Below are 115,343 nucleotides of genomic sequence, written 5' to 3' on the forward strand. Positions count from 1 at the left end.
TGGCCCGGGGGCCACGTCACCGCCTGCCCGGGGCGTGCCGCGCGGTGGTCGCGAGCCCGGGGAGCCGGGCTCGCGACCACCGGCGTCGGCTTACTGCAGGCCGGTGCGGACGGAGGTGATGCGCTGGGTGTTGAAGCCGAGCCAGTGCATCCGGCCGACGTAGCGGGCGTGCTCGATCTTGAGGCAGCGGTCCACCACGAGATCGAGACCGCCGTCTGCCGCGATCTGATTGCCCTCGTCGTTGACGACGCCGAACTGGCACCACAGCGCCCCGGCCCCGATCTGCACGGCTTCGCGCGCGATGCCCGGCAGCGCGTCCGGCGCGCGGAACACGTTGACGAGATCCACGGCGACGGGCACGTCCAGCAGGCTCGGGTAGGACGTCTGGCCGAGGATCTGCTTCTCGCGGGGGTTGACCGGGATGACCTGGTAGCCGTGCCGCTGGAGGTAGTAACCGACGAAGTAGCTGGCGCGCAGCTCGTTGTTGGACAGGCCGACGACCGCGATCGTCTTCGCTCGGTGGATCACCCGCTGGATCGTCGCCGGGTCCTGGTACACGCTGAGGTCGCTCATGCCGCCACCGCCGTCGCGAGATTCGCGGCGACGTTCGCGAAGCCCTGCTCCAGATCCCAGACCAGGTCGTCGACCGACTCGGTGCCCACCGACAGCCGCACCGTCCCGGCGGCCACCCCGGCGGCGCGCAGCTCGTGGTCGCCGAGCTGGCGGTGCGTGGTACTCGCCGGATGGATGATCAGGCTTTTCGCGTCGCCGACGTTGGCCAGGTGGGACCAGAGCGTCACGCCGCGGATGAAGTCCTGGCCGCCGTCGCGGCCGCCCGCGCAGTCGAAGGAGAACACCGCGCCCGCGCCGCGCGGCAGGTACTTGCGCACCAGCGGTTCGTACCGGCTGCCGGGCAGCCCGGCGTAGGTCACGTTCGCGGCCAGCTCGTGCGAGGCGAGGAACTCCGCGACCGCGCGCGCGTTGCGGACGTGGCGGTCCATCCGCAGCGACAGCGTCTCCAGCCCCTGCAGCAGCAGGAAGGCGTTGAACGGGGACAGCGCCGCGCCGAGGTCGCGCAGGGTCTCCGCGCGCAGTTTCATCAGGTAGCCGTACATGCCGAAGGTCTCGTGGAACTGCAGGCCGTGGTACGCCGGTGACGGATCCGCGATCACCGGGAAGCGCCCGTTGGACCAGTCGAACGTGCCCGCCTCGACGACCACGCCGCCGATGCTGGTGCCGTGCCCGCCGATGAACTTGGTCGCCGAGTGGATCACGATGTCGGCGCCCCACTCGATCGGGCGGCACAGGTACGGCGTGGCGAAGGTGTTGTCCACGATCAGCGGCAGCCCGTGCTCGTGCGCGATGGCGGCGACGGTCTCGATGTCCAGCACGTTGCCGGCCGGGTTGCCGATCGTCTCGCCGAAGAACGCCTTGGTGTTCGGGCGGACCGCGTCCCGCCACGCCTGGGGGTCGTCGGGATCGACCCAACTCAGCTCCACGTTCATCTTGCGCAGCAGGTGCTTGAACTGGTTCACCGTCCCGCCGTACAGCGCGGCGGAGGAGACCACGTGATCACCCGGTTCCAGCAGCGTGAACAGCGCGGCCGCCTGCGCGGCGATGCCGCTGGCGAATGCGACCGCCCCGCAGCCGCCTTCGAGGTTGGCCACGCGCTCCTCGAACACCGCGACCGTCGGGTTCATGATGCGCGAGTAGGTGTTGCCGTACTCCTGCAGGTTGAAGTACGCGGCGGCCGACTCCGGGTCCTCGAACACGTAGCTGGTGGTCTGGAAGATCGGCACGGCGCGCGCGCCGGTGTTGGGGTCCGGCCGCTGCCCGGCGTGCAACTGCCGGGTCTCGAACCCGAAGGCGCGGGCCTGTTCGGTGCGGGGGAGTTCGCTGCTCACTCGTGCCTCTTCCTCGGCGTCGATGGGTCGGCTCCGGCTCCGGTCAGGAAGCGCCGGATGACGGGGGTCTGGCGCGCTTCCTCCAGCAGGAAGCTGTCGTGGCCGTGCGGGGCCTCGATCAGGTGGTACTCGACGGGTCTGCCGAGCGTGCGCAGTGCCGCGGCGAGCTGTTCCGAGGCCGTCGGCGGGTACAGCCAGTCGGAGCTGAAAGCGATCAGCAGCGTACGGGCCATGATGCCGCCGAGGGCCCGGGTGAGTGATCCGCCGCCGTGCTCTCGCGCGAGGTCGAAGTACGTCAGCGCGCGGGAGGTGTACAGGTAGGTGTTGGCGTCGAAGCGTTTGACGAAGGCGTCGGCCTGGTGGCGCAGGTAGCTCTCGACCTCGAACTCCGGTTCGGTGATGGTGTGCCGGATGTCGTCGGCGAACTGCAGCCGCCGCCCGAACCGGTCCTCCAGCGCGGGCGCCGACAGGTAGGTGATGTGACCGACCATGCGCGCGACACCCATGCCGGCGTCGGGTTGCCGCCCTGTGCCGTGGTAGTGCCCGCCCTGCCAGTCCGGATCGCGCATGATCGCGTCCCGGGCGATGGCGTTCCAGGCCACGCCCTGCGGGTGCAGGGCGGGTGTGCTGGCGATGACCACGATCGCGTCGACCTGGTCGGGGTACAGCACCGCCCACTCCAGGGCCTGCATGCCGCCGAGCGAACCGCCGGCGACCGCCGCCAGCCGGGTTATGCCGAGTTCGTCGAGGAAGGCGCGCTGCGTGCGGACCATGTCCGCGACGGTGATGACGGGGAAGTCCGATCCGTACGGTGCGCCGCTGGCGGGGTCGGTCGAGGACGGGCCGGTGGTGCCCCGGCAGCCGCCGAGCACGTTCGTGGACACGATGAAGAAGCGGTCGGTGTCGAACGCCTTGCCGGGGCCGATCATCCCGTCCCACCAGCCGAGTGCCTTGCCTGCCGCGCCGTCGCGGGCCTCGGCGGCGAATCCGTCGCGGGTGCCCGCCTCCGGTGGCGTGGCCGCGAAGCCCGCGGCGTGGGCGTCGCCGCTGAGGGCGTGGCAGACCAGGATGACGTTGTCCCGTTCGGGTGACAGGACCCCGTAGGTCTCGTAGGCCACCCGGACCGGATGCAGTTCGCGCCCGCAGTCCAGCGGCACAGGCCGGGGCAGGTCCAGGTGTCGCGTCTCGACGTTGCCGACGGATCCGGCGGCGACCGTCGGGTTCGGTGCCACGGGCGCGATCATAACTGGTCCTCCGTAGCGGTCGATGTTAATGTCGGTCATTCCGATAGGAATTGTAGGGTAGAGATCGAGAGGGGCACCACACATGACCACCGTCGACAACGGCGTGAACGTCCAGGCACTGCTCGACGCGCGCGGGGTGCTGAAGGACGCGCCCGACGCCGCCCAGTTCACCTGGCGGGCCACCTCCACCTGGCGCAACGGCGTGCACAGCACGACCCGCATCCAGAACTTCTTCGGCCTCGGCCAGGAGCAGAGCCACAAGAGCGAGACGGTGTTCGACGCCGACCACCCGGCCGTCTTCGCAGCCGAAGACAACGGCATCACCCCGATCGAGTACCTGCTCGTCGGTCTGGCCTCCTGCCTGACCGCCGGCGTCGCCTCGGTGGCGCAGAACCGCGGCATCCAGCTGCGCTCGGTCGAGTCGACGGTGGAGGGCCAGCACGACATCCGGGGCATCCTCGGGGTCGACAGCGACGTCCGCAACGGCTTCAACGACATCAAGGTGACGTTCACGATCGACGCGGACGCCTCGCAGCAGGAGATCGAGGCGCTGGTGGCGCAGTCCCAGAAGCGCTCCGCCGTCTTCGATGCCCTCACCAACCCCACCAACGTCACCGTCGCGGTCGCCTGAGGAGGGCCGAGCCATCGAGCGCGTCACCACGGTCGTCCTCGGCGCGGGGCACGCGGGCCTGGCCGCGAGCCACTACCTGCGCGACCGCGCCATCGACCATGTCGTGCTCGAACGCGGCGAGGTGGCGAACTCCTGGCGCCGGGAACGCTGGGAGTCGCTGCGGCTGCTCACCCCGAACTGGCAGAGTCGCCTCCCGGGCCATCACTACGATGGCCCGGACCGCGACGGCTACATGACGATGAACGAGGTCGTCAGGTTCATCGAGCAGTTCGCCGCGGTGTCCCGCGCGCCCGTGCGGACCGGGACGGCGGTCACCTCGGTGCGGCGCGTCGACGAGGGATACCAGCTCGCCACGAGCGGCGGGCCGATCCGGTGCCGCGCGGTGGTGATCGCCACCGGCGCCTGCAACCAGCCGGTGGTGCCGTCGCTGCGGGACGCTGTGCCGGCCTCCGTCACGCAGCTGACCCCCTTCGACTACCGGTGGCCGGACCTGCTGCCGGACGGGGGAGTGCTGGTCGTCGGCGCGTCGGCGACCGGGGTGCAGCTGGCCGACGAGCTGCGCCGGTCCGGCCGGCCCGTGGTCCTGTCCGTGGGGGAGCACGTGCGGCTGCCGCGCACCTACCGCGGGCGCGACGTGCTGTGGTGGATGGACGCCTCCGGTGTGTGGGATCAGCGCCACGACGAGGTCGACGACCTCGACCGGGCCCGCCGCCTGCCGTCGCCGCAGCTCATCGGCTCGCCCGAGCGGCGCACCCTCGACCTCGACGCGCTGTCGGCGTCCGGCGTCGAGCTGGTGGGCCGCTTGGCGGGGGTGCGGGACGGCCGGGCGCTGTTCTCCGGCGGGCTGCGCAACGTGGTCGCGCTGGCGGACCTGAAGATGGAACGCCTGCTGGACACCTTCGACGAGTGGGCCCGCGGGGACGGTGCGGCCGAGCCGCCCGAGCGGTTCGCGCCCACCCGCGTACCCGACCCGGCCCGGCTGCAGCTCGACCTGACCCGCGGCGAGATCCGCACGATCGTGTGGGCGACCGGGTTCCGGCCGGACTACCGCTGGCTCGACGTTCCCGTGCTCGACGGCAAGGGCCGCCTGAAGCACGACGGCGGGGTCGTCGACAGCCCGGGGCTGTACGCGCTCGGCCTGCCCCTGCTGCGGCGGCGCAGGTCCACCTTCATCCACGGCATCGAGGACGACGCGCGCGCCGTGATCGACCATCTCGCGGGATACCTCGCCGCCCGCCCTTGATCACATGACGTCCTGCTGGGCCGGTGGCGGCAGCGGGTTCTCGAAGCAGGCGAGCCAGGTGGTCAGCGCTGACTCGAGTCGGGCGGCGTCCTCGCTGCTCAGCAGATCGAGCAGGCGGCGCTCGTTGCGCATGTGGTCGGCGAACGCCTGGTCGATCAGCTTCCGGCCGGCCGGGGTGAGGGCGACGACGCGGCCCCGCCCGTCGCTGCCGCTGGGGCGGCGGGTGATGAGCCCGTCACGTTCCAGCCGGTCGAGGCGCTTGGTCATGGCGCCGGTGGTGACCATCGTGAACGCGGCGAGCTCGCCGGGCGCGCGCTCGAAGGGTTCGCCGGCCCGGCGCAGGGTGGCGAGGACGTCGAACTCGCCCTCGCCCAGCCCGTAGCGCCGGTAGACGACGCGCAGCTCCTCGGTCAGGTGGCCCGCCAGGCGGTGCAGGCGCCCGATCACGGCCTGCGGGCTGACGTCGAGGTCGGGCCGTTCGCGGGCCCAGGCCTGCTGGATACGGGCTACGTGGTCGAGGTGTCCGGTCACCCTTTCAATATAGCTTCCGGGGAAGCTATATTGCCTTCCATGGAAGCTACTTCTCGGTGGGTGACGGTCACCGCGATCGCGCCGATCGCCTGGGGCTCGACCTACTTCGTGACCCACCGGTACCTGCCGCCGGACTACCCGCTGTACGGCGCGGCCATCCGCGCGCTGCCCGCCGGACTGCTGCTCCTGCTCGTGCGCAGGTCGCTTCCGCACGGTGCGTGGTGGTGGCGATCCGCGGTCCTGGGCGCCCTGAACATGGGCGCCTTCTTCGCCCTGGTCTACCTCGCGGCCCAGACACTGCCCACCAGCATCGCCTCGACGATCATGGCGACCTCGCCGGTCGCGATGATGCTGATCGCCTGGGCGGCACTGTCGGAACGGCCGCAGGCAGCGCAGCTCGTCGGCGCCGCCGTCGGGGTCGTCGGCGTCGGACTCATGCTGCTCGACGACACGGCCGGAGTCGATCCGGTGGGTGTCTTCGCCTCCGTTGCGGCCATGGCGATGTCGTCCCTCGGCTACGTGCTGACCAAGAAGTGGAGCATGGGCGTCGACGTGTTCTCGCTGACCTCCTGGCAGCTCATCGCGGGAGGGCTGGTCCTGCTGCCCGTCGCCGCCGCCGTGGAGGGCGCGCCGCCCGCGCTGGACGGCTCCGCCGTCGTCGCGTTCGGCTACGTCTCGGTCGTGGCGACCGCCCTGGCCTTCACGGCCTGGTTCACCGGCCTGCGCCACCTGAGCGCCGGCACAGTAGGGCTGGTCGGGCTGCTCAATCCGATCACGGGCGTGGTGCTCGGAGCGGTGGTGGCGCAGGAGACGCTCGCCGCCCAGCAGCTGGGCGGTCTCGTGCTGGTCGTCACCGGGATCCTGCTGGGACAACCTGCCGCTCGGCGTATCGTTGCCCGCGTCAGTGCCGGCTGGGGCCGGCCGGACACGGCGGGCGCGCCAAGGTGCGTCGGCTGACCGACAGCCCCGGCGCCGGTCGAGAGAGCGCCGACGGCGCTGACGCGGTCGCAGATGAGGGCGAGTTATTCGGTTGACCGGAGACCGGACGCCGGGTCGGATGAAGGGCCGCACCACGGCGGCGCGTGGTCTCCACCCGTCGACCTGCTGCAGTCGTCGGCGCGATTGCTCACGACGTCAGACCCGCACAGTCGGGACCGCCCACCAGCCGACCGTACGGGAGAACCGATGCAACCGCTGACCGCAGAAGAGATCCGAAGCTCCATCGTCAACGCGTCGAAAGGCGACGCGCGGCGGATGCACCTGCCGGCGACGCCCGAGCAGCTCAACTGGGACGACCTCGACTTCCTCGGGTGGCGTGACCCGAAGGCGCCCGGCCGGGCGTATCTGATCGTGCCGCTGGGTTCGACGGTGGTCGGGTTGGTGCTGAGCGCGACCGTTCCGCCCCGGTCGCTGATGCGCTCGAACATGTGCGGGTTCTGCCACACCTTCCACGATGCCGCCTCCATCGCGCTGTTCTCGGCACGACTGGCCGGGGCGGCCGGGCGTCACGGCAACACGGCCGGCACCTACGCATGCACCGACCTGGCGTGCCCGCTTTACGCACGCAATCTGCGCAAACCGTTCCTGCCGCAGGCGGCCGAGACCGTCACCGTCGAGGAGCGGGTCGCCCGCCTGCGCCAGAAGGTGACCGCCTTCGTCGAGCGGGTCCTCGACACCACCGCGTCGGCGACCGCCGGTGGTGAGTAGCGCTCCCGGCGTGCTCAGACCTGGTTCATCCCGCCGTCGACGAAGAGCTCGGCGCCGGTGATGAAACTGGACTGGCCGGAAGCCAGGAACAGCACCGCGTCGGCAACCTCCTCGGGCCGGCCCATCCGGTCCAGCGGAACCTGCCTTATCAGCTCCTGCTTGAACTGCTGCGCCTGCTGCTCGTCGGCAACCAGCCCGCTCAGACCCGGTGTCTCGATCGGGCCGGGGCTCAGCGTGTTGACCCGCACGCCGCGTCCGCTGAGTTCGGCAGCCCACGACCGGGCCAGTGAGCGGACAGCCGCCTTCGTCGCCCCGTACACGCTGAACGACGCCTGACCCGCCGAACCGGCGGTCGAGCCGCACAGGACGACCGACGCCGGGTCGTTGAGCAGCGGCAGCGCCTTCTGCACGGTGAACAGCAGCGCCTTGACGTTCAGGCCGAACGTCGTGTCGAAGTGCTCCGGGGTGATCTGTCCCAGCGGCGCGAGCTCTCCGCCGCCGGCGTTGGCGAACAGCACGTCCAGACCGCGGCCGCGCTCGCGTACCGCGTCGTAGAGCCGGTCCAGGTCGGCGTCGGAGGTGACGTCGCCGGTGACGCCGGTGGCGTCCGGGCCGATGGCGGCGACCGCAGCGGTCACCTGTTCGGGCCGCCGGCCGATGATGAAGACGTGCGCGCCGTGCTCGGCGAGCCGCTTGGCGGCGGCCAGGCCGATACCGGTGGTGCCGCCGGTCACCACCGCCGTCTTGCCGTCGAGCTGCCCCACGACCGCCTCCGTTGCGTCCCGCCCGGGCAGCGGCTGTCGCTGCCCGGTCCCAGATCTCATACTGGTCGGTCCGTGGACGGCATGTCGGCGTTTCCGCTGGCCGGCTACGGCACACCTGGGCTGTGCACGCCTGACGCGTACCATGGCGCCGCACCTGCCCACTGCCGTCGACGCGGTGACGAGAGCGGGCTGAGCCTGAGGAGGACGGCGTGCGGATCCTGGTTGCCGAAGACGACACAGCCGTCCGTGACTCGCTGACGCGCAGTCTCCGGTTCGAGGGCTACGCGGTCGACGTCGCTGCCGACGGCGCACAGGCGCTGCAGTCGGTGCTCGCCGCCGAACCCGACGCGCTCGTGCTCGATGTGATGATGCCCGAGGTCGACGGTCTCGGCGTCTGCCGTGCGCTACGGGAGCGGGGCATCATCGTTCCCGTGCTGATGCTGACCGCCCGCGACAGCGTCGGCGACCGCGTCGCCGGTCTGGACGCCGGAGCCGACGACTACCTGGTCAAGCCCTTCGCGCTGCAGGAACTACTCGCGCGGCTGCGCGCGCTGCTGCGCCGCTCGGTGCTCACCGGCGTGCCCGGCCAGGACGGGCCGCTGCGTTTCGCCGGGATCACGCTCGATCCCATCACCCGGGAAGTGACCGCCGACGGGCGCGCCGTGCGGCTGACCCGTACCGAATTCAGCATCCTCGAGGTGTTCCTTCGCCATCCGCGCCAGGTGCTGAGCAGGTCGACCCTGTTCGAGCAGGTGTGGGGTTGCGACCTCGGCGAGAACTCCAACAGCCTGCACGTCTACGTCGGCTACCTGCGCCGCAAACTCGAAGCCGCCGGCCTCGACCGGCTGCTGTACACCGTGCGCGGCGTCGGGTACGTGCTCCGGGAGACCCCGCTGTGAGCCTCACCAACCGGCTCAGCGTCATCGCGGCACTGGCTGTCGCGGTCGCGGTGGTGGCCGTCAGCGGCCTTGCCTTCCTGCTCGTCCGCGAGGAGCTGCACCGGCAGCTGGACAGCCAGCTCGACTCCGACGCCCGCACGATCGCCGCCCAGCCGGAGCGGTGGATCGACAAAGCGCCGGTGCAGCCGGTGCGTCCTGGCAAGTTCGAAGGGGACTGGCGCGCCCTCAAGGAAACCGACCTCGGACCGCGGTGGCAGATCATCTCTGTCAAGGGTGTCGTCAGCACCTCCGCCCTGCCGATCACCGACGCCACCCTGGCCGTGCTCGAGGGACGTGTGGTCCGCAGCCGGGAGACGGTCACCGTCGCCGGCGAGGAGCTGCGCATGGTCACCCTGCCGCTCGACGCGCAAGGCATCATCCAGGTGGCCCTGCCACTCGAACCGCTCACCGACACCCTGCGCAGGCTTGCCGTGCTGCTCACCGTGGGCTGCCTCGGCGGCGTGGCGCTGGCGGCGCTGATCGGCCGCAGTGTCGCCCGCGCCGGGCTGGCCCCCATCCACCAGCTGACCGGCGCGGTGGAGAAGGTGGCTGCCACCCGCGACCTGCAGACCGCGATTCCGGTACACGGCAGGGACGAAGTCGCCCGCCTGGCGGGGGCGTTCAACGGGATGCTGGCCGCGCTGACGGCCTCACGTGCCGCGCAACGGGCCTTGGTCGAAGACGCCGGGCATGAGCTGCGGACGCCGCTGACTAGTCTGCGCACCAACATCGAGCTGCTGGTGCGGGCAGAAGCGGAAACCGGGTCCGGGCGGGTGCTGCCGTCGCAGGAGCGGGCCCGGCTGATGCAGGATCTGGAGACACAGGTGGTGGAGCTGACGCAGCTCACCAATGAGCTGGTGGATCTGGCGCGGGAGGAGACGAGCCCGGAGCTCCCCGAGCGGGTCGACCTGGGCGACGTCGTCGCCACGGCGATAGACCGGGCGCGGGCTCGTACCGTGGTGCCGATCGACGCGGACCTGATCACGGCTGAGCTGACAGGTCGCCCGGGCGCCCTGGAACGTATGGTGTTGAACCTGCTCGACAACGCTGCGAAGTGGAGCCCGGAGGGCGCCAGGGTGGCGGTCGGTCTGCGTCGCGACGGCGAGTGGATGGAACTGACCGTGGCCGACGCCGGGCCCGGCATCGCTGAAGCGGACCGGTTCCGGGTGTTCGAGCGGTTCTACCGGTCGGCCGAGGCCAGGGCGATGCCTGGCTCCGGGCTGGGTCTGGCCATCGTGGCTCAGACGGTGGCGCAGCACGGGGGCACGGTGACGGCGGAGCGGTCCCCGGTCGGTGGTGCGCTGCTGCGGGTGCTGCTGCCGGCGGATTCATAGGAAGTTCTTAACAAACCGCTCAGGCGTTCTTAGCTGACTGAGTCATCGTGTGCTGCATGACAACAGAGCCTGTTGAGGCGCAACCCGCTGAGCCCGCCGCTGCGCCGGCTGCCGAGCCGAAGACGGTGGTGACCGAGGTCAGACCGGTTCGGCGGCGTCCGTCCGGAAAGGTCGTCCTGGCGGTGGCCGGGGCGTTCGTGGCCGGTGCGGTGTGTACCGGATGCCTGGGTGTCGCCGCCCTGTTCGTGGCAGGCCACGGCGACGACCACCACGGGTTCGACGGCGATCACCCGAAGATCGAGCGTGTCTTCCCCGACCGTGGTGGATGGAAGGGCGGCGAGAAGTGGCCCGGCGACGGAGGGCCATGGCAGAAGCAGGAGTGGCCCGGACCCCAGGACAAGGGGATCTGGCCACTGCCTGACGACAGGCCCGGCCTGCCGGGTGTCCCGGCGCCGGAGCAGAAGGTTCCGTCACCGGCGCCGTCGGCTACCTCCTGACCGCGACGGCGCAGGGCGGGGCCTGAAGACGGGCGGGTACCGGTCCGGCAGCAACCTGCCGGACCGGGGTGGGGTGGACTACTTGGCGCTCGCCGCGGCCGACCACGGAACAGTTCACCTTCGCGGTCGTTGTCCCGGTGGGGCTGCACGGCGGAACCCGATGACCTGACCGCCTGGATATGGAGCGGTATGAATGACAGCGACGGTCGCAGACGTGCCTCAGGCGAGCTCGAGGGCCAGGTGATGAACGTCCTGTGGGCCACGGGCCGCGCCATGACCCCCGCCGAGGTCCAGGCGCGGCTGGATCCGGCGCCGGCGTACAACACGGTGCAGACGATCCTGATCCGGCTCGTGGACAAGGAGCTGGTACGCCGCAACCGGGCGGGCCGGGCCCACGCGTACGAGCCGGTGCGCAGCGAAGCCGACGCGGCCGCCGCGCAGCTGCGTGCGACGCTCAGCGGGGTCGGCGACCGGCAGCTGACGCTGCAGCGTTTCGCGGAGACCCTCGACGATGCCGAAGCGCAGGTGCTGCGGCGGCTGCTGTCCGACATGCGGCCGGGGGACAGGTGAAGGTCTGGGTCTACCTGCCGCTGCTGCTGTCTGCGCTGCTGCCGTACGTGGCCCGATTCATGGCCGGGCGGGTCGCGCCGTCCGCTGCCGCGCGGACCGTCACCGCCGCCGCCGCGGCGGCCGCGAGCGGTTTCGTGTGCTGCCTGTCGTTGCTGGCGTTGACGCTGTTCGACGACCTGCCGCCGTTGTGGGAGTTCGACGACCGTCCGGAGCTGGGGCTGCCCAAACCGGTCCCGGGGCTGGTCGCGATGATCGCCGCGCTGGTGCTCGGGACCGGTGTGGTGCGCCTGGTCCGCGACATCCGGATACGCCGGCGGGTGCTGCGGGAACTGCGGGACGTGGGCAGCCCGCACGCGGGGATGGTGGTGGCCGACTGGGCGGAGCCGTTCGCGGTGGCGGTGCCGGGCCGGCCGGGGCACATCCTGGTCACGTCCGGGATGCTGCGGGTGCTGAGCCCGGGTGAGCAGCGGGTGCTGTTCGCGCACGAGAACGCGCATCTGCGGCGGCGGCATCACCGGTGGGTGGCGGTCGCGAGCTGGTCGGCGGCGCTGAACCCGCTGCTGGCTCCGATGGCGGTGCTGGTCGGCCACCTGGTCGAGCGGTGGGCTGACGAGGACGCCGCCGCGATGGTCGGCGACCGGCAGCTGGTGGCGCAGGCAGTGGCCAAGGCGTCGCTGGCCGGCCGCCGCAAGCAGGTCGCGCCGGCGATGGGGATGAGCGGCTCGGGCGCGGTCGAGCGGGTGATGGCGATGCAGTGCCCGCGTCAGCCGAGCCGCTGGCAGGCGGTGGCCGGGGTGACCCTGCTGTGCCTGATGCTGCTCGCGGCCACGGCGGTGGCCGTGGTGGAGTTCGCCGGGGTCGCTCGGGCCTGGCTCGGCATGATCATCTAGGGACCCGTCGACGCTGGTCGGGTGGGCGGCTTCAGTGGCAGTCGGCGGACCCGGAGTCGGTGTAGGCGGCGCCGGGCCGGCCGACGAACTGCCAGTGGTAGGAGGTGGGGTCGAGGGTCAGCTTGAGCACGCCGTAGGTTCTGTCGTCGCGGGTCTCGGAGTTGGCGGCGACCTCGTCACCGAACCGGTAGAGGCTCGCGCCGCCGGTGCCGACGACGAACTGGCGGATGCCCCGGCCGTCGTCGCGGTTCCCGTCGGGGTCCTGTGGCGCGAAACGTTCGTAGTTGTGGTTGTGCGCGGTGAGGACCAGTTCGGTGCCGTGGTCGTAGAGGATCTGGTACAGCGGGCGCACGCGCGGTTCAGAGGTGTGTCTGCCGCCGGAGGTGAACAGCGGGTGGTGCCACATGGCGATGCTGCACCGGGCCGGCTGGCTGGTCAGGACTTCCTGGAGCCAGCGCGCCTGCGGCGAGTCGGGGCCGCACGCGACCTGGTCGCACTGGCTGTTGAGGACCAGCACCTGCCAGCCCGAGACGCGGTAGGTGTACCAGCCTTCGTTGCGGTTGCCGACGTCGGCGCCGAAGTAGTCGTAGTAGGCCTTGCCGTCGGCTTTGCGCAGGTCGTGGTTGCCCAGGACGGGGCGGGTGCGGTCGCGGTGGCGTCCCCAGTGCGGGTCGTAGCAGCGGCGGAACTGCTTTGCGGAGCCGTCCATGTAGGCGTTGTCACCGAGGGTGAAGACGGTGCCGGGGATGTCGTCGAGCAGCTTGGCGGTGATCTCGTCGCCGCCGCTGGTGCAGCTGGCGATGTCACCGGCCCCGACGAGCACGGGAGGTCCGTCGTCGCGGGCGCCGCCGAACGCCACGACGGTGCCGGCGGCCAGCACCGCGGCGATCAGGGACGCGCGTCCGGCGACGCCGCCGAGGACGCGACCGAGGCGACCGGTTGCCGAGGCGGGCAGAGCGGGCGGGACGGGTACGGGCTCGGGCTCGCTCATCGGCGGGCTCCTTCGCGGGAGGCCGCAGCCTGCTTGTGGCCGTGCAGCAGCGCCGCGCGGTCGACCGGAAGGGTCGGCGGCAGGACTGCCCCACTGCGCCGACCCCACGGGGCGGGGCCGAAGGCGCGCAGCATCAGCGCGTCGTAGAGGAGCGCCAGCAGTGCGGCGGCGACGAGCGGCGTCCCGAACTCGGCCAGCGGCGGGATCGACAGGACGGTCGCGGCCAGTGGGCTGGTGCTGACGGCCACGCCGCGGGCGGCGGCGGTCATGCTCGCCACCGCCGTGCGCTGGGGTGGGGCGACGATCGCCGCGGTGAACGCCTGCCGGGCCGGTACGTCGATCTTCGACAGGGCATGGCGGACCAGCAGCAGCGCGGCCGCGAGCGGGAACGTCGGTGCGAAGGCGACACCCAGCAGCAGCACGTTGGACACGGCGTGGGGCCAGAGCATGGTCACCAGCAGGCCGCTGCGGGCGGTCAGCGCCGGTGCGGCCAGCTGGGCGGCGGCTGCGAGCAGGTTCATCCCGAACGGGGTGTTGTCGTTGGTCGACGGTGAGACCGTGCCGATGAACGCCGCGGCCAGCAGCAAGGGGTAGCTGTCGCAGGTGGCGAATACGGCTCCGGCCGCGGCCATCAGCACCGCCGACACGATCAGCGCGAGGCGACGGCCCATGCGGTCGGCGAACAGCGCCATGACGATCGTGCCGGCGACGCTGCCCGCACAGGCGACGGCGATCAGCACCCCGATCTCGGCGGGCGAGTAGCCGACGATGCTGAGTCGGCTGGCCAGCAGCACGCTGACGCAACCGAAACCGAACGTGCGCAGCGCACGCGAGACAATGACCCGCTTGCTGTCGGCGTGGAGGCGCCACCGGACGGCAAGTGGTCTTCCGTACCTCGGAGAACCCACTGAAAGATGATGAAACATCCTTAATGGGACGTAACTCCGACACGCCGTAGGAATTCGTGGGGCGGCCCGGGCGGGGTGCTGTGCCAGGTGAGAGACGATACCTACATCGTGTAGGACATGGCGCGGATGTGCGGCGAGCCGGTCGAACGTACGAGGGGGACGTGCTAGCAGGTGACTTGTGGATCCGCACCGATGAAGTTCAGCGGACCGGCGACGATCGTGGCCGCGATCGTCGCGCCGTGGTCGCAGTCCGCAGACGACCCGGTGAAGTAGTCGCGCTGCATCGCGGCCGCGAACCCGCCGACCAGCCACACCAGGATCACCACCAGCACGATCCGGCGCATCACTCCACCCCCGCGACCAGGTTATGCGACCAGGCGCGGGCGGCAGCCTCAGTCGGCGGATTCGGCGGCGACGACCGGATGCCCGCTCGGCCCGTTCAGGCGCGGCGACGAGCAGCGCGGCCAGGTCGGCGGCCTGACCGCGTCACTGTCCCGGCCGGGGCGACGCATTCCCGTCGCCCCGGTGTTTGCGTACCGCCAGCCAGACCAGCGCGCCCGCGATCATGACGATGACCACGATGCTGGCCGGTCCGACGTACTGCCCGAACAGTTCCCATCGGTCGGCCAGGTGCCAGCCGCCTGCGATGAAGACGGCGTTCCACACCCCGGCGCCCAGCATGGTCAGCGAGCTGAACTTCACCAGGGGCATCCGCACCACCCCGGCAGGCAGCGACACCAGGCTGCGCAGCACGGGCACGCACCTCGCCCCGGCCACGATCCACGCACCGTGCCGCTCGAAGAGCTGCTGGCCACGCTCGACGTCGGCAGGACCGGCGATGATGAACCAGCGCTGCTCAGACAGCCGCTTCAGGCGGTCGTATCCGAGCCATGCGCCAAGTCCGTACAGGCACCACGCACCGACCAGCGCCCCGAGGGTCGCCGCGACCCACACCGCGACCGGATGGTAGGCGCCGCTGTTGGCGCGGAAACCCGCCAGCGGCAGGATCACCTCGGACGGGATCGGGGGCACCAGATTCTCCAGCGCGATCAGAACCCCTACCCCCACCACCCCGAGTCGGTCCATGACTGCCGCTACCAGCTCCTGCATCAGTCCGTCATACCCGTGGCGCTCAAGAATGATCCCGTTACACGCCGCCGTCCGGGGGCAGTTCGCGCACGGTGACGAGTTCGGTCAGGCCGGAGATCCGAAGCACGGGACCGAGCACGCTGTTGGTGACCAGCTCGATGCGGTCGGCATGGGCGAACAGGACAGCCAGGCCCGCACTGTCCAGGTATTCGACCGCGGCGAAGTCGAGCAGCACCCGACCCGGCGCGCTGCCGATGGCGTCGGCGAGGACGACGGTGTTGCTCATGTCGATCTCACCTCGGACGGTCAGCGCTGTGGTGCCGTCAGGCTTCAGGGCCGAACTGATGGTCAACGGCGTGGTAGTCATTCGGGAATCCTCGTATGCATGTCGACGGTCGTGCCGGCACTGCTGGAGTCGATGGTGACGTGTTGCATCATGGCGCGCATCAGGCCGACGCCCCGTCCCCGGTCGGGGTTCACCGTCGGGTTCTTCCACCTGCCGCTGTCGGCGACGACGAGCCGGAGCCGGTCGGCGTACGCTTCGGCGCGCAGCTGGATCGGCTCGCCCGGGTTGCCGCGGTGTCCGTGCTCGATGGCGTTGGCGCAGGCTTCCCCGGCAGCGAGCAGCACTCCCTGCGTGAACTGCGTCGGCAGCGCGCAACGGCGCAGCCAGTCGCGCAACGCGCTGCGGACCGGCGCGAGTTGGCCGGCTTCGGCCGGGAAGGTCATCCGCAACGGTCCCGGGTGGCGGTAGAGCAGGAAGGCGACGTCGTCGTCGAACCCGCCGGCGGGGGTGAGCTGGTCCATGACGTGTGCCGCGAGCTGGTCGATGTCGATGTCGCGGCCTTGGTGCAGCGTGGTGGTCGCAGTTTCGATGCCTTCGTCGAGCGGGCGGCGGCGTCGTTCGATGAGGCCGTCGGTGTAGAGCATCATCGTCGCCCGCGCGGGCATGGTGTGCTCGGCCTGGCTGCGGGGGGCCCCGGGACGTACCGCCAGCGGCAGGGAGCGACCGCCGTGGAGGACGTCGGTCCGGCCGTCACGGTGGGCGATGATGCCCGGCGGGTGCCCGGCACTGGCGTAGGTGAGCTGGCCGGTCTGCAGGTCGAGCACGCCGCAGAAGACGGTGGTGCACATGGCTCCCGGGGTCGCCGCCGCGAAATGGTCCATGGTCATCAGGGTGCGGGCGGGGCTGGGGTCCTGCAGCAGCAGGGCACGGCAGGCGCTGCGCAGCTGTCCCATGACGGCCGCGGCGGACAGGCCCCGGCCGACGCAGTCGCCGACGACGATGCCGATGCGGCCGTCGGGCAGGGCGATGGTGTCGTACCAGTCGCCGCCGATCTCCAGCGGCGTGGCCGCCGGTTCGTAGCGGACCGCGAAACCGTGCGGCAGCTGTGCGGGGCCGAGGATGGCGCGCTGCAGCGCCAGGGCGGTTTCGCGTTGCTGATCGATCTGGTGGGCCCGGGTGAGTCCCTGGGCGAGGCTGCCGGCCAGCAGGGACAGCAGCAGCCGGTCGTGTTCGGTGAAGCGGCGGTGGGGTCCGAGGTCGAGCCAGACGACCATGATGCCGTGCGGGTGTTCCAGCCGGATGCCGGCACTGTCGCCGCCGGCCACCGCGGCGGTGAGGTTGGGGCCGTCACGCAGGCTGGTGATGGCGTCGCGGTGGCTTTCTGCCAGCTGCTCCCAGTCGGCGGGCCTGCCGTGCGCCGTGCTGACCGACGGTGGGGCGCCGGGGCGGAAGACGACGCCCCACGTCTCGGTGGCGTGCCAGAGCCGCTGCAGCTCGGCGAGTGCCCCGGCGCCGGCTTGGGCGAGGTCCGGGGCCTGCGACAGGCGCATGTTGAGGGCGGCCATCGCGGTGTCGCGCTGGATGGCGTAGTGCTCGGCGGTGACGTCGCGGAAGGTGCCGACGGTGACGGTGCGGCCGCTGTCGGGGTCCTGCGCCTTGTTGAACGTGGCGTTCACCCACACGCGGTGGCCGCTGCGGTGGACGACCGGGATCGTGTAGCTGCCCTGCGCGTTCTGCATGAGGGTGTCGAACGCGGTGGCGACCTCGCGGTGTGCGGCGGCCTCGGCGTCGGCATCCGGCCACCACGGGTGCTTCGGCTCGTAGGGCAGGCCCTCCGGGCCGAATCCGAGGATGTCGGTGAAGGCGGTGTTGATCTCGACGACCGCGCCGTTGTCGTCGCAGACGAAGAACGCCTCCTGTAACGAGTTGATCAGGGCGGTCCGCCAGCGGGCGTGGTGATTCCTGGTCCTGGCGAGTTCGATGCTGGCCCGGACCCGGGCGAGCAGTTCGGCCGCGGCGAAGGGTTTGACGAGATAGTCGTCGGCCCCCGCCTGCAGACCCTCGATGGATGCCTCCTGCCCGGCTCGTGCCGAGAGCAGGATGACGGGCACCGCCTCGGTGCGCGGGTCGGCTCGCAGTGCCGTGAGCAGTTGCAGGCCGTCCAGGCGGGGCATCATGACGTCGCTGATGACCAGTTCGGGTGTTCTGGCGCGGGCCTCGTCGAGTGCCTGCCGGCCGTCGTCGACGGTGCTGACCTGGTAGCCGGCGCCGGTCAGCAGCCGGGCGAGGTAGGCCCGCATGTCGGCGTTGTCGTCGGCGATGAGCACGCTGGCCGGTTTGGCGAGGCTCGGGCCGAACAGCGGCGTTTCCTGGTCCCCGGGGCTGATCAGGTCTCGCGAACCTTGATCGGGCACCCAGCGCAGCGCCTCCTGCACATAGGGTTCGGCCGCTGCCGACAGGGCGGCGGCACTGGTCGCGGCGACGATCGCACCGCTGGGCAGGTGGCCGTGGCCGAAGGGGATGCAGATGGTGAAGGTGGTTCCTTCGCCCTCGACGCTGTGGGCGGTGATGGTCCCGCCGTGCAGGCCGACCAGTTCCTGCACCAGGGCCAGGCCGATGCCGCTGCCCTCGTTGGACCGCGAGCGGGCGTTCTCGATCCGGTGGAACCGTTCGAACAGCCGGGGGATCTGCTCGGCGGCGACACCGATGCCCGTATCGGTCACGCTGACGATCGCGTGCTGGTCGTCACTGCCGACGCTGACGCCGACCGAGCCGGCGAAGGTGAACTTCAAGGCGTTGCTCAGCAGGTTGAGGATGACCTTTTCCCACATGCCGCGGTCGATGTACACGGGCCGGTCGAGCGGGGGGCAGTCCACCGACAGGCGCAGTCCGGCCTTCTCCACGGCGGAGCGGAAGACGCTGGCCAGTTCGGCGGTGACGGCGGCGAGGTCGACGGGCTCGTAGCTGGCCTGCATGCGGCCGGCTTCCAGCCGTGAGAAGTCGAGCAGGCTGTTGACCAGTTTGCCGAGCCGCAGGCCGTTGCGGTGGATGACGTCGAGTTCCTCGCGCGTCGCCGGGTCGGTGTCCGGCCGCCGGCGCAGGTCGTCGATCGGGCCCATGATGAGGGTCAGCGGGGTGCGGAACTCGTGGCTGATGTTGGAGAAGAACACGGTCTTGGCTCGGTCGAGCTCGGCGAGTTCCTCAGCACGTCGCTGCTGCGCCTGGTAGCTGCGCGCGCTGGCGATCCCGGTCGCGACATGTCCGGCCACCAGCTCCATGAAGGACCGGTAGCCGTCGTCGAAGGGGCGGTAGCGGTTGAGGCCGGCGACGAGGAATCCGTACGGCGCGCCGCCCTGGCGCAGCAGCGGGATGAGCAGCGCCTGCGCGGGTGGCGACGGCCAGGCCCCGGCCGGCAGCCCGGCGAAGCGCGGCTGGCTCAGGTCGACGAGCTGCGGCTCGGCGACGCTCAGCGCCGCGGGCCAGACGGGCTCCGGCCCGTCCAGGGGTATCGCGGAGACGGCCACGGGATGCCCGTCAGGGATGCCGGTCGTCCCCGCCAGCCGGGCTGTGCCGCCGTCGGTCAGGTAGATGAGGGTGAAGGGCAGGTCGCGCTGATTGCGGTCGAGCTGGCGGGCGGCGAACGCGAGAGTCTCCTGCTGCGTGCGCACGACGCTGGGATCGGAGCCGAGATCGCGCAGGGTGGCCATGCGCCGCTCGCTGACGACCCGCGTGGTGTCCTCGCTCACGACGCACAGCATGCCGACGGCCGCGCCGGATTCGTCCCGCAACGGGCTGTACGAGAAGGTGTGGTACGTCTCCTCCTGGTAGCCGGACCGCTCCAGGAACAGCAGCAGCGCCTCGTCCCAGGTCGCCTGCCCGGTCGCCAGCACCGTGTCGATGCGGGGGCCGATGTCGTTCCAGATCTCCGCCCATACCTGGTTGGCGGGCCGGCCGAGGGCCCACGGGTACTTGTGGCCGAGCGTGTCGCGTCGGTATGCGGCGTTGCAGAAGAAGGTCAGCTGCGGCCCCCACGCCATCCACATGGGGAACTTCGACGACAGCAGGATGCTCACCGCGGTCCGCAGGCTCTGCGGCCAGCCGGGCACCGGTCCCAGCGGCGTCGCGGCCCAGTCGACCGCGCGCAGATCCACGGCGACCTCGGGATCCGCGGAGAACACGTCATCCATCAGACCCCCCGCCGGAAGCCGTCACCATGTGCCCGCATACATGCGCCCTACCCTGCCATCCGGGTGCGGAATCCCGCCAGAGGGCTCGTATGCGGCCGGGCGCGCCTGGTCCGGTGCCTGTTCGGGGGCGCCGCGCCGGCGGCAGGATAGTTTGTCGCCATGGAGACGTCGAAGGAGGAGCGGCTTCAGCTGGCGTTGGACGCGGCCCAGTTGGGTACTTTCGTCTGGTATGTCGAAGATCGCGCAGAACCTGATCAGCGCATGCTGGAGCTGTTCAACCTCCCTTCGGACGGCACCCTGTCGCTGTCTGCCGCACTGACCTCCATGATCCACCCAGATGATCGGGGCCGGTACGCGGCAGCGGTCGCCGACGCCCTCGACCCGGCGGGAAACCGGGAGCTGCGCCAGGACATCCGGGTCCTGCAGGCGCACGGCGGCTACCACTGGGTGGCGGTGACGGCCCGTGCGAACTTCGAAGGCGACCCGCCGACGCCGACACGTCTGGTCGGCGTCGCCGCCGATGTGACCGGCCGGTACGCCGCCGAGGCCCGCCGCGCGTTCCTGTTCGAGCTGAGCGATGCGCTGCGGTCGCTGACCGATCCGCTGGAGATCAAAGCGCACGCCGTCGACCTGCTCGGCCGTCACCTGATGGCGAGCCGAGCGCTGTATCTCGACGTGGTACACGAGCCTGACAGCGACTACTACATCGCCGAGCGCGACTTCCACCAACCCGCGGTCGCCGGGAGCGTGGGCCGCTACCGCGCCGACGACTTCGGGGCCACGCTGTTCGCCGAGGTGCGGGCCGGCCGCACGATCACCGTCACCGACGTGTCGACCGATCCGCGCCTCAGCGAGGACGAGCGGCTGGCCTACCCGGCCACCGGAGTGCGCGCCTTCGTCACGGTCCCGCTGGTGAAGGACGGCTCGCATGCGGCGTCGCTGACGCTGCACCAGACCGCCCCGCGGACCTGGGAGCCGGCGGAGATCGCGTTGATGGAGGAGGTCGCCGAACGGACCTGGACGGCGGTGGAGCGGGCCAGGGCCGAGCAGGAGCTCCGCGAGAGCGAGCTGCGCTTCCGCGAGCTGGTCGAGGTGACCGCGCAGCTGGTCTGGGTGGGCCGGCTCGACGGATCGGTCGAGTTCGCCAACGACAACTGGCTCACCTCGACCGGCGTCGAACCCGCCGGCAACGACCACCGGTCGATGCTGTTCATCGCCGCCCACCCCGACGACACGGACCGGCTGCGTGCCGACTGGGCCGCCGCGGAGGCCCATGGCGCCGCGTTCGAGGGCGAGCTGCGCCTGCGGCAGCGGACGGGGGAGTACCGCTGGTTCCTGGTGCGTATCGTGCCGCTGCACGACGGGACCGGCTCGGTCCTCAAATGGTTCGGGGTCGCCACCGACATCGACGACCGGCGCCGCGCCGACGACGTCCTGCGTGAGCAGGAGCGTCGGGGCCAGCGCAGCCGTGCCCGCATGGAACTGCTGGCCGACGTCATCGGCGAGCTGGACCGGGCGTCCACCGTCGAGGACGGGCTGCGCAGCCTGGTCGGCCTGCTCGCTCCGGGTTTCGCCGACCGGGCCGCCGTCACGGGCACCCCGGACCCGGCGGGCATACCGATCGCCACCGGCCGCGACTCGGCGGTCACGCTCGTCGTCGCGTTCGACGACCCGGCCGGTCGTCCGTACCTGGACGAGGACCTGGCTTTCCTCGAAGACCTGGCGGCCCGGGTCGGCGTCGCGCTCACCGGCATCAGCATCCGCCAGGAAGAGCACCGGGTGGCGCTTCAGCTGCAGCGAGCCCTGCTGCCGCGGGCCATCGTCAGCCGCCCGGACGCGGCCGTCTGCGCCCAGTACGAGGCGGGCAGCGTGGCGCTCGAAGTGGGCGGTGACTGGTACGACGCTTTCACGCTGCCCGACGGCCGGATCGCGGTCACGGTCGGCGACGTCGTCGGGCACGGCCTCGACGCGGCGATCGCGATGGGCAGCCTGCGCGTGGGCATACGCGCGCTGGCTCCGCACTCCACCGGGCCGGGCGCGCTGCTGTCGCAGTTCGACCGGTTCGCCGTCGACGTCGACGGCGCGGATTTCGCCACGGCGTGCTACGCCGTGTACGACCCCGCCACCCGGCAGCTGTGCTACGCCTCCGCCGGACATCCGCCGATGCTCGTCGTCGACGCCGCCGGCGGCACGCGGTGGCTCACGGGCGGCCGGTCAGGCCCGCTGAACGGCAACGTCGACACCGACCGCCCCGACGCCACGGACACCCTCGAAGCGGGCGCCACCCTGGTGCTGTACTCCGACGGCCTGATCGAACGCCGCAGGGAACCCATCACCGTGGGCCTCGACCGGCTCGAACAGGCCGCCACCGGGCTGCACGACCTGCCGATCGAGGACTTCTGCGCCCGGCTGATCGACGCCCTCGGGACCGACCACCAGCGCACCGACGACGTGGTGGTCCTGTGCCTGCGGCCGCCGTCGCCACGGTTTCGCCACGAGTTGGCGCCCGACGCCCACGAGTTGCGCCGGCTGCGCCGCTCATTGACGGACTGGGGCGCACAGCGGCACGTCCCCGCCGCTACGATGTCCCGGCTGCTGCTGGCCGTCGGCGAAGCGGCCTCCAACGCGATCGAGCACGCCTATCGCGACCGGAGCCCAGCCACGATCACGGTCGAAGCGGATCACGAGGACGGGGGCGACGTCGTGGTCATCGTGACCGACGCGGGAAGCTGGCGGCCCGCGCCGCGTGAGCCCGGCGACCGCGGCCGGGGCACGGACATCATGCGTAAGGTCAGCGCCGCATACGAGCGCACGACCACCCCTGCCGGCACTACCGTGAAGCTGCGCTTCTCGAAGATTGGACCCGCGGCATGAGCGATCCCTTGGCCCAGGTCATCGCCGCCGAGGAGCGCGGCCGGTCTGTCCTGCGAGTCAGCGGCGAGGTGGACATGTCCAACGTCGCTGCCGTCGGGGAGCAGCTGCGTGCTGCCGCCGGGGACGCGCCGAGCGTGCTCGTCGACCTGACCGAACTGGGCTTTCTCGACAGCCAGGGCTTACGCATGATCCAGCGATTCGCCGACGAACTCGCCGGCCACGGCAAGAAATTGATCATTGTCGCCCCGGCGTCAGGTGTCGTCGGCAGCCTGCTCGCCCTGACGGGCATGGACAAGAACCTCGACATCCGCCAATCGCCGCCCCAGTAGCGGCGACCGGTCGCGCCGTCGGCCCTGATGTCCGGTTTCGGAACCGACGGCTGTCCAAGCGCGGTAAGTCAGCACTCGAGGGTGGTACGGTGCGCCCGGACGCCGCTGTCGCGGCGCAGCTGCCCTGGCCCTCGGCGGCATACGCTCAGATGAGGGTGAAAGGGATGCAGCCGAAAGCTCGGCTCGAATTGGCAGGTGGAACACCACCCGTCGACGGCGATGTCACCAAGGACGGTGGGTGACAACGTGGGGGACCGTTACGCCCAGGTGGAAGCGCTCATCAACAGCGAGCCCGCAGCCGATGGCGATGGGCAAGGTGTCGCGGCGGGGATGCGGCGCCTGTGCGGCGCGGCAGGGCGCGCGCTGTACGCGTCAGGGGCCGGCCTGACCGTGATGGCCGGCGGCGGGCTGCGTGGAGTGACGGCTGCTTCCGACGCGGCCACCGAACGCCTGGAGGAGCTGCAACTCACCCTCGGCGAAGGGCCGTTGCATCGATGCGTACGCCTCCATGCGGCCGGTTTTGATCCCCGACCTGGCCGACGGGGCGATGAGCCGCTGGCCCGTCTACGCCCCAGCCGTGCACGCCGAGGGCGTGCGGGCGGTGTTCGCGTTCCCGCTGCAGGTCGGCGCCGCCCGCCTCGGCGTGATGGACGTGTTCCGTACGCGGGCCGGGATGCTGTCACCCGACGAACTCACCCTGGCGCTCACCTTCGCCGAGGTCGCCGTGGCGACCCTGCTCGACGGGCACGACAGCGGCGGCGCGGGTGTGGCGGACGGCTGGCTCGACGATCCGCTGGGCTCGCGGGCCGAGCTGTTCCAGGCCCAGGGGATGGTCATGGTCCAGTTGCGGGTGAGCCTGGCCGAGGCGATGGTGCGGATGCGCGCGCACGCCTATGTCCACGACCGCCGCCTGTACGACGTCGCCGCCGATGTCGTGGCCCGGCGCCTCAGTTTCGACGCTCCACAGCCATGAACGACCACCTCACCACATTCTCGAAAAGGAAGGAGGCAGCCATGACAACCACGGTTTCCGCCCAACGGCTCGCACGGGTGTTCGTCGAGATCGCCGACACCCTCGTGGACGAGTTCGACCTGATCGAATTCCTCCAGTTGCTCGCCGGCCGCACCGCAGACCTGCTGGACGCCTCACCCGTCGGGCTGCTGCTGGCCGACCAGCACGGCCGCCTGGAGTTCATGGCGGCCTCGGACGAGAGCGTCAAGCTGCTGGAGCTGTTCCAGGTCCAGAACCAGGAGGGCCCGTGCCTGGACGCGTTCCGCACCGGCACGCCGGTGGTGAACGCCGACCTGCGGCTGGCCGCCGACCGCTGGCCGCTGTTCGCGCCTCGGGCGGTGCAGGCCGGGTTCCGTTCCGTGCACGCGTTCCCGCTACGGCTGCGCGCGGAACGCATCGGGGCGATGAACGTGTTCAGCAGTCACGTCGGCGGGCGCCTGGCCGATACCGATGTGGAGATAGTGCAGGCCCTGGCCGACGTGGCCTCGATCGGCCTGCTCCAGGAACGGGCCATCAGCCGCGGGGAGCGGCTCAGCGAGCAGCTGCAGGGCGCCTTGAACAGCCGCATCGTCATCGAGCAGGCCAAGGGCGCGATCGCGCAGTCGCGGGGCGTCAGCGTGGACGAGGCGTTCCAGCTCATCCGCGCCTACTGCCGCAGCAACAATCTGCGCCTCGGCGAGGTCGCGCACATCATCACCACCGACCTGGCCAGTCTCCCGGACCTGGCCGGTCTGTGAGCGAGGTGCGCCGTCGCACCGGATCCGGTCAGGCGAACAGGGCGAGGTAGACCGCGGCGTGATGGCAGCGCGCCGCGACCAGCGTGCAGGCGTGGAACACCTCGTGGTGGCCGAACACCGCGGGCCACGGGTCCGGCCGTCGTAGCGCGAACAGGACCGCGCCGGAGCTGTACGCGACGCCGCCCAGGGCCAGCATGACCAGCGCGAGCATGCCCGCCTCGCGCGCGATGTCGGGCAGGATCACGACCGCCGCCCAGCCCAGGGGCCAGATACAGTGGCGCGGTGACCGAGCGGGGTGCGTGCGGCGCGACCAGGACGTCAATCGGGAAGCAGTAGCGGCCCGCCGTGGCCGGGCAGGCCCCGGTCGACCGGGATCGCCTCCTCGACCGCGCCGTCGGCGGTGATCCCGTGACCGCTGGTCTGCCCGGCCAGGCGCTCGTAGTAGGCCGAGACCGCGGCGAGCGCGTCGCGTACCGCGTTCAGCAGCGTGGCCCCCGCCTGCTCGACGACGTCGGCCTCGTGGATCTCGAACGCCCGGATGCCTGCCAGCACCGCGGTCTTCAGATCGCGCAGGAGCTGGACGTCGGTGTGGGCGTAGGTGCGGCACAGCGCGGAGACGCGCCGGAAGTCGTCGTCTGCCAGCAGCAGCTCCTTGACGGCGGACACGGAGTTCCGGACCAGGGTGACGTCCGGCCGCGCCGACATGGCGGCGAGGTCGGTGTCGAAGGACCGGATGTCCTGCTGCGGATCGCAGAAGCCGACAGTGCGCTGCCACAGGGTGCGCAGGTCGTCGTGCAGCAGCCCGTCCAGGTAGCTGACCAGGAACCGCCGGTGCCCCTCGATGACGTACTGCGCCTTGAACAGCGTCAGCTCCTGGGGGTCCTCGCCCGAGGTGGCGACCGACGTGGTGAATCCGTAGTCGGCGGTCAGCGCGTTTGCCATGGCGACCAGCATGTACAGGAACCGGACCCAGGTCCGGAACAGCTCCTCCAGCGGCAGCGCGTGCAGGCCGTCCTCGGTGAGCACGACGCCCCAGCGGGCGCCGAACTGCAGCCGTCGCAGGTGGCCGATCTGGTACATCGACAGCTGGGAGTCGATCTCGGCGTTGGCGTGGTGCAGCACTTTCCGGTACGCCGCGGTCGCGTCCATGCCGACGTAGTTGCGGACGATATGCGGGCCGCCGATGTGCAGGTGGATGAACTCGCTGACGTCGATCACCGCGCCGCCGATGGCCATCCAGTAGCCCGCGTCGGGGGTGTCGTGCTGCGCCAGCTCCGACACCTCGAAGCGGGGGGTCTGCTGCGCGTGCCCCAGATATGTGGTGAAGACGTCCTGGGCCAGGCGTCCGTCGGCCACCAGCCGGCGGAGGAATTCGCGGCCGTCGCCGGGCACGATCCGGGTCAACGCGTCGAGCACGGACACGGCGAACCGCGAACTGCCGCACACGTAGACGTATGCGCCGCGGCCGCCCTCCTCGGCCGGCTGCAGCAGCTTCCAGAGCGCGTCCGCCTCGGCGCGGATCACCTCGTCGACCCGGCGCCGCTGCCCGGCCCCGACGACGTGGCGCCGGCCGTCGAAGGCGACCGCGGCGTCGGCGCGGGAGAACGCGACCGCCAGGTGCAGCCGGCCCGCGGCCGCCGCCGCGTCCAGGCCGGTGTGCTCGACGAACTCGTCCGGTGTCCGGATCCCCAGGTAGAGCCGGTTCTCACCGGGTCCGGTGCGCGCGGCCATGAAACCCAGGAACGGGGCGATCCCGGACCCGGCCGCGAACATGACGACGGGCCGGGCCGGATCGGCCGGCAGCCGGAACCGGGGCGTGGACACGATCTGCAGCGACAGCCGCTGCTGACCTTCCAGGCTCGCCCGGCGCAGGAAGTGCGACGCGGCCCCCTGCCGCTTGCGCGGATAGGACCACGGCGTACGGGCGGAGGTGTAGTCGAGCCCCGCGACGACCAGTTTCAGCGTGGTGGCCGGTTCGCCGGGCGGCGGAGCCGAAGCGATCGAGTACAGCCGGAACGGCTCGGGCGCGACCACCGCGCAGAACGCGTCGCTGTCGCCCGCGTCGGCCTTCCACAGCCGGGTGACGTCATATCCGCCCGCGTACAGCAGGTTCAGGACGTCCCACAGCTCCCACTGGTCCTCCATGCGCGCGTCCACCACCCGCTGCCACGCGCCGACGGCCGTCAGCTTCACCAGCCGTTTGGCAACCTCCCGCCCGATCGGTCGGAGCTGGGCGAAGCGCAGCAGCGTCCGCAGCGGCAGCACGTCGACCTCGCCGTAGCCCTCCCGGCAGGCCACCGCCGCCCGCCATCTCGGGGTGAGCGGCACCAGTTCGTCGCCGGTGGCCTGCAGGGCTGCGACCGTGCGCCGGACCAGCTCGTCCTCGTGCTCGGCCAGCACGCCGACCCGGTCGCCCGGCAGATGGTGCACGCCCTGCCCGGCGACGTCGATGTCCAGATGGCAGGTCCAGGCGCCGGACTCGCCGGTGACGACCCGGCCCCGGCGGGCGGTCCCGAAGACCACCGGCGCACCCACCGGCGGGCGGCGCTCCTCGCGCACCACGGCCAGCTCGCCGTCCACCTTGTCCCAGGTCCGATCCTTGAACAGGCCGGTGAACCGGGCGCCCGTGGTCACCTGCCGGCCGACCTTGAACGCCACCTCCAGGAAGCCGTACGCCTTGATGCGGTGCAGCCCCATCCAGCCGCGGTCGCCCACATACGCGTCGAGCATGGCGTTGTAGACGCCACGCAGGCTGCTGCTGCGGGTTTCCTCGACGTACTGGCGCACCGACACCTCGCGCAGCGCGGCCACCAGTTCCTGCCAGTGCCGTGGGAAGAACCCGGCCAGGTAGGTGCTCTGCTGCCCGACCAGCGAGCCGAAGTCCCTGCGTTCGAGGAACGCGTCCAGCGCGTGGATCTGCGGCTGGGCGGTGCCGCTCGGGCTGGGCGCGCCGTCGAAGATCGGGACACCGGCGGTGCCGACCGTCTTTGCCCACAGCACCTGGTCGAGCGGATACCGCGACCGCGGGTTGGGGTCGATCTGGGGATAGATGGCCTGGGTGACGTGCTGCAACTGGTCGAGGATCACCAGCAGCGCCCCCTCCAGGGCAGCCGGGTTATCGGCGACCACGGCTTCCTGCGCGTCCAGCATCGCGCCCAGCACCGGCGTGAGCCCCATCGCGAACTCGGTGGTGACCAGGTAGAACACGCGCTCGGCCGCGTTGTTCCAGGTCGGCACGAGCAGGTCCATGTTGTCCAGCGCCCGCGGGCCGGCCGGATCGCGCAGCCGCCAGTTGTAGAAGAACAGGTCGATGTACGACACGGCCGGGGTCTGCTTGCCCAGCCGCCGCGAGACGGTGGTCCACGGTCGCAGCAGCGAGTCGGGCAGCGCGGTCGGCGGATCGATCGCCATGTACTGGTACGCGTGGGCGAAGACGCCGAGCAGGGTCGAGGCGCGCAGCAGGTACCGGTCGGGCAGCGCGTCAGGCCTGGCGTCGAGCACCGGCATCGCGTCGAACGCCCGGCGCAGCGTGAGCCGGCGGAACAGCTCGGGCAGCCGGTCGGTCATCTCGTCCCAGGCCCGGTGCGAGTCCGGGAATGCCGTCAGCGGCGGTTCGGCCGGCAGGAACCCGTGCGCGAGCGACAGGAATCCGTCGAGTTCGTGGCCGACCTGCCGGTTGTGCGCCTCGGCGGCCTGCACCACCCGCCGGGCGGCGATGTCGGGCGGGGTGTCCGGCCGGTAGATGGTCCGGTGGGATTCGTCGACGAACATCGTCGCGTTCGGGTCGATGAGCATCCACGTCAGGTCGTACCGGCCGATCCGGATCCGATCCCCGGGCACGAGCGCCTGGCGGCGGGTGATCCGCTGGTCGTTGACGTAGGTGCCGTTGGTGCTGCCGAGATCGGTGAGCACGAGGTAGTTGTCGACGATCTCGAGACTCGCGTGGCGTCGGGAGACGCTGCGGTCGTCGAGCGCCACCGCGGCCATGCCGGTGTCTCGGCCGAAGGTGATCGGCAGCGCGCACACCTGCTCGCTGGTCGTCTGGGTGTGCCGATCGGTGAGGACCAGCCGGAGCTCAGGAATGGTAGATCACCGCTCGGCACAGATCGGCGCGGGACAGCGTGCCCACGAGTTTGCCGTCGTCGACGACGGGCAGCCTGCGGATCCCGCGGTCGATCATGACGATCGCCGCGCGGGCGAGTTCGTCGGTCGAACGGACCGTCGCCGCGTCGCGTACCACGAGGGGGTCGACGACCCGGTCGGCGAGCGTGCGGCCCCGCTCCAGGAAGAGCCGGAACGCGTCGGCGAGCGTGCCACCGCCGGCGGTGACGTCGTCGAAGCCGGGGAGCATGGCCCGCACCAGGTCCTCCTCCGACAGTGACCCGACGAACCGGCCCTCGTGGTCCAGAACCATCAGCTGGCCGACCTCCGACACGCTGACCACCTCGGCCGCCCGCCGGATGGTCGCGCCGAGCCGGATATACGCCGGGAACGCTGTCATCACGTCGCTGACCCGCACGCCACCTCCCAGGTCCGATCTGGTGCAAGAAGTGCTGGGGACGCGCCTGCCGACGTGCCGGCGCACACCGGAACCGCGTGCCCGCCGACGTCGCTTGAGTTTAGCCGGGCGTGCTGATGCGCGATGATCCGATGATCGGCGGACACCGATACCCGTTAGGCCTATCCGTGATGGGCGCGAGATGGAGCCCGGGAAATGCGGTGCGCCGGCGGACCACTGACACTAAGGTCGCGCCATGGAGATCCGTGATGTGACGCCGGCCGATGAGCCGGCTGCCGAGGAGGTCGTCTCGGCGGCATTCGGTGAGCCGCGGGACGGGCGCGTTGTGCAGATGATGCGAGCTCTGCGGGCCGGCGGAGCAGCTCGGGCGAGTTTGGTCGCTGTTGTCGACGAGGAGCCGGTCGGGCATGTCGGTCTCTCACGCGGCTGGGTGGACGCTCGACGCGAGCTGGTCGAGGTGTTGGTGCTCTCCCCGCTGTCGGTACGTCCCGACCTCCAGGGCCACGGCGTCGGCACCGCGTTGGTCGCGGCGGCGCTGGAGACCGCCGGGGATCGTGGCGCGCCGGCCGTTTTCCTCGAGGGCAGCCCGTACTACTACGGACGCCGCGGGTTCAGCTCCGCCTCCGCCCTCGGGTTCGACCGGCCCTCGACGCGCATCCCGGACCCGGGGTTCCAGGTGGCGCTACTTTCGTCGTACCAACCGTGGATGGTCGGCCGGCTGATCTATCCCGAGGCGTTCTGGACCACTGGCACGGTCGGTCTGCGTGACCCCGAGCTGGAGCGGGTGGAAGCCCAGATCGCGTCGGCGCGTACGGGCGGATGAGCGCCGGAGGCTGATGGATGCAAAACCTCGCCCACCGAGCGGCCTGACCTCGGAGCCGGCGAGGGAGGAGACCTGCGAGCCTGGCCCTTCAGGGCCGGATGGTTGACACCGCTCTGGCGATGGTGAGTTTTCCGCGGCGGTGGAAGCGGGGTGCGCGGTACTCGACGCTCGTCTGAGCGCCCAGCTCGACGACGGCGCTCGCCTCGGCTTGGCCGAAGGGCTCGCCGTTCTTCGGGACGACCTGCACCGCGACCCGGCGCGGCCCCGCGGCGACGGCCACGGTGTGCGTGCCCCAGCTGCGGACCAGCTGGTCCACCCCGTCGACACTCAGCCGCGGCGTGCTCGTCCGGTACAGCCGGGTGAGGGACGGGTGCGCCAGCGTCACGCGCAGCATGCCCTGACCGATCGACACGGTCACCTCCTCCTGCACATCATCGCCGCAAGCGGCGGGCCAGTGGGCCGGTTCGCCGACGATTCCCACCCGCTTCCCGGCGTCAGCGGCGCACGGCCGTCTCCCGGTCCAGGTGGGACAGCTTCGCGGGGTTGCGTACGGCGTACAGGCCGGTGATGAGGCCGTTCTCGACGCGTACCGCCATCACCGTGTCGATCTCTCCGTCGAGCCGGACGAGCAGGGCGGGGGAGCCGTTGACCTGGATCGGCTGCAGGGTGATCGCCTGATCGACCTTGGTCGCTCCGCCGAGCAGCAGCCGTGCGACCTTGTCCGCGCCCAGGATGGGCCGCAGCACGGCCTGTTTGACGCCTCCGCCGTCGGCGAGCAGGACCACGTCCGGGGCCAGCAGGTCGAGCAGTCCTTGGAGGTCGCCGGTCTCGGTGGCCTTCTGGAAGGCCTGGATCACGCCGCGGGCCTGCGCCGGAGGGACCGCGCCCCGAGGCCGGCGCGCCGCGACGTGTGACCGCGCTCGGTGCGCGATCTGGCGTACGGCGGCCGGGTTCTTGCCCACCGCGGCGGCGATCTCGTCGTACCCGAGGTCGAACACGTCGCGCAGCACGAACACCGCCCGTTCGGTCGGGGTCAGTGTCTCCAGGACCAGCAGCATCGCCATCGAGACGCTTTCGGCGAGCTCCACGTCCTCGGCCACGTCGGAGGTGGTGACCAGCGGCTCGGGCAGCCACGTGCCGACGTAGGACTCCTTGCGCCGGCGCAGCGTACGCAGGCGGGTGAGGGCCTGCCGGGTCGTGATCCGCACCAGGTACGCGCGCTGGTCGTCGACGGTGGCGCGGTCGACGCCGGACCAGCGCAGCCAGGTCTCCTGCAGGATGTCCTCGGCGTCGGCGGCCGACCCGAGCATCTCGTAGGCGACCGTGAACAGCAGGTTCCGGTGGGCTGTGAAAGCGTCCGTGCCGTCGTTCATCGGTGACTCCTTCCAGGCGTCGTCGACCCTGACGCACACCAGACGCCGCCCACCACCGCCGTGTGACATCCCCGGCCGGTGGCGCAGGTCACTGCGCGCCGCTGTCACGGCGGAGGTGCGGCCGGCATCTACATGGCCATGAACGCCACTTTGTGGATCATCACTGGCATCCTCGCTGCCGTCATGCTGGTCAGCACCTCGAAAATGTTCGTCCCGCGCGAGAAGATCGCAGCGGTCGGCCACGCCGGGCAGTGGGTCATGGACTTCAGCCCCACCGCGCTGAGGGTCATCGGGTCGCTGGAGCTGCTGGCCGCCATCGGCCTGACGCTGCCGGCCGTCCTCGGCATCGCGCCGGTCATGGTACCGGTGACGGCCGCCTGCGTGGCGCTGCTGTTCGTCGGCGCCGTGGTCATGCGGCTGCGCCGGGGCGAGCGGGCCACGATCGTGCCCGACCTCGTCTACTTCGCCATGGCCGTCTTCGTGGCCTGGGGCCGGTTCGGGCCGGAGGCGTTCACCGGCTGAGTCGCCGCAGCGCCCGGTCGGCGGTCCCGACCGGGCGCTTGAGACGCTGGACTGGCGCTCCATGCAGGACCGATCTCACACCGTTGCCGGTAGCGCGACCGGTGCGGCGGTGTCCGTCCGTGCCGGGCTGCGCCGGGACCGGCGGATGAACCACTCCGCCACCGCCAGGTTGATCAGCCAGCCGGCGGCCATCGCGGCGAACCGGCCCCACTGGTCCGGCGCCTTCCCGGTCAGCAGCCAGGGCAGATGGGTGAACGCCTGGGTGCCGGCCGCCAGCCCGATCGCGTAACCCCGCATCATCCACGCCCGGTGGGCGGCGAAGTCCCGCCGCCGGACCGCGGCGAAACCCAGGACGATCGCCGATGCCATGGCACTGCCGAACACCAGGCGCAGCAGCATCACCCCCAGGCCGTCGACCGGCGGCACATCGTAGGCGACGGCCATCCAGACCCCCGACAACGCGGCCACCAGCCCGCAGGGGATCAGCACCCGGCCGGCGACACGATGCCGGCCCGGCCGCCTCCGGCGCAGCACCGCGTCGAACTGGAACGCGCCGACCAGGCAGTAAACGGTGGCTCCGACGATGTGCAGCACCACCGGCACCGGGTCGGCGAAGAACCTGGCGTTGCCGTCGTCGATCGGGGCGCCGGCGGCCAGTTCGGTCACCCGGAACGCACCGGCCGCAACCGGGATCAGGCTCAGGGCGACCAGCGAGTACGGGACGAGGCGAGAACGAATGGTCACACCGTCGATGCTCCGGTCCCGGCCCCGCGTGCTTCATCGCCCTTCAGGCTCGCGGTCGGGACAGCCGGTCATCCTTTGGTACTACGACCCGCCCGGCCTGTCTCGTATGCCCATATCGCCGCCTCGACCCGGTTGCGCACGCCGAGCTTCGTCATCAGGCTGCCCACGTGCGTCTTCACGGTGCTGAGGCTGATGAACAGGTCGCCGGCGATCTCGGTGTTGGTGCGCCCGGCCGCCAGCTCACCCAGCACCTGCTCCTCGCGGTCGGTCAGCGGCTCCAGCGGCTGCCGGCGCGGCGACCCGGGATCGTGGCGGGCGAAGGCGCTGAGCAGCCGCGTGGTCACGCTCGGGGCGATCAGCGCGTCGCCGCGGGCGGCGGCGTGGACGGCCTGGCTGAGCAGCGCGGGTCCGGCATCCTTGAGCAGGAACCCGCGAGCGCCGGCACGCAGCGCGCCGTAGACGTACTCGTCCAGGTCGAACGTGGTGATGACGACGACCGCGATCGGCCGGGCGACGCCCGGTCCGGCCAGCCGCCGGGTCGCGGCGATCCCGTCCAGCACCGGCATCCGCACGTCGAGCAGGCACACGTCCGGGCGCAGCCGCTCGGCCAGCCGCACCGCCTCCAGGCCGTCGGCGGCGGTGGCGGCGACCTCGATGTCGGGTTGCGCGTCGAGGATCATCGCCAGGCCGGTGCGCACCAGTTCCTGGTCGTCGGCGACCAGTACCCGGACGGTCATCGGGCCGGCCCGGCCAGGGGCAGTTCCACGGCGACGGTCCAGCCTCCGGCGGGGTCGGGTCCGGCCCGCAGCACGCCGTCGAACAGCCGTGCCCGTTCGCCCATGCCGGTCAACCCGTACCCCCTGCCGGTGTCCCTGGCCGGTGCGCCGTCGTCGCCGACCCGCAGCCGCAGCACATCATCGTCGACGCTGACCCGCACCTCGACCCGGGTCGCCTGCCGCGCGTGCCGCTGGGCGTTGGTCACCGACTCCTGCGCCATCCGGAACAGCGCGCCGCCCAGCGCGGCGGGCAGCGACGCCAGGTCTCCGTCGACACGCACGTCGACGGGCAGGCCGGCGCCGGCGGGGCGGGCCAGCCGGTGCAGGTCCGCGGCGTCCGGGTCGGGCGCGTAGTCGGCCGGTTCGCCGTCGCGAAGCACCCGTACCATGCTGCGCATCTCCGCCAGCGCGCGAGACGCCTCCGCCTCGATCACCTGTAGTGCCTCGACGGCCGCCTCGGGTCTGGCCGGTGCGATGGCCAGCCCTGCCTGGGCCCGGATGGCCATCGCCGACACGTGGTGCGCGACGGTGTCATGCAGGTCGCGGGCCAGCCGCTCGCGCTCGACCAGCCGGACCTGCTCCAGTTCGCGGGCGCGTGCCCGCACGCGGTAGCGCCGCGCCAGGCCCGCCGCGGCCACCGCGGCCACGACGGCCAGGCCGCCCAGGGAGTCGGCGGAACCGGTGGTTCCGGCCAGCGCGGACAGCCCCAGGCAGCCGAGGATGCCGGCGGCGGCGAGCACGATCTCGCGACCCGAACCCCACCGCGTCACGCAGTACGGCAGCAGCAGGTAGACCATGGTGTACGTGTCGGGCACCGCATCGTGCGTGAGCAGCGGGACCAGGGCGCCCGCCCCGAACGACAGCAGCACCATCGGCAGCGGGTGCTCGCGACGCCACGGCAGGGTAGCCGTGAAACCCGCGCTGAGCAGCAGCGAAGCAACCGGCAGCTCGCGGCGGAGCAGGCCCTCGACCAGGGTGAGCACGGCAAGGGCGGCGACGAGCAGGAAGTCACGCCGACCGCGGCGCGGGACCGGCACGGGACGCGGCTCGCGCCAGAAGGACAGTCCGAGCACGACCCGATGGTACGGGCAGGTGCCGGCGGCTCCACCGGTCGCGGGGCGTCCGGAAGGCTGCCGGAGTGCGGGACCCCTGTCAACGACCGGCACCGGTTCCGGTGTCCCGGACCACACCTTGCCGCACCGTGCGGTGAGACGGGTTTGCCCGGCCGCGTCGGGCGGTATCGGCAGGCCATGCCCCTCACCGACACGGTCCGTCGCACAGCGCGGGCGGCCGGCAACAGCCCGGCCCTGGAGAACCTGACCCGAGCCGGTCTCGTCGGCTACGGCCTGCTGCATCTTGCTGTCGGTTGGCTCGCCCTGCAGATCGCCAACGGTCAGGCTGCCCGCGGTGACCAGTCCGGTGCGTTCCGGCTGCTGGCCGCGCAGCCGTTCGGCAAGGCGCTGGTCTGGGCCATCGCCGCCGGGCTGATCGCGATGGCGATCTGGCAGCTGTTCGAGGCCGCGGTCGGCCACCTCGATGAGCGTGGCGGCAGGCGCACGCTGGAACGGGTCGTGTCGGCCGGGCGCACCGTCGCCTACCTCGCGTTGGGCGTGACCGCGATACAGGTCGCGCGCGGCGGCGACCCGGCTACCGGCAGCCGGCAGCGCGCGGCGACCAGCGGCCTGCTCGGCCGCCCGGACGGGCAGTGGTTGGTCGGCATCGCGGGCGTCGCGGTCACCGTGGTGGGGCTGGTCCTGGTCTGGTACGGCATCAAGAAGGGCTTCGTGCGGCACCTGCTGCGCAACCGGATGAGTGCGGGCGAGTTCCGGGCGGCGGTCCTGACCGGCCGGCTCGGCTATGCCGTCAAGGGCGCCGTGTACGCCGTCGCCGGAGTGCTCGTCACGCTCGCGGCCGTCACCTTCGACCCCGCCAAGTCGACCGGTCTCGACGGGGCGCTGCACACCCTGGCGCAGCAGCCGTTCGGGTACGCACTGCTGCTCGTCGCGGCGGCCGGTTTCGCGGTGTTCGGCGTGTACTGCTACTTCCAGGCCCGCTACCGGAAGGTGTGACGGGCCCGCTACGCGTATCCCAGGGCCGGGATGACGTCGGCGAGTGTTCGTTCGACGTGCTCGCGGGTCGCGGGGTCGAACTGGTCATGGCGATGGTCCAGGCTGCGTGGCTGGAACGTCGACCTGGTCGCGAAGTCGTCGACACCGAGCAACTCGAACAGGGCGCGGCGCTGCTCGGGCCAGTCGGCGGCGAGATCCTCGGCCTTCACCTCCACATACCGCCTGCCCGCCAGGTCGGCCGTGGCCTTCCAGGCGAGCCAGCGCTCGTAGACCGGTTTGAGCCAGGCGAGCGCACCGTCGACCGTGGGCGGCGCCCATGGCTGGTCGACGTGTGACGCGACGACCGCGACCGGGTGGCGCTTGACGTGCACGATGGCCGCATCGGGGAAGAGCTCCCAGAGGAAGTCCATGCACAGCAGGTTGAACGGTGTCTTCTCGCACCAGATCGGCTTTCCCGCGTCGGCGGCCGCTGCGCCGAACATCGTGTCGACCGTGTGACGAAGGATCTCCAGCAGTTCTCGCCGATCGCGGAAGTGCCTCGGCAGCACCCGACGATGGCTCTGCGGCTCGAACGGCCCGGCGGGCCAGTCGGCGTGCCCGGACCCTGCCGCAGGCACGGCCTCGTCGAACGTGCAGGCGACGAGCTGCGGCCACAGCCGTCCCACCGCGTCCCAGTAGTGCCGCTCGCCGATGGCCCCGGCGACGGTGAGACCACGATCGTCGCGTCCGCCGGGCAGCCGTACGGTCAGCATGTTGCTCAGCCTGCGCAGGGCGTCCTCGCCGACAAACGGGTCGTATCGGACGGTCAGCGCGTCCGCGAGGTCACGCAGTCCGCCCGGATCGACGATGAACCTGGTCTCCCTCGGGATCCGGTGGATCTGCGGGTGTTCGCCGAGAATAGTCGCGAGCTGCGACGTTCCCGAACGACCTGTGCCGGCTACGAAGATCGGTGGGGCAGACATGGCGTTCAGCTAAGCCCGGGCACCCCGCCGCCGCAACGCGTTTTTCCCGCTCGCGTGCGGGGCCGGCGACCTCGGTCGAAGATCGAACCGAGGCCCGCGCCGCGGCTCAGAATGGACCACTACTGTGTCGCCATGGCTCGGATCATCGTTGCGTCAATGCCGTTCGCAGGTCACGTCGGGGCGATGACCGCGGTGGCCGGTGAGCTGGCGGCCCGCGGCCATGAGGTGCTGGCCTACACCGGGGCGAAGTACGAGCACCGTTTTCGCGCGGTGGGCGCGCAGTGGCTGCCGTGGGAGCAGGCGACCGACTTCGACGACAGCGACCTCGCGGCGACCTTTCCGCCGGTCGGTGACGGCAAGGGACTTCGCGGGGGTATGGCCAACGTCGAGCACGTGCTGCTCGGCACCGGGGCCGGGCAGGCAGCCGACCTGCTCGCCGAGGTCTCGCGCAAACCGGTCGACCTGCTGGTGACCGATCACCTGGCCTTCGGTGTGGCGCTGGCCGGCGAGACCCTCGGTCTGCCCTGGGCGTCGGTGGCGGTGACGCCGCTGCCGCTGGAGAGCCGGGACCTGCCGCCGCCCGGGTTCCCGGCGCTGCCCGCCAAGGGCCCGCTCGGCCGGGTCCGCGACCGGGCACTGCGATCCGTGGTGCACGCGGCGGCCGACCGCTTGCTGAACCCGATGCTGAACCGGATGCGCGCCGGCGCCGGCCTGCCCGCGGGCACCGGTGGGATGGACAGTCTGCTGTCCCCGCACCTGATCCTGGCGCAGGGTGTGCTCGGATTGGACTACCCGCGTGGCGATCTGCCGCCGTACGTCCACTTCGTCGGCCGTCTCGCGGTGGCGCCGCCGCCGCAGGAACTCCCGCCGTGGTGGCCCGAGGTCGTCGCGGCGCGGGCCGAGGGCCTGCCGGTCGTGCACGTCACCCAGGGGACCCTCGACCTGGACCTCACCGACCTGATGAAGCCGGCGATCGCCGGACTCGCCGACGAGCGCGTGCTAGTGGTGTGCACGACCGGTGGCGCGCCGGTCGGCTCACTCGGGCCGCTGCCGGACAACGTCCGTGTGGCGCCGTTCCTGCCGCACGACCAGCTTCTGCCGCTGACCGACGTCATGGTCACCAATGGCGGTTGGGGCGGGGTGCTGGCGGCGGTGCAGGCCGGCGTGCCGCTGGTGGTGGCGGGAGCCTCCCTCGACAAGCCTGAAGTGGCCCGCCGGGTCGCCTGGTCCGGGGTCGGCAGGAATCTGCGCACGGGCAGACCTGGTGCGGCCCGGGTCCGCCGCGCGGTGCGGCAGGTGCTGAGCCGGCCTGAACTCGCCCGGCGCGCGGGGGAGCTGGGGGCGAAGGTGGCCGCTGCCGGAGGCGCAGGCGCCGCGGCCACCCTGCTCGAAGGCTTGATCCCCGGCTGATCCTGGATCGCCGGGTCAGGGCGAGGTGCGGCTGCAGAGCTGACCCGCATGGGGATACCGCGGCCGGGGTGGATCGCCTAGCCTGGCCGGATGCTGGTCGGGCAGGAAGACTTGCTGGCCGAGGCACGCGCGGCGCTCGCAGCGACCGGCCGGGTCGTGCTGACCGGGCCGCGCGGCATCGGGCGCTCGGCGATCCTGAGCATGCTCGCCGCGGAGCTGACCGCCGGCGGGCGTACGGTGGCTCGGCTCGCCCCCGCGCCGGCGACCGCCTACCTGGGTCTGGCCGACCTTCTCGCCCAGGTGGCAGCAGACGCGGTGGACACCTTGCCGTCCCGCCAGGCCGACGCGGTCGACGCCGTGCTGTGCCGGGGCGCCCAGCAGCCCGTCGATCCGCTGGCGCTCCGCCTGGGCACGCTCGCGCTGATCCGGCAGCTGCCGGGCGCACCGGTGCTGGTCGTCGACGACGTCCAGTGGCTCGATCCGGCCAGCGCCGACGTGATCGGGTTCGTGGCCGCCCGTGCCGAGCTGACGATGCTGATGGCGCGGCACGCCACCGCCGAGGCCTGCGCCGGGCTCGACCGCGACGCCGTCGAGTTCGCGGTGCCGAGGCTGACCGTCGCGCAGACGGTGGAGCTGCTCGGCAGGCACGGCCTGAGCTACCGGGCCGCCGTGCGCGTGCACGCCGCATCGGGCGGGCATCCACGGCTCGCGCTCGCCCTCGCGGCGGCCCCGCGCGGCAGCGCCCGGCCGTCGGGCGGATTCACCCGCACCGGTGCGGGCGCGGTGTCGCGTACGGTCGAGCAGGCGTGCCGGGACCTGCTCGACGGGGCCACGGCAGGGGTACGACGGCTGTTGCTGCTCACGGCGCTGGCCGGTCGGCTGCCGGCGCACCTGCTGCACCGCTCGGGCCTGTCCGCCCGTGACGTCGCGTCGGCGGAGCTCGCCGGGCTGGTGCACGGCGAACCCGATGACCACCTCTGCCTCAGCGCGGACGTGCTGGCCGAGCTCGTGATCGCCGACGCCGGGCCGCACGAGGTCGTCGCCGGGCACCGCGACCTCGCCGACGCCGCACCCGACGAGCCGACCAGGTTGTGGCACGTCGCGATGACGGCCGACGAGCCCGACGCCGCGCTCGCCCACGCCCTGGCCGAAGCGTGCGTGACGGTGCGCGCGCAGGGCCGCCCGCGGCGTGCCGCCGAGCTGGCTTTGCGGGCCGTCGACCTGGCCCCGACCGGTCTGGACCGGACCACGGTGGTGCGCTGGCTGTGCGACGCCGCCCAGGACGCCGGGACCGCAGGGGACGTGCCGCTGGTCCGGCGCATGCTGGGCCGGTTGGAGGGCGTCAACGCCCCGGCCGCGGACCGCGCCCGGGCCCGGCTGTCCGCGTTCGACGCGGCCGGGCAGGATCTCGACGGCTGCGACGAGCTGCTGTCGACGGTGCTCAGCGAGGCCAGCGGGCACCCGGGCCTGCTGGCCGAGGCTCACCTGCGGCTGGCGGTGCGAGCCAACATCGCCGAGGGTTCGCCGCCGCGGGCCGCGGTGCACGCCCGCCGCGCCGTGCAGTATGCGGTGACCGCGCGGCACCGGGTCGCGCAGGCGTCGAGCCTGGCCTACCTGGCCCTGATGCAGCGCGTGATCGGTGACGGGGCGGCGGCGCAGACGCTGGTCGAGGCGTTGGCGGTGCCCGCCGCACAGGACTGGATGCGGATCACGAACTCGCCGCTGCACGTCTCCGCCCGGCATGCGTTCTTCGACGACCGGCTCGACGACGCGCGGCAGGAACTGCTGGCCATGCTGCCGTCGGCCGAGTCGGTGGGCGTGCCCGAGGACCAGGTGGAGGTGTTGCGGGCGCTGGCCGAGGTGGAGGTGCGGATGGGCCGGTGCGCGTCGGCGCTGGGCCATGTCGGGCGGGCGATCACGATCACCGAACGGACGGCCATGTCACCCGGCCCGACCTGGTACACCGCGGCTGTGGTCGAACTCGCGGCGGGCAGCCCGGCCAGGGCCGCCGCGCTCGCCGACGCGGCGGTGCGCGCCTCGGCCGAGGAGCACGACCGGATCTACCTCACCCGGGCGTTGTATGCGCGCGGGTTGACCCGGCTGGCCGCTGGGGACGCGGCGGGGGCGGTGGAGTCGTTGCGGGCGGTGCAGGAGCTGGACCAGCAGCAGCATGCCCGCGACCCGTCGATGCTGCGCTGGCACGGCGACCTGGCTGAGGCGCTGGTCGGGGTCGGTGCGACGGCCGCTGCCGAGCTGCTGATCGAGCAGGCCCGCGGGCTGGCCGGTGCGATGGGCCACGCCGGGGTGCTGGCGGCGCTGGACCGGGCCGACGGGGTGCTGCTGTGCGCTAAGGGCGGCACGTCGGCGGCGGTGGAGACGCTGGGGCGGTCGGTGGCCGCGTTCACGCGCCTGGGCATGCCGTTGGAGCAGGCGCGTTCGCTGCTGGCGCTGGCTTCGGTGCAGCGGCGTCAGCGCCGCTGGGCGGCGTCGCGTGACACTGCCGGGCTCGCCGAGGCGATCTACCGGGAACGGGGCGGCACACCGTGGGCGGCGGCCCGTGCCGCGCAGCCCGGCCCGGCGGAGCGCACTGGGCTCAACGCGGCCGATGCGCGCATCGTGGAGATGGTCGCGGCGGGGGCGAAGAATCGCGAGATCGCCAACGCGCTGTTCCTCAGTGTCAAGACGGTGGAGTCCTCGCTGACCAGGATCTACCGCATAATGGGCGTACGCTCGCGGGTCCAGCTGTCGATGCTGCTGGCCGCCGAGGCGCAGTAGCCGCCCGATCCGGTTGCCCGGCAAGGGAAAACCCTGATCGTGCCCAGCGCCATCCAAGGGTTTCCTCTATTTCGATCTATGCGGATATCCGGTTGGCTCCCCCCAGCCGCATCGCGAGGTGCGGCAGGAGGAGGAGTCACTCATGAAGCACAGAGCCGGCCTCGCGGCCGTGGCGGCAGGTTTGATCCTTGCCGGCAGCCTCGTGGCCGTCACCGGGCTGACCGCGTCGGCCGCCGACACCCTGGCGGTTCCCGCAGCCGAACCCCGTCTGGACCCGGCGGCGCGCGCGGTCGCCGCCGCAGACCGGGCCGCCGTCAACGGTCTCGACGCGCTGCGCAAGCACAGCAGCGCGGAGGAGTTCGACCGGCGTGCCGTCTACCGCGGCACGACACCGGCCGCACAGGACCTCTACTACGTCTCCTATGACCGCACCTACCGGGGCCTGCCGGTCGTCGGCGGCGACGCCGTCGTGGCGACCGACGCCGCAGGCAAGGTGCTGGGCACCGTGTCGGCGAGCAATGCCGACATCGCCGTCGACACGCGCGCCACGGTCACCGCCGCACGGGCGGTCGCCGCGGCCAGGCAGGGCTACGTCCGGGTCGAGAACATCACCGACCCGCGCCTGGTGGTGCTCGTGGTCAATCAGCCCCGGCCGGTCCTGGCCTGGCAGGTGCAGATCTCGGGCCGGACCAAGGCGCAGCCCAGCCGCAAGAACTTCTACGTCGACGCGAGGACGGGCAAGGTCGCGTACGCGCAGGAGGAGATCCAGGCGGGCACCGGCACCGGTGTCTGGAGCGGTGCGAACCTGCAGATCCCGACGTCGGGGTCCAGCGGCAACTACCAGATGCGCGACACGAGCCGGGGCATCAGCTGCGCCAACTACAGCAACGGCACCGGTGCGATCTTCACCGACGCTGACGACGTGTGGGGCAGCACCAGCAAGACCGACAAGGTGGCGGGCTGCGTCGACGTCTTCCACACCAGCGCCAGGCAGTCCGACATGGTCAACCAGTGGCTGGGCCGCAACGGGCTCAACGGCAACGGCGGCGCGTGGCCGTCGTATGTGGGCCTGGCCGACCGCAACGCGTACTGGGACTACGTGCCCAACGCGACCCTGTTCGGCTACAACGCGGCCAGCCAGTGGCTGACCGCCATGGACGTGGTGGGCCACGAGAACGGCCACGGCATCGACGAGAACACCCCCGGCGGCACCTCGCAGGAGGCCGGGCTGGGCGAGGGCACCGGCGACATCTTCGGCGCGCTGACCGAGCACTTCATCAACAGCTCGGTCGACGTGCCGGACTACGAGACCGGCGAGATGGTCAACTTCTCCGGCAACGGCAAGCCGCTGCGCTACATGTACAACCCGTCGCTGGACGGGCGCAGCCCCAACTGCTACTCGTCGTCGATCCCGAACACCGAGGTCCACGACGCGGCCGGCCCGCTGAACCACTGGTTCTACCTGCTGGCCGAGGGCAGCAGCCCGGGCAATGGCAAGCCGAACAGCCCGATCTGCTCCGGCGGCCCGTCGTCGGTCACCGGTGTCGGCATCCAGAACGCCGGCAAGGTCTTCTACAACGCGATGCTGCTCAAGACGTCGGGCATGACGTACAAGAAGTACCGCATCGCGACCCTGCAGGCGGCGAAGAACCTCGACGCCACCTGCGGCCTGTACCTCAAGACCAAGGCGGCCTGGGACGCGGTCACCCTGCCGGCCCAGTCCGGCGAGGCCACGTGCACCCCGTCGGGCAGCGACTGGTCGATCTCGCTGAACCCCGCCGCGGGCACGGTGCAGCCGGGCAGCTCGGTCAACGCGACGGTGTCGACGACCACGACCGGCGGCAGCGCGCAGAACGTGACGCTGAGCGCGTCGGGCGCGCCGTCCGGGGTGAGCGTGTCGTTCAGCCCGTCGTCGGTGCAGACCGGCAACAGCTCGACGATGACCGTGTCCACCACGGCGGGAACCGCTGCGGGCACGTACACCATCACGGTCAACGGTGACGGCACGACGGATCACTCCGCGCAGTACACGCTCACCGTCGGCAGCACCAACCCGACGCCCACCGCGCCGGACATCGACGTGGCCAAGGTGCAGGCGCACCTGAGCCAGTTCGGCACGATCGCCTCCAGCAACGGCGGCAACCGCCGCGCCGGGTCGGCCGGTTACACCGCGTCGGTGAACTACGTGAAGGGCAAGCTGGAGGCGGCCGGGTACACGGTCACCCTGCAGGACTGCACCAGCTGCACCTACCGCTCCAACAACCTGATCGCCGACTGGCCGGGCGGCCCGTCCGACCAGGTCGTCATGTTCGGCGCCCACCTGGACGGCGTGTCGGCCGGTCCCGGCATCAACGACAACGCCTCGGGTTCGTCGATCCTGCTCGAATCGGCGCTCGCGCTGGCCGCGGGCAACCCGACGCTGGCCAAGCACGTCCGGTTCGGCTGGTGGACGGACGAGGAGCAGGGCCTCAACGGCTCGCGGTTCTACGTCAACTCGCTGACGGCGGCGCAGAAGTCGGCGATCAAGGGTTACTACAACTTCGACATGGTCGCCTCGACCAACGGCGGCTACTTCATCAACAACATCAGCACCGCGACCTCGGCGCCGATGAAGGAGTACTGGGACTCGCTGAACCTCCAGCCGGAGGAGAACGTCGAGGGCCAGGGCCGTTCCGACGACGCGTCGTTCAAGAACGCCGGCATCCCCACCAGCGGCTACGCCACCGGCGCGGGCAACAGCAAGACCTCGGCGCAGGCGGGCAAGTGGGGCGGCACGGCGGGATCGTCCTACGACCCCTGCTACCACCAGTCCTGCGACACCACCAACAACATCAACGCGACGGCGCTCAACCGCAGCGCCGACGGGTTGGCGTACACGATCTGGAAGACCGCGGTGAGCACCGGGCCCGGCCCGTCGCCGTCGCCGAGCGCCTCGCCCAGCAGCGGCCCGTCGCCGTCGCCGTCGGCCTCGCCGAGCACTCCGCCGTCGCCGTCGCCCTCGCCGACCCCGCCGGGCGGCCGGACGTTCACCAACGGCGCCGACTTCCAGATCGTCGACAACCGCATCTACAGCCCGGTCGTGTCCAACGCCACGGGTCTGGCGGTCTCACCGGTGCGGCTGTCGATCACGATTCAGCACACCTGCTCCGAGGACCTGGGGATCAGCCTGATCGACCCCAGCGGCCTGATCTACGCGGTCAAGACCTCGGGCAGCGGCAACTACGAGTGCACCCCGTTCGGCGGCACACGCACCTACAGCGTGCCGCTGACCGCCCTGGCCGCGGGCACCTGGCAGTTGCGGGTGACCGACTACGGCCCGGGTGACTACGGCGTGCTCGACACCTGGTCGATCACGCTGTGACAGCCAGGTGACGAAAGACCGGCTCCCCCCGGGATAGCGAAACACCGGTGCCGTGCCAGTCAGGCACGGCACCGGTTCGTCGTGTCCGGGGTCAGGGGATCGTCAGCCCGTACACGGCAAGGATCTCACCGATGGGCTGGTAGTACGTGGTGCCGCCGGCGGTGCAGTTGCCGGTGCCGCCGGACAGGATGCCCAGGATGAGCCCGCCGGAGGTGTAGAGCGGCCCACCGCTGTCACCGTTCTCCGCGCAGATGTTCGTCCTGATCAGACCGGTGACGGTGCCGTCGGGGTAGTTGACGGTGGCGTTCAGCGCGGTGACGGTGCCGCAGCGTACGCCGGTGGTCGCGCCGCTGCGGCAGACCGCCTGGCCGACGTGGGCGCTGCCGGTCCCGTACAGCTGCAGCAGGCCGGGATAGGTGTTGACGGCGCTGGGGTGGCTGAGCCGGCTCGTGTATTTGATCAAGCCGTAGTCGTTGCCGGGAAAGCTGCTCGCGGTGCGCGTGCCGATCGCGATGGTGTGGGCGCTGTTGGTCCACCAGGTCGCGGAGCTGTTCGTGCAGTGCCCCGCGGTGATCAGGTAGTAGGTGCTGCCGCTGCGCGCGTTCGCGCCCAGCGAGCAGCGTGACGTGCTGCCGTAGATCGCGTCGCCGCCGGCCAGCATCGTGCGCAGGCGGCCGGGTTCGCGGCGCACGTCGACGCCGGCTCCGCGCAGACCGTCACGCAGGCGTGCGGCCTGCTGTTCGGTCACCGTTTCGTCGAGTGTCACGGTCGTGCGCCCGGTGGCCGGGTCGACGGTCCAGGCGGTGCCGGGGGTCTGGGTGACTTCGGCGGTGGGGAGCCGGGTCTCGCGCGCGGCTGCCGGGGTGGCGGTCGCGGCGGTGGCCACGAGCACCGCCACAGTAGCGACAGCGAGGCGGAAAGGGCGTCTCATCGCGTCCCTCCGAGGTTTGTGGACAGGGGATGAGACAAGGATGACATCGACGGACGTCGACATGCAACGGACCGGGGGTGCTGGGCGGGTCACGTCACGTTCTGAAGGAAGTCGCCGTAGAACAAGCCGAGGCCGATCGCGACACTCGCCGCGGCGACAATCCAGAGCCGCACGACGACATTGACTTCGGGCCAGCCACCGAGTTCGAAATGATAGTGAATCGGCGACATCCGGAATACCCGCTTGCCCCTCGTGCGGAATGAGATGACCTGGATGACCACGGACATCAGGCTGATCACGAACAGGAACCCGATGATCGGCAACAGCAGGCTGGTGCGCGTGGCCATGGCGAAGGCGGCCATCAACCCGCCGAGGCCGAGTGCGCCGGCGTCGCCCATGATGATCTTCGCGGGTGAGGTGTTCGACCAGAGGAAGCCCACGCATGCGGCGCAGATGGCGGCGGCGATCATCGCCACTTCGAGCGGATCGCGGACCGAGTAGCAGTAGGCGTTCAGGTCGGCCGCGTAACCCTTGGTGTCGGCACACCAGTGCTGATACTGCCAGTAGCCGATGATCGCATACGCGCCGGTGACCACGATCGACGCGCCGGTGGCCAGGCCGTCCATGCCGTCGGCCAGGTTGACCGCATTGCTCATGAACATGACCATCAACACGAACAGGATGACCGCGCCGACTTTGGTGACGTCGAGCCATGAGATGTCTTTTATGAACGATATCTTGGTCGAGCCGACCGTCTCCCCGTTGGATGACGGGTAATACATCGCGACAACCCCGAAGGTGGTGCCCACCAGCAGCTGGCCGAGCAGTTTGCCCTTTGCGCTCAGCCCGGCGCTGCTCTTCAGGACCACCTTCATGTAGTCGTCGACAAAACCGATCGCGCCGCAGAAGACGAACACGCCCAGCAGCACGAGACCGGTGACGGTCGGGCCGACCTGGCCCAACTGGCCCTCTGGCAGGCCGTGTAGCGCAAAGTGTCCGACCACGTAGGCGATGACCGTGGCCAGGATGAACGCCAGTCCACCCATGGTCGGCGTGCCGCGCTTGCCTTCGTTGGACTTGAGGGCCAGCTCGTCTCTGATGGGCTGGCCGGCCTTCAGCCGGTTCATGAGCTTGGCGAGCAGAGGTGTGCCGAGCAACGACAATAGGAACGCCACCGCCGCCGCGGCGATCACGGCTCTCACGGATGCGCACCGCCGTGCGCCGCTGAACCAGGGCGCTGTGGTGAGTCTGCGACCTGCCATGCCTGGTATCGCGAGCCCTTCACCAGCGCCACCCCATCCGCACGCATCCCGGGTCCTCCATCTGCCGAGCGGCAGAGTAACGGCTCAACGAGATCGGCGGGGGGTCGAGAAGCAGCGTCTGTGGAGTTTTCGTGAACGTTGGCCCGAGGGGGCGTCGAGGATCTCTGGGGGATGCTTGGATGTGGATCATGTTGCAGTCCCTGCGGCACGCGGCCTACCGCGTCTACGCCCGTCGCCTCCGAAGCCGGCTCTCGGATGCCGATCTGCCGCAGCACGTGGCGATGGTGATGGACGGCAACCGGCGCTGGGCACGCCAGATGGGCTTCGACGATCCCAAGGTCGGTCACCGTTTCGGCGCCGAGCACCTCGACGAGGTCCTCGGCTGGTGCGCCGAAGTCGGCATCCGCCATGTCACGGTGTTCGTCGCCTCGGTCGACAACATGCGCAAGCGTGACTCCGACGAGGTCGACAACCTGATGCAGATGATCGAGAACGTTGTCGCGGAGCGTTTGTCACGCCCGGCCAACCACTGGCAGCTGCATCTCGCCGGCCGCCTGGACGTGTTGCCCGACTCGACGAGAGTCGCCCTGAAGCTTGCGGAGGAGGCGACCCGGGAGCGGTCCGGCAGGTTCCATCTCAACGTGGCCATCGGCTACGACGGCCGTGAGGAGATCGTCAACGCGGTCCGTTCGCTGCTGGAGGACGAGGCGCGCGCGGGCGCGACGCTGGACGACGTCGCCCAGCGCCTGCAAGCGGACCACATCGCCGCGCGCCTGTACACCGGCGGGCAGCCGGATCCGGACCTGGTCATCCGGACCAGTGGTGAACGGCGTATGTCGGGGTTCCTGCTGTGGCAGGCGGCGTACTCGGAGCTGTACTTCTGCGACGTGTACTGGCCGGGTTTCCGGAAGATCGATTTCCTGCGGGCCCTGCGTTCGTACGCTGCCCGCCACCGGAGATTCGGTGCATGATCAACATTTCTGGGAGCGGAGTCACTGTGACAGCAACCGACTACGACGACTTTGCGGCCGCCTACTCGGCGCAGAACGAGTCCGGCCTCTTCAACACCTACTACAACGGACCCGCGATACTTCACCTCGCCGGCGACGTCTCCGGCCGCCGAATCCTCGACGCGGGATGCGGCACCGGCCCGTTGTCAGCGGCGCTGCGCGCCAAGGGAGCCGCGGTCACCGGCTTCGACGTCAGCGCCGCCATGGTCGACCTGGCCCGCCGGCGGCTCGGCGAAGACGCCGACCTGCACGTGGCGGACCTGAGCGAGCCGCTGCCGTTCGCGGACGCCGAGTTCGACGTCGTCGTGGCGTCCCTGGTCCTGCACTACCTGGAGGACTGGTCCGGCCCCCTCGCCGAGCTGCGTCGCATGCTGAAGCCAGGCGGTCGCCTGATCCTCTCGACCATGCACCCCGCCGGCTATGCGATCGAGTACCCCGAGGCCGACTACTTCGCGGTCACCAAGTACACCGAGGACTACGTCATGGACGGCCAGACCGTGTGGCTGACCTACTGGCACCGGCCGCTGCACGCCATGTCGGATGCTTTCGCCGCCGCCGGGTTCCGCATCGTGACGATCAGCGAACCGCCGCCTGCGCCGGACACCCCTGCGGAGCTGCTTCCACCCGACAAGGGCTCCGGGCGCTTCATGTGTTTCCTCTTCTTCGTCCTCGAGCCCGCCTAGGAAATCCTCGGCGTATCAGGGGGGCACGTTCCCGTGGCCGGCCGAACGTGGCCGGCCACGGGAACGCCCCGACATGTTCATCGCCGGCAAGGCCCACGCCCACGACAACATCCGTGCCGCGCTGCGGTGCCTGCGTTCGACGTCAGCGGATCGTCGTCACCGCACGATCGGCTTCGGCCTGTACGCCGTCCAGGTCCTCCGGGATCTCCGCGCCCGCGACGGCATGGGGCAGCGCGGCCTCCATCCGGGCCAGGGGCCGGTAGCGCAGGCCGCCGATCCCGAGCACCACCAGTGCCACGCCCGCGGCGACCAGCAGCAGGCCCATGCCGCGGCCGGGGCCGACGCCGAGCACCGCGCCCACGCTGCCGGTCAGCGCGCCACCGGGTGCGAGCAGCGGCGTGAAGAGGCGGTCGGCGATCAGCGGCGCGGTGACGAAGGCCAGCGGGGTCATCGCGACGGCCACAGGCCCATCAGCGTGACGCCGACGCCCAGCCCGATGACGGAGCCGACCATGCCGGTGGCGCGGCGGCGGGCGCCGTATGGGCCGCTCATGCGGCCATCGCCCGTTCCCCGACCGGCGGTGTTCATGCGCGGCACGCGAAATGACCTTGGTGATATGGGTCACGGAACGTTATGGAAGCCGATGACTATCACGGCTTTCCTCCGCGAAAGTCTGATTCAGGCGGGGCAGTGTCCGTACGGAGGGTCCGTGCCGAACCGCAAAGTCAGTTAACCTTCGGCGGCCACCGTCCGACGATCTTGATAGGCCGCGCCTCCGTGTCTTCCGACGCCTCCACGCAAGTCCGCGATTCGCACAGCGACGCGACGGTTCTCATCCCCCGAGTCCCGGCGCAGGCCGCAACCGTCCGGGCACCCGAGGTTCCGACCACGCCCGCGGCCGACGATCCGATGGCCACCGGCCGGGCGCTCGGCGCGCTGGCCTGGCTGCTGCCGCTGACCGTCATGGCCGTGGTGGGCACCGTCCGTGCCTCCTGGCCGGGCCTGTGGGGCGACGAGCTGGCCACCTGGGGCATGGCGACGGCGTCCTGGCAGGACCTGTGGCAGACCGTGCAGCACGCCGAGGCGAGCATCGCCCCCTACTACGCGTTCATGCACGGCTGGACGGCGTTGGCGGGCACCTCGGAGTTCGCGCTGCGGCTGCCCTCGATCGTGGCGATGGCGGGTGCGGCCGGGCTGATCGGCGCCATCGGCGCGCGCCTGGCCTCGCCGCGGTTCGGCCTGGTCGCCGGGCTGCTGTTCGTGGCGGTGCCGGCGGCCTCCCGCTACGCGCAGGAAGCCCGCCCGTACGCCATCGCGCTGTTCTTCGCGACGCTGTGCACCTACCTGCTGCTCGGTCTGATGGACCGGCCCCGCTGGTGGCGGTATGCGGCCTACGCCCTCGCCGTGATGGCCACCGGCGCCGGCCACCTGGTCGCCCTGCTGATCCTCGCCGCCCACGGCTTGATCATTCTCGCGCAGCGGCGCCGGGTGTTCCTGCCGTGGCTGCTCGCCGCGATCGTCGGCGTGCTGCCCGTGGTGCCGGTCGTGCTACTGGGACGCGGGCAGCAGGAGCAGATCTCCTGGATCCCCCTGGCGAGCTGGGACCGGCTCGGCCAGCTGCCGCAGGGCCTGGCCGGAGGCGCGCTGGTGGGCGGGATCCTGCTCGGCCTGGCCGTGCTGGCGCTGTCGATGCGCAATCCGGGCCTCGTCTACGCCGCATGCGCCGTCGTGCCGACGGTCCTGCTGTTCGCCGCCGGTCAGTTCATGCACCTCTGGCTGCCGCGCTACCTGCTCTTCACGGTTCCGGCGTGGGTGCTGCTCGCGGCCGTGACGAGCGCGCGCGACCGGGTGGTCCGCGGCGTGCTCGTGGTCGTGACCGTGGCGGCGGTGGGCATGAGCGCCCAGGTCGGCATGCGCACCGAGTCGGGACACGGGCAGAACCCGCGGTCGGTCGCGGCGTACCTGGAGAGCCACGCCGACCTCAGCGACGGCATCGTCTTCGGCAGCAACGTCGGCGGTGACCAGCGGGTCGCCCGTGACGTCGTCGCCCGCTACCTGGCCGTGCCGCACCGTCCGGCGGACGTGTTCCTGGCCGAGCCCGCGCGCACCGGCGGCCATCTGGCCGCCACCGAGTGCCCGCAGCTGGACACCTGCCTCGACGACCTGGAGCGGTTGTGGGTGCTTCGCCTGGGCACCCGCGACGATCCGCTCGCGGAGATCGGCGCGGCCAAGGAGACGCTGCTGCGCGCCAGGTACAACATCGCCGACGTCGTCCACAAGGGCGGCTTCACCATCGCGCTGCTGACGCGTAAGCCGGTCGTTCAGGCCGTGGCTCGCTGACCATATCCACGGGGAACACGCAACACACGGGGAAACTGCAATGCTGGCGTTTCTGCTCCAGATCAAGTCCTGGATGAACTCGGGACAGCTGTACCTGTTCACCCTGCTCATGCTCGTCATCTGGGTGCTGTGGCTGATCCGCGTCGTCCTGTCCCGGCACTACCGGCCGTGGCGGACGCCGTACCGGACCACCACCTCGGTGATCATTCCGGTCGTCGACGAGCCCGAGGACCTGTTCCGCGACGTGCTGGGGCGCATCCTGGAGCAGCAGCCGACCGAGGTCGTGGTCGTGATCAACGGGCCGCGCAACAACAACTTGGAACGCATCTGCACCGATGTCGGGGTGCGCTGGGTCTGGACCGACATCCCCGGCAAGCGCAACGCGCTGCAGGTCGGCATCGGGCTGTCCACCGGCGACATCGCCGTGCTGGTCGACTCGGACACGATCTGGACCCGGGGCACCCTCGAAGAACTGGTCAAGCCCTTCATCGACCCCCGGGTCGGCGGCGTGACCACCCAGCAGCGCATCCTCGACCCCGGCCGCAACTGGCTGACCCGCTGGGCCGACTGGCTGGAGAACGTGCGCAACAGCTACTCGATGCCGTCGATGAGCGTGCTCGGCACGGTCGGGTGCCTGCCCGGCCGCACCATCGCGTTCCGCCGGTCGATCCTGGTCGACTGCATGCAGGCGTTCCTGACCGAGAAGTTCCTCGGCGTCTTCCTCGAGGTCAGCGACGACCGCACGCTGACCAACTACGCGCTCAAGGCCGGTTACCGCACCGTCTACCAGTCGACGTCGCTGGTCTACACCGACGCGCCGCTGGAACTCAAGAAGCTGGCCAAGCAGCAGTACCGGTGGGCGCGGGGCTCGCAGTACAACACCATGCGGATGCTGCCGTGGATGATCCGCCACGCGCCGATGCTGGCCGTGTTCTACCTGGCCGACATCCTCATCCCGTTCGCGCTGGTGGGCGCGTTCATCTCGTGGGCCCAGTCACTGGTGACCGGCACGAAGCTGGCCCTGTACGACGGCCTGCCGCTCGACGACGTCAGCCCCGCCCGCCTGCTCCCGACGATCATCGTCATCTCGCTGACGACGACGGCGCTGTCACTGGCCATCCGGTTCAGCCGACACTTCGTCAGCCACTCGCGCGACCTGATGTACCTGCCCGCGTTCATGCTGATCAATACGCTGATGCTGATGCCCATCCGGGTGCTGGGCTTCTTCCGGATGGCCCACAACTCCGGCTGGGGCACGCGTGCGGGCGGCTTCAGCGGCGAGCGCGCCGACCGGCGTAATCCTCTGGCCCTGCTGCCCTACCTGCTCGGTGCGGCCCTTCTCTACGGCGCGGTGATGATCGGTGTCTAACCACAAGAGCGTGAGCCGCGCCCGCGGCTGGATCTGGCTGGCTGTCACGACGCTGGTGCTGGTCGGGGTGACGTCGTGGGTGCTGGCACCGGCCATCACGGGCATCGACAAGGCCGCGGGCGGTGCCACCGGCGGCAGCGGGGCGCGCCCGAGCGCCGGCCCGTTGGCAGCGGCCATCCCGACCAAGGCACAGCTGATGACCCCGGGCGCACCCCGGTTCGGGCTGAGCGCGCCGCAGGTGCCGTTCTCGCGGGGCGAGATCAACCGCATCGCGACCGCCGCCGGGCAGCAGCCCACGCTGCTGCAGTACTTCGTGAAGTTCCGGCAGTCGTTCCGGACCGACGCCGTGCGCACCGCGTACGACCGCGGCGCCCTGCCGATGATCTCCTGGGAGCCCTGGGCAGGTCCGGACGCCGGGGTGAACCAGCCGGACTTCGCCCTCGCCAAGATCAGCAAGGGTGAGTTCGACGCTTACCTCACCGAGTTCGCCACCGGGGTGCGCGACAACCGCCTGCCGGTCGCCATCCGGTTCGCGCACGAGATGAACGGCCACTGGTACCCCTGGTCGGAGCGCCGCTCGGGCAACCGCAAGGGCGACTACGTCCGCGCCTGGCGCCACATCCACGACGTCTTCCAGCGCGTCGGCGCCAACAACGTGATCTGGGTGTGGAGCCCGAACATCATCCGCCCGGTGCCCAAGGTCGCGCTCAAGGCGCTCTACCCCGGCGACGACTATGTCGACTGGGCCGGCATGGTCGGGTACGCCGTCACCGAGCGCACCGCCGCGGCCGTGTTCGAGCCGACCATCAAGAAGATGCGCACGTTCACCGACAAGCCCATCGTCATCACCGAGACCGGCGCGCAGCACGGCGCCGCCAAGGCCGCGTGGATCCAGAACTTCTTCACCTGGCTCGGCAAACGCCGCGACATCGCCGGCTTCGTCTGGTTCGAGTACAGCAAGGAGGAAGGCGGCTCCGCCGACTGGCGCTTCTCCCACAACCAGGAGTACGCCACCGCCTTCAAGAACGGCGCCGACCGGATCACCCTGGCCCCGCCGATCACACCGGAGCCGCCCCCGTCCGGCGCGGCCGCGTCAGCGACGCCGACCCCGTGACCCGGACCCGGATCGCGATCGCGCTGCTGCTGGTGGCGCTCGGCCCGGCCGCGTGCAGCCGGCCCCGGCCGCCGGCCGGGCCGACGCCGCCGCCGGCTTCGCCGAGCCCGACCGTCGCACCGGACGTGACCGTCGCCGTCGACGCCTCCGGCGACCTCGGCGCGTTCAACAACCCCGCCCGCTACCACAATCAAGCCGACCACGCGCAGCTGCTGACCGACGCGCAGGTCGCCAGGGTCCGCGAGCTCGCGCCGGTGGTGACCCGCGCCTGGATCAGCGCGCAGTGGTACTACGACCCGGCGAAGGACACCTACGACTTCGACTACCGCGCGCCCAACGGCCGGTCCCTCTACGGCTACCTGGACCAGGTGTCGTCGTACACGCAGCGGCTGTTCCTGAACCTGAACCAGTGCGACCAGCAGATCATGGACCTCGCGTCGCCGCAGCGTTGCGCCGAGGCGATCTACCAGGGCATCAGGCACTACAAGCAGCGGTATCCGGCCTTCGAGTTCCTCGAGGTCTTCAACGAGCCGGACCGGGACTGGCCCGAGCCGGCCGGCACACCGCGCGCGATGGACGCGGACACCTACTACGGCTGGTACGCCCATGCCTACCGGGCGGTGAACCGGGTCAACGCCGAGCTGCGGCCGCAGGTGCCGCTGAAGGTCGGCGGACCGGTGACCTACTACTTCGACAAGCCGTTCATCCGCGACTTCCTCGCCCGCTACGCCGCCGACACCGACCCGGCCAAGCGGCTGGACTTCGTGTCGTACCACCAGTACAAGGCCCGGACGAACCCTGCCTCGGTCGCGGGCGAGAAGCGTGAGGTCCAGCAGATGCTGACCGACCTCGGCCTGCCCGACCTCCCGGTCTACGTCACCGAGCTCGGCGTGTTCCCCGGCGCCAACAGCGGCACCACGTTCGACGAGGACATGTTGACCCAGTCGGCGGCCGCCGCGGTGCTGGGCAACACCTACGCGACGTGGGGGCTGAACATGCCGATGCACTGGCTGTTCGACCATCCCACCAACGACCGCAAGTCGATGTTCGTCGAGGGCTCCGACAGTGCCGTCACGCCCTACTACAACGTCGTGGCGATGCAGCGGATGCTGCGCGAGCGGCTGGTGCCCAGCACCGTCGCGCCGAAGCCGCGGGACGGACGCGGCGTGCACGCGTGGGCCACGGCCGATGCCGGCAGCGCCGCGGTGATGCTGACCAACTACACCTGGACGGACCGCCGTCCCCAGTCGTCCCGTGAGGTCGCCGCCGTGCAGATCGGGGGCCTGCCGCCGGCGCTGCGGGGCCGCGACGTGCGCGTGGAGGTGTATCTCGTCGACCGCCGGCACAGCAACGTCACCGCCGGAGCACCGGACGGCCGCCTGGAACGGGTCGCCGACACCTCGCAGCGGGCCGGTGAACGGCTCACGGTCACCGTCGAGCTGGGCCCCAACGCCTCCGCGCTGGTCGTGATCACACCGCGCTGACGCTGCCCGTCGCCGCTGCCGGGGTGTCGGCAGCGGGGACGCGCGGCTGCCCGTGCGTCCCCGCTGTGGGCCGGGGCGGCCGCCAGGAGGCGCTACCGGTCAGGCGCCGTCGTGGCGCCAGCCGGCGGTGACCAGCGCGCCGCTCGCGAACAGGTTGTTGACCTTGGTGATCTCCTGGGCGTTGGGGAAGGCGCTGGTGCAGGAGGTGCCGGCGCTGCTGCCGGACATCAGCTCGGAGCAGACGCCGGTCCGCCGGTCGGGCAGGCCGAGGATGTGGCCGAGTTCGTGGGCTGCGATGCGCGTGGGGTTGTGGCCCTCGGCGGTCGCCTGGCGGCCCATGTAGATGGTGCCGTTGCCCAGGGAGTTGACGTAGGCGCGCGGCCAGTTGTTGTCGGCGTAGACGCGGATGTTCAGCGGGCGACCGGAAGTCCACCGTTCCAGGCGTACGTTGCTGACCCGGGCGTTCCAGTTGGCCGCGCCCTGGTGCACGGCGTTGACGAATTCGGCGGCCTGGCTCGCGTCGTAGTAGAGCACCCGTACGGCGGCGGGCGCGGGTGCCGCGGTGGCGGTGCCGCTGCCGAGAAGCTGGGTGGACAGGGTCATCGCGATGGCGGCAAGGGTGGCCGCCGCGATCCGCGCGAGGTGAGATCTCATGCAGACACCTTCACGCACACCATCAAACATTTCAATGTGTACATGAAATTTCGGCATGCTGCTGCGCGGCGCCGCCCGGGCGAGGCGGCTCACCGCGCCGGGCTGCCGAGCTGCGTCTCAGTACTTTTGCCACGATCGTCGAAAGTTGTGACTGAACCTCAAGTACATCTGTACATCTATAAAAAAGAATCCTAAGGTGTCTACACCAGGCATCGGCGTGCCAGGTCGCTTCAGGACAGACAACGCATCGGTCCCATGTCCTGGCACGCCGCTGAGAGCGGGTTGCCACGTCTGTGAACGGTGCGCAGCGGTCCCCGCTCACACTGGAGGAAAAGTGTTCGCTCCGTCCCGATGGGCGCGCCTGACTATGGCGAGCGCCCTCACCACAGCGGTCGTCGCCGCCGCCGGGTGGCTGCCCGCCACCGCCGCGGCCGCGGCCCCGCCCCCGCAGACACCCGGTATCACGCTGCGGACTTTCGACCTGCAGGTCGCGCTGAGCGCCCTCTGCAACCTCAAGCCCGCGCAGACCCCCAACATCGACAAGCTCATGTCGACGATCGACTGGACCACGTCCGCCCAGTTCGGCCTTGAAGACAACTTCTACACCCAGGCCCTGGGGTACGTGAACATCCCCACCGCCGGTAGTTACAACTTCCGCCTGATCAGCGACGACGGCTCCCGCCTGCTGATCGATGACAACGTGGTCATCAACCACGACGGACTGCACGGCGCTACGGCCAAGGACGGCGCGGTCACGCTGACCACCGGCTACCACGCGCTGCGCATCGACTTCTTCGAGGCCGGCGGCGGCCAGCAGCTGACGCTGCAGTGGCAGACGCCCGGCTCGACCACGTTCGTGACCGTGCCGAACTCGGTGCTCAGCACCGACGCCGGCGTCGTGCGGGTCACCGCCCCGGGCCGCAAGGAGTGCGAAGGCACCGGCGACTCGCCGGGCGACGGCCTGCCGCTGACCTCGGTGCACCCGAACTTCACCCTTACCAACCTGCGCCCGGCCGGCTTCGAGCCGCGGGTCACCGGCATGGACTGGCTGGCCGACGGCCGCCTGGTCATCTGCACCTGGGGTGGCACCAACGACTCCGGCACCTCGCAGGCCGGTGAGGTCTGGATCCTGGGCAACACCGGCGGCAACACCACCCCGGGCGCGGTGACCACCAAGCGGGTCGCCAGCAACCTGAAGGAGCCGATGGGCCTGAAGATCGTCGACGGGGTCATCTACGTCTCGGAGAAGATGCGGCTGACCAGGCTGGTGGACACCAACGGCGACGAGGTCACCGACCAGTACCAGCAGGTCGCGACCTGGCCCTACGGCGGCACGTTCCACGAGTTCGCGTTCGGCCTGATGTACGACGCCGGGTTCTTCTACCTCAACCTGTCGGTGGGCATCGACTACGGCGGCAACACCACCAACCCGCAGAAGGTGGGCAACCGCGGCACCACCATCAAGATCAACAAGGACACCGGCGCGTGGACGTACGTCGCCGGCGGCCTGCGGACCCCGCACGGCATCGGCTGGGGCCCGGAGAACGGCCTGTTCGTCACCGACAACCAGGGCGGCTGGCAGCCGGCCTCCAAGCTGGTGCACATCAAGCAGGGCCGCTTCTTCAACCACTACCTGAACCCGGCCGGCCCGTTCGACAGCGCCCCGGTCACCCCGCCGGTGATCTGGCTGCCGCAGAACGAGATCGGCAACTCGCCGAGCACCCCGAAGTACATGACCAGCGGCCTGTACGCCGGGCAGTTCGTCATCGGCGACGTCACCTACGGCGGCCTGCAGCGCGCCGCGGTGGAGAAGATCAACGGTGAGTACCAGGGCGCCCTGTTCCGCATGACGCAGGGCCTGGAAGCCGGTATCTCCGAGGTCAACGTCGGCCCGGACGGCGCGATCTACGTCGGCGGCATCGGCGGCGGCGGCAACTGGGGCCAGACCGGCAAGCTCAACTTCGGCCTGCAGAAACTCGCCCCCAACGGCGGCAACGCCTTCGACATGCTGAACATGAAGGCCCTGTCCAACGGCTTCGAGATCGAGTACACCCAGCCGGTGTCGGCGGCGACCGCCACCAACCTGGCCACCAAGTACCGGGTGAAGCAGTGGCGCTACGTCCCGACGGCGGCCTACGGCGGCCCGAAGATCGACGAGGAGACGCTGTCGGTGTCGTCGGCCACCCTGTCCGCCGACGGCAAGAAGGTCACCCTGGTGATCAACGGGCTCAAGGCCGGCCGGGTCGTGCACATCCGCTCGCCGAAGCCGTTCGGCTCCAGCAACGGCCAGTCGCTGTGGAACACCGAGGTCTGGTACACCCTCAACAACATCCCGGGCCAGGCCCCGTCGAGCAACCTGGCGCTGAACAAGCCGGCCACGGCGGACAGCTCCTGCGCCACCTCCGAAGGCCCGGCGCAGGCCGTCAACGGCAGCGTCTCGGGCGGCAACGCCGACAAGTGGTGCTCGCTGGGCGCGACCAAGTGGCTGCAGGTCGACCTCGGCTCGACGCAGACCGTCAACCGGTTCGTCGTCCAGCACGCCGGCGCGGGTGGGGAAGCGGTCGGGTTGAACACCCGGGACTTCAACATCCAGACGTCGACGAACGGCACGAGCTGGACCACCGCGGCGACCGTCACCGCGAACACGGCCAGCACCACCACGCACAACATCACCGCGACGCAGGCCAGATACATCCGGCTGAACGTCACCACCGGCGGCACCACCGGCAACCTGGCGGCCCGCATCTACGAGTTCGAGGCCTACGGGACCACCGCGCCGCCGGCGGGCAACCTCGCCGTCGGCAAGCCGGCGACCGCGGACAGCTCGTGCGCCGCGGCCGAAGGCCCGGCCCAGGCGGTCAACGGCAGCGTCTCGGGCGGCACCACCGACAAGTGGTGCTCGCTGGGCGCGACCAAGTGGCTGCAGGTCGACCTCGGTTCGGCGCAGACGGTCAGCCAGCTGGTCGTCCGGCACGCCGGGGCAGGCGGCGAGAACACGGCCTGGAACACCCGCGACTTCAACCTCCAGCTGTCCACCAACGGCACCAGCTGGACCACGGTCGCGACCGTCACCGCCAACACGGCCAGCATCACCACGCACAACTTCACCGCGGCCCAGGCACGGTACATCCGGCTCAACATCACCACGCCGGCCAGTGACGGCAACGGTGCGGCCCGGATCTACGAGTTCGAGGCGTACGGCACGACGACGCAGCCGACCCGGATCGTGCTGTTCGACGGCACCAACATGAACAACTTCCAGCACTCCAACGGCACCCCGGTCACCTGGCCGCTGGGCAACGGCGGCGTGGAGGTCCTCGGCGGCGACATCAAGTCCAAGCAGGCGTTCGGCGACTTCAAGCTGCACGCCGAGTTCTGGCTGCCCAACCTGCCGATCGACGTCACCGGCCAGCAACGGGCCAACAGCGGCATCTACCTGCAGGACCGCTACGAACTGCAGGTGCTGGACTCGTTCGGGGACACCACCCCGGCCAACAACGAGTGCGGTGCGATCTACGAGAAGATCGCCCCGTCGGTCAACGCGGCCACGGCGCCGGAGACCTGGCAGACGTACGAGGTCACGTTCCGCGCGGCCCGGTACAGCGGCACCACCAAGACCGAGAACGCCCGCGTCACGGTCGTCTGGAACGGTGTCACCGTCATCAACAACGCCGAGATCAACGGGCCCACCGGCAACGGCGCCGCGGAGACCTCGGCGCCCGGTCCGCTGCGGTTCCAGGACCACGGCGACCCGGGAGCCAACCTGTTCTACCGCAACATCTGGGTGGAGCCGGCGGTCTGACCCGTACGTCATGAACGACCGAGCCGGCCCGGATGCGCGCATCCGGGCCGGCTCTTCGGTGTCCCGCATCAGGGCTTGCGTATGCCACGTGTCGGTGCCGAGGCCGCCCACCCGGCCGAGGTTGACGGCGTGCCACTGCCCGGCCCGTCACGGCCTGAACCGGGTCGCCCCGTCGATGCAGAAAGCCGTGGTCGCGGCCGCCTCGCCCGGCAGGCAGCGGCCGTCGGACAGCACCCGGTTCCGCAGCGGCGTACCCAGGTCGACCTCGTACGGGACCTGGTTGTTGCCCGGGCACGACGCAGCGCCGGTCTGCTTCGGCGCCACGCTGAAGGTCACCACGATCTCCGACTCGCTCAACCGGAGCTGCGGTGTCAGCACCTGCCCGGTCACGCCGTCGTTGCAGCCCAGCCGCGAGACCAGCGCGGTGAACCGGGTCGACGACGCGGTGAGCGTCTGACCTGGCGCGAGGTCCCAGACCGCGGCGTCGCCGTCGGCGGACGGCGCGGTGTCCGGGGCGGCAGCCGGGGACGAGCCCGGCCCGGCAGCGGACGGTGCGGGGCCGGTCGCGCACCCGGCCGTCATGGCAGTCAGGCACGCCGCGGCCGTCAGCGCGACAGCCTGAAGTCGGGTCAGCATTCCCGTGAGACGCGGCCGCGGCGTCCCCGGGTTCCGTCTCAGCCGCTTCGTGATCACCCGCGCACGACGTTCAGGTCCGCGGTGAAGCCACGATCCAGCGGAAACATCGGCCGCACAAGGTGGCGGTACGGCAGCCGCGCCAGGTCCTGGTCGACCCCGCCCGGGGTCAGCGCGAGCAGCCAGTCGCCTGCCGCGTCGAACAGCTCGGGCTCCAGGTAGCCGATCTTCACCACCACGACGTCCACCGCGTCGACCGCGACGCCCAGCCGGGTGTACGACTCCAGCAGCCGGTACTGCATCCGCCGTGACGTGACGAACACGCTGAGCCCGCCGATGCGAACGCTGACGCACCGCCCGCCGTCGGGGTCGTCGGCCACCGCCTCCAGGACCCCGTCGAGCCGCAGCGGGCCCGGGTCGCGCGGGTCGATGCGCCCACCGGCGGTCACCCGCACCGGCGAGCCGACCGGCTGGTCGGCGATCTGCGCGACCGCCTGCGGATCCACCAGCGAGGCGAACACGGCGCGGCGCGCGCCGTCGCGGATCTCGGGCCGCGCCAGCAGGCGCTCCAGCGCGAAGGTGACGTCGTCCGCGCCGCCGGCCCCCGGGTTGTCACCGGAGTCGCTGACGAAGAACGGCCGCCGGGCCGGGTCGGCGGCCAGGGCGGTGTCGAGGCACTCGTCCATCGAGCCGGTCGGGGCGGCGAACGCGAAGTCGTCGCGGGCCGCCCAGAACCGCTCACCCAGCTCGCGGGCCGCGTCTGCGGCCGCCGTGGCGTCGGTGCCGGTGACCACGACCGCGCCCTGGCAGCGCGGCTGGTCGGCCCAGGCGTACCCGACCCAGATCGCCGCGTCGACGATGCCGTCGCGGGACTCGATCTCCGGCACCTGTGCGTAGAGGCTCCGCGCCGGGTCCTCGCGGGTGCTGGTCATCTCGCCCGGCAGCAGGACCGGCACGTGGACCAGGGCCTTGTGCGGCCGCTGCCCCCGGCGCAGCGCCGCGACCAGGTTGCGGGCGGCGCGCTCGCGGGTCTCCCACACGTCGACGTGCGGGGCGGTCCGGTAGCAGGTGAGCAGGTCGCAGGCGTCGAACAGCACCCGGGACACATTGCCGTGCAGGTCCATCGCCGCGGACACGTACGGCTGCGGCCCGAGCGCCGACCGGATCGCGGTGATCAGGTCGCCCTCGGCGTCGTCGCGCCCGACGACGCTCATCGCCCCGTGGAAGTCGACCAGCATGCCGTCCAGCGGGCCCGCCGCGGCCAGGCGCTGCACGATCTCGGCTGCCCAGGTCTCGTATGCCGCCGCCTCGACCGCGCCGCCGGGCAGGGCGCGGGCGTGCACGAGCGGGATCCACTCGACGTCGGCGGCCCACGGCCGCCCGAACCATTCGTACCGTGCCAGCAGCGCGTCGCCCCGGGTGACTTCGAAGTCGTCGGCCCTGCTCAGGTGCGGTGTGAACGTGCTTGATTCGATGTGGATGCCGCCGATGGCGATGCGCAGGGGGCGGGACATGGTCGGTCGGCTCCTAGCAGGTTGGCACGGCGTCCTGCCGTGATCGTCCGTTCTTAGACCGTAACCTGCGGAAACTCGCCGAATCCCGGAGGGTGTCCCTCGGCTCGAGCGCCGTCGGAGAGCGCTTTCACCGCTGTCTGCTGGGATGACCGCGAATTGCGGAGAGCGTGTTCTCGTCTAAAAACTCTTGACTGGCGCGACGATGCAGTCATAATTTTCACTGTCTCAATATGAGCGTGAACATTACTCTCACCGTCCCTGGGAGGTCCTCGTGTTCCGAAAACCCGCCGCCTCGAGCGCGGCCGTTCTGCTGATCGCCGCAGGGCTGGTCAGCGTCGCCGCACCCCAACCCGCGGCTGCCGCCAGCTGCAGCGTCCTGTTCGACGATTTCCAGTACAGCTCTTCGGCCGATCCCGCCCTGGCGGCGCGTCACTGGACGGTCCGCAGCGGCGGCGGGGGACCGGGCATACCCGGCGCCTCATGGCTGCCCGCCAACGTGACGTTCCCGGTCGCGGACGGGCAGAAGGTCCTCCAACTGTCGGCCTACACCGACGGCACCGGCGCCGGCACGGCGCAGACGGAGATCTACCACCAGCGGAAGTTCTTCGAGGGCACCTATGCCAGCCGGGTCCGCTTCACCGACGCGCCGGTGGCTGGCAACGACGGCGACCGCATCGTGGAGACCTTCTTCACGATCACCCCGCTGGCCTACTCGATGGATCCGAGCTACGGCGAGATCGACTTCGAGTACCTGGCGAACGGGGGATGGGGCGAGACCGGCCCGGCGTTCTTCGAGACCACGTGGGAGACCTATCAGCCCGACCCGTGGATCGCCGACAACGTGCACGCCGTCCAGCGGCGCAGCTATGACGGCTGGCACGATCTGGTGGCACAGGTCAGCGGCGGCCGGGTCAAGTACTTCATCGACGGCGTGCTGGTCGCCGACCACGGCGACAGGTTCTATCCCGAGACGCCGATGTCTATCAACTACAACCTGTGGTTCATCGACAGCTCCGGCCACACGGGCGGCCGCAGCACGTACATCCAGCAGGTGGACTGGCTCTACTTCGCCGGCAACGAGGTGATCTCGGGCGATGTCGCGCGCACCCGGGTCAACGCCTACCGGAGTTCGGGGACCACGCACGTGGACGCCGTCGGCACGGGTGGCAGCTGCCCCGAACCGGGCGGCGGCGGGCCGATCTCCGCCACGACCTGGTACAGCATCGTCAACAAGACCAGCGGCAAGTGTGTCGACGCCCGTGCTTCGGGCACCGCCAACGGCACCGCCATCCAGCAGTACACGTGCAACAACTCCAACGCCCAGCAGTACCTGTTCCAGCCCACCGCCGGCAGCAACGTGCGCATCAACAACCGGAACAACGCCGCCCAGGTCATCGACGTCAGCGGGGTGTCGGCCGCGGACAACGCGCTCGTGCACCTGTGGGCGTACGGCGGCGGCGGAAACCAGCAGTGGACACCGGTGGCCGAAGGCGGCGGCTACTACCACTTCGTGTCCGTGCACAGTGGCAAGTGCCTGGACGTCCCGGGCGCCGCCACCGCCGACAGCGTGCAGCTGGTGCAGTACACCTGCAACGGCACCGGGGCTCAGTCGTTCCGGTTGGTGGCCCAGCCGTAGCAGAACTCCGGCGGGGGCGTCGGCGACGACGCCCCCGCCGGGATGACCGTCAGACGGCCGTACGCGACCACTGCTGGTTGGTGCCGGTGTTGCACGTGTACTGCTTGAGGATCACGCCGTCCGCGGTCGACGCGGCCGGCACGTCCACGCATTTGCCACTGTGCCGGGCCCGGAGCTGGAAGTAGCTGCCGTTGGCGACCATCTGGAACTGCTGGTTGGCGCCGGTGCCGCAGGTGTACTGGACGAGTTCGGCGCCGTCGGCCGTGGAAGCGCTCACCACGTCGAGACACTTTCCGCTGTGCCGGCTGACGATGCGCCAGTAGCCACTGCCGGCGTCGGAGAACTGCCACTGCTGCCAGGCGTTGCCGCCGTAGGTGTACTGGCCGACGCGCGCGCCGTTGTCGGTGTTCGGTGACTGGACGTCCATGGCCTTCCCGCTGTGGCGCACGTTGACCCGGTAGAACGTCGTCGGCTGCGGCGTGGAGTCGCCGACGGTGTCGCCCCAGGCGTACCGGATCCGGTCCGCGCCGGAGGCGTTGCGCACGGTCAGGTTGAGGTTGGTGCCGCTGCCGCTCAGGGCGAACATCGAGTACCAGTCGTAGCCGATGGTGCCGGGTTTGCCGCCGAGCGCGGGCCAGTAGGTGCCGCCCATCTGGTTGTCCCGCATCACCTGGGCCATGGCCCGGATGTGGCGGACGAAGTTGTCGGTGCTGTTCGCGTCGCCGTAGTCGAGGCCGGTGGACATCGGCCCCCCGAACTCGGTGGCCACCGCCCGGGAGGCGCAGTTGCCCAGGCGCGTCTGGATGTGGCTGCGGAAGGCGTCGTAGGTCATCGCGCTGTAGAAGAAGGCGTAGTGGTGGAAGGACAGCAGGGTGGCGTTGAAGCGGCTGTCGTTGCAGATGTCGCGCAGATCCTGGCTGTAGCCGGTGCCGCCGATGAGCACCCGGCTCGGCACAGCCGAAGTGTGGTAGCCGAGCCAGTTCGCCGCGACGTTGCGCCAGTCCACCGAGGTGTACCCGTGCGGCTCGTTCATCGGCTCGAAGTAGACGTTGGTGTTCGAGCCGTACGTGTTGGTCACGCTGGACCACATCGTGTTCCACGCGGCCAGGTTCGTGATCTTTCCACCGGAGGCGGCCCCGTCCTCCCAGTAGGCGAGGATGACTTTGAAGCCGCGCTCGGTGGCGGCGTCGATGGCGCCGCGGTAGGCGTTCCACCAGGTCGTGTTGGCCACGGTGTGGGTGTTGATGGGCAGCCGGACCGTGTTGACCCCCATCGTGGAGGCCAGGTCGTCGTAGACGGCGTTGGCCTTGGCCCGCACGGTGGCATTGCTGTCGGACTGGCTCAGGCCCTGCACGACGAGCAGGCCGGTGCTGAAGTTGTCGCCCAGCACGGCCCAGTTCATGCCGCGGAACTGGCGGGTGGCGGCCTGGGCCGGCGCGGCGAAGACGACGATGCTCGCCATCGCCGCCAGCGCGGTCGCCACGAGTGCGGTCAGCAGCCGGTGCGATGACCGGGCACTGCTCGACGGTCCTGATGCGTAGCCGTCAGGCGACTTGATCCGTGTCATGAAGGTCCCATCATCTGAACGCCCTCGCAGGCTGATGTCGTCGGTGTTACATCGGTAACGGAAGCGAGGCATCGGACGCCATGACTTGATCCGATACGTTCAGGAGCGCTCAGAGTCGAACTCCGCACCCGGATCGACGGCTCGCCGACTACCGGGGCCTTCGCCGCCTCCGGATCTTGGCGCTACATTTCTTCCGTGACCACGGTGGAGATCTGCGTGAGCGACGTGCCGACCGCGCTGGTGGCGGAGGCGGCCGGAGCCGACCGGCTGGAACTGTGCGCCGATCTCGGCCAGGGCGGCACGACTCCGAGCCTGGGGGCTGTCGAGATCGCCCTCCGCTCGCTGCGCACCGCGGGCGTACGGATCATGGTCCGGCCCCGCGGCGGCGACTTCCGGGTCGGCGAGCTGGAGGAACAGGTCATGCTCGCCGACATCGCCGCGATCCGCGCCCTGCCCAACCCGCACGGGCTCGCGCTCGGCGTCGTCGTCGGCGCCGTCACCGACGGCGCGGAACTCGACCTCGCCGTCCTGCGCCGCCTGATCGAGGCGGCCGGGCCGCTGCCGGTCACCGTGCACAAGGCGTTCGACGAGGTGCCCGACCAGTTCACGGCGCTTGAGCAGATCATCGAGCTCGGCGCGGACGCGGTCCTCACCTCCGGCGCGGCCCGCACCGCGCTGGACGGCGCCGCGCGGCTGGCTGCGCTACGGCAGCGGGCCGGCGACCGGCTGCGCGTCATCGCCGCGGGCGGCATCCGATCGCACAACGTCAGGCTGGTGCTCGCCCAGACCGGGGCACAGGAGGTGCACCTGCGGGCACCGGTGCTGCGCGACGGCCGCGAGGCCACCGACGCCGCCGAGGTACGCCGGGTCGTGGACGCCGCCCGCGCAGCGTGACCCTTCCCACCAGCTCCGCGGATCGACTGTGGCCGCGACGTGCCCGGCAGATGCCGCCGATGACACGGCTGCCGTGGCTGCCGGAAAGGATCAGACGGTGAGGAAGTACCTGCTCTTCGATCATGACGGCGTTCTGGTGGACACCGAATTCTGGTACTACAAAGCCGGAGAACGCGCCCTGGCGGACATCGGATTGGCGTTGGACAAGGATCGCTACCTGCGGCACATGAACCAGGGATCGGGCACCTGGGCGCAAGCCAGGGCGACAGGTGTCGATGAACAGACCATCAGCAGGCTACGTGGGGTTCGTGACGGTTACTACCAGGAATATCTCAGAACAGAGGCCATCGAGATCGAGGGCGTCGCCGAAGCGCTTGCAGAACTGTCGAAACACGTCCGCATGGCCGTCGTGACGACTGCAAAACGTGCGGACTTCGAACTCATCCACGAAAAGCGCCAACTCACGCGATTCATGGACTTCGTTCTTGTCCGCGAAGACTACAGACTCGCCAAGCCGCACCCGGAGCCATACCTGACCGGCTTGCAGCGCTTCGGCGCCACCAGAGAAGAGACACTCGTCGTGGAGGATTCATCCAGAGGGCTGAACTCGGCCGTGGCGGCCGGTGTCGACTGTGTCATCGTCCATAACGAATTCACGAAAGCACAAGACTTCTCGCAGGCGAGGTATCGGGTCGAAGCTCTGCGTGAACTGCAGGACATCATCCTGGAAGCGAGCTGACGGGCATCGCGGCACCGCCGGCTCTTCGCCGGACGCCGACTCCACACTTTGTCGTCAGCAGCCCGGTGACGTCGCGCAGGCAGACCTGGGAACCGGCGGTCCGCGCCGAGCAGCGCGACGACGGTCGCGCAGGCATGGGCGCGGAGGGCGCTTGCTGTTGCGGCCGACTCCTGATGAGATCGATGGTCGACGACGCTTCGGCTGCGCCCGGTCGCCGTAGCCGTCGACCCCGCCGCCGGTCACCCCGCGTAAGGAAGCCATGGATCTGCAGTTCCGCATCCTCGGTCCGGTGGCGGTGCAGGCGGGCGGTTCGACGTTGAGCCCGGGTTCGTCGAAGCAGCGCGCCCTGCTGGCAGCCCTGCTGCTGGAGCCCAACACGGTGGTCCCGCTCGACCGGCTCATCGCCGCGCTCTGGGAGGGTCCGCCGCCCGCGTCGGCGGTCGCGAACCTGCGCACCTACGCGTCCCGGCTGCGGGCCGCGCTCAGCCAGGCCACCGGCGCGTCCCCGGTGGTCGGCCGGCCCACGGGTTACCTGGTCGAGGTCGCCGACGACGCGCTCGACGCGCTGGTCTTCGAACGCGAGGTCGACGCCGGCCACAAGGCCGCCGCCGACGGGGCGGCGGCCCGCGCCGTCGAGCACTTCGGCCGGGCGCTCGCACTGTGGACCGGACCGGCCGCCCAAGACGTGCCCCGTTTCCCGCAGGGGCTCGGCGTCGCTCTCGAAGCGCTCGACGAGCAGCGGCTCAGCACCGTCGAGGCGTGGCTGGACGTGCGGCTGCGCCAGGGCGAGACGGCGGCGGTCGTCGCCGAGCTGCGCCGGCTCACCGCGGCCCATCCGCTGCGCGAGCGCCTGTGGACCCTGCTGGTCAGCGGCCTGTACGCGGCCGGGGACACCGCTGCCGCGCTCGCGGCGTACGGCAAGGCGCGTGAGGTGTTCGCCGACGAGCTCGGCGTGGACCCCGGCCCGGAGCTGGCGCGGGCGCACCGGGCGGTGCTGCACCGCGAACCCGCCCCGGGCGGCGCCGAGACTGCTCCGTCCCCGGCCGAGGTCACCGGCCGGCCGGGCGGAGCGGGTCCCGCCGGGTCCGCGGCCGGGGACGTCGGCGTGCCACGCGACCTGCCTCGCGACGTCGTCTTCCTGGTCGGGCGGGATGCCGAACTGGCCCGGCTGCTGGCGGCCGTACGGGCGGGCGACGGCGCGCAGGTCGTCGCGGTGTACGGGCCGGGCGGGGTCGGCAAGTCTGCGCTGGCCGTCCACGCCGCGCACCTGCTGGCCCGCGATTTTCCGGCCGGGCAGCTCTATCTCGACCTGCACGGGGCCGCCGTCGGGTTGCCGCCGGCGGAACCCGCCGACATCCTGCGCCGGCTGCTGCGCGCACTCGGGGTGCCAGGTGACCGGATCCCCGCCGGCGCGCAGGACGCCGCGGACCGGTGCCGTGCCGTGCTTGCCGGACGCCGCATGATCCTGGTGCTGGACAACGCCGTCGACGAGGCGCAGCTGCGGGCGGTGCTGGCCGCGGTCGGCGGCTGCGCCGTCGTCATCACCGGCAGGCGGCACCTGGCCGCCCTGGACGAGGTCAGCCACCTGCGGCTGGGCCCGCTCGCCGAGCAGCCCGCGATGGACCTGCTGGGCGCGGTCATCGGCGCCGAGCGTGCGCTGGCCGCGCCGGAGCGGCTCCGGCAGCTGGTGGGGCTGTGCGACCGCCTGCCGCTGGCGCTGCGGATCGCCGGGGCCCGGCTGGCCGTGCGCCCGGACTGGACCCCGGCCACGCTCGTGGCGCAGCTCGCCGACGAGCGGCGGCGGCTGGACACGCTGGCCTTCTCGGATCTGGCCGTGCGCTCCAGCCTGGAGGTCAGCGTCGGCGAGCTGGCCCGCGCCGCCGACGCGCCCGGCAGGCACGCGGGCCGGCTGCTCCTGCTGCTGGGCGTGCTGCGGCTGACGACCCTGACCGCGTCGCTGGCCGCGGCCGTGCTGGGCCTGCCCGCGGCCGACGCGGACGAGGCGCTGGGGCGGCTGCTGCAGGCGAGCCTGCTGGAACCCGACGAGTCGGGTCGGCATCGGATGCACGACCTGGTCCGGCTGTACGCGGCGGAGCTGGCCGCGGGCGCGGTGCCGGCCGCCGACCGGGCGCAAACCCTGGAACGGGCCCTGGCCTGGTATCTCGCGTCCAGCCTGCGGGCCCGTCAGCTGATCCGGCCGATGCCCGTCAACGACGACGAGCAGGTCGCCGGGGCGCCCGCGGTGCGGCCGGCGGAACCGGCCGACGCGGCGGCGGCGCTGGCCTGGTGGACCCACGAGCGGGACAGCATCTTCGCGCTGGCCCGCCAGGCCGTCGAGCACGGTCCCACGGCGACGCGCTACCTGCCGCGGCTGATGGCGGCGATGTACCACTACCTGGCCACCAACGCCTACTGGGACGAGCTGGCGGAGCTGGCGGAGCTGTCGCTCGGCCCGACGATCGAGGCCGGCGACCGGCGGGCCGAGGCGGCGTCGCGGGTCGCGCTGGCCGTGGTGCACTCCGAGCGCGGCAGGGGCGCACAGGCGCTGGAGCACCTGTACGAGGTGCTGCGCATCCGGCGCGAGGACGGCGACGAGCAGGGCATGGCCGGCTGCCTGTCGCACCTGGGCATAGCGCACCTGCGCGCGGGCGACCCGGGGCGGGCGCTGGCGGCGCTGGAACGCAGCGCGGCGCTGCATGCGCGGCTGGCCATGCCGGTGGGGGAGGGCATCGCCCGCAACGAGTGCGCCGCGGTCCTGTGCCACCTCGGCCGGCACACCGAGGCGGCGGAGCAGTTCCGGCAGGCGCTCGCGCTGCGCCGCGCGGCCGGTGACCTGATCGGCGAGGCGATCAGCGTGTACGGCCTGGGAAAGGTGTCGGTGCTGCAGGGCCGGCACGAGGCGGCCGTCGGGCAGCTGACCGACGCGCTGGCCCGCTGCCACGACGCGGGGGTGCGCACCTACACCTGGCGGGCGCTGCTGTGGCGGGCGGACGCGTTGCACGGCCTGGGCCGCACGGCCGACGCGATCGCCGACGTGGCCGCCGCCGAGCAGGTCTGCGCCGAGCTGCGTGACAGCTGGGCGCAGGGTGTCGCCGCACTGCTGCTGGGCCTGCTGTGGGCCGAGCTGCGGCAGCCCGGCCCGGCCGCCGGGCACGCCGAGCGCGGTCGGGCGCTGATGGCCGGGGCCGCCAGCCGGCCCGGTGACGACCTGATCCTGTTGCGCGGCGGGGCCGTCACCGGGTTGTCGGGGTGCTAGCAGGTGCCGACTCCGGCACGGTACGTGCAGGTGCAGGTGTACGAGCTGCCGCTGCTGTTGCACTTGCAGCGGTAGTAGTAGGGACGGCCGCCGCTGCAGTAGCAGTAGCCGGCCCACCAGGCGGAGTTCGGGCTGCAGGTCGCCGCAGCCGCTTCGGCCTTGGGCACCACGGCGCCGAGCATGCGTTCGCCCAGCGTTTCGAGCATCCTCTTCATGTTCAACCTCCTCATGTCGGGACTCAGCAAGACGCTAACGTCGCTCGATATACGGCCGATACATGCGCGGTACGCGTCACCGGCGCGGTCCGGTGAAGTGGCGCACCACGACGCCGCGCACGTCGGCCAGGGCGAAGTAGCCGTGCTGGCGGGAATCCCTGCTGGCTTGCTGGTTGTCGCCGAGCAGGACGACGCGGCCGGCGGGCACGAGCGTGCCCGCCGCTTCGGGCAGCACGGCCGGCGCCGGATCGCCAGGCAGCGCCGCCACCCGCTTGACCATCAGCGGGTCGCCGGTGGCGCCCGGTTCGCGCGGCCAGCCCGCGACCACCAGGCGCCCGGCGCGCAGGGCAGCTGTGCCCCGCCGCACCAGGACCCGGTCACCGGCCCGCAACGTGGGCAGCATGCTGGTGCCGTCGACGGTCACCAGCAGGTAGCGCCGCCGCACCAGCAGCAGCGTGGCGGCGGCCCCGGCCAGCACCCCGACGAATACCGCCGCGACGATCACGGCTGCTCCACGAGCGCGTCGTCGGGCTGGTAGCCGTCGGCCTGCAACCGGAACAGCCGGGCGTAGACGCCGCCGGCCGCCAGCAGCTCCCGGTGCGTTCCCCGCTCGGCCACCCGCCCGTCGGACAGCACGACCAGCGCGTCGGCGTCGCGCAGCGTGCCCAGCCGGTGCGAGACGAGCACGCTGGTACGCCCGCTGCGGTGCGTGCGCAGCGCCTGGTGCACCTCGGCCTCGGCCTCGGCGTCGAGGCCGGCGCTGGGCTCGTCGAGGATCATCAGGTCGTGCCGGCCGCGCAGGTACGCCCGCGCCAGCGCGACCCGCTGCCACTGCCCGCCGGACAGCCGCACGCCCGTGGTCACGTCGCCGTCGTCGGACTCGCCGAAGAACAGGCGGGTCAGCAGGGTGTCGTAGCCGTGCGGCAGCTTGTCGAGCACCGGGTGCACCCCGGCCCGGGTGGCCGCCGCGACCAGCCGGGCCCGGTCGCCGAGTGCGGTCAGGTCACCGACGGCGACGTTCTCGGCGGCGCTCAGGTCGTACTCCATGTAGTCCTGGAAGACCGCGCCGATGCGGCGGCGCAGTTGCGCGACGTCGAGCTCGCGCACGTCGACGCCGTCCCACAGCACCGCCCCGCGGGTCGGGTCGTAGAAGCGGCACAGCAGTTTGACGATGGTGGACTTGCCCGAGCCGTTCAGGCCGACCAGCCCGACCGCGGCCCCGGCCGGCACGTGCAGGTCGACGCCGCGCAGCACCCACGGGTGCTCGTCGCTGTAGCGGAACCACACGTCGCGCAGTTCGATCCCGTGCCGCAGCGGCGGGACCGGCCGGGCGGCGGCTGCCTGCGGCAGGTCCGGCGGTGCGGTGGTGACCGCCACCAGGTGGTCGAACAGCAGCAGTTGCTCGTGGCCCTGCGCGAGCGCGTTGACGACGGCGTTGACGCCGCTCTGCACGCCCGCGAGCGCGGCGATGACCATCGCGACGTCGCCCGCGCTGAGCTGCCCGGCGTACGCCTGCCCCACCGCCCACAGCAGCCCGGCCCCGGCCACCACCGCGTTGAGCAGCGCCAGGCCGCCCTGCACGGCCAGCTCGCGCCGGTCGGCCCGGCGCAGGGTCCGGTCGGCGGTGCGCCGCTCGCCCAGCATCCGCTCGCGCAGGAAACCCGCCAGCCCGAACAGCCGGATCTCCTTGGCGGCCTGTTCGCTGTCGAGCAGGCCGCGGTAGAACAGTTCCCGCCGCTCGGCCGGGCCGATCTGCAGGTGCACCCCGGCCCGCCGCCGGGCCAGTGCCAGCTCGCCGAGCAGCACCGGTCCCGCCGACAGCAGCACCAGCCCGGTCAGCAGGGGGCTGACCGGCCACAGCGACCCGACGAATCCGAGCCCGAGCAGCATCCCGCGGGCCAGTCCGAGGCCTGCCTCGACCAGCTGCACGGGCATCGCCGCCGCCTGCTGGGCCAGCCGCAGCCGGTCCAGGAACACCGGGTCTTCGAGCCTGGCCAGCCCGACCTGCCGGCCGACCGCCTGGTAGAGCTCGTCGTCGGCGACCAGGGCCACCTTGCGGCCGACCTGGCCGCGCAGGTAGTCACCGATCCGGGGCAGCACGGCGGTGACCAGGCCCGCCAGGCCCAGCCCTGCGCCTGCCCACAGCACCTGCGATCGGCTGGCCCCGCCCGCGGCCACGGCATCGAGGACCAGTTTGAGCAGCCACGCCGTCGCGATCGGAGCCGCGCCTGCGATGAGGGTGACCAGGGCGAAGCCCGCCGCCGCCACCGGCGCGCCGCGGCCGACCAGCCGTAAGCCGGCCAGCCCGGCCGACCACCTGGCCCGGCCGGCACCGGGCGGCTGACCGTCGGGCATGCTCACACCAGCGCGGGCGAGGGCAGGTCGTCCAGGGTCGTGCCACTCGCGACGATCACCCCGTCGGCGCCGACGACGCAGATCGCGGGGAAACCCTGCACGGCGAACGCGCTGCCCAGCGGACCGTGGTCGGGCTCGACCACGACCCGGGCCACCGCGCTCAGCGCAGCCACGGACTCGGCCGCATCGTCGGGCTCGGCGGCCACCACCGCGATGACCTGGTCCCGGCCGCCGGGCATGGACGCCGCGTAGTCGAGGAACGCCGGCAGCCGCTCCTGGCACGGCACGCACCGGGGGGAGAAGAACGAGACCAGCGTACGGCCGGACAGTTCGTCACGCGCCACCGTCGTGCCGTCGGTCGCGACGGCCCGGAACTGCCCGGCGGTCGCCCCGGCCCGCAGCATGATCTGGTCGCCGCCGTGCTCGCGCAGCTCGGTCAGCTGCGCGGTGTGCTCCCGCAGCCGCTTGACGACCCCGAACGTGAACACGAGGTTGAGCAACCCGATGACGCCGACCAGGGTGACGGCCGTTGCCAGGTAGACCATGCCAGAACTCCTATCCCGCGATAGACGGACGCCCGGCGCCCTAGGCGAACAAGTCCGCCAGGTCGTCGAAGCGGATGAGCACCATCGCGGCCACCGCGGCGGCGGCCACGGCGAGCACGACTCCGGCCGGCTCCACCGCGCCACCGGAACCCGCGGCCGCCGCCCCCGCTGCCGCCAGCACCAGCAGCAACCCGTTGCGTACCAGGTGGCGGCGGCCCAGCGGGCTTCCTTCGGCGCCGAAGCAGCGGCAGACCACGGTGCGCCGGTGCCGCAGCACCGCCGTGATCGCGACGCAGAACGCGGCCAGCAGCGCAGCCGCGAGCAGGTAGCCGAGCAGCTCCGTGGGCGGCCAGGCCAGCAGGGCCGGCACTGACAGCTCCACGGCCAGCACCGTCATCGCGGCCGGGGCAACTGCCCATCCGGCGAGCAGCCCGACGGCGCGCACCGATTCGGCGAACTCGCGCCGCCGGTCGCGGTTGCGCAGCTTGCCGGTCGCGGCGGCCAGGAACACGATCCCCAGCAGGCACCGCACCGCGATGTCGAGGTGCTCCACCGGGCCAGCATAGGAACGGCCGATACACGATCCATACACGATCGGGCCGCGCCCGAGCGTCCGCGCCGATCGACCGCGCAGGCGGTGTCAGCTGGGGACGGTGGCGCGCAGCGCGGCTATCGAGGCGAGCAGTTCCTCGCGCCGACCGAGCGGCATCATCCAGTCCGGCAGGCCGACCTGGTATGCGGGGAGGTAGGCAGCGCCGTCGGCCAGGCGTACGCGGGCGCGCAGGTGCTGCTCGATCGCGTCCAGATGCGCGGTCCCGTACGCCCAGAGGCGGCCACCGGCGCAGGGCTGTTGCAGCCACAGCGGCAGGCGGAACACCGGATCGTGGACGGGACTGCCGTCCCAGCGGTTGCCCTGCCTGAACTCCGGCCGGCGCGTCGCGGTGAACGGGCACTGCGCGCAGGTCACCCGCCACACCTGGCCGGCCGGTCCGGGTACGGGGCAGACGGCCGCCGCCGGGCCGTCGCACCGGGGGCAGCGCACCAGGGTCGGCACGTGTCCGTGGTCGACCTGGGACAGGATCGGCGCGGCGCGTTCCGTCGGCATCTCGGCCAGTCCCTGCTGCAGCAGGTAGTCGCGCCACTGGCTCGGCTTCGGCTCCGGCATGGCCCGTCTGCCGACCACCCACGCCAGGTAGCCGGCGCGCAGGCGTACCCCCTCGTCGGCGTGCTCGGCCAGTTCCCGCAGCCGGTCGCGCAGCGGGTCGTCGGCCAGTACCCGCGCCAGCCGGGCATAGCGCTCGTCGCCGAGCCGGTGCGGCCGGGCCACCACCGACAGGATCAGGTCGGTCAGCACCGTCCGGACCCAGGCCGGCAGCTCGTCCGCGCGGTGGTGGAAGGTCCGCAGCAGGCTCTTCTTCGTGGTCCAGGACTTGGCGTGCCAGGCCCATTCGTGCGGGAACCGCACCTCCCAGTCCAGGTAGAGCAGGCGGTAGCGCACGGCGCGCGGCATCCGCGGGCGCGACTCGGTCCACAGGCCGTCGGGCAGCAGCCGGCGGCTCGCGTGTTCGTGCTGCTGCCGGGTGGTGGCGCAGGCACGAGCCAGGCGCAGCTCGTCGAGCCGCAGGTGGGCGTCGTCGCGCCGGGCGGGGTCCTCGCTGATCAGGTCCCAGGCCCAGCTGAACCGCTCGTCCCAGTCGTCGGCCATCCGGGCACTCGATCACGGAACGCCCCGTCCCGGCAAGCTCCGGCCGGGCAGGAGAGCCGATTCGGCACCGGATGACAGCGCAAAGGGACTGACTTCGCGAGGCAGCCAGTCCCTTTGTGCTGTTCCCTGACGCTGATCAGGCCATGGACGCGCGTTTTTCCCGCAGCGGGTGTGCGCCGGCGAGCGGGAGGACGTGGACGCTCTCCTGCTCGGCGGGATCCGTGCGTGCGACAACCACGGTCACCGGTTCGTGATACGTCACCGGGACGTGGGGGTAGTCGGCGGGGATGTAGACGACGTCTCCCGGTTCGACGGTGAGACGCTGGTCGAAGCCTTCGCCGTGCCAGATCTCGTGTCGGCCCTTGACGACGTACACCGCGGATTCGTGGCCCACGTGCTTGTGCGGCACGCCCCGGGAGCCCGGCGGGATGTTGATCACATGCATGCACAGACCGGTCGACCCGACGGTCGCCGACGAAGCGCCGTAGTGGAAGTCGCCGCCCTGGCGGCCGGTGTAACCGGACTCGCCGTCGTCGCGGACCACGACGATGCCGGGCCGCACGCGGGCCTCGACGCCGCTAGGCATCGACGAGTACGGCCGTGACCGTGTCGGAGACGCTCGGGTTGTAGAACTCCTCGATACCCGCGATCCACTCGTCGCGGTCGACGCTGCCGTTGCCGTCCCGGTCGAACGAGGCGAACAGTTGGCGCACCTTGTCCGGGGCGAATCCCGCTGCCTCCATGACGGGCTGGAACTCGGTGAGGCTGATCTGCCCGTCGTCGTCGCGGTCGCAGATGTCGGCCAGCGACTGCGCGTAGGGGAGTCCGTTGCGGTCGAACCAGCCGGCGGCCGACACGGTGGCGGCGTAGGCGGCCAGGTCGATCCGGTCGGCGGCGTTCGTCAGCTGCAGGCTCTGCCAGTACTGGGCGTGCGCGGCGCGCAGGGCGTCGGCCTTGGGGTCGGTCTCCGCGGCGCCGACCGCCTGGATGATCCGGTCGGCCAGCGCGATGAAGTCCTCCTCTTCGAGGACTCCGTTGCCGTCGGCGTCGAAGAGGTTGAAGCGCAGACGGATGCGGTCCGAGATGTTGGTGTCCATGATGCCCCCGTATGAGATGAAAGCGGTGATCACCAAGCACAGTAGTCATGCACCACCTGCCGTTCCCGGAAGATCCACGGCGTGTCGTATACGCAGCGTAATCGAACAAACACGACTTTTCCGTGACGGAGTTTCCGGGCCCGTGCGTCGTGCCGTCTCCTTGCCGGCGGTCGCCGTCAGCGGCCGCCGGCAAGGCAGTCGCCCGCTAGGGGTTCGGGTGGTACTCCTCGATCTCCGCACAGTCGTTCGTGTAGTGCCACGACGTCTGCGAACTGTTCGCCTTGGCCATGAACGTGCCCTGGGTCCCGGCCGGCGTCTCGTACGACACGAAGTAGCTCTTGTTCTGCGCCGCCGCGGCAGCATCGGTTTTGGGGCCCCCCTCGGGCACCTCCATCGTCACGGTGCCGTTGAACGTCTCGACGGTGCCGGCACGCACTGTTCGGGGCTCGACCGCTCGCGGACGCCGCCACCCGAGCGCGTAGTAGCCGACGCCGTACGCCCTGGGATCAGAGTTGACGAAGAGCCGGACCGGGTCGAACTGGAAGTCGCTCGCGCCAGCGGTGGTGTTCGTGATGGTGCTGATGCGGAACACCACGTAGGCGTGCCCGGACTGGGCGGGCTGCATCGCGCCGTCCGGCCGCCGGAAGCCGTTACAGGCGCCGAGTTGCTCGTAGTTGATCGTTGCGGCCACGACCGGGCCCTCGCAGTCGGCGGCCGCGACCAGGGGCATCATCAGGAGCGCAAGAGTCACCGAGATCCATTTGTGCGTGCGGATTCGCGTCATGCGAGAAGAGTGTGGGCCGTTGCCGACACCGCGCCATTCACTGTCCGCTACCGGGCACGGGCCGCCCCGGAATTCACCCGAACCGTGTCGCCGGTCCGACTCGTGCGCGCCGCTGCCCCTGGCGCGACCGTCCCTCCACGTCTGCTGCGCGGGCCGTGCCGTCCGCGTGTCCGTCGGTCCCGGTCCGCACGCTTCGTCAGCCGCCTGGGCAACCCCTGCCTCCGCTGACGGCTTGGCAGTGTCCGGGCGAGGCGGGCTCGGGCTGCTCGACGCGGTCGATGGTGGCCAGGGACGCCGCGGTGACCGCGGTGAGCAGCACGCCGATCGCGAGGGCAGCGCCGTGGTACACGCTCCAGCGCCGGTCCCGGCGCAGACGGGCCAGTGCCAGCCCGGCCGCCGGCAGCCCGACGGCGCAGGCCAGGCCGCCGTACACGAACAGCATCGCGGTCGGCCCGTCGGCGGACCGGAGATTGCCCGCGTCGTCCAGATGCCGCAGCACGCCGGGGATCAGCAGCAGGGGCACGCCGTAGAACCAGCCGAGGAAGATGAGCTTCACAGCAGCCACGCTCCCGCGAGCACCGCCGCCGTGCCGGTCCATGCCGCCGTGACGCCCAGCCACAGGTCCGAGCGCAGCCGCCGGCCGAGCACCGCCACCGTGAGCAGCCCGACCAGCAACACCCCGAACGCGCCGGGCAGCACGTAGTAGACCCCGACCACGTACGCCATGAACGATCCGCCCGTGTCGGGCAGGCTCACCACCGTCAGCGCGTACGCGCACAACAGCATGAGCGCCCAGCCGGCCACCATGCCCGCCGCGGTCTTCACGGTGCGGGCCGGTGGACGGTTACCATGATCAGAAATTGCATGAGGCGAGTATGGCCACCAGGTGACCGCTCCGGCCAATACCGATCTGAGCATGATCTGATATCGGATTCGATATGGCTGCACGGTGGCGGCTCGCGATGCCGCCGCCTCGCCCGCGACCGTGATCCAGCTCGCACGGGTGCTGTGATCCGTCCGCGGAGGTGCCGGTGGGCCCCGAAGAACTCGTGCGGTTCCCGCGCCCGCCTACGGGGTGACCGTGCCGGACATGTTGCTGACGCGACCCAGGGCGTCGAAGTCCACGCGCAGGGTGGAGCCGTCGGGGTGGTGCGCCGTCACCGCATGGGGCGCCGGGTCCAGCCGCCACGACTGCTGGCGCAGGAACGACTCCACAGCGACGCGGTGGTCCACCGGGAAGCTCTGAATGACCTGGCCCAGCACACTCAGCGCGCGCTCCGGCCGGACCGGCGAGGTGATCTGCGCCGGGGCGTCGTCGAGGTGGAAGAAGACGGCTCCACCGGCGTACGGGCCGCGGTAGTAACACCGGCCGGTCAGGCCGGAGGCCAGCAGGGCGAGGCGGTGACCGTCGGCCCGCTCCAGCGCGAAGGACGGCTCGGTGAGTTCGGCGATTCCCTGGCGGTCACCGAACTCGCGGAGCCAGCCGCACAGCTGCAGCAACGCCGGCGGCAGGTTGCTCGCCTCGTTGGCCCATGCCCACAGCCAGCTGCCCTCGTCGTGGCTCTCCGTGCCGAGCAGCTGGACGCGGTACCGCAGGTCGTCGCCGAAGGTCACGGTGCCGCCGGCCAGGTCGAGTTGCCAGCCGCGCGCGCCGATCAGGTCGCCCAGTGCCAGCTGGCGGGCCAGCCCGGTGGCGACATGCTCGGCGAAGAGTTGATCAAACGTCAGCATCGTCGCAGTGTGCCAGACCGCGCTGTGCGGCTGTGGGGTGACGGTCAGCTCGGACAGGGCAGCAGCATCGATGACTCCTTTCCGGCGACAGATGGGCAGGTCCGCAGCGTGGCATTCCGAGCCACCGGGCGAGAGGTCCGCGCACGCCTGCGGGTGACGTGAGGCGGCCGGGCTCCCTCGTACGGGTGCGGGTGTCGCCTGCGCAGGTTGTGCGCGACCGGCTGCCTCGACTTGAGGGAGTGAGTCGTCACGTCTGGCGATAATCATCCGCCTACCAGGCGTTTTGGATTCATTCATGAGTTCAATGTGGATTAGGGGTATACGTCATATTCTGATCAATCAAGGTCTGTCGATATCGTTTGGTCGCCCGCGAATGGCACCCGGGAGACGAAGGAGAACCTCGTGAAACGAACCCTGCGATGGCAGGCCGTAGCCGGTCTGGCACTCGCCATGATCGCGACCGCCGCCTCGGCCGCAGAGGCCGGACCTGCCGTCGAGGACCGATCCGGCAACACCAGCGCCGTCGCCCGCACCAGCGACGGCCGTGCGGTGACCAGCGAGGCCGTCGCCAAAGACGTCGCCGCCTACTGGACACCCGCCCGCATGGCGTCAGCCGTCAGCCTCGACTTCGGCAAGGGCAAGGACGCCACCGCCTCGTCGAGCGACCGGCCCACACCCGACGGGCCGTCCGGCAGCATCGCACCGCTCGCGCCGACCGTCACCGGCGGCAGCGGCTTCGGCACGCTGCTCAACGAGTCCGCGACCGTCGGCAAGGTCTACTTCACCGTCCCCGGCGGCGGGTCGGCCTCCTGCTCGGCCAGCACCGTGGCCAGCGGCAAGAGGCGACTGGTCGTCACGGCGGGCCACTGCGTGCACCAGGGCGCCGGCGGCCAGTGGTACAGCAACTGGCAGTTCGTGCCGCGCTACCGCAACGGGGTCAGGCCGTTCGGCACCTGGTCGGCGTACACGCTCACCGCTCGCACCGCGTGGATCAACAGCAGCAGCTACAGCGAGGACATGGCCTTCGCCGTCATGAACACCAACGGCTCCGGCCAGCGGATCGTGGACGTCGTCGGCGGCAACGGCCTGCGCTGGAACTACGGCTACAGCGTCAACGTCACCGCACTGGGCTACCCGGGCAACCTCGGCGGCGGCGAGAGCCAGCAGTACTGCCAGAGCGGCACCTGGTACGGCCACGACCAGGTCATCCGGATGTGGTGCAACATGACCTACGGGTCAAGCGGTGGGCCCTGGCTGCAGGAGTACAACGACGTCACCGGCCTCGGGTACGTCAACAGCACCGTCAGCCACGGCGACAGCCCAGGCAACGGCCAGTTCGACGGCCCGTACTACGACAACGACATCAAGAGCCTGTTCGACTACGCCGAGAGCATCTCCCCGTAGCCCACCACAGGGACACCGCCGTCCCAGCTCGCAGCCTTGAAGGCCACCTGCGGTAGAGGTGGGGCCGGGTGTCGGACAGGTGGATCCGACGCCCGGCCCCTGCGCCGTGTCGAGCGGCCCGGCGCTGACCGGCTGTCACAGCCACGCGAACGTCACCGTCAATCCGCACTTGACCGTGCCGGTGTTGGTGAAGTCCACCCAGAAGTTCGCCGACCCGCTGTAACCCACCTCCTGATCAGGGGTGATGTCGCAGGGGCCCGTCGCGACCCTGGTGGGCGCGGCTCCCGCCACCTGCACCCTCGTGCCGGCCGGCGGCGCGGCCGTGCGGATCCCCCAGCCGTTGCCGGGATTCAACGGGTTCAGGGCATGGCTGTCGTTCACCGGGAGCTTCACATGCAGCAGCTGGGCCGAGCAGGCCACGCCGCCGACGTTGACGGCCCGGTAGGAGAACTCGTTCTCCCCGTCCGGCTGGGTCCGAAACGCGGTGGTCACCTCGATGGCGCAGGCGCCGGAGTCGACCTGGGCGGGAAGGACCCCGACGACGTACACGTTCTGGTCGGTGTGCGCGTTGTTCCAGTGTGCCGACCACGACTCGCCAGGCTCCAGCGTGCTCGTGATGGAGTGGCGGTACATGGTCAGGCGCGCCAACCACACCGTCACCCGGCACCGGTCGCTGGTGTCGCCCTCGATCTCGAGGTGGAACTCCCGTTCCCCGGAGGTGTTGCGCTGGTACCACGTCCGCTTCACCTTGACGTGGCAGACCGCGTCCGGATCGTCGACGCCGGTTGCCTCCAGGCCGGGTGCGTACGCGTCCCAGTTGGCGTTGTTCCACCAGATGTGCCTGACCTGCCCCGGCTCGAACACGCCCGCGCTGAAGGAGGCCAGACTCGCCGCCGACGCCACGCCGGGTGTCGCCACGAGGCCGCCCGCGACGGCCAAGACGAACGCGAGCCCGGCGAGGAGAGCCCGACGTCCCCTGCCCGGGAGATGCAAAGTGGTCATCGGCGCATGGTTCCATGCGTACTGCTCGTGCGGCCGCACACTGGACACCGTTGGACACCGCGCGGCGGTCGCGGACCACGGCAGCCCACGCCGCCGTCGAACGTAAGCTGATCCGACCATGAGACGTCGCGCCCTGCTCACGCTGCCCCTGCTCGTCGCGGCAGCCGGATGTGCACGGACCGCCCCCGCCACCACCGCGTCCCGGGAGGACACCATGACCGACCCCGCCGACCAGCGACTGCTGACCGCCGCCGGTGGCGGCGACGGCGACGGGGTGCGCGCGGCGCTGGCCGCGGGAGCCGACCTCGAGACCCGCGACGCCAACGGGCGCACCCCGCTGCTGCTGGCCGCCGCGAACGACCACGTCGAGGTCGCGAAGACGCTGGTCGCAGCCGGCGCAGACCCGGACGCGCTCGACGACCGGCACGACACGCCGTGGCTGGTCACCGGGGTTACGGGCAGCGTGGCGATGCTGGAGGCGCTGCTGCCCGCCAAGCCGGACCTGACCATCGTCAACCGGTACGGCGGGATCTCCGTCATCCCGGCCAGCGAGCGCGGTCACGTCGACTACGTACGCCGCGTGGTGAAGACGGGCATCGACGTGAACCACGTCAACAACCTCGGCTGGACCGCGCTGCTGGAGTGCGTCGTCCTCGGCGACGGGTCGGCGCCATACCAGGAGATCGCGCGGATCCTGACGGCCGCCGGAGCCCGCGTCGACATCGGCGACAGGGACGGCGTCGACGCCCTCGAACACGCGCGCCGCCGCGGGTTCGGCGAGCTGGTCGCGATCCTGTCGCGCTGACTCCCGACGACGCGGGGGATCGCCCTGCTTTCTCGTCGCCGGGGTTCTCGGGCTCTCGAAGGCTGCGCCGGGCGACCGGCGCGCGAAGGTCGCCGACAACCGTTACTGTCGGCCTATGTCCGGCCCTGGAGACGTGCCACCGGAGATCCTGGAGCGGCTGCGACCGATCTGCCGGCGGTTGCCCGACCTGTACGAGGAACCAGCCTGGATCGGCGTCCGCTGGCGGATCCGCGCGCGGACGGTCGCCCACGTCTACACACCCGACCCGGAGCGTTCCCCGGTCTATGCCCAGCACGTCATCGCGGGCGAGGCGCCGACCGTGATGACGTTTCGCGTACCCGTCGACGACCTGCTCAGCCTGGCCGCGCGCGGCTTCCCGTTCTTCCGCGCCCCCTGGGGCGCCAACGTCGCCGCCGCCGTTCTCGGTGACCACACCGACTGGACCGAGATCGCCGAACTGATCACCGACAGCTACTGCGAGATGGCCCCGAAGTTCCTCGTCGCCCGGGTCGCTCTTCCCCTGCAGGGCAGCTGATCCGCACCGCGGAACAGGGGCGGTGAGGCGCGCTCGCGTGCGGCGTTGCCATATTCTTGCTCGGTGCCTCATGCGTCTGACGGCGGCCTCGGGCCGGGCCGAGCGGTGTATCCAGGGACGTTCGATCCTTTCACGCCGGGTCATCGTGATGTCGTCGACCGGGCGCGCCGCATGTTCGACCAGGTGACGATCCTGGTTGCCGTCAACGACGGCAAGCGGCCGTCCCAGACGACCGCGGCACGGGCGAGGGGGATCCGCAGCCTGCTCCCGGCGGGCTGGGAGAACGTCGCGGTGGCCGCCTGGCATGGGTTGACCGTGGACTACTGCCGGGCGAACGGGTGCAGGGTGATCATCCGCGGGGTCAGGAACTCGACCGACTACCTGCGCGAGCACGAACTGGCCGCGACGAACGAGGTGCTGGGCGTGACGACGTTGTTCGTGCCTGCCCGGCCGGAGTTGGTGGCGATGTCGTCCACCGCGGTGCGGGCTTTGCGAGCCTGAGCCGCTCGGCGTGGCCGGCAGCAGTCCTCCCGGCTTCCGGTCGCAGCGGCCCGATGACGACCGCCGTAGGATCCGATGGTGGACGACCTGCCTCGCACAGATCATGGCGCCCGGATGAGCGGCTGGGCACGGCTTCCGGTCAGCTACTGCCAGTACGAGGTGTGGACCGTGCCGGGCACGTCGGGGCTCGGAATCTACACCCTTGGCGATGACCTGCTGCACGTCGGCGGGCCGAACAATCTCACCGGCTTCTGCGGTGTGCACACCGGCTGGATCGACGTACGTGTCCGTGTCCTGTCCGGCCCTCCGGCCGAAGTCGACGCCGGTTGGGACGCGGTCAGCGAGGCGACGCTCTGGAGTCCCACCGGCAGGCTGTCGGTCATCGGCCTGATCGGCGGCGTGGCGGAGGCCCTCACCGATCTCTCCGTTCCGCGAGGGCTGATCCGGGTTCGGTTGCACGCGCGCGACCGCCTGGACGAGTGCACTCGCGGCGACGGTGACCCGCCCGAACGGCACGAGGTGCACATCTGGGCGGTGTCCGAGCAGACCCCGTGGCGCACCGTGCTCGCCGACCCGCAGCGCCGCAGCTGGGAGCAGAAGCCGGCGAAGGCCGCCGAGTGGGCGATGCTGTCTCTGGCACCGCGCCCGTCCGGTCGGCCGTCCGTCCTGCCGCCGGGGGCTCCCGACCCGGACCGGGACGACACGGGCCTGCCGCGGGTGACCGTGGTCTGCCGCCGGCCCGCGCCGGTCGAGGTCCCGGTGGGCGTGCTGCCCGCCGGCGACCTGGAGGTCCGGCTGGCGCGGGTCGACAGCGAGACCTTCAGCTGGTCGTGGGCCACCGCCGAGGAGCCGCTCTTTCCGCATCCACTGGTCGCGCTGCCCGACGAGGAGCCGAGCACCGTGCGGCTGACCTCGGGCCCGGACGGGTTCACGCTGCGGCACGAGGGCGTGCCCGGTCGGCAAGCCCTCGCGGTCGGCCTGCTCTGGGACCACCTGCTCGACACCCCGGGCTGGTATCCGTGGATGGACACGTTGCGGCAGCAGGCCGCTGACGCGCGCGCACTGGCCGAGCAGACCCGCCGCCGGCAGGCCGAGCGTGACGCCAAGCGGTGGGGAGGCGCCCCACCGTCGGATCGTGTCCGCGCGCTCGTCAGCCAGGCGCAGTCCCTGGCGCGGATCGACCGCTCGCTGCTCGACCGCATCGAGGCTGCGCCTGCCACCCGCCAGCGGGAAACAGCGTGCTGGGCGGCCCGCCACGCGTTGCGGGTGGCGGGGCTGGAGCGGATCGGGTGGATCGCCGAGGCGCTCGCCGACGCCGAGGCCGCCCGCCCGCTGCCCGGATACTTCACCGAGCAGTACGGCGCCGGCGCGTTCGAGCGGCTGATGTCCGATCCCGAGGTGTCGCATACCACCGTGCCACTTCGCCACGAGCCGGGTGTGTTCAGAACCGGGCACGCCGACGAGATGAGCCGGCCGGCCGCCGCCTTTCCCGCGTTGACCGCCCTGGCGAACAGTGATCCGCTGGTCGCCGCGATCGACGCCGTCTACCACGCGGCGATCGCCCACGGCGACGACCTTGACCGCTTCCTCGCCGACGCACACGTCACGCTGCGCTGAGCGCGCTGTTCTACGAGGTGTGAGTGTCGTGCTCCTCACGGGGGAGGGGCGATCGACTCAGCGGGATCTGAGTACGGACGCTCATGTGCGCACGGCCCGCCGTGATCAGGATGAGATCCATGGACGGGCTCTATATCGGATCCTTCGCCCACGCACTGGGCGCGCAGCAGCGGCATATTCGGGAGTCGGCCGAGGCGGGACTGCTCCGGTCGGCTCCGGAGGACCTGGAGGCGGCCGGTTTCCGCCGGCACCACGTCTGCGAACCGGGCGACACGGCGTACGACCTGGCACACGCGGCGGTAGCGCAGATCGCGGCCCGCGGCGACCTCACCGACATCGACGCGATCGTCTACGCCACCTGCCTGCCCGGCGGCGAGACGGGCACCGGTCCCGTCCGTGACGTGAAGGAGCTGATGGACTTCCCGGCAGGCCGTCTGCAGGCCGAGTTCGGTCTGTCCCGGGCGATCGTGGTCGGGCTGCACCAGCAGGCGTGCACCGGCGCGCTCGGGGCGCTGCGGGTGGCGGGCGCGCTGCTGGCGACCGAGCCGGACTGGCGGCGCGTGCTGTGTGTGACCGCCGACCGGTTTCCGGCCGGCGCCTGGTACGAGCAGGCGTACAACCTGATCTCGGACGGTGCCGCGGCCTGCGTGGTCGGCCGTGACCCGGATGTGTGCCGCCTGCTGACCGTGCACCAGATCACCAACGGCGGCCTGGGCCGGGCCGGCGACGACGAGACCGTCGGCACCTACTTCGCCTACACCCACCGGCTGGTCCGCCAGGCCGCGGCGCGCGTCGGGCTGACGCCCGCCGACCTGGACTGGGTGGTCACCCAGAACACCCACGAGAAGGCGTGGGAGATCCTCGCCCGCCTGCTCGGCCTCGACCATGCCCGGGTGTGGGCCCCGACCCTGGCCGACGTCGGGCACGTGATCTCAGCCGACGCCCTCGTCAACCTGTCCGCGCTGCTCGGGTCGGGGCGGGCGCGGCCGGGTCAGCGGATCGCGGTGCCGATGGCCGGTTTCGGGCTCAACTGGCAGTGCGCGGTGCTGGAGGTTGCCGCATGAGCGCCCTGGCGACCGCGCTGGCCGAGGTGTCGCAGACCGCCGACCGGCTCAGCCGGCTGTCGGTCCGGGCGCACCAGAACCCGTACACCCTGGTCGACTGGCCGCCCGCGGTGGACCCGGAACGGGACTGGTTCGGCACCCCGGAGTACGTGAGCCTGTACGGCACGCCGGTCTGGGCGGGCCTGGACGACAGGGCCCGCCGCCGGGTCGCGTTCCACGAGGCCGCCGGGTTCTACAGCCTCAACATCCACGGCGAGAGGGCGCTGATACAGGGCCTGGCCGCGCGGCTCTACCGCAGCGACCTCGCCGGTTCGGCCGGCTACCTGCACCACTTCCTCGACGAGGAGAACAAGCACAGCGTCTGGTTCGGCGGATTCTGCACCCGCTACGCGCGGGTCCACCGCAGCCGCCAGGTGTCGTTCGCCACCGACCGGACGCGTGACGTCGACGACTTCCTGTTCTTCGCCAAGACGCTGATCTTCGAGGAGATCGTGGACCACTACAACCGGGTCCAGGCCCGCGACGGGCGGCTGCATCCGCTGGCCCGCTTCATCAACGACAACCACCACCGCGAGGAGGCCCGGCACCTGGTGTTCGGCCGCCGCCTCGTGACGGCCCTGTGGCAGGCGGGCGGCTGGGATCGGGCGACCGCCGCCGAGATACGCGACGACCTCGCCCGGTTCGTGACCGCGACCTGGCGCGAGTACTACCACCCCGACGTCTACGCCGACGCCGGGCTCGACGACCCGTGGGAGCTGGCGGAGGCGGCCTGGTCCGCACCCGACCAGCGCACCCACCGCCGCCGCGTGTCGGCGGACTGCCTGCGGTTCCTGGCCGCAGCGGGTGTCCTGACCGAGGAGCCGGCCGATGCGTTCTGACACCGAGATCCGCGCCGAACTGCGCACTTTCGTGCGCCGCCACACCGGGCAGGTGGCCGTCACCGACGACACGCCCCTGTTCACGCTGCGCCTGCTGCGTTCGGTACACCTACCGGAACTGATCATTCTGCTCGAACGGCTGCGCGGCGCACCCATCGACGTCGAACAGCTGCGCATAGGTGACTTCGACGGGATCGACGCCATGGTGGCGCGCTTCGGGAGGCAGCCGTGACGGGCCTGGCGGACCTGGCCCGCATCGGGCTGCGCTGGGACCCCAGCGGGCAGGCCGGGCTGCACGGGCCGCTGCTGGCGCTGGCCGGCGACTGCGACCGCGCCTTCCAGCACCTCGCGAGCCGGTGGGGTGCGAGCGAGGAGGCGTACGCGATGACGCTGCCCGCCTCGTCCCTCGGCGGGCACCTGCGGTCCTTCCCGCACCAGGTCACCTTCGCGATGGCACTCGATCCGGCCGAGGCGAACCTCGCCGGGTTCGCCGACGGGACGGTGCTGGACCGTTCCGGGGCGGTCGCGTTGACCCGTACGGCCCCGGTGACCGCCGTGCTCACCCCGGCCGCCTGCTACCACGTCTACGCCGCGCACCACGGGGAGCAGCTGACCGCAGCCACGTACGTGACCACACGCAACACCTGCTTCCGCCGCGAGTCGGCCTACGAGCCGCTGCGCCGCCAGTGGACCTTCACCATGCGGGAGATCGTCTGCCTCGCCACGGCCGACGAGACCGCGTCGTTCCTGGCCCAGGCCCGCGCGGCCGTCGACCAGCTCGCCGGGCTGATCGACCTGCCGATCGACTGGGCACCGGCGACGGACCCGTTCTTCCGCCCCGACCGCCACCCCGGCCACCTCCTGCAGCGCATCCAACCGGTCAAGCACGAGGCGGCCTACGGCGGTTCGCCGGCCCTCGCCTCGGCCAACCTCCACCACGACCACTTCGGGTCCGCGTACGCCATCACCCGCGACGGCGCGCCGGCCACCACCGCCTGCCTCGCGTTCGGCGTCGAACGGTGGCTGCACGCCCTCGTCGACCGGCACGGCCCGGACCCCGACGGCTGGCCGGACCTGGTCGCCGCGGCCCGGCAGGTGGTGACCCGATGAGCACGCTGATCACCGGAGCGGACGGCTATCTCGGGCGGCGGATCGCGGCCGCGCTACGCGGACAGGACCTCATCCTGGCGGTGCGCTGCGCCGACGAGACCGAACTCGACCACAAGCGGGCCCGGCTCGCCCACGTCGCCGACGCGCCCGTCGTGCCGGTCGACCTGCGCGACGCCGACCCGTTCGCCCGCGTGGACCCGCGGCAGGTCACGCGGATCATCCACGCCGCCGCCGTCATCCGCTTCGACGTCACCCGCGACACCGCCGACCAGGTCAACGTCGCCGGGACGGCACGCGTGCGCGAGTTCGCGCACCGCTGCGACCGCCTCGACCAGCTCATGCTGCTGTCCACCCTGTACAGCGCCGGTCGGCGACGCGGCGAGGTCCACGAGACCCGCCACGACGACGCCGGGTTCGTCAACCACTACGAATGGTCGAAGTGGGCGGCTGAGGAGTGCCTGCTCGACCCGCCGGGGCTCCCGGTGACGGTGGCACGCCTGCCCACCCTGATCGCCGACGACACGACCGGGGCCGTCGCCCAGTACAACGCGTTCCACCACACGATGCGGCTCTACCACGCCGGGCTGCTGACGCTGCTGCCCGGCGACCCGGCGACACCGCTCAGCCTGGCCACGGCCGAGTTCACCGTCGACGCCGTGACGGCGCTGCTCGCCGCACCGCCAGGCGTCTACCAGATCTGCCCCGGCCCGGTGACCCTCGGCGCCGCGATCGACACCGCCTTCGCCGTCTTCGAGCATGATCCGGGCTTCCGCCGGCGCATGCTGCCCCGCCCGATCCCCTGCGACCAGGCCAGTTTCCACGACATGGCGCAGGCCGCCCAGCGGCTGCGCGGCGGCCCGCTCCAACCGGCGCTCGCCTCCGTCACGCCGTTCGCCGAACAGCTCTACCTGCCCAAACACTTCCGCACCGACCGCCTGCGGGCGGCGTGGCCCGGATACCGGGCGCAGGACGCCACCGCGCTGGTCGCAGCGGCCTGCACCGACCTGATCGAGAGGAGCTTCCGTGTCACCGCGAACTGAAACGCCGCAGCCGCGAGTCGTGCAGCGGACCGAACTGCCCGGCGCCGCCGACGACCGGTTGTACTTCGCCCAGGTCCGCGAAGACCCGGAACTGGAGATCGCCGCCTTCGCCGGGCACTGGGACGGCCCGATCGCCGTGGTCAGCTCCGGCGGCTGCACGGCGCTGTCGCTGCTCGCCGCAGGCGCTGCCGACGTCGTCGGCGTCGACGTCAACCGCACCCAGAACCACCTCGTGGAACTGAAGGCGGCAGCGGTCGCGTTGCTCGCGCCCGGCTCGGCGCTCGGACTGCTCGGCGGCGTCCCCATGGCGCCGGCCGCACGCCGGCAGGCTTACGAGCAGGTACGCGGCGCGCTCACGCCGCAGGCACGCGACTACTGGGATGCCCGCCCGCAGGTGGTCGATCTCGGCGTGCTGCAGGCAGGGGTCACCGAGCGGCTGATGCGCCTGATCGCCCGAACCCTGCGCGTGGTCCATCCCCGCCTGACCGGGTCGCTGCTCGCCCCGCGGACCCTCGACGGCCGGCGAGAGTTCTACCGCCGCCAGTGGGACACCTTCGGCTGGCGACTGCTGTTCCGGTTGCTGTGCAACCGGCTGGTGCTGCGGCGCACCTACGACGAGCGGTTCTTCGCGCACGTCGAGAACCCGAGCTACGCCCGGCACTTCCGCCAGGTCGCCGAACACACGCTCACCGACCTGGACATCGGCGGCAACTACTTCCTGCACCACCTGCTGACCGGCGCATACCCGGCGGGATGCCGCCCGCGCTACCTGGACGCGGCGGTGCCGGTGGACCGGCTGTCCCTGGTCGACGGCACGTTCACCGGCTACCTGCGTACGCGGCCGGACCGCAGCATGGCGGGATTCGCCCTGTCCAACATCTGTGAATGGCTCAGCGCCGCGGAGATCGACGAGCTGTTCGCCGAGATCGTCCGCACGGCCCGGCCCGGCGCCCGGCTGGTCTTCCGCAACTTCGTCGGCTGGACCGAGGTGCCGCCGCGCTGGCGCGACGCCGTCCGCGAGGACCGGGCGCGCGGCGAGGAGCTGATGCGCACCGACCGCAGCCTGTGCCAGCGGCGCTTCGCGGTCTGCGAGGTGACGCCGTGAGGGTCCGCGACGCCCGGCCCGGGGACAACGCGGCCCTGGTCGACCTGGCGTCCCGGTGCGCGATGGAGGGCGACCTGTCGCTGTGCATCGACCGGCGGCCCGACTTCTTCGCGCTCAACCGGATCGCCGGGGACGCCTGGCGGGTCGGGGTCGTCGACGGAGACGACGGCCCGATCGCCTGCGTGGCGGCCGCCCGCCGAATGGCCTACCTCGACGGTGAACCGGCCCCGCTCGGCTACGTCGGTGACCTGAAAGTGCATCCGGCGCACCGGCGGCGGGGAACCGCCCGGGTGCTGGCGCAGTGGGCCCAGGCCGCGGCCCGGGAGCTGGCCGGCCCGGACGCGCCGCTGATCGGCACCGTACTGGCCGGCAACGACGCCGTCGAGATGCTGCGCCGGCAGGTCGAACCGGGCGTACGCCGACGGGCCACCATCCGATCGCACAGCATCGACCTGCTGACCCGCCGCCGCCTCCCGACCACGGACCTCACGGTGTCCGTGGCCGGCCCCGCGGACGAACCCGACATGGTCGCACTGTGGCGCCGCGTGGCCGCGTCCCGCCAGTTCGCCCCGGTCTGCGCATCGTTCCCACTCGCCCAGCCGGATGTGGAGTACCTGCTGGCCCGGCGTCCCGGCGGCGAGCCGGCCGGGTTCGTCGGGCTGTGGAACCAGCACGACATCAAGCAGATGCGCGTCACCGGCTACTCGCCCCGCCTGGCGGCCGCCCGGGTCGGCTTCAACCTCGCGGCCCCGCTGTTGCGCGCACCGCGCCTGCCGCGTACCGGGCAGGAGCTGAGCTACCGCACGGTGGTCAATCCGTGCGCGTCCGACCCGGAAACGCTGCGCACCCTGGTCAGGCATGCCTGCAACCGGCTGCACGGGCAGCACTCGTTCCTCACCATCGGCCTGGACGTCCGCGATCCGCTGGCTCAGGCCCTGACCGGACTGCGGGCGCAGCCCACCGACGTCGACCTGCTCGTGCTGGGCGGGCCGGATGACCTGGCCGCGCCGGTGCATTTCGAGATCGCCACGGTGTAGATCCGGTGAGGGGCGACCCGTCCACCGTCACGGCCTTGACACGCTCCTGACGCGGCGCGGACAGGGTGTCAGCGGGCAGGCCCGGCCGGGCCTGCCCGCTGACGTGCGGAGTGTCAGATGAGGCGGCCGAGCGCGGCCCAGGTGTTGGGGCCGGGGACGCCGTCGACCGGGCCGGTGTAGCCGCCGAGCTGCGCCATCCGCTGCAGCGCGGAGTACGTGTTGATGCCGGGCACGCCGTCGACCGGTCCGGTGTAGCCGTATCCGGACATCACCTTCTGCACGCCCTTCCACGAGTTGGCGCCCAGTACGCCGTCGGCGGGGCCGGTGTAGCCGCCGAGTTTGGCCAGGCGCTGCAGCGCGGCGTAGGTGTTGGCGCTGGGCACGCCGTCGATCGGGCCGGTGTAGCCGAAGCCGCGCAGGATGGTCTGCAGGCCCTTCCACGAGTTGACGCCCAGCGCGCCGTCGACGGGGCCGGTGTAACCGCCCAGCTGCGCCAGGCGCTGCATCGCCGCGTACGTGTTCGTGCCCGGCGCGCCGTCGATCGGTCCGGTGTAGCCGTGACCCCGCATCACCCGTTGCACACCCGACCAGGTGTACGTGCCCGGTGCGCCGTCGACGGGACCGGTGTAGCCACCCGCCTGGCCGATCTCCTGCAGGATCACACCTGCCGAGGCCGACGGGATCGGCGTCGTGTTGCCGCCGCCGGCCGGGTAGCCGCCCAGGCCGAGCTTGCCCATGATGAACTCCCACGCCCACTGCACGGGGCTGCCGGGGTAGGCGTTCAGGCGGTCGGCGTAGACCTCGTTGTGCACGGTCCAGTTCCAGTCCGCCGGATTGATGCCGCCTTCGTCGTGGTCGCAGATCGTGTCACGGTCGTAGCAGTAGGAGTGCAGACGTGAGGCGATCCAGTCGAGGTTGCCCGCTGCCCGGTAGCGGACCCCGGGCCCGTCGCCGGTGTTGCGCGGGTCGTTGAACAGGTCTTCCTTGCGGTAGCCGGGGTCGCCGAAGAACGTCACGGCGGCGATCTTGTTCTTGGCCGCCGTGCTCAGCGCGACGAGGGGCGGGTACCCGGGGTCGGTGTAGTTCGGGTTGAAGGCCTCGCCGATGACGGTCGCCCCCTGGGAGAACCCCAGCAGCACGGTGCGGGTGCTCGGGCAGCTGGTGCTGAGTTTGTTCAGTTCTTCCCGCAGGTTCACCACCCCTGCGGTCACGTTCTGCAGCTGTCCCGCCTCGTAGATCAGGCCGGCGCTGCGAACCGTGATGGCGGGCGTGGCGGCCAGCTCGTTGACGAGCGGAGACAGCGCGAGATAGCCGATGCCTCCGCTGGTGTAGGTGTTGCCGAACGGGCCCGTGCCCGAGCCTGCGGGCTCGCCCGTGCCGCGCGCCGCGATGACGACGATCGGTGCGCAGGTGGCCGTGGTGGAACCGGCTGACGCGGGGGCAGCGGTCACGGTCACCGCCGTGCCCGCCATGAGGGAGGCGAGCGCGGCGAGGACGCCGACCCGCCTGGTGCTGACAGTCATCCGGGGGTTCCTGCTTTCGTGAAGGGACGGATCAGGGGCGCAGGGCGGCGGGTCAGCCGACCAGGTTGCGCAGCGCCAGGTAGGTGTTGGGCCCAGGGACGCCGTCGACCGGGCCGGTGTAGCCGCCGACCTGGGCCAGCCGCTGCAGCGCCGTGTACGTGCCGGGGCCTGGCACGCCGTCGATGAGGCCGGAGTAGCCCCAGCCGCGCAGGCACGTCTGCAGGCCGCACCAGCTGTAGGAACCGAGCACCCCGTCGACCGGGCCGCTGTAGCCGCCGGTCTTGGCCATCCGCTGCATGGCGGCGTAGGTGTTGGCGCCGGGCGCGCCGTCGATGGGTCCGGTGTAGCCGAACCGGCGCATGACCGTCTGCACGCCCTTCCAGCCGTTGACGCCCATCACGCCGTCGATCGGTCCGGTGTAGCCGCCCGCAGCGGCCAGGGTCTGCAGCGCCTTGTACGTGTTGGCGCCTGGCGCCCCGTCGATCGGTCCGGCGTAGCCGTAGCCGCGCAGCACGGTCTGCGCGCCCTTCCAGCTGTTGACGCCGGGCACGCCGTCGATCGCGCCGGTGTACCCGCCGCCGGCGGCGAGCTTCTGCAGCGTCTTGCCGTCGGTGACCGAGATCGCGCCGGGGCCCGTGGACGTGACGGCGAGGTAGTTGCGGATGCCGGCGTAGGTGTTCGGGCCGGGCACGCCGTCGATCGGGCCGGTGTAGCCGTAGTCCTTGGCCAGCAGCTGCAGCGCCTTGTACGTGTTGGGGCCGGGCACGCCGTCCACCGGGCCGCTGTAGTAGTTCAGGGACAGCACGGTCTGCACCCCCTTCCAGCTGTTGACGCCCAGCACGCCGTCGACCGGACCGGTGTAGCCGCCGCGCTGGGCCACCTGCTGCAGCGTCTTGGCATCCGCCGTCGAGATCGTCACGCTGCCGGACACCTGGCCGAGGTAGTTGCGCAGCCCGGTGTAGGTGTTCGGGCCGGGGACCCCGTCGACCGGTCCGGTGTAGCCGCCGCGCTGGGCGAGCAGCTGCAGGCCCTTGTAGGTGTTGACGCCGGGGATCCCGTCGACCGGGCCGGTGTAGTACCCGAACTGCTTGATCAGGGTCTGGACGCCCTTCCAGCTGTTGGCTCCGAGCACGCCGTCGACCGGGCCGACGTAGCCGCCCAGCTGTGCGACGCGCTGCAGGGTGACACCGTCGGCCAGGGAGATGTCGGCGACCGGGTCGGGGATCGGGTTCGCGCCCGGCGGCGGCAGGACAGCCGTGCCGAAGGCGTCGGGCTTGGCCACGTTGGTGTCGACGCGGATGCCCTTGACCGTCCCGGAGCTGCTGAACTGGTGGATCGCCCAGGTCGGGTACGCGGTGCCGATGTTCGGGCTGCCCGGTGCGACGTCGTAGTGGGCGATCCACAGCTTCGCCCCGGTCGCCTGGGTCTGCGTCCAGGTCCGCGAGATCAGCAGCGACGAGTAGGTGTACAGGAACGGCGTGGCGCCCAGGGCGGTCTTGACGGCGTTGACGAACGCCGCCGTCTGCGCGTCGGTCCACACCGGGCTGCCGTCGATGCCCTCCACGTCGATCATCAGCGGGTCGCCGGGGCGGTAGTCGTGCAGGTGCGACAGGAAGTAGGAGGCGTCGCCCGCTGCCGAGCCCCAGCCGCTCATCCAGTAGTGGCCGACCAGGAAGCCCGCGGCACGGGCCGCGTCGACCTGCCGGGTGTAGTACGGCGAGGTGTAGGGCAGGTGGGTGCCGTCGTTGGAGCCGCCGGACTTGACGACGCAGAACCGGTAGCCGGCGCTGCGCGCGGCCAGGAAGTCCAGGTTGGCCTGGCTGGTGCCGACGTCGATGCCGTAGACGAGACTGCCGGCCGGCGGGGTCGGCGCCGGTCCGGGCGCCGGTGGCGTCGACGGCGGGTGCGACTGCAGCCAGCTCGCCACGCCGATGATGGTGTTCGGGCCGAGGATGCCGTCGACGGGCCCGGTGTAGCCGCCGTCCTGGGCCAGAGACTGGATCGCTTTGTAGGTGTTCTCGCCGGGCAGGCCGTCGACGGGCCCGTTGTAGCCGTAGCCCTTGACGGCGGTCTGCACGCCCTTCCAGCTGTTGACGCCCATGACGCCGTCGACCGGGCCGGTGTAGCCGCCGCGCTGGGCGAGGGTCTGCAGCACGCGCTGGTCGGCGGCGGTCAGCGTGTACCCGCCCGGCCCCGGGTTGTTGCCCGGTCCGGGTGCGCCGACGTCGGCCATGGTCTCGCCGGTGTTGTCGAGTGTCCAGCCCAGATAGTGCGCACCCGTGAGCGCGTTGTACCGGGCGATGGACTGCGTGCCGATGCGGTAGCCGCCGGGGGCGAAGTCCTCCCCGCCGGACAGGGCCGACGATGCCATCAGGCAGCGGGCGCCCCCGCCGTCGAGATCGAGAGCCACGTGCCCGGCGCCGCCGGACCACCAGTGGAAGGCGCCCCGCGGCGCCGCCGAGTAGTCGGCGTGGTCCGCCCCGGACTCCAGGTACGCCTGGTACGCGGTGCCCCGCGAGTCGTCCAGGCCGCAGGCGCGGAACATCAACGCCTGGCACATGTCCTGCCAGTTGACACCGTTGTAGAACCCCGCGTAGCCGGGACCGCCGGCGTCGGTGACGTGCTGACGGGCCCACTGTTCGGCCCCGGCGACCGTTCTCGTCGTCAAGTCGTACTCCTGTTGTCGGGCGCGACGCAGCCGTCGACCGGCTCGCCGCCGCGAGGAAGATCGGAAAGGGGGCCGTTCAGATCACGGACAGGCGTGCCGAGGCGAGGATCTTCTCCGAGCCGACCAGCTGTGCCCGCAGCACCGGGCGCGCCGCGACCGCGGTGGTGGGCACGCCGCCGCGCCGCAGCCAGCGGTCCAGCACCACGGTGCCCGCCGCGTCGGTGTCCAGATCGAGGTAACCGCGCCGGTCCATCGCCTTGCGCCCGGTGCCGGCGTCGAACCAGACGCTGCCGGCGACCGCGTCGAACGAGCTGATCGAGAAACGCACCCGGCGGCCGGGTGCGGGCAGGCCGCCGGCCGTGCACAGGAACACCACACCGGACGCGAAGCCCTGCTCGCCGGGCGCCTGGGACGTCCACGAGTAACCGGACGCCGAGAACGTCCCCCGGACGGCGCCGTCGGCCGTGGGCGCGGCGGCCGCGGCGGCGGTTCCCTCGACGGCTGCCGCCAGGGCCACCGCCGGCACCATCGCGCCGACGCCTTGCAGGAGCACGCGACGGGACACGCCACGCCTGCCAACATCGATCGATTTCGGCATCTGACCTCCTAGAACATGAGCCGATTGCGGATGAATCGCGAACCTGTCGATCACAACCCATCGGCCGGCGGCCGACAACCCAACGAAATCGCGGAAATCCGTGCCCGCGAGCAGCGCGTCCGTCGCCTGACGTTCACGAATTCGGCCGGCGATCGCTCTACCTTCCGTCCCGCCGCTGGCGTAGCTTGATCGTTGCGCTTGGCGGGTCGGTGGCAACCCAACGAATCCGCAGAGTTTTTGCGGCGGCACGGGCCGTCGGCCGGACGGGGGGAATGATGAGCGGCCGGAGCAGGCTGTGGCCGGTCGCGGAGTTGCCGACGACCAAGGCCGGCGTGGAGCGGGCGTTCTCGTACTTCATCGCGGGGGTGCGCATCGGCACCCTCGCGCAGATGGTGCCCGCCGTGCACGCCGGTGTGACGACGTCCCCGCACGACGTCGCATATCTCGTCTGCTGGGCTGCCGCCGCGCTCGCATCCGTGCTGGTGAGCGTGGCGACCCTCGTCCGCCGCCGCCCGCTGGGCGCGGTCGTGTCCGCGGCGGACTACACGCTGGCCTGCCTGCTGCTGGTGCTGGCGCCACTGGTTCTCGTGTCGGGGGAGCGGTTCGGCACCTGGATCGCCTACCAGCCCGGCTACGCGCTGTCGGTCATCATCACCGCCAGTGGCGTACGCAGCCTCGCCCTGTGGGCGGGTGGCATGCTCGGCATCGTCGTCAGCTACGCGGTCTATCTCGGCGGTGCGTTCGACGGCGACATGACCACGACCGCCATCGGCAACATCCTGACCTACGTCGTCTACGCGCTGGTCACGCGTATGTTCTTCGGCTACACGCGCCGCATCGCCCACGATGCCGACACCTCGCGCGCCCGCGCCGCCGAACTGGCCCGTCGCGAGGAGGAACGCCGCGCCCAGGTGATGATGCACAACGGCGTCGCCGTGATGCGCCTGCTCACCGAGCCGGGCACCGACGCCGCACGCTCCCGGCTCATCGACCTGGCCGGGGTCGAGGTGCAGCGTATGCGCTCCTACCTGCGCGGACGAGTGCCGGACCAGGACGGCGACGGCCCCGACACGGCGCTCGCCGCGATGATCGAGCGGGTGTGCGAGCGTTTCGCCGACCTGCCCGTCGAGACACTGCTCGACCTCGGCGCCGCCGTGCGCCTGCCCGCCGGGCAGGCCGAGGCCGTCGAGCGGGCGCTGGAGAGCCTGCTGCTCAACGTACGCGCGCACGCCCGCGCCGACGGTGTCGTGGTCCACCTCGACCAGAGCGCCGACGGGCACTGGACGCTGACCGTGCGCGACGACGGCGTCGGCTTCGACACCGCGACGGTCGTCGCCGGCGTGGGGCTGCGCGAGGTCGTCGTCGGCGAGCTGCGACGGCGGGGGATCGACGTCGACGTCGAGTCCGCGGCCGGTGCGGGCACCACCGTGACGATCTCGGCCGGACCCACGCCGTCGGCCGTGCGCGGGGACCGCGACGCGCTCACGGACGCCGCATGAGGCCCGCCGTCGCGGTCGTCGACGACGCGCCGCTGATCCGCGAGTCGATGGCACTGCTCATGCCCGGCCTCGACGTCGTCGCCGCGGTGGCGACGGTCGAGGAGCTGGTGCGCCGACGCCCTACGGCCGACCTGGTCGTGCTCGACCTGCATCTGGCCAATCTCGAGCAGCAGCCCGACGTCCGGCAGGGCATCGCCGCGATCCGGGCGCTGACCGGCTGCGGCTACCGGGTGTGCGTGTACAGCCAGGAGGAGCGGCGGTTCGTGCTGGCCGCCTGCATCGCCGCGGGGGCGTGCGGGGTCGTCTCCAAGGCGCTGCCCACCGCCCGCGCCGAGCAGCTGTTCCTGGAAGCGGCCGCCGGCGGCGCCGTCGTGCCGCAGCCGGTCGTCGGCATCCTCGAAGTCCTGGTCCGCCGTGACTGCATCACCCTGCTCAGCGAGCGCCAGCGCCAGATCCTGCACGGCCGGGCACGCGGGCTCAGCTACGCCCAGGTCGCCAAGCGGCTGTACGTCAGCGAGTCCACGCTGCGCGGATACTGGCTCGACCTGACCCGGTCGCTGACGGAGTCCCTGCGCAACCTCACCCCGGGCGAGATCGAGCACGCCCTCGGGCTCGCACCCGGGGACCTGCTGGAGTTCTGGTCCGGCGAGGCGACCGACGGCAAGGACTGGTGGCGCACCGGCACGTCCCGGTGACGGTCCCGCCTGGACGCCACGCGTAATCGACACCTACACTCATGCATTGAACTCGATCGCTGCGTTGCGGTGGTCGAGTACGGGAGCCGGGGCTGTTCCGCCCCAGCCGTGCGCCGGGCGCCGGCTGGTCGACAGCGCATCCCGCTGCAGCGGCCCCAGCCGCGCGGCCACCCGGAAGGACCATCCATGCACCTGTCCGCACGTTGGCGCGCGTCCGCCGCCGCCCTGCTCACCGTGGCCACCGCCGCGGGCGTCGGGGCCGTCGTCGCCGCCGCGCCCGCCGCCAGCGCGGCCACCGCCTGCCAGGTCGCCTACCGCGCCGACCAATGGACCGGCGGCTTCGTCGGCTACGTCAAACTCACCGCCGGCGACACCGCCATCCACGGCTGGCGCATCGGCTGGACCTGGCCCGGCGACCAGAAGATCACCAACGCGTGGAACGCCGCCGTCACCCAGTCCGGCACCACCGTCACCGCGGTCAACGCCGCCTACAACGGTGACCTGGCACCGGGAGCCTCCCTGGAGTTCGGCATGCAGGGCACCTGGGCGGCCGCGAACACCGCCCCGACCGACTTCACCGTCAACGGCGCACCCTGTGGCGCGACCCCGTCGCCGTCGCCCAGCTCGGCCTCGCCAAGGCCGTCCGGCAGCAGCTCTGCCAGCCCGTCGCCGAGCCCGTCACGCAGCGCGTCGCCGAGCCCCAGCCCGTCGGCGAGCCCGTCGCCGTCCGGGCCGCCGCCGGGGTGCACCGGCGCACTGTGGTGCGACGGTTTCGAGGACCAGACCGGCACCGTGCCGTCCGGAGCGTGGACGCTGGCATACCCCGACTGCCAGGGCGCCGGCACCGCCGTCGTCGACAGCGCCGTCGCCCGGTCCGGCACCCGCTCGGTCCGCGTCGACGGCGCCGCCGGGTACTGCAACCACGTGTTCCTGAAGTCGACCCGTGACTTCAGCTCGCTCGGCGGCGTCTGGTTCGGCCGCTTCTACGTCCGGCACACCACCGCGCTGCCGGCCGCGCACGTCACCTTCCTGGCCATGCGCGACGCCGCGGACGGCAACCGTGATCTGCGCGTGGGCGGCCAGAACGCGGCCCTGCAGTGGAACCGCCAGTCCGACGACGCGACCCTGCCCGAGCAGAGCCCGGCCGGGGTGGCACAGAGCCGCCCGCTGCCGGTCGACCGCTGGGTGTGCGTCGAGATCCGGGTCGACGGCCCGGCCGGCCAGGTGCAGACCTGGACCGACGGCAGCGAGGTGGCGGGTCTGCGGGTCGACGGCGTGCCCACGGCCGACGTGGACCGGCAATGGCTGAGCCGGGCCGGTTGGCGGCCGAACCTGACCGACCTGCGCCTGGGCTGGGAGAGCTACGGCGAGGGCGCCGACCGGCTCTGGTTCGACGACGTCGCCTGGGGCTCGGCGCGCATCGGCTGCTGAGGCGGCACGACTCCGCTGCACGATGACGGCATCTGGCGCCCGCCGGCGCCAGATGCCGTGCCTGCTACACGTCGATGTGGGAGCCCATGATGATGGTGCGGTCACGGGGCAGGCCGAAGTGCGCCGCGGCATCAGCGGTGATGTACGAGGTCGCGACGAACAGCCGCTTGCGCCAGTTCGCCATCGTCGCCGCCGCCCCGCGCCGCAGCTCGATCTTCGACAGGAAGTAGGTCGCGTTGTCGAGGTCCAGCGGCCCCTCGGTGGCGGCCGGGTCCAGCGTGCGCAGCGCCGCGGGCACATCCTGCGTGTCCATGTATCCGAACCGGGCGGTCACGTGGGTGATGCCGTCGTCGCCGTAGCCGAGGTCGTCGACGGTGACCCGCTCCTCGGCGGGCACGAACGGGACCGTGTCGGTCTCGATCGACAGGATGACGACGTGCTCGTGCCGGACATGGTTGTGTTCCAGGTTGGCCCGCAGCGCCAGCGGCGCGGTCTGCTTGCCCCGGTTGAGGAAGATCGCCGTGCCGGGCACCGTGGCCGTCGACGAGCCGGCCTCGTGCAACTGCTCGACGAACTGCGGCAGGGTGCCTTCGGTGCGCTCCCGCTCGGCGGTGACGACCTGACGGCCGCGCTGCCAGGTGGTCATGATGGTGAACGCGGTGAGGCCGATCAGCAGCGGCAGCCACGCGCCGTGCACGAGCTTGGTCAGGTTCGCGGCGACGAACAGCAGGTCGACGCCGAGCAGCACGGCCGCGCCGGTGCCCAGCAGCCACCACGAGGTGCCCCACTTGAGCCGGGCGACGTAGAAGAACAGCAGCGTGGTGATGGTGATCGTGCCGGTGACGGCCATGCCGAACGCGTACGCCAGCGCCGCGGAGCTCTGGAACGCGAACACCAGGGTCAGCACGGATACCATCAGCAGCCAGTTGATCCACGGCACGTAGATCTGGCCCATCGTCGCGGCCGACGTGTGCGCGATGCGCAGCCGGGGCAGGTAGCCCAGCTGCGCGGCCTGCGAGGCGACCGAGTACGCGCCGGTGATGACGGCCTGGGAGGCGATGACGGTCGCGGCGGTGGCCAGCACCACCAGCGGCAGCCGGGCCCAGCCCGGGGCGAGCAGGAAGAACGGGCTGGTGATGTTGGCCGGGTCTTCGAGGATCAGAGCGCCCTGGCCGAGATAGCTGAGCACGCACGCGGGCAGCACGAGTCCCAGCCAGCCGCGGGTGATGGCGCGGCGGCCGAAGTGGCCCATGTCGGCGTAGAGGGCCTCGGCGCCGGTGACCGACAGCACGATCGCGGCCAGCGCGAAGAACGCGACGCCGAAGTGACCGGCCAGGAAGCCCAGCGCGTATGTGGGCGACAGTGCCTTGAGGATGTCGGGGTGGTGGGCGATCCCGGCGATCCCGAACACGGCGATCACCAGGAACCAGGCGATCATGATGGGGCCGAAGACGCGGCCGACCGCGGCGGTGCCCCGGCGCTGCACCATGAACAGCGCCACGATGATGACCGCGGTGACCGGGACGATCGCCGGCTCCAGGCCCGGATTTACGATCTTGAGGCCTTCGATCGCCGACAGCACCGAGATCGCCGGGGTGATCATGCTGTCGCCGAAGAAGAGGGCCGCGCCGAAGATGCCCAGTGCCGCGAGCACGGCCGCCGTACGCCGTCCGCTGCGCGAACTCCAGCGGCGCAACAGCGTGATCAGCGCCATGATGCCGCCCTCGCCCTGGTTGTCCACCCGCATGGCCAGCAGCACGTAGGTGACCGTCACGATGATCATCACGGACCAGAAGATCAGGGAGACGACGCCGAACACGTTGTCGACGCCGACCGGCACCGGGTGCGGGTCGGCGGGGTTGAACACCGTCTGCATGGTGTAGATCGGGCTCGTGCCGATATCGCCGAACACCACGCCCAGCGCGCCCACCACCACGGCGAGCCGCACCACGTCCCGTGCGCCCGGATGGTGTCCCGGCTCTTGCTCTCGGCTGGTCACGGATGCCTCCTGCGGCGCTGGGTGCCGATGATCGGGTGCCGTGCGGGGACGATACCGCCTCCCGGGCGGCTTGCGTGGGCAGGCTGCCGGTGTCGCCGTCGGGATCACGTCAAGGACGCGCCCGCCCGTCGCGCCGACCGGGCAATCAATTGCATTACATCTATCTGTCCTCCCCGGACGCTCCGGGATATATATAGACGGCGGTGCATCACCGGCACTGCCATGCCTTCTGGGGAGGAACTCCATGAGACGCACTCTCACCGCGGCGGTGGCCGCGACCGTGGCGATCGCCGCGGCCGCGCTGGCCACGGGCCCGGCGAGCGCGGTCGGCGACCCGGCCCGCGCCGTCGACACCGCCGCGGCCGCGCTGGCCGCGGTCGGCGACCGCTCGTCCACCGGCGAGGTGTACACCGTGCTGCGCACCGTGACCGACCCCGACGGGAGCGCGCACGTACGCCTGCGACGCACCCTGCACGGGCTGGCCGTGCGCGGCGGCGACGTCGTCGTGCACCTCGACCGTTCCGGCCGCGCCACGCACACCGATGGCGCACCACCCGCCGCCCTGGCCACCCGCACGCCACGGGTCAGCGCCGACCGCGCGGCACAGGCCGCGAAATCCGCATTCGACGGCACGATCATCGGGGTCGACCGACCGCTGCTGGTTGTCGACGCCGCTGCGGGCGGCCGCATGGCCTGGGAGACCGTCGTACGCGGCTGGGCCCCCGACGGGCAGACGCCGTCGCGGCTGCACGTGTTGACCGACGCCGCCACCGGCGCCGTCTACGCCACCGACGACGAGGTCAAGACCGTGCTCGGCACCGGACGGACGATCTACGCCGGACCGGTGCGCATCGACACCACACTGTCGGGCACCGCGTACCAGATGATCGACCCGTCGCACGGCGGCAACCGCACCTGCGACATGCGCAACACCACCAGCGGGCCGTGCATCGTCTTCACCGACGCGGACAACCTGTGGGGCAACTACACCACCACCGACCGCGCCAGCGCCGCCGCCGACGCCCACTTCGCCTCAGCCAAGACCTACGACTACTTCAAGTTCGTCCACAACCGCGCCGGTCGCACCGGCACCGGCGCCGGGGTCACCTCGCGGGTGCACTACGGCAGCAACTACGTCAACGCCTTCTACGACGGCGCACAGCTGACCTTCGGCGACGGGATCGGCAACATCCACCCGCTGACCTCGATCGACATCCTGGCCCACGAGCTCGGCCACGGGTACACCGATGCCCTGGTCAGCCTCGTCTACAGCGGCGAGTCCGGCGGCATCGACGAGGCCAGCAGCGACATCTGGGGCGCCATGGTCGAGTTCTACGCCGCGGCGCCCGGCGACCCCGGCGATTACCTGATCGGCGAGGAGGCCGACATCTTCGGCACCGGCGAGCTGTTCGGCAACCTGTTCGACCCGTCACTGGACGGCTCGTCGCACAGCTGCTGGTCGCTCGCGACACCGCCCGCAGCCCCGCACGTGTCGGCCGGTGTCGGCAAGCACTTCTTCTTCAACCTCGCCGAAGGCACCGGCGCGACGAAGTACGGCTACAGCCCGGTCTGCGGTGCGGCGGCCGACGTCACCGGGATCGGCCGGGCCAAGGCCGAGAAGATCTGGTACCGGGCGCTGAACGTGTACGCCCTGTCCACCACCAGTTACGTGAACATGCGGGCGTACACCCTCGCGGCCGCGGCCGACCTGTACGGCAGCTGCTCGGTCGAGCACAAGACGGTGCAGGCGGCGTGGAACGCGGTCAACGTCGCGGGCGTCACCGTGTGCGGCGGTCCCTGACCGAGGTGGCCCCGCCCGGCGCGCCGGCACCGGGCGGGGCCCGGCTCCCCGGCGGCAGTCGGGTCTCGGTGTGTGCCTCTCACGTTTGCTCGACCGGTGCGCGGGAATGCGCAGCGCGTGAACAGAGGGCGGATCGGCTCGGCCGACATCTTCCGGTGGGCGGCGGCGGCCACGTGCGGCGTGGCGTTGGTGGCTCTTGGCCTGGCCGCCCTGTGGACCGTGCGCGGTGTGCTGGCCCTGGTGCTGGTGTCGCTGTTCGTGGCCGTGAGCCTCGACCCCGCGGTGCGCTGGCTGGTCCGGCACCGCGTACGGCGCCCGTACGCGGTCGGCATGATCCTGGTCGCCGTGCTGGGATCGGTGACCGCGCTGGTGGTCGGGGTCGGGCCCGCACTGGTGGGCCAGGCAGGCGACCTCGTCAAGGACCTGCCCGGCTACATCGGGGGTCTCGATGAGCGCTCGCCGGTGTTCCGTGAGCTCAGTGCCCGGTACGGGCTGGGCGACCGGCTCAACGAGCTGGCCGCGTCGGTGCCGGAATGGATCGCCACGAACCTGCTCAGCATGTTCCAGACATTCCTGGACGGGCTGGCGACCACGCTCACGGTCGTGGTGCTGTCCCTGTACTTCCTGGCCGACATGCCGCGGCTGCGCAGGCGCGCCCAGCTGGTGGCACCCGACCGGCACCGCGAGCGGGTCCGGCGCATCGTCGACACCGCCGTCGACAAGGTCGGCTCGTACATGATCGGCAACGTGCTGATCTCCCTGATCGCCGGTGTCGTCGCCTACCTGGGCTTGGTGATCTTGGATGTTCCGTTCGCCGTGCCGCTCGCGCTGATCGTCGCGGTCACCGACCTCATTCCGCTGGTCGGGGCGACCCTCGGCATGGCGGTCTGCGGCATCGTCGCTGCGATGGCCTCCGGCCTGTGGCCCGCGGCCATCGGGATCGTCGGCTGGCTGCTGGTGTACCAGCAGGTGGAGAACTACTGGATCGTGCCGCGGATGATGCGCCGCAGCCTCGACATGCCGTCGCTGGCGGTCCTGCTCGCGGGCCTGGTCGGCGCGGCGCTGCTGGGCCTGATCGGCGCGCTCATGGCCATCCCGATCGCCGCCACGATCAAGGCAGTGATCGCCGAGCTGCGCACTCCGCTCCCGCCGCCCGGTTACGCGACAGACCATCCGGTCGACGATCCGGAGCTGAGCCTGCTCACCGCGCAGGAGGATCCAGCCGCCGTCTAGGCCCGTCGGCCGGATGGCAGCGCGGGCGCATGTTCCTCGCTGTGAGTCCCCTGCCCAGGCCGTCGTCGATCGAGGCACGCGTGCTGTCGGGCGAGGATGGGTACTACGTTGCAGGCATGTACGAGTTGTCCGCGCCGTATCAGGTGTCGATCTTCTGCTGGTTCGCCTTCGAGATCGGCCTGCTGGTACGTGACCTCGTCAGAGGCAAGGGCCGGTCAGGTCGCGACCGTGGCACCCGCTGGATCGTCGTCCTGTCCCTCGGGGCCGCGATCGTCCTCGCCTGGCTGGTCCCGGGACGGGTGCCGGAGGCGGCCACGCCTGCGCCGGTCGGGTTCGCCGTGGCCGGCCTCGTGGTGATGTGGACCGGCCTGGCCGTGCGGGCCTGGGCGGTGCTGACACTCGGCGGCTCGTTCAGCACCTATCTTCAGGTGGCAGCGGATCAGGCCGTGGTCACCCGCGGCCCGTACCGGTGGGTGCGCCATCCCTCCTATACGGGCCTGCTGCTGATCGGGCTGGGCTTCGGCATCGGCGCGAGCAATTGGCTGTCGCTCGTGATATGCGCTGTCATGCCGCCGCTGGGACTGCTGCCACGCATCGCAGTCGAAGAGTCCGAGCTGGTCGGGGTACTGGGCGACCGGTACCGCAGTTACCAGAGTCAGACGTATCGCCTGGTGCCCGGACTCTGGTGACCGGTACGGCGCCGGGTACGGGTGCGACGCCCTTGAGCTGGGGCTCGGCCGACTGCGGTTCCCGTGCTGCCGCAGAGCGGACGCGGTTCGCGAGTCGCGCTTGGGGACGTGGCTCAGCCCGTGCGGACGTCGGGATCCGCGGCGAGCAGTGCGTGCAGGTGTTCGTCGTGCAGCAGCCCGTCGCCGAAGCGTTTGCTCGAACGCATCACCCCTTCGAGCGCGAAGCCGGCGTGATGCGCCACGCGGCAGGAAGCGGTGTTCTCGACGGCATGGGTCAGCACGATCCGTCGCAGGCGCAGCGCTTCGAACGCCCACTGCGACACCGCGCGCACGCTGCCGGTGGCGACGCCGCGACCGCGGGTCCACGGCGCGACCCGGTAGCCGATCCGCGCCTGGGCGTCGTCGTGGTCGATGTGATGCAGGGCGATCGTCCCCGCATATGCGCCGGTCGCGTCGTCGATGATGGAGAACGTCGCGTGGGTGCCGTCGGACCAGTCCGCGCCGCTGACGCAGTCGGCGACCGCGGCCGCCCGGTCGGGCAGCCGGCAGCGCGGATTCCACATCAGCACGTCGGGGTCCTGTGCGAGGAGCAGGACTGCCGGCGCGTCGGCGACGTCGGGCGGCCGCAGGCTCATCCCGGCCGCCCCGAGCCGGACGGATTCGATCATCATGGGTTCCTCCTGATCGGTGACGCAGCCCAGCCTGCTATACGACGCGGGATGTGGTGCGCCGCACGGGTTGAGCCGCATGCCACACACCGTTCGATCGGCCGGGCGGGTCAGGACACCGGTTGGCCGGTGAGGCTGTGGCGGCCCGCGTAGACGGCGCGTTCACCCAGCTCTTCCTCGATCCGCAGGAGCTGGTTGTATTTGGCGGTGCGGTCGCTGCGCGACAGTGAGCCGGTCTTGATCTGCCCGCAGCCGGTCGCCACGGCCAGGTCGGCGATGGTGGTGTCCTCGGTCTCGCCGGAGCGGTGGGACATGACCGCGCTGTAGCCGGCCTGCCGCGCGGCCTGCATCGTCGTCAGCATCTCGGTCAGGGTGCCGACCTGGTTGACCTTGACCAGGATCGAGTTGGCGATGCCCCGGGTGATGCCGTCGCGCAGCAGCGCGGTGTTGGTGCAGAACACGTCGTCGCCGACCAGCTGGCAGCGGTCGCCGAGCCGGTCGGTGAGCGCCTTCCAGCCTTCGAGGTCGTCCTGGGCGACACCGTCCTCGATCGACACGATCGGGTACGTCTCGGCCAGTTCCACCAGGTACTCGATGTGCTCGGCCACCGTGCGCACCCGCTGCTCGCCACGGTAGTGGTAGGCGCCGTCGCGGTAGAACTCCGACGCGGCCGGGTCCAGCGCGATCGCGATGTCCACGCCCGGGGTGTAGCCGCTGTCGCTGATCGCGGTGCTGATGAAGGCGAGGGCCTCGGGTGCGGTGCGCAGGTGCGGGGCGAAGCCGCCCTCGTCGCCGACGGCGGTGTGCTGGCCGGCGGCCTGCAGCGCGGCTCGCAGGGTGTGGAACACCTCCGAGCCCATCCGGACGGCTTCGGTGAACGTCGCCGCGCCGACCGGGGCGATCATGAACTCCTGGAAGTCGAGCGGGTTGTCGGCGTGCGCGCCGCCGTTGACGATGTTCATCAGCGGCAACGGCAGGGTGACGGCGTCGGGGCCGCCGAGATAGCGGTACAGCGGCTGGCCGGCGGACACCGCGGCGGCCTTCACCACCGCCAGGGACACCCCGAGGGTCGCGTTGGCGCCCAGCCGGGACTTGTCGGCGGTCCCGTCCAGCTCGATCAGCACCCGGTCCACCTCGGCCTGGTCGCGGCCGTCGAGGCCGGCCACCGCGTCGGCGATCTCACCGAGCACGGCCTCCACCGCGCGGCGTACACCCTTGCCGTGGTAGCGCCGGGTGTCGCCGTCGCGCAGCTCGACGGCTTCGGCGGTGCCGGTCGAGGCCCCGGACGGGACGGCGGCCCGCCCCAGCGAGCCGTCGTCGAGCAGCACGTCGACCTCGATGGTCGGGTTGCCGCGGCTGTCGAGGATCTCGCGAGCGTGGACGGTGTCGACGGCGGTCATCTGGCTCCTCGGGTCGGGATGGTCGGCGAGCCAGCGCAGCACCTGCTCGGCGTGCAGGGCCGGCTCGGTCACCGGGTGGAACACGTGCTCGACCACGCCGTCGGTCACGATGAGCGTCAGCCGCTGGTAGTAGGCCGTCCCGGCGGCCCGGAAGGTCGGCAGCCGCAGCGCGGTGGCCAGGCTCAGCCGGGGATCGGCCAGCAGCGGGTACGGCAGGCGCAGCCGGTGGGCCAGCTCCCGCTGGTATCCGGTCGACTGGGCGGACAGGCCGTAGACCTGGTCGCAGCCCGCCGCCAGGAGTTCGGTGTGCAGGTCCCGGAAGCCGCAGGCTTCCACGGTGCAGCCGCGGGCCCCGGGGATGTCGTCCCAGCCACTCGGCATCGGGTTGCCGGGCCTGCTGGTCAGCGGGTACGCGAACAGCACGGTCCGGCGCCCGTCGAAGGCGGTGGGTCCGACCGCGATGCCATCGGTGGCGCGGAAGGTCAGGGCAGGCATCAGCGTGCCGACCAGGGCGGCCGGGTCGTGACCCGCCGGTGCGGCCGACCGGCCGGAGATGCGGGGGACGGCTGGTCCGGCGGTGGCGTCGACCAGCGACAGCAGCGCGTCGCGCTGGCCGGTCAGCTGCTCGATCCGCAGTTCGAGGCCGGCTATCGCCCGGCGGTAGGTGCTCAACGCTGCCGGATGGCCGTCGTCGCCGTCGCTCATGGCTTCGACGAACGGCCTGGTCTGCTCGACGCTGAACCCGAGCGCGGTCAGCGTCCGGATCTGCTCGACCAGCCGCACCGCCGCCGGGTCGTACTCCCGGTAGCCGTTGCCCAGCCGCCGGGGGACCACCAGCCCCGCGGCCTCGTAATAACGCAGCGCCCGGATCGTCGTGCCCGTCCGGTGCGCCAGTTCTCCCACTCGCACCCACCGACCGTAAACCCGTACCTGCGGGTACAGGTCAAGCGCCCTTGCGGGCGGGCTCCGCCGCGCAGTTTCGGGGAAACTGCAGGAATCACACGGCCGGAGCGCGCAGTTTCCCCGAAACTGCCGAAAGCTACTGGCGTGGCCGGTCAGGGGCCGGTGAGGGCGAAGTCGTCGATGTCGAACAGGCCGGTGCCGCCGGTGCTGGTGAAGACGAGGAACAGGGGGCCGGCGCCGGCGGTGATGGTGGTGGTGACGTCGGCGTACACGCCGTAGCCGCCGGTGTTGGCGACGGTGGCGGTGCCGAGCAGTGGGCCGGTGGCCGAGCCGGTGCGGATCTGGATGGTGCCGCCTGATCCGCCGGAGGACACGCGGGCGGTGAAGCCGGTCTTGCCTGCCGGGTTGACGCCGGAGAAGCCGATCCAGTCGCCGATCTCGATGTAGCCGACGCGGTTGCCGCCGTGGGCGGCGGCGTCGGCGACGATCTGTACGCCGGACTGCGACGTGTACGACTCCGCCTCCACCCGGCTCTGCGGCGGGGCGGTTCCGGTGAGGGCGAAGTCGTCGATGTCGAACAGGCCGGTGCCGCCGCTGCTGGTGAACACCAGGAACAGCGGTCCAGAACCCGCTGTGACGGTGGTGGTGACGTCGGCGTAGACACCGTAGCCGCCGGTGTTGGCGACGGTGGCGGTGCCGAGCAGCGGCCCGGTGGCCGAGCCGGTGCGGATCTGGATGGTCCCGCCCGATCCGCCCGAGGACACCCGGGCGGTGAAGCCGGTCTTGCCTGCCGGGTTGACGCCGGAGAATCCGATCCAGTCGCCGTTGTCGATGTATCCGATGCGGTTGCCGCCGTGGGCGGCGGCGTCGGCGACGATCTGCACGCCGGACTGCGACGTGTACGACTCCGCCTCGACCCGTCCGGCCGCGGGCGGGGTGGCCCACGGGACCTGCGGGGAGCGGTAGAAGCTGATGCCCTGAGCCGTCCACCGGGGTCCCTGCGCGCCCAGGCGGGTCTTGAAAGCATCCCAGTTGCGGGCCGACTGCGGCGACCAGGCCAGCTCGGCGAGGGCGGGCAGGCGGGGGAACGCCATGAACTCGATGTCGGCGAGCTTGGTGATCGTCTCGGTCCACAATGGCGCTTCCACGCCGAGGATCGCACTGGCCGGCACTCCGGTCAGCAGGGTGGCGGGATCCCAGTTGTACGCGGTCTGCACCTCGATCAGGCCTGCCCAGGTGAGCCCGAGCGGGGTCTGGTTGGTGTACTTCATGTCCAGGTAGGCCTTGTTGGCAGGCGACAGCACGACCTTGGCGCCCTTGGTGACCGCGGCGCTCAGATCGGCGTCGGAGGTGGTCGTGCCCCAGTACTGCGCGATCCGGCCTGGTGTGTGGTCGGCCTGGCCGAGCTGGTGCCAGCCCATGACGGTCTTGCCGAGGGCGCCGACGTAGGGCTGCACCCGGTTCATGAACGTGCGGTAGTCGGCGTCGGAGGTGCTGTTCGCCTCGTCACCGCCGAGGTGCAGGTACGGGCCCGGGGTGAGCGCGGCCAGTTCGGCGAGGACCTGCTGGACGAACGTGTAGGTGACCTCCTTGCCGACGCACAGCGAGCTGAAGCCCACGCTGGTGCCGGTGTACAGCGGCGGGGCCGTGTTGTTGCAGTTGAGTTCGGCGTAGGAGGCCAGGGCGGCGTTGACGTGCCCGGGCATGTCGATCTCCGGCACGATCGTGATGTGGCGGGCTGCGGCGTAGTTGACGAGGTCGGTGTACTGCGCCTTGGTGTAGTAGCCGCCCGCGCCGCCGCCGACCTGGGTGCTGCCGCCGACGGTCGCCAGGCGCGGCCAGGCGTCCACGACGATCCGCCAGCCCTGGTCGTCGGACAGGTGCAGGTGCAGCGTGTTGATTTTGTACTGGCTGATCTCGTCGAGGTAACGCTTGACGACGTCCACGCCGAAGAAGTGCCGCGACACGTCGAGCATCGCGCCCCGGTAGCCGTAGCGCGGGTAGTCGACGATCCTGCCGCCGGCGACCTCCCAGGGTCCGGGTTGGACGGTGCGGGCCTCGACGGCGGAGGGCAGCAGCTGCCGCAGGGTCTGCGCGCCGTGGAAGAGCCCGGCCGCGGTCTGCGCCCGTACGGTGATCAGCGCCGCGGTCACGTCGAGCTGGTAGCCCTCGCTGCCGACGCTCGGGTCGGCGCCGGACAGCAGCAGCGCGATACCGCTGGTGGGGGTGCCGCTCGTGGTGGTGACGGGCAGCGCGTAGCCGGTCGAGGGGCGCAGGACGTCGGCGAGGTAGGCCCCGACGGCGGCAACGGCGGATGAGCCGGTCGGGGTCTGGATCGTGGCGGCGGACGGCAGCGTGTAGGTGACGCCGGTGGCGGGTTGCACCGACACCGGCGCAGGCACCACGCTGCTCAGGCTCACCGGGGCCGCGGCGGCCGGAGCCGCGTCGACGGTCACGGTGAGGCCGGCGGCGACTGCGCAGACGAGCAGAACTTTCCGGGCGCGACGGTGCACGACGACCTCCAGCGAAACGGTAAAGTTTCCTGCTAGTTCGACCGCAGGCTATGTCTCGATGGCGTCGGTGTCAAGAAAACGGGGCGCTGCCCTGCGACGGCTGTCACCTCACGGTCGTGCCTGCTTCGGCAGGGTGAGGATTTCGGCTCCGTCGTCGGTGATGGCGATCGTGTGTTCGCTGTGCGCGGTGCGGCTGCCGGTCGCGCTGCGCAGGGTCCAGCCGTCGGCGTCGGTGACGAGATCGGCGGTGTCGGCCATGACCCACGGCTCCAGTGCCAGCAGCAGCCCGGGGCGCAGCCGGTATCCGCGACCGGGCCGCCCGGTGTTCGGGACGTGCGGGTCCTGGTGCATCGTCGATCCGACGCCATGGCCGCCGAACTGTGTGTTGACCGGATATCCCGCCTCGCTGAGGACGGTGCCGATGGCATGGGAGATGTCGCCGATGCGGGCTCCCGGCCCGGCCGCGGCTATGCCTGCGCGCAAGGCCCGCTCGGTGGCGCTGATCAACGCGACGCTCTCCGGGGGCTTGGCTTCGCCCACGAGGAAGCTGATCGCGGAGTCGGCGACGACGCCGCGATTCGATACGGCGAGGTCGAGGGTCAGCAGGTCGCCGTCGGCGAGGGTGTAGTCGTGCGGCAGGCCGTGCAGCACGGCGTCGTTGACCGACGTGCAGATGTAGTGGCCGAACGGCCCGCGTCCGAAGGACGGCGCGTAGTCGACGTAGCAGGACTGCGCGCCGGCTTCGGTGATCATGGCTTGGGCCCACCGGTCGATGTCCAGCAGGTTCGTGCCGACTGCGCTGCGGCTCCTCAGGGACTGCAATATGTCGGCGACCAGGGCGCCTGCGTCCCTCGCTCGTGGCAGTTCGGTGGGGTCCAGAATCTCGATCATGTGGCGCCTTACTCGTACAGCCCAATAAGTATCCCGGCCATATTATCCCGGTACTAGTATCGGTGCCATGGTCAGGTTGCCACTCACGGCCGCAGAGGTCGAACGCGGACAGCGCCTCGGCGCCCTGCTGCGTCGGGCCAGGGGACAGCGCTCGATGCTGGGCACTGCCCTGGCTGCGGGAGTCTCACCGGAGACCCTCCGGAAGATCGAGTCTGGTCGCGTGGCCACGCCCGCCTTCTCGACCATCGCCGCGATCGCCGACGTCCTCGGCCTTTCCCTCGACGCGGTGTGGTCGGAGATCAGCCAGTCGCAGGACAGGGCCGAACTCGCCGGACCAGGTCGCTACGCAGCTGAACGGTTGGCTGCGTAAGGTTCCGACCTCGCGCGGACATTCGTGCGCGCTCGGCCGGCGCAACCGCGACCGGCGACCCAGGGTTGCCGGCGCGGCCCCACCAGTATCGGCCGGGCGTCACCGGCCGAGGCGAACAGGCTGTTGCCCAGATTGACTAAGAGATCAGTTCAGAAAGAATCTCGCAGGTGGCGTAGGCAGATGATCGAGCAGGCGAGGCTGACGATGGCCTGGTGGATGTCGGCGCGGCGTTCGTAGCGGATCGTGACTCGGCCGCGGCTGACGTCGTTGGGGGTGCCGGCTGGGTTCGGCAGAGAAGCTTGGTTGCTCACGGCTACGGATGCCTTGCACGTCTGCCTGCCGAAGGCTTAACTCGGTTGCGGCTGCCATTGTCCGACGTCAAGGATGACGATCCATGATCGATCGAACGCCTCGTCTGCAGTTCCCGCCCGAGCTGCCGGCGGAGCAGCGCAGCCTGCTCACCGATGTGGCGTGCCGGAATCAGGCCGATCACGGCAAGGGTCTGTTGGGCATGGTTCTTTCCGGTTCGGCGGGCAGAGGCCTCGCCACCGACCTATCCGACCTCGATGTCTACGTCGTACTGGTCGACAAAGGCCGACGCCGCACAGCGCACTCCGCTGCGCTCGATGAAATCCCGGTCACCCTCGCTGAGCTCGAGCAGGTGCCGGCATTCGGATCAGCAGGCTGGTGGTTCCGGTGGTCGTACGCATGGGCGCCTGTACTGCTGGACCGCACCGCAGGACGCGTGCAGTCCGCGATGAGCCGCCAGGCGACCGTTACCACCGGCGAAGCCGAGTCGATCCTCGTCGAGCACGACCGACTCGACGGCTGGATCAACTACGCCTATCGCGCCCTCAAGAACAACCGTGACGGCCGCGGGCTCGAATGCCGCCTTGACGCCGCCGAGTCGATGCCTTGGCTGCTGGACGTCATCTTCACGCTCGCAGGCCGCGTCCGCCCGTATCACAAGTACCTGCCCTGGGAGCTGCATCACCACCCCGTGCCCGGTTGGGACGCGGCGGAACTGCTGGCCCTGCTGACAGCGACGCTCGATGGCGACCCTGCCGCCGTGCGCGCGACATTTCAACGGATCGATACGCTGTGTGCAGGGTTCGACAGCCAACGCACCGAGCCGGTCCTCAGGCCGATCATCGACGCCTGGGGCGATGAGCTGCTACTGCTGAGGCAGTGAAAGCGTCGCGTATCCGCTGAGCTGCCTGCGCTCAAAGCCCACACTGCTCGCGGGCGACTCACTCTCGGGCCGCGCTGATCGGCTCAATAACGGCAATACGCGGATGGCCGTGTTTGGCGTTTGCGCAGCTTGGAGAGTGAGTGCTCGGCGGTCGGGGGACCGCCGAGCTAAGAGATCAATTCAGAAAGAACCTCGCAAGTGAGGTAGGCAGATGATCGAGCCGGCAAGAATGACGAGGGCGTGCTGCTGGACCGACGGCTGTACCTGCCGCGCAGTTGGTCGGACGACGAACGCCGCTGGAGGTAGCCGGGGTCCCCGATGAGGTGCTGTTCGCGACCAAGCCCGAGCTGGCTTTCGCGATGGTCGACGCCGCGATCACCGCCCGGGCCCCAGCCAGGTGGTTCACCGCGGACGAGGCGTACGGCTTGGCCCCGCCCTACGCTCGGGCCTGCGCGAACGGCGCATGGCCTACGTCCTGGCCGTGGCATGCGACAGCCGCGTCAACACGACGTCGGTGCAGCGTGAACGCGTCGACCGGGTCGCCGCCCGAACAGGCATGGCAGACCCGCTCGGCCGGGACCGGGCGAAAGGTCCCAGGTTCTACGACTGGGCGTGGGTGCACATCCACGACCAGACCGAAGGACGCCACAGCCTGCTCATCCGCCGCGGCAACGGCGGCCAGCTGGCGTTCTGCCTGTGCTGGACTCCCGGGCCGGTGTCGCTGGCGCGGCTGGTCACCGTCGCGGGCAGCAGGTGGTCGATCGAGGAGGCATTCCAGACGGCCAAAGGCCACGTCGGGCTCGACCAGTACCATATCCGACGCCTGATAAACGCCGCCCTGCCGGCCGCCGCGACCCTGACCGTCGCAGTCGCCTGGTCACGGTGGCGACGACGACACCAAGCCGGGGCCAAGCAAAGCCTCTACAAGCGGCGCTTCGAGCCCGCTGCCTGTGCATAAGCGCCACATGCCGCTGCCGTACCAAGCGGTCGGCTGGGACCACCGCCGCAGCTGTCAGCGGGCAGCGTTTCCGGTCGTCTCGGCGGCGAGGTAGCCCAGCACGTCGTTGATGTCGCCCGTGCGGCGGTGGACTCGCCGTTGACGCTCGGCACCGGTGCCCTCGACACGCAGCCGTTCCAATCCGGCGATCACCGTCTGCAACTCGCCATCCCTGGTCAGTGCCGGTCCGACGAAATCGAGCAGGTCATCGACGAGGTCCCACGCAGGCTGGAGGTCTCCGGTCAGCGGGTTGACGAGATGGCCTTCGAGCCCGTCGCGCGCGGCCCGCCAGTGCGCGGCGCTCATCAGGCTTCCCCGCAGACGCGGTGCCGGCAGCTCGGCGCGAATGTCGTCGATGACGGTGGCGACCAGCGCCCGGACGAGACCGGCCAGGACGACAGCGTCGTCGACCGTCGGTGCCACGTCCGCGACCCTTACTTCGACCGTGGGGTAACGGGCCGAGGGCCGGGCGTACCACAGCACCATTCCCACGTCCAGCATCACACCTGCGGTAATCAGCTGCTCGACCGTGTGGTCGTATTCCGCCGCGCTCGCGAAGTGCGGTGTGGGGCCGAGACTCGGCCAGCGTTCCATCTGAATCGACCGCCAGCTTGCGTAGCCGGTGTCGGCTCCCTCGTGGAAAGGCGAGTTCGCGGCGATCGCCTGGATGACGGGCAGCCAGGGCCGCAGGTGGTTGCAGACCTGGACGGCGAGCTCGCGATCGGGCACGCCGACGTGGACGTGGCAGCCGCACAGCGCCGGATCGAGCGCCACGGGCCCGAACTGCCGGATGATCCGCTCGTATCGCTCGGCGGCCGGCCTGTCGATGACCGCTTCCGCTACCGGCGTCGCTCCCACCGCCACAAGTCGCGCTCCGATCGCAGCGCCGGCGGCGGCAGCGACGGCGCGGGAGGCGGCCAGGTGCTCGCGAAGCTGTGTGAGGTTCGAGCAGACCGGGGTCACCATCTCGATCATGCTTTGGCGAAACTCGTGACGGCTCTGCTCCAACGCCTGCCCTGTCAGCCGGGCCAGCACCGTGTCGGCCACCGGCAGATTGCGACCACTGAAGGTGTCGAGCAGCAAGAACTCCTCTTCGACACCCAGGGTCAGTGGGCTGCGTTCCGCGGTGGCCAACTGACGACGGTCAAGCCCTTTGAAACCTGCGCCCATGCTCAGCCGTCCTTGGTGATCGGGAAGGTGCGTGTGAAGTGTCTGCATGCCCGACGCGAGGCCTCGCAACCGCGTCCTCGTCGGCTCGGATCCAGCGGATTCGGATTCGCTGTGGATGCCGTCGGGTGATCGTCGGCCGGCCGCCGGCGTCCGGGCCTGTGCATCAGTCAGTCGGCTGTCCGCTGTTCTGCGTCGTCGGCCGGATCGGGGTGGGGGAGCTGCCGGCCGGCGGGGGCGCGGAAGTCGATCAACTTGTGCGTGCCGTCGCAGAACGGCTTGATCCGCGATCGCCCGCAGCGGCAAAGGGCGACCGTCGGCCGCCCGGCCTCGATGTGCTCGCCGTCCGGGGTCACGATCTCGAAATCGCCGCGCAGCAGCAGCGGACCGTCCTCGTAGGGTGTCACGGTCGCCGAAGGGCGCACGTGCGTCGGCTCGTGTGTCATGCCGCCACTCCCGCCAGCAGATCGGCTTGTGGTTGCGGGTCGGCCGACCCGAGCGCCGGCCGCAACGAGCTGCGGCCGGCGGCCCAGCTGTCGAGCAGGTGCGTGCTGGCCATGCCACCGAGCGCCTCGGAGGCGGCAGCGCCGAACAGCACGTCGGCGGCCAGCTCTGGGTGTTCGGCGACCAGCGATCCGCACATGTCGTATGCGGCGATCTGCTCGTGCACCGCGTCGGCCTCGACGTGCTCGTCGTAGAACTGTGTCGCCCGATTGTCGCCGCCGAGACGGCGCAGACCGTTGCCGTAGCGGCTGTTGGGCAGGCTTGAGGACATCTCGAAGGCGGCGAGCTGACCGGTGAGCGCGGCCCGTAACCGCCGATGCAGGGCGAACATCGACAGCATGTTGGTGCCCGCGAGCGTCACGGCCGGCAGCCGGTCGAGGTAGGCGCCGTATGCGGTGTCGAGCCCCAGACAGCTCATCGTGGTGCGAAACAGTTCGGCGTGCATCCGTGCGAGCTGCCCGGAACCGTATTCGTCGATCTGGATCTCGATCAGCGCCGCCTTGGCGCGCCCGGTCAGGCGCGGGATGGCGAAGGTGTGCGGGTCTGCCTCCTTCAGCTGGTAGAGCGAGCGGTGGATGACGAATTCCCGAAACTGGTCGATGGTGGCGTGTGACTGGATGTAGCGCGCTAATGACGGTCCGCCTTGCTCGGCGGTCAGCGCGGTCAGCGCTGCGGGGATCTCCGCGGAACCGACCGACGGTTGCGGACCGGTCAGCTCCCGCAACGCAAGTTCGAACATGCGTTCGATGTCGGCTCGCAATGCCAGCAGGCCGGGATGCCACTCCCAGCGATCCTCGACGTCGTCGAATCCGCTGTAGTGCAGTTCGTAGCACACGGCAAGGGTCAGCTGGAGGTCCTCGTCGGCGAGTGGGTCCACGTCAGTGACCTTCGGCAGGCAGGCGAATCCGGCCGCAGGTCCGGACCCGAGTCTTTCGATCACGGCTGCCGAAAGTTCACCCCTGGCTTCGGGAAGTCTCATGGTTCACTCCTGCCTCACTGTGCTGCTGTTTTCGGCTGTGTCGCCCGCACAGGTCCTCGCATGTTGTTCCTCATTCGCGACCTGCTCAAACAAGGTGATGTTCTTGTCAAAGATCAACTACTGCGGCGGCCAGGGTCGTGCATTCGGAGGGGCGGTCGGCAGGCGGCAAGCGAACCGGGGGCGATTCTCCGCGGGTGGGTCGACC

Annotated in this window: 102 protein-coding genes and 2 pseudogenes (1 of these 104 cut by a window edge); 52 read left to right on the plus strand and 52 right to left on the minus strand. The window is 71.1% G+C overall.

From position 1 onward, the window contains the following. Positions 1–90: 90 nt before the first annotated feature. Genes F6W97_RS14885 through metX form a run of 3 tightly spaced genes read right to left on the minus strand, consistent with a single transcriptional unit; the run spans position 91 to position 3,136 of the window. Positions 91–573, minus strand: coding sequence for a CoA-binding protein (locus F6W97_RS14885; protein ID WP_155370920.1), 483 nt, complete (start codon positions 571–573; stop codon positions 91–93). After that, positions 570–1,904, minus strand: coding sequence for an O-acetylhomoserine aminocarboxypropyltransferase/cysteine synthase family protein (locus F6W97_RS14890; RefSeq protein WP_155370921.1), 1,335 nt, complete (start codon positions 1,902–1,904; stop codon positions 570–572). The genes F6W97_RS14885 and F6W97_RS14890 overlap by 4 nt, the downstream gene beginning before the upstream one ends. Beyond that, positions 1,901–3,136: a homoserine O-acetyltransferase MetX gene (gene metX, locus F6W97_RS14895; RefSeq protein ID WP_230686685.1), complete on the minus strand. Its 1,236-nt coding sequence runs from the start codon at positions 3,134–3,136 to the stop codon at positions 1,901–1,903. Before metX ends, F6W97_RS14890 begins: the two co-directional genes overlap by 4 nt. A 94-nt stretch (positions 3,137–3,230) precedes the next feature. Here metX and F6W97_RS14900 point away from each other — a divergent pair, with 94 nt between their 5' ends. Together F6W97_RS14900 and F6W97_RS14905 are read left to right on the plus strand one after the other, a co-directional pair. Next, on the plus strand, positions 3,231–3,779 hold the full coding sequence (locus F6W97_RS14900) for an OsmC family protein (protein WP_155370923.1): 549 nt from the start codon (positions 3,231–3,233) through the stop codon (positions 3,777–3,779). Beyond that, positions 3,736–5,022, plus strand: a complete 1,287-nt coding sequence (locus F6W97_RS14905; RefSeq protein ID WP_155370924.1) for a flavin-containing monooxygenase — start codon at positions 3,736–3,738, stop codon at positions 5,020–5,022. The genes F6W97_RS14900 and F6W97_RS14905 overlap by 44 nt, the downstream gene beginning before the upstream one ends. Here F6W97_RS14905 and F6W97_RS14910 read toward each other — a convergent pair whose 3' ends face one another. Further along, positions 5,023–5,553: a MarR family winged helix-turn-helix transcriptional regulator gene (locus F6W97_RS14910; RefSeq protein WP_155370925.1), complete on the minus strand. Its 531-nt coding sequence runs from the start codon at positions 5,551–5,553 to the stop codon at positions 5,023–5,025. 39 nt (positions 5,554–5,592) lie between these two features. On the opposite strand from F6W97_RS14910, the gene F6W97_RS14915 reads away from it, so the two are divergent. Further along, the gene (locus tag F6W97_RS14915; protein ID WP_155370926.1) at positions 5,593–6,510 is read left to right on the plus strand and encodes an EamA family transporter; all 918 of its coding nucleotides are present in this window, start codon (positions 5,593–5,595) and stop codon (positions 6,508–6,510) included. A 228-nt stretch (positions 6,511–6,738) separates the two neighbouring features. After that, a complete protein-coding gene (locus tag F6W97_RS14920; RefSeq protein WP_155370927.1) occupies positions 6,739–7,260 on the plus strand; it encodes an FBP domain-containing protein in 522 nt (173 codons plus the stop codon). 14 nt (positions 7,261–7,274) lie between these two features. Here the strand turns inward: F6W97_RS14920 and F6W97_RS14925 are convergent, their stop codons facing one another. Then, positions 7,275–8,024 carry an SDR family NAD(P)-dependent oxidoreductase gene (locus F6W97_RS14925; protein ID WP_155370928.1) on the minus strand — a complete coding sequence of 250 codons (750 nt, stop codon included), beginning with the start codon at positions 8,022–8,024 and terminating at the stop codon, positions 7,275–7,277. Between the two features lie 209 nt (positions 8,025–8,233). Here F6W97_RS14925 and F6W97_RS14930 point away from each other — a divergent pair, with 209 nt between their 5' ends. The 5 genes from F6W97_RS14930 to F6W97_RS14950 all read left to right on the plus strand — a co-directional run bounded on the left by F6W97_RS14930 (position 8,234) and on the right by F6W97_RS14950 (position 12,253). Beyond that, a complete protein-coding gene (locus F6W97_RS14930; RefSeq protein ID WP_155370929.1) occupies positions 8,234–8,923 on the plus strand; it encodes a response regulator transcription factor in 690 nt (229 codons plus the stop codon). Between the two features lie 53 nt (positions 8,924–8,976). Then, entirely contained in the window at positions 8,977–10,296 is a 1,320-nt protein-coding gene (locus F6W97_RS14935) for a HAMP domain-containing sensor histidine kinase (protein ID WP_230686686.1), read from the plus strand. Positions 10,297–10,352: 56 nt separating this feature from the next. Then, the gene (locus F6W97_RS14940; protein ID WP_155370931.1) at positions 10,353–10,793 is read left to right on the plus strand and encodes a hypothetical protein; all 441 of its coding nucleotides are present in this window, start codon (positions 10,353–10,355) and stop codon (positions 10,791–10,793) included. A gap of 189 nt (positions 10,794–10,982) precedes the next feature. After that, positions 10,983–11,363, plus strand: coding sequence for a BlaI/MecI/CopY family transcriptional regulator (locus F6W97_RS14945; RefSeq protein ID WP_155370932.1), 381 nt, complete (start codon positions 10,983–10,985; stop codon positions 11,361–11,363). Continuing rightward, positions 11,360–12,253, plus strand: coding sequence for a M56 family metallopeptidase (locus F6W97_RS14950; RefSeq protein WP_155370933.1), 894 nt, complete (start codon positions 11,360–11,362; stop codon positions 12,251–12,253). Before F6W97_RS14945 ends, F6W97_RS14950 begins: the two co-directional genes overlap by 4 nt. A gap of 31 nt (positions 12,254–12,284) precedes the next feature. Here F6W97_RS14950 and F6W97_RS14955 read toward each other — a convergent pair whose 3' ends face one another. The 6 genes from F6W97_RS14955 to F6W97_RS14980 form a co-directional block, all read right to left on the minus strand. Next, entirely contained in the window at positions 12,285–13,244 is a 960-nt protein-coding gene (locus tag F6W97_RS14955) for a metallophosphoesterase family protein (protein WP_155370934.1), read from the minus strand. Continuing rightward, positions 13,241–14,038, minus strand: coding sequence for a hypothetical protein (locus tag F6W97_RS14960; RefSeq protein ID WP_155370935.1), 798 nt, complete (start codon positions 14,036–14,038; stop codon positions 13,241–13,243). Before F6W97_RS14960 ends, F6W97_RS14955 begins: the two co-directional genes overlap by 4 nt. Before the next feature lie 278 nt (positions 14,039–14,316). Next, complete coding sequence (locus F6W97_RS14965; RefSeq protein ID WP_155370936.1) at positions 14,317–14,496, minus strand: hypothetical protein; 180 nt, start codon at positions 14,494–14,496, stop codon at positions 14,317–14,319. Positions 14,497–14,638: 142 nt separating this feature from the next. Further along, a complete protein-coding gene (locus tag F6W97_RS14970; protein WP_155370937.1) occupies positions 14,639–15,262 on the minus strand; it encodes a DedA family protein in 624 nt (207 codons plus the stop codon). 37 nt (positions 15,263–15,299) lie between these two features. Beyond that, positions 15,300–15,608: an STAS domain-containing protein gene (locus F6W97_RS14975; protein ID WP_155370938.1), complete on the minus strand. Its 309-nt coding sequence runs from the start codon at positions 15,606–15,608 to the stop codon at positions 15,300–15,302. Continuing rightward, positions 15,605–19,714: a SpoIIE family protein phosphatase gene (locus F6W97_RS14980; protein ID WP_155370939.1), complete on the minus strand. Its 4,110-nt coding sequence runs from the start codon at positions 19,712–19,714 to the stop codon at positions 15,605–15,607. The genes F6W97_RS14975 and F6W97_RS14980 overlap by 4 nt, the downstream gene beginning before the upstream one ends. A gap of 159 nt (positions 19,715–19,873) precedes the next feature. Here F6W97_RS14980 and F6W97_RS14985 point away from each other — a divergent pair, with 159 nt between their 5' ends. The 4 genes from F6W97_RS14985 (at position 19,874) to F6W97_RS15000 (ending at position 24,666) form a co-directional block, all read left to right on the plus strand. Next, on the plus strand, positions 19,874–22,588 hold the full coding sequence (locus tag F6W97_RS14985) for a SpoIIE family protein phosphatase (protein WP_155370940.1): 2,715 nt from the start codon (positions 19,874–19,876) through the stop codon (positions 22,586–22,588). Beyond that, positions 22,585–22,917 carry an STAS domain-containing protein gene (locus tag F6W97_RS14990; RefSeq protein WP_155370941.1) on the plus strand — a complete coding sequence of 111 codons (333 nt, stop codon included), beginning with the start codon at positions 22,585–22,587 and terminating at the stop codon, positions 22,915–22,917. Before F6W97_RS14985 ends, F6W97_RS14990 begins: the two co-directional genes overlap by 4 nt. A gap of 508 nt (positions 22,918–23,425) precedes the next feature. Further along, complete coding sequence (locus F6W97_RS40685) at positions 23,426–23,890, plus strand: ANTAR domain-containing protein (protein ID WP_230686687.1); 465 nt, start codon at positions 23,426–23,428, stop codon at positions 23,888–23,890. A 41-nt stretch (positions 23,891–23,931) separates the two neighbouring features. Next, the gene (locus F6W97_RS15000; RefSeq protein ID WP_155370942.1) at positions 23,932–24,666 is read left to right on the plus strand and encodes a GAF and ANTAR domain-containing protein; all 735 of its coding nucleotides are present in this window, start codon (positions 23,932–23,934) and stop codon (positions 24,664–24,666) included. Between the two features lie 28 nt (positions 24,667–24,694). Here F6W97_RS15000 and F6W97_RS15005 read toward each other — a convergent pair. The 3 genes and pseudogenes from F6W97_RS15005 to F6W97_RS15015 all read right to left on the minus strand — a co-directional run. After that, positions 24,695–24,980 (minus strand): annotated as a pseudogene (locus F6W97_RS15005) (hemolysin III family protein); the annotation flags it as partial. Between the two features lie 4 nt (positions 24,981–24,984). After that, a complete protein-coding gene (locus tag F6W97_RS15010; protein ID WP_155370943.1) occupies positions 24,985–28,692 on the minus strand; it encodes an FHA domain-containing protein in 3,708 nt (1,235 codons plus the stop codon). 49 nt (positions 28,693–28,741) lie between these two features. Further along, a complete protein-coding gene (locus F6W97_RS15015; protein ID WP_155370944.1) occupies positions 28,742–29,185 on the minus strand; it encodes a CBS domain-containing protein in 444 nt (147 codons plus the stop codon). A gap of 235 nt (positions 29,186–29,420) precedes the next feature. Here F6W97_RS15015 and F6W97_RS15020 point away from each other — a divergent pair, with 235 nt between their 5' ends. Continuing rightward, positions 29,421–30,008 carry a GNAT family N-acetyltransferase gene (locus tag F6W97_RS15020; RefSeq protein ID WP_155370945.1) on the plus strand — a complete coding sequence of 196 codons (588 nt, stop codon included), beginning with the start codon at positions 29,421–29,423 and terminating at the stop codon, positions 30,006–30,008. An 88-nt stretch (positions 30,009–30,096) separates the two neighbouring features. Here F6W97_RS15020 and F6W97_RS15025 read toward each other — a convergent pair whose 3' ends face one another. Together F6W97_RS15025 and F6W97_RS15030 are read right to left on the minus strand one after the other, a co-directional pair. Then, a complete protein-coding gene (locus F6W97_RS15025) occupies positions 30,097–30,420 on the minus strand; it encodes a hypothetical protein (protein ID WP_155370946.1) in 324 nt (107 codons plus the stop codon). A gap of 82 nt (positions 30,421–30,502) precedes the next feature. Then, positions 30,503–31,381 carry an RNA polymerase sigma-70 factor gene (locus F6W97_RS15030; protein WP_230686688.1) on the minus strand — a complete coding sequence of 293 codons (879 nt, stop codon included), beginning with the start codon at positions 31,379–31,381 and terminating at the stop codon, positions 30,503–30,505. Positions 31,382–31,519: 138 nt separating this feature from the next. Here F6W97_RS15030 and F6W97_RS15035 point away from each other — a divergent pair, with 138 nt between their 5' ends. Beyond that, positions 31,520–31,903 (plus strand): DoxX family protein, encoded by a 384-nt coding sequence (locus F6W97_RS15035; protein WP_155370948.1) that lies wholly within the window; start codon positions 31,520–31,522, stop codon positions 31,901–31,903. Between the two features lie 75 nt (positions 31,904–31,978). Here the strand turns inward: F6W97_RS15035 and F6W97_RS15040 are convergent, their stop codons facing one another. The 3 genes from F6W97_RS15040 to F6W97_RS15050 all read right to left on the minus strand — a co-directional run bounded on the left by F6W97_RS15040 (position 31,979) and on the right by F6W97_RS15050 (position 34,496). Next, positions 31,979–32,647: a DUF2306 domain-containing protein gene (locus F6W97_RS15040; RefSeq protein WP_155370949.1), complete on the minus strand. Its 669-nt coding sequence runs from the start codon at positions 32,645–32,647 to the stop codon at positions 31,979–31,981. A gap of 68 nt (positions 32,648–32,715) precedes the next feature. Then, on the minus strand, positions 32,716–33,384 hold the full coding sequence (locus F6W97_RS15045; RefSeq protein WP_155370950.1) for a response regulator: 669 nt from the start codon (positions 33,382–33,384) through the stop codon (positions 32,716–32,718). Beyond that, complete coding sequence (locus F6W97_RS15050) at positions 33,381–34,496, minus strand: sensor histidine kinase (protein ID WP_230686689.1); 1,116 nt, start codon at positions 34,494–34,496, stop codon at positions 33,381–33,383. Before F6W97_RS15050 ends, F6W97_RS15045 begins: the two co-directional genes overlap by 4 nt. 177 nt (positions 34,497–34,673) lie before the next feature. Between F6W97_RS15050 and F6W97_RS15055 the strand changes: the two genes are divergently transcribed. Beyond that, entirely contained in the window at positions 34,674–35,492 is an 819-nt protein-coding gene (locus F6W97_RS15055) for a DUF1206 domain-containing protein (RefSeq protein WP_155370952.1), read from the plus strand. Between the two features lie 8 nt (positions 35,493–35,500). Here F6W97_RS15055 and F6W97_RS15060 read toward each other — a convergent pair whose 3' ends face one another. Further along, positions 35,501–36,454, minus strand: a complete 954-nt coding sequence (locus F6W97_RS15060) for a sulfotransferase family protein (protein WP_155370953.1) — start codon at positions 36,452–36,454, stop codon at positions 35,501–35,503. A 156-nt stretch (positions 36,455–36,610) separates the two neighbouring features. Here F6W97_RS15060 and F6W97_RS15065 point away from each other — a divergent pair, with 156 nt between their 5' ends. The 3 genes from F6W97_RS15065 (at position 36,611) to F6W97_RS15075 (ending at position 44,000) form a co-directional block, all read left to right on the plus strand. Continuing rightward, positions 36,611–37,864 carry a glycosyltransferase gene (locus F6W97_RS15065; protein ID WP_155370954.1) on the plus strand — a complete coding sequence of 418 codons (1,254 nt, stop codon included), beginning with the start codon at positions 36,611–36,613 and terminating at the stop codon, positions 37,862–37,864. Between the two features lie 90 nt (positions 37,865–37,954). Then, positions 37,955–40,639 (plus strand): LuxR family transcriptional regulator, encoded by a 2,685-nt coding sequence (locus F6W97_RS15070; protein WP_155370955.1) that lies wholly within the window; start codon positions 37,955–37,957, stop codon positions 40,637–40,639. 142 nt (positions 40,640–40,781) lie between these two features. Beyond that, positions 40,782–44,000, plus strand: coding sequence for a M28 family peptidase (locus F6W97_RS15075; RefSeq protein ID WP_155370956.1), 3,219 nt, complete (start codon positions 40,782–40,784; stop codon positions 43,998–44,000). 91 nt (positions 44,001–44,091) lie between these two features. Here the strand turns inward: F6W97_RS15075 and F6W97_RS15080 are convergent, their stop codons facing one another. Then, on the minus strand, positions 44,092–44,931 hold the full coding sequence (locus F6W97_RS15080; RefSeq protein WP_230686690.1) for a S1 family peptidase: 840 nt from the start codon (positions 44,929–44,931) through the stop codon (positions 44,092–44,094). A gap of 89 nt (positions 44,932–45,020) precedes the next feature. Then, positions 45,021–46,133: a phospho-N-acetylmuramoyl-pentapeptide-transferase gene (gene mraY / locus F6W97_RS15085; RefSeq protein ID WP_155370958.1), complete on the minus strand. Its 1,113-nt coding sequence runs from the start codon at positions 46,131–46,133 to the stop codon at positions 45,021–45,023. 239 nt (positions 46,134–46,372) lie between these two features. On the opposite strand from mraY, the gene uppS reads away from it, so the two are divergent. Then, complete coding sequence (gene uppS, locus F6W97_RS15090; protein ID WP_196279155.1) at positions 46,373–47,164, plus strand: polyprenyl diphosphate synthase; 792 nt, start codon at positions 46,373–46,375, stop codon at positions 47,162–47,164. A 26-nt stretch (positions 47,165–47,190) separates the two neighbouring features. Beyond that, on the plus strand, positions 47,191–47,886 hold the full coding sequence (locus F6W97_RS15095; protein ID WP_230686691.1) for a class I SAM-dependent methyltransferase: 696 nt from the start codon (positions 47,191–47,193) through the stop codon (positions 47,884–47,886). Positions 47,887–48,028: 142 nt separating this feature from the next. On the opposite strand, the gene F6W97_RS15100 is transcribed toward F6W97_RS15095, so the two are convergent. Continuing rightward, positions 48,029–48,349 (minus strand): hypothetical protein, encoded by a 321-nt coding sequence (locus F6W97_RS15100; protein WP_155370960.1) that lies wholly within the window; start codon positions 48,347–48,349, stop codon positions 48,029–48,031. A 446-nt stretch (positions 48,350–48,795) separates the two neighbouring features. Between F6W97_RS15100 and F6W97_RS15105 the strand changes: the two genes are divergently transcribed. The 4 genes from F6W97_RS15105 to F6W97_RS15120 are packed head-to-tail and all read left to right on the plus strand — an operon-like array spanning position 48,796 to position 54,193. Then, positions 48,796–50,226: a glycosyltransferase family 39 protein gene (locus F6W97_RS15105; protein ID WP_196279156.1), complete on the plus strand. Its 1,431-nt coding sequence runs from the start codon at positions 48,796–48,798 to the stop codon at positions 50,224–50,226. Between the two features lie 40 nt (positions 50,227–50,266). After that, entirely contained in the window at positions 50,267–51,595 is a 1,329-nt protein-coding gene (locus F6W97_RS15110) for a glycosyltransferase family 2 protein (protein WP_155370962.1), read from the plus strand. 10 nt (positions 51,596–51,605) lie between these two features. After that, positions 51,606–52,709, plus strand: a complete 1,104-nt coding sequence (locus tag F6W97_RS15115; protein WP_155370963.1) for a glycoside hydrolase family 26 protein — start codon at positions 51,606–51,608, stop codon at positions 52,707–52,709. After that, positions 52,706–54,193 carry a GH39 family glycosyl hydrolase gene (locus F6W97_RS15120; RefSeq protein ID WP_155370964.1) on the plus strand — a complete coding sequence of 496 codons (1,488 nt, stop codon included), beginning with the start codon at positions 52,706–52,708 and terminating at the stop codon, positions 54,191–54,193. The genes F6W97_RS15115 and F6W97_RS15120 overlap by 4 nt, the downstream gene beginning before the upstream one ends. Before the next feature lie 99 nt (positions 54,194–54,292). Here F6W97_RS15120 and F6W97_RS15125 read toward each other — a convergent pair whose 3' ends face one another. Continuing rightward, entirely contained in the window at positions 54,293–54,847 is a 555-nt protein-coding gene (locus F6W97_RS15125) for a snapalysin family zinc-dependent metalloprotease (RefSeq protein ID WP_155370965.1), read from the minus strand. A 367-nt stretch (positions 54,848–55,214) separates the two neighbouring features. On the opposite strand from F6W97_RS15125, the gene F6W97_RS15130 reads away from it, so the two are divergent. Beyond that, complete coding sequence (locus F6W97_RS15130) at positions 55,215–58,649, plus strand: discoidin domain-containing protein (protein ID WP_155370966.1); 3,435 nt, start codon at positions 55,215–55,217, stop codon at positions 58,647–58,649. 147 nt (positions 58,650–58,796) lie between these two features. On the opposite strand, the gene F6W97_RS15135 is transcribed toward F6W97_RS15130, so the two are convergent. Both F6W97_RS15135 and F6W97_RS15140 read right to left on the minus strand, forming a co-directional pair. Beyond that, positions 58,797–59,231 carry a hypothetical protein gene (locus F6W97_RS15135; protein WP_155370967.1) on the minus strand — a complete coding sequence of 145 codons (435 nt, stop codon included), beginning with the start codon at positions 59,229–59,231 and terminating at the stop codon, positions 58,797–58,799. Between the two features lie 107 nt (positions 59,232–59,338). After that, on the minus strand, positions 59,339–60,796 hold the full coding sequence (locus tag F6W97_RS15140) for a M81 family metallopeptidase (protein WP_155370968.1): 1,458 nt from the start codon (positions 60,794–60,796) through the stop codon (positions 59,339–59,341). Between the two features lie 271 nt (positions 60,797–61,067). Between F6W97_RS15140 and F6W97_RS15145 the strand changes: the two genes are divergently transcribed. Next, positions 61,068–62,432: an RICIN domain-containing protein gene (locus F6W97_RS15145; RefSeq protein WP_155370969.1), complete on the plus strand. Its 1,365-nt coding sequence runs from the start codon at positions 61,068–61,070 to the stop codon at positions 62,430–62,432. Positions 62,433–62,481: 49 nt separating this feature from the next. Here F6W97_RS15145 and F6W97_RS15150 read toward each other — a convergent pair whose 3' ends face one another. Next, complete coding sequence (locus F6W97_RS15150; RefSeq protein ID WP_155370970.1) at positions 62,482–63,999, minus strand: RICIN domain-containing protein; 1,518 nt, start codon at positions 63,997–63,999, stop codon at positions 62,482–62,484. Between the two features lie 195 nt (positions 64,000–64,194). Here F6W97_RS15150 and F6W97_RS15155 point away from each other — a divergent pair, with 195 nt between their 5' ends. The 3 genes from F6W97_RS15155 (at position 64,195) to F6W97_RS15165 (ending at position 68,888) form a co-directional block, all read left to right on the plus strand. Then, positions 64,195–64,893, plus strand: a complete 699-nt coding sequence (locus tag F6W97_RS15155) for a copper homeostasis protein CutC (RefSeq protein WP_155370971.1) — start codon at positions 64,195–64,197, stop codon at positions 64,891–64,893. Between the two features lie 97 nt (positions 64,894–64,990). Then, on the plus strand, positions 64,991–65,632 hold the full coding sequence (locus tag F6W97_RS15160; protein WP_155370972.1) for an HAD family hydrolase: 642 nt from the start codon (positions 64,991–64,993) through the stop codon (positions 65,630–65,632). Positions 65,633–65,891: 259 nt separating this feature from the next. Further along, complete coding sequence (locus F6W97_RS15165) at positions 65,892–68,888, plus strand: AfsR/SARP family transcriptional regulator (protein WP_155370973.1); 2,997 nt, start codon at positions 65,892–65,894, stop codon at positions 68,886–68,888. Here F6W97_RS15165 and F6W97_RS15170 read toward each other — a convergent pair. The 12 genes from F6W97_RS15170 to F6W97_RS15225 form a co-directional block, all read right to left on the minus strand. After that, entirely contained in the window at positions 68,885–69,103 is a 219-nt protein-coding gene (locus tag F6W97_RS15170; protein ID WP_155370974.1) for a hypothetical protein, read from the minus strand. The genes F6W97_RS15165 and F6W97_RS15170 overlap by 4 nt on opposite strands. A gap of 76 nt (positions 69,104–69,179) precedes the next feature. Then, the gene (locus F6W97_RS15175; protein ID WP_230686692.1) at positions 69,180–69,608 is read right to left on the minus strand and encodes a S26 family signal peptidase; all 429 of its coding nucleotides are present in this window, start codon (positions 69,606–69,608) and stop codon (positions 69,180–69,182) included. Next, on the minus strand, positions 69,605–71,458 hold the full coding sequence (locus F6W97_RS15180; protein WP_155370975.1) for an ABC transporter ATP-binding protein: 1,854 nt from the start codon (positions 71,456–71,458) through the stop codon (positions 69,605–69,607). Before F6W97_RS15180 ends, F6W97_RS15175 begins: the two co-directional genes overlap by 4 nt. Positions 71,459–71,460: 2 nt before the next feature. After that, positions 71,461–72,003, minus strand: a complete 543-nt coding sequence (locus F6W97_RS15185) for a TlpA family protein disulfide reductase (RefSeq protein WP_155370976.1) — start codon at positions 72,001–72,003, stop codon at positions 71,461–71,463. A 40-nt stretch (positions 72,004–72,043) separates the two neighbouring features. Further along, the gene (locus tag F6W97_RS15190; protein ID WP_196279157.1) at positions 72,044–72,556 is read right to left on the minus strand and encodes a MauE/DoxX family redox-associated membrane protein; all 513 of its coding nucleotides are present in this window, start codon (positions 72,554–72,556) and stop codon (positions 72,044–72,046) included. Positions 72,557–72,643: 87 nt separating this feature from the next. Then, positions 72,644–73,708, minus strand: a complete 1,065-nt coding sequence (locus F6W97_RS15195) for a hypothetical protein (protein ID WP_155370978.1) — start codon at positions 73,706–73,708, stop codon at positions 72,644–72,646. A gap of 136 nt (positions 73,709–73,844) precedes the next feature. Next, positions 73,845–74,294 (minus strand): cupin domain-containing protein, encoded by a 450-nt coding sequence (locus F6W97_RS15200; protein WP_155370979.1) that lies wholly within the window; start codon positions 74,292–74,294, stop codon positions 73,845–73,847. Further along, a complete protein-coding gene (locus tag F6W97_RS15205; RefSeq protein ID WP_155370980.1) occupies positions 74,287–74,805 on the minus strand; it encodes an EF-hand domain-containing protein in 519 nt (172 codons plus the stop codon). The genes F6W97_RS15200 and F6W97_RS15205 overlap by 8 nt, the downstream gene beginning before the upstream one ends. Positions 74,806–75,010: 205 nt before the next feature. After that, a complete protein-coding gene (locus F6W97_RS15210) occupies positions 75,011–75,556 on the minus strand; it encodes a hypothetical protein (RefSeq protein WP_196279158.1) in 546 nt (181 codons plus the stop codon). A gap of 229 nt (positions 75,557–75,785) precedes the next feature. Next, positions 75,786–76,145: a hypothetical protein gene (locus F6W97_RS15215; RefSeq protein ID WP_155370982.1), complete on the minus strand. Its 360-nt coding sequence runs from the start codon at positions 76,143–76,145 to the stop codon at positions 75,786–75,788. Further along, positions 76,142–76,414: a hypothetical protein gene (locus F6W97_RS15220; protein ID WP_155370983.1), complete on the minus strand. Its 273-nt coding sequence runs from the start codon at positions 76,412–76,414 to the stop codon at positions 76,142–76,144. The genes F6W97_RS15215 and F6W97_RS15220 overlap by 4 nt, the downstream gene beginning before the upstream one ends. Before the next feature lie 243 nt (positions 76,415–76,657). Then, on the minus strand, positions 76,658–77,320 hold the full coding sequence (locus F6W97_RS15225; RefSeq protein WP_155370984.1) for a DUF6882 domain-containing protein: 663 nt from the start codon (positions 77,318–77,320) through the stop codon (positions 76,658–76,660). 450 nt (positions 77,321–77,770) lie between these two features. Between F6W97_RS15225 and F6W97_RS15230 the strand changes: the two genes are divergently transcribed. Continuing rightward, entirely contained in the window at positions 77,771–78,724 is a 954-nt protein-coding gene (locus F6W97_RS15230) for a trypsin-like serine peptidase (RefSeq protein ID WP_330164973.1), read from the plus strand. A 135-nt stretch (positions 78,725–78,859) separates the two neighbouring features. Here the strand turns inward: F6W97_RS15230 and F6W97_RS15235 are convergent, their stop codons facing one another. Then, positions 78,860–79,726 carry a hypothetical protein gene (locus tag F6W97_RS15235; RefSeq protein ID WP_155370986.1) on the minus strand — a complete coding sequence of 289 codons (867 nt, stop codon included), beginning with the start codon at positions 79,724–79,726 and terminating at the stop codon, positions 78,860–78,862. Between the two features lie 118 nt (positions 79,727–79,844). Here F6W97_RS15235 and F6W97_RS15240 point away from each other — a divergent pair, with 118 nt between their 5' ends. The 11 genes from F6W97_RS15240 to F6W97_RS15290 all read left to right on the plus strand — a co-directional run bounded on the left by F6W97_RS15240 (position 79,845) and on the right by F6W97_RS15290 (position 89,418). Then, entirely contained in the window at positions 79,845–80,531 is a 687-nt protein-coding gene (locus F6W97_RS15240; RefSeq protein ID WP_230686693.1) for an ankyrin repeat domain-containing protein, read from the plus strand. 115 nt (positions 80,532–80,646) lie between these two features. Next, on the plus strand, positions 80,647–81,066 hold the full coding sequence (locus F6W97_RS15245) for an MmcQ/YjbR family DNA-binding protein (RefSeq protein WP_155370987.1): 420 nt from the start codon (positions 80,647–80,649) through the stop codon (positions 81,064–81,066). 105 nt (positions 81,067–81,171) lie between these two features. Continuing rightward, positions 81,172–81,567: a pantetheine-phosphate adenylyltransferase gene (coaD, locus tag F6W97_RS15250; RefSeq protein WP_230686711.1), complete on the plus strand. Its 396-nt coding sequence runs from the start codon at positions 81,172–81,174 to the stop codon at positions 81,565–81,567. A 114-nt stretch (positions 81,568–81,681) separates the two neighbouring features. Continuing rightward, complete coding sequence (locus F6W97_RS15255) at positions 81,682–83,184, plus strand: hypothetical protein (RefSeq protein ID WP_155370989.1); 1,503 nt, start codon at positions 81,682–81,684, stop codon at positions 83,182–83,184. Between the two features lie 119 nt (positions 83,185–83,303). Then, a complete protein-coding gene (locus F6W97_RS15260) occupies positions 83,304–84,248 on the plus strand; it encodes a 3-oxoacyl-[acyl-carrier-protein] synthase III C-terminal domain-containing protein (protein WP_155370990.1) in 945 nt (314 codons plus the stop codon). Further along, positions 84,245–85,126, plus strand: a complete 882-nt coding sequence (locus F6W97_RS15265) for a diiron oxygenase (RefSeq protein WP_155370991.1) — start codon at positions 84,245–84,247, stop codon at positions 85,124–85,126. The genes F6W97_RS15260 and F6W97_RS15265 overlap by 4 nt, the downstream gene beginning before the upstream one ends. Continuing rightward, positions 85,116–85,358 (plus strand): hypothetical protein, encoded by a 243-nt coding sequence (locus tag F6W97_RS15270; protein ID WP_155370992.1) that lies wholly within the window; start codon positions 85,116–85,118, stop codon positions 85,356–85,358. The genes F6W97_RS15265 and F6W97_RS15270 overlap by 11 nt, the downstream gene beginning before the upstream one ends. Continuing rightward, positions 85,355–86,236, plus strand: a complete 882-nt coding sequence (locus F6W97_RS15275; protein ID WP_155370993.1) for a class-II aminoacyl-tRNA synthetase family protein — start codon at positions 85,355–85,357, stop codon at positions 86,234–86,236. The genes F6W97_RS15270 and F6W97_RS15275 overlap by 4 nt, the downstream gene beginning before the upstream one ends. Continuing rightward, the gene (locus F6W97_RS15280) at positions 86,233–87,276 is read left to right on the plus strand and encodes an SDR family oxidoreductase (protein ID WP_155370994.1); all 1,044 of its coding nucleotides are present in this window, start codon (positions 86,233–86,235) and stop codon (positions 87,274–87,276) included. Before F6W97_RS15275 ends, F6W97_RS15280 begins: the two co-directional genes overlap by 4 nt. Next, positions 87,260–88,381 carry a DUF3419 family protein gene (locus tag F6W97_RS15285; protein WP_155370995.1) on the plus strand — a complete coding sequence of 374 codons (1,122 nt, stop codon included), beginning with the start codon at positions 87,260–87,262 and terminating at the stop codon, positions 88,379–88,381. Before F6W97_RS15280 ends, F6W97_RS15285 begins: the two co-directional genes overlap by 17 nt. Beyond that, on the plus strand, positions 88,378–89,418 hold the full coding sequence (locus F6W97_RS15290; protein ID WP_155370996.1) for a GNAT family N-acetyltransferase: 1,041 nt from the start codon (positions 88,378–88,380) through the stop codon (positions 89,416–89,418). Before F6W97_RS15285 ends, F6W97_RS15290 begins: the two co-directional genes overlap by 4 nt. Before the next feature lie 113 nt (positions 89,419–89,531). On the opposite strand, the gene F6W97_RS15295 is transcribed toward F6W97_RS15290, so the two are convergent. The 3 genes from F6W97_RS15295 to F6W97_RS15305 form a co-directional block, all read right to left on the minus strand. Further along, entirely contained in the window at positions 89,532–90,941 is a 1,410-nt protein-coding gene (locus F6W97_RS15295; RefSeq protein ID WP_155370997.1) for a cutinase family protein, read from the minus strand. Between the two features lie 52 nt (positions 90,942–90,993). Then, positions 90,994–93,609 (minus strand): GH25 family lysozyme, encoded by a 2,616-nt coding sequence (locus F6W97_RS15300; RefSeq protein ID WP_230686694.1) that lies wholly within the window; start codon positions 93,607–93,609, stop codon positions 90,994–90,996. 76 nt (positions 93,610–93,685) lie between these two features. Then, positions 93,686–94,174, minus strand: a complete 489-nt coding sequence (locus F6W97_RS15305; protein ID WP_155370998.1) for a hypothetical protein — start codon at positions 94,172–94,174, stop codon at positions 93,686–93,688. A 308-nt stretch (positions 94,175–94,482) separates the two neighbouring features. Between F6W97_RS15305 and F6W97_RS15310 the strand changes: the two genes are divergently transcribed. From F6W97_RS15310 to F6W97_RS15320, 3 genes are all read left to right on the plus strand, one after another. Continuing rightward, on the plus strand, positions 94,483–95,706 hold the full coding sequence (locus F6W97_RS15310) for a sensor histidine kinase (RefSeq protein WP_230686695.1): 1,224 nt from the start codon (positions 94,483–94,485) through the stop codon (positions 95,704–95,706). After that, positions 95,703–96,401, plus strand: a complete 699-nt coding sequence (locus F6W97_RS15315; protein ID WP_155370999.1) for a response regulator transcription factor — start codon at positions 95,703–95,705, stop codon at positions 96,399–96,401. Before F6W97_RS15310 ends, F6W97_RS15315 begins: the two co-directional genes overlap by 4 nt. Positions 96,402–96,587: 186 nt before the next feature. After that, positions 96,588–97,832, plus strand: coding sequence for a cellulose-binding domain-containing protein (locus F6W97_RS15320; protein WP_155371000.1), 1,245 nt, complete (start codon positions 96,588–96,590; stop codon positions 97,830–97,832). A gap of 64 nt (positions 97,833–97,896) precedes the next feature. On the opposite strand, the gene F6W97_RS15325 is transcribed toward F6W97_RS15320, so the two are convergent. Next, the gene (locus tag F6W97_RS15325) at positions 97,897–99,831 is read right to left on the minus strand and encodes a potassium transporter Kup (RefSeq protein WP_155371001.1); all 1,935 of its coding nucleotides are present in this window, start codon (positions 99,829–99,831) and stop codon (positions 97,897–97,899) included. A gap of 244 nt (positions 99,832–100,075) precedes the next feature. Here F6W97_RS15325 and F6W97_RS15330 point away from each other — a divergent pair, with 244 nt between their 5' ends. The 3 genes from F6W97_RS15330 (at position 100,076) to F6W97_RS15340 (ending at position 103,554) form a co-directional block, all read left to right on the plus strand. Beyond that, positions 100,076–101,632 (plus strand): M4 family metallopeptidase, encoded by a 1,557-nt coding sequence (locus tag F6W97_RS15330; protein ID WP_155371002.1) that lies wholly within the window; start codon positions 100,076–100,078, stop codon positions 101,630–101,632. 117 nt (positions 101,633–101,749) lie between these two features. After that, a complete protein-coding gene (locus F6W97_RS15335) occupies positions 101,750–102,865 on the plus strand; it encodes an AI-2E family transporter (RefSeq protein WP_196279159.1) in 1,116 nt (371 codons plus the stop codon). 41 nt (positions 102,866–102,906) lie between these two features. Further along, entirely contained in the window at positions 102,907–103,554 is a 648-nt protein-coding gene (locus tag F6W97_RS15340) for a methyltransferase family protein (RefSeq protein WP_196279160.1), read from the plus strand. A 113-nt stretch (positions 103,555–103,667) separates the two neighbouring features. Here the strand turns inward: F6W97_RS15340 and F6W97_RS15345 are convergent, their stop codons facing one another. From F6W97_RS15345 to map, 5 genes and pseudogenes are all read right to left on the minus strand, one after another. Next, positions 103,668–104,303: a GNAT family N-acetyltransferase gene (locus tag F6W97_RS15345; protein WP_155371005.1), complete on the minus strand. Its 636-nt coding sequence runs from the start codon at positions 104,301–104,303 to the stop codon at positions 103,668–103,670. A gap of 29 nt (positions 104,304–104,332) precedes the next feature. Next, the gene (eno, locus tag F6W97_RS40690; protein ID WP_230686712.1) at positions 104,333–105,622 is read right to left on the minus strand and encodes a phosphopyruvate hydratase; all 1,290 of its coding nucleotides are present in this window, start codon (positions 105,620–105,622) and stop codon (positions 104,333–104,335) included. A 75-nt stretch (positions 105,623–105,697) separates the two neighbouring features. Next, a pseudogene (locus F6W97_RS40695) lies at positions 105,698–106,531 on the minus strand (MerR family transcriptional regulator); the annotation flags it as partial. A 146-nt stretch (positions 106,532–106,677) separates the two neighbouring features. Beyond that, positions 106,678–109,038, minus strand: coding sequence for a family 20 glycosylhydrolase (locus F6W97_RS41395; RefSeq protein WP_155371007.1), 2,361 nt, complete (start codon positions 109,036–109,038; stop codon positions 106,678–106,680). A 108-nt stretch (positions 109,039–109,146) separates the two neighbouring features. Next, complete coding sequence (gene map, locus F6W97_RS15360) at positions 109,147–109,929, minus strand: type I methionyl aminopeptidase (protein WP_155371008.1); 783 nt, start codon at positions 109,927–109,929, stop codon at positions 109,147–109,149. Positions 109,930–109,996: 67 nt separating this feature from the next. Between map and F6W97_RS15365 the strand changes: the two genes are divergently transcribed. From F6W97_RS15365 to F6W97_RS15375, 3 genes are all read left to right on the plus strand, one after another. Then, positions 109,997–110,299 (plus strand): helix-turn-helix domain-containing protein, encoded by a 303-nt coding sequence (locus tag F6W97_RS15365; RefSeq protein ID WP_155371009.1) that lies wholly within the window; start codon positions 109,997–109,999, stop codon positions 110,297–110,299. Positions 110,300–110,693: 394 nt separating this feature from the next. Further along, the gene (locus tag F6W97_RS15370) at positions 110,694–111,491 is read left to right on the plus strand and encodes a nucleotidyltransferase domain-containing protein (RefSeq protein ID WP_155371010.1); all 798 of its coding nucleotides are present in this window, start codon (positions 110,694–110,696) and stop codon (positions 111,489–111,491) included. Positions 111,492–111,954: 463 nt separating this feature from the next. Continuing rightward, positions 111,955–112,449: a hypothetical protein gene (locus F6W97_RS15375; RefSeq protein ID WP_230686696.1), complete on the plus strand. Its 495-nt coding sequence runs from the start codon at positions 111,955–111,957 to the stop codon at positions 112,447–112,449. Positions 112,450–112,503: 54 nt separating this feature from the next. On the opposite strand, the gene F6W97_RS15380 is transcribed toward F6W97_RS15375, so the two are convergent. The 3 genes from F6W97_RS15380 to F6W97_RS15390 form a co-directional block, all read right to left on the minus strand. Then, the gene (locus F6W97_RS15380) at positions 112,504–113,658 is read right to left on the minus strand and encodes a carboxylate-amine ligase (protein WP_155371012.1); all 1,155 of its coding nucleotides are present in this window, start codon (positions 113,656–113,658) and stop codon (positions 112,504–112,506) included. A gap of 167 nt (positions 113,659–113,825) precedes the next feature. After that, on the minus strand, positions 113,826–114,101 hold the full coding sequence (locus F6W97_RS15385) for a CDGSH iron-sulfur domain-containing protein (protein WP_155371013.1): 276 nt from the start codon (positions 114,099–114,101) through the stop codon (positions 113,826–113,828). Continuing rightward, positions 114,098–115,138, minus strand: a complete 1,041-nt coding sequence (locus F6W97_RS15390) for an iron-containing redox enzyme family protein (RefSeq protein ID WP_155371014.1) — start codon at positions 115,136–115,138, stop codon at positions 114,098–114,100. Before F6W97_RS15390 ends, F6W97_RS15385 begins: the two co-directional genes overlap by 4 nt. A gap of 103 nt (positions 115,139–115,241) precedes the next feature. Here F6W97_RS15390 and F6W97_RS15395 point away from each other — a divergent pair, with 103 nt between their 5' ends. Then, positions 115,242–115,343, plus strand: partial view of an SPW repeat protein gene (locus F6W97_RS15395; protein ID WP_230686697.1) — the start only. 591 nt of this gene lie beyond the right edge of the window; 102 of the gene's 693 nt are visible here — the first part of the coding sequence; its start codon is at positions 115,242–115,244; the stop codon falls past the right edge of the window.

The sequence above is a fragment of the Catellatospora vulcania genome (assembly GCF_009720385.1).
GTDB lineage: Bacteria > Actinomycetota > Actinomycetes > Mycobacteriales > Micromonosporaceae > Catellatospora > Catellatospora vulcania.

Bases quoted from the DNA above. Each gene is read 5' to 3' on its own strand.
- F6W97_RS14885 (WP_155370920.1), bottom strand. From the start codon at position 573: ATGAGCGACCTCAGCGTGTACCAGGACCCGGCGACGATCCAGCGGGTG.
- F6W97_RS14900 (WP_155370923.1), top strand. From the start codon at position 3,231: ATGACCACCGTCGACAACGGCGTGAACGTCCAGGCACTGCTCGACGCG.
- F6W97_RS14905 (WP_155370924.1), top strand. From the start codon at position 3,736: ATGCCCTCACCAACCCCACCAACGTCACCGTCGCGGTCGCCTGAGGAG.
- F6W97_RS14915 (WP_155370926.1), top strand. From the start codon at position 5,593: ATGGAAGCTACTTCTCGGTGGGTGACGGTCACCGCGATCGCGCCGATC.
- F6W97_RS14920 (WP_155370927.1), top strand. From the start codon at position 6,739: ATGCAACCGCTGACCGCAGAAGAGATCCGAAGCTCCATCGTCAACGCG.
- F6W97_RS14940 (WP_155370931.1), top strand. From the start codon at position 10,353: ATGACAACAGAGCCTGTTGAGGCGCAACCCGCTGAGCCCGCCGCTGCG.
- F6W97_RS14945 (WP_155370932.1), top strand. From the start codon at position 10,983: ATGAATGACAGCGACGGTCGCAGACGTGCCTCAGGCGAGCTCGAGGGC.
- F6W97_RS14955 (WP_155370934.1), bottom strand. From the start codon at position 13,244: ATGAGCGAGCCCGAGCCCGTACCCGTCCCGCCCGCTCTGCCCGCCTCG.
- F6W97_RS14965 (WP_155370936.1), bottom strand. From the start codon at position 14,496: ATGCGCCGGATCGTGCTGGTGGTGATCCTGGTGTGGCTGGTCGGCGGG.
- F6W97_RS14970 (WP_155370937.1), bottom strand. From the start codon at position 15,262: ATGCAGGAGCTGGTAGCGGCAGTCATGGACCGACTCGGGGTGGTGGGG.
- F6W97_RS14975 (WP_155370938.1), bottom strand. From the start codon at position 15,608: ATGACTACCACGCCGTTGACCATCAGTTCGGCCCTGAAGCCTGACGGC.
- F6W97_RS14980 (WP_155370939.1), bottom strand. From the start codon at position 19,714: ATGGATGACGTGTTCTCCGCGGATCCCGAGGTCGCCGTGGATCTGCGC.
- F6W97_RS14985 (WP_155370940.1), top strand. From the start codon at position 19,874: ATGGAGACGTCGAAGGAGGAGCGGCTTCAGCTGGCGTTGGACGCGGCC.
- F6W97_RS14990 (WP_155370941.1), top strand. From the start codon at position 22,585: ATGAGCGATCCCTTGGCCCAGGTCATCGCCGCCGAGGAGCGCGGCCGG.
- F6W97_RS40685 (WP_230686687.1), top strand. From the start codon at position 23,426: ATGCGGCCGGTTTTGATCCCCGACCTGGCCGACGGGGCGATGAGCCGC.
- F6W97_RS15000 (WP_155370942.1), top strand. From the start codon at position 23,932: ATGACAACCACGGTTTCCGCCCAACGGCTCGCACGGGTGTTCGTCGAG.
- F6W97_RS15020 (WP_155370945.1), top strand. From the start codon at position 29,421: ATGGAGATCCGTGATGTGACGCCGGCCGATGAGCCGGCTGCCGAGGAG.
- F6W97_RS15030 (WP_230686688.1), bottom strand. From the start codon at position 31,381: ATGAACGACGGCACGGACGCTTTCACAGCCCACCGGAACCTGCTGTTC.
- F6W97_RS15035 (WP_155370948.1), top strand. From the start codon at position 31,520: ATGAACGCCACTTTGTGGATCATCACTGGCATCCTCGCTGCCGTCATG.
- F6W97_RS15045 (WP_155370950.1), bottom strand. From the start codon at position 33,384: ATGACCGTCCGGGTACTGGTCGCCGACGACCAGGAACTGGTGCGCACC.
- F6W97_RS15055 (WP_155370952.1), top strand. From the start codon at position 34,674: ATGCCCCTCACCGACACGGTCCGTCGCACAGCGCGGGCGGCCGGCAAC.
- F6W97_RS15060 (WP_155370953.1), bottom strand. From the start codon at position 36,454: ATGTCTGCCCCACCGATCTTCGTAGCCGGCACAGGTCGTTCGGGAACG.
- F6W97_RS15065 (WP_155370954.1), top strand. From the start codon at position 36,611: ATGCCGTTCGCAGGTCACGTCGGGGCGATGACCGCGGTGGCCGGTGAG.
- F6W97_RS15070 (WP_155370955.1), top strand. From the start codon at position 37,955: ATGCTGGTCGGGCAGGAAGACTTGCTGGCCGAGGCACGCGCGGCGCTC.
- F6W97_RS15075 (WP_155370956.1), top strand. From the start codon at position 40,782: ATGAAGCACAGAGCCGGCCTCGCGGCCGTGGCGGCAGGTTTGATCCTT.
- F6W97_RS15080 (WP_230686690.1), bottom strand. From the start codon at position 44,931: ATGAGACGCCCTTTCCGCCTCGCTGTCGCTACTGTGGCGGTGCTCGTG.
- uppS (WP_196279155.1), top strand. From the start codon at position 46,373: ATGTGGATCATGTTGCAGTCCCTGCGGCACGCGGCCTACCGCGTCTAC.
- F6W97_RS15105 (WP_196279156.1), top strand. From the start codon at position 48,796: ATGGCCACCGGCCGGGCGCTCGGCGCGCTGGCCTGGCTGCTGCCGCTG.
- F6W97_RS15110 (WP_155370962.1), top strand. From the start codon at position 50,267: ATGCTGGCGTTTCTGCTCCAGATCAAGTCCTGGATGAACTCGGGACAG.
- F6W97_RS15125 (WP_155370965.1), bottom strand. From the start codon at position 54,847: ATGAGATCTCACCTCGCGCGGATCGCGGCGGCCACCCTTGCCGCCATC.
- F6W97_RS15130 (WP_155370966.1), top strand. From the start codon at position 55,215: ATGGCGAGCGCCCTCACCACAGCGGTCGTCGCCGCCGCCGGGTGGCTG.
- F6W97_RS15135 (WP_155370967.1), bottom strand. From the start codon at position 59,231: ATGACGGCCGGGTGCGCGACCGGCCCCGCACCGTCCGCTGCCGGGCCG.
- F6W97_RS15140 (WP_155370968.1), bottom strand. From the start codon at position 60,796: ATGTCCCGCCCCCTGCGCATCGCCATCGGCGGCATCCACATCGAATCA.
- F6W97_RS15150 (WP_155370970.1), bottom strand. From the start codon at position 63,999: ATGACACGGATCAAGTCGCCTGACGGCTACGCATCAGGACCGTCGAGC.
- F6W97_RS15165 (WP_155370973.1), top strand. From the start codon at position 65,892: ATGGATCTGCAGTTCCGCATCCTCGGTCCGGTGGCGGTGCAGGCGGGC.
- F6W97_RS15170 (WP_155370974.1), bottom strand. From the start codon at position 69,103: ATGAAGAGGATGCTCGAAACGCTGGGCGAACGCATGCTCGGCGCCGTG.
- F6W97_RS15180 (WP_155370975.1), bottom strand. From the start codon at position 71,458: ATGCCCGACGGTCAGCCGCCCGGTGCCGGCCGGGCCAGGTGGTCGGCC.
- F6W97_RS15185 (WP_155370976.1), bottom strand. From the start codon at position 72,003: ATGGTCTACCTGGCAACGGCCGTCACCCTGGTCGGCGTCATCGGGTTG.
- F6W97_RS15195 (WP_155370978.1), bottom strand. From the start codon at position 73,708: ATGGCCGACGACTGGGACGAGCGGTTCAGCTGGGCCTGGGACCTGATC.
- F6W97_RS15200 (WP_155370979.1), bottom strand. From the start codon at position 74,294: ATGCCTAGCGGCGTCGAGGCCCGCGTGCGGCCCGGCATCGTCGTGGTC.
- F6W97_RS15205 (WP_155370980.1), bottom strand. From the start codon at position 74,805: ATGGACACCAACATCTCGGACCGCATCCGTCTGCGCTTCAACCTCTTC.
- F6W97_RS15225 (WP_155370984.1), bottom strand. From the start codon at position 77,320: ATGCTGACGTTTGATCAACTCTTCGCCGAGCATGTCGCCACCGGGCTG.
- F6W97_RS15230 (WP_330164973.1), top strand. From the start codon at position 77,771: ATGATCGCGACCGCCGCCTCGGCCGCAGAGGCCGGACCTGCCGTCGAG.
- F6W97_RS15235 (WP_155370986.1), bottom strand. From the start codon at position 79,726: ATGACCACTTTGCATCTCCCGGGCAGGGGACGTCGGGCTCTCCTCGCC.
- F6W97_RS15240 (WP_230686693.1), top strand. From the start codon at position 79,845: ATGAGACGTCGCGCCCTGCTCACGCTGCCCCTGCTCGTCGCGGCAGCC.
- F6W97_RS15245 (WP_155370987.1), top strand. From the start codon at position 80,647: ATGTCCGGCCCTGGAGACGTGCCACCGGAGATCCTGGAGCGGCTGCGA.
- F6W97_RS15255 (WP_155370989.1), top strand. From the start codon at position 81,682: ATGAGCGGCTGGGCACGGCTTCCGGTCAGCTACTGCCAGTACGAGGTG.
- F6W97_RS15260 (WP_155370990.1), top strand. From the start codon at position 83,304: ATGGACGGGCTCTATATCGGATCCTTCGCCCACGCACTGGGCGCGCAG.
- F6W97_RS15265 (WP_155370991.1), top strand. From the start codon at position 84,245: ATGAGCGCCCTGGCGACCGCGCTGGCCGAGGTGTCGCAGACCGCCGAC.
- F6W97_RS15270 (WP_155370992.1), top strand. From the start codon at position 85,116: ATGCGTTCTGACACCGAGATCCGCGCCGAACTGCGCACTTTCGTGCGC.
- F6W97_RS15280 (WP_155370994.1), top strand. From the start codon at position 86,233: ATGAGCACGCTGATCACCGGAGCGGACGGCTATCTCGGGCGGCGGATC.
- F6W97_RS15295 (WP_155370997.1), bottom strand. From the start codon at position 90,941: ATGACTGTCAGCACCAGGCGGGTCGGCGTCCTCGCCGCGCTCGCCTCC.
- F6W97_RS15310 (WP_230686695.1), top strand. From the start codon at position 94,483: ATGAGCGGCCGGAGCAGGCTGTGGCCGGTCGCGGAGTTGCCGACGACC.
- F6W97_RS15315 (WP_155370999.1), top strand. From the start codon at position 95,703: ATGAGGCCCGCCGTCGCGGTCGTCGACGACGCGCCGCTGATCCGCGAG.
- F6W97_RS15320 (WP_155371000.1), top strand. From the start codon at position 96,588: ATGCACCTGTCCGCACGTTGGCGCGCGTCCGCCGCCGCCCTGCTCACC.
- F6W97_RS15330 (WP_155371002.1), top strand. From the start codon at position 100,076: ATGAGACGCACTCTCACCGCGGCGGTGGCCGCGACCGTGGCGATCGCC.
- F6W97_RS15345 (WP_155371005.1), bottom strand. From the start codon at position 104,303: ATGCGGCTCAACCCGTGCGGCGCACCACATCCCGCGTCGTATAGCAGG.
- eno (WP_230686712.1), bottom strand. From the start codon at position 105,622: ATGACCGCCGTCGACACCGTCCACGCTCGCGAGATCCTCGACAGCCGC.
- map (WP_155371008.1), bottom strand. From the start codon at position 109,929: ATGATCGAGATTCTGGACCCCACCGAACTGCCACGAGCGAGGGACGCA.
- F6W97_RS15365 (WP_155371009.1), top strand. From the start codon at position 109,997: ATGGTCAGGTTGCCACTCACGGCCGCAGAGGTCGAACGCGGACAGCGC.
- F6W97_RS15370 (WP_155371010.1), top strand. From the start codon at position 110,694: ATGATCGATCGAACGCCTCGTCTGCAGTTCCCGCCCGAGCTGCCGGCG.
- F6W97_RS15375 (WP_230686696.1), top strand. From the start codon at position 111,955: ATGGCCTACGTCCTGGCCGTGGCATGCGACAGCCGCGTCAACACGACG.
- F6W97_RS15380 (WP_155371012.1), bottom strand. From the start codon at position 113,658: ATGGGCGCAGGTTTCAAAGGGCTTGACCGTCGTCAGTTGGCCACCGCG.
- F6W97_RS15385 (WP_155371013.1), bottom strand. From the start codon at position 114,101: ATGACACACGAGCCGACGCACGTGCGCCCTTCGGCGACCGTGACACCC.
- F6W97_RS15390 (WP_155371014.1), bottom strand. From the start codon at position 115,138: ATGAGACTTCCCGAAGCCAGGGGTGAACTTTCGGCAGCCGTGATCGAA.